This is a genomic window from Lysinibacillus sp. FSL R5-0849, from assembly GCF_038595075.1.
In the GTDB taxonomy this organism is placed as follows: Bacteria; Bacillota; Bacilli; order Bacillales_A; family Planococcaceae; genus Lysinibacillus; species Lysinibacillus fusiformis.
The window spans coordinates 3,916,410-4,031,752 of record NZ_CP152004.1 but is presented as its reverse complement, the minus strand read 5'-3'; the positions used below and the strand labels follow the sequence as shown (position 1 = coordinate 4,031,752).

Below are 115,343 nucleotides of genomic sequence, written 5' to 3'. Positions count from 1 at the left end.
ATATGGTTAATGAACTAGAAGAATATCAAAATGTGCTCAATTATTTAAAAAAAGGCGAAGTACCACCAATATTTCATGAGCTTCACCATCATTTAATTTGGCTATTAGATGCTTCAGGACATGCAGGTATTATTCAGGATGATTTAGATGGTGTCGAAAAAAGATTGAAGCAAAAGAGTAATGAGTTTGCCAAACACTTTGAACAATTTTATTTAAAGGCAGTAGAATTAACAGGTTATTTACGAACGAATATGCATTCCTTTCCTGCTTTAAGCCGGTTTAATAAGGATGTTGAGTTGGAAATGATTTTATTCAAAACATTTTTAAAAGAGTTAGAAGAGATGGAATTGAGTGCAGAGGTTTTAGGTACATTTACAGCGCCTATGGCGGATCATATGTGGCGTGAAGAGCAATACTATTTAATGAAGCTTGCACAGTCAAGAGGAGAAAAATAGAAGAAGGCGAGGAGGCTATCACATTGGATAGCCTTATTATTATGGATGAATCACTACTTCAGTCCCAATAGGAACAATACTAGCTAATTCTTCAACATCTTGATTTTGCATTCGGATACAGCCATGAGAAACAGCATGCCCAATGGAGCTAGGATCATTCGTGCCATGAATCCCGTAGTGTTCCTTCGATAAACTCATCCACATAGTTCCAAATGGGCCGCCAGGATTTGGATCTTTGTTAATAATAATAAAACTACCAACAGGTGTTTCGTGTAGCATACGTCCAACTGCTATTGGGTATTGTTTTTGAAGGATATTATTTCTGTAGAGGCGTAGCCAACGATTTTCTGTAGAAATTTCAATACGGTATGGGATTGTCTCAGGATCAGGAAAGCCAGGTATTATAATTTGTTGACCGACGTAAAGAGTGTCTGGTTGAATGCCTGGATTGGCCTCAATAATGGAAGACAATGAGGTACGATAATCGCGGGAAATTTGAGTTAACGTTTCGCCGGGTTTAACGGTATGAATCAACGTCCATCCTCCTTTATACAGGTTATGATTATACTATATGCTACTTATGAATGATGTTATGGATTGTTCAGGACTTTGGATAGAATAAGCAGTAACACCGTATTGTTAAGGAGCATATATCATGAGGGAATTTAAAATTACGTATTTTTTTGATGAAATACATTATGTCAGAAGGTTTATCTTTATCGAGTCACAGCAAGAAGCAGAGAATTTGGTAAAGAGTGAACGGGATCAATATATCTCCTTTACAGATAGCAGAGGTATTTATCATGAATTGCATACCAGGCATGTACGTGTCATTCAAATTTCTGAGTACCATCGCATCGATAAAAGTGCTAAAAGGAAAGACACATAATCTGTTCATCATTACACACATTAAAGAAGAAAGGAGTGTGGCATGATGGACAAAGAACAAATACCACATGAAAAGAAAATATTTATGAATTTAAGTAGTAAAGACAAACCTGACATGGTTGAATCAGATACAATTAGTCTTTTCGATTTGCATGAGGATATGCAAACTGTTGATGCCATCCCTATTGAGGAACTCAATAAGAGAGTGGGAAGAGAAGGCGATGAATTGATTGAATTACAGCCGGATGAATTATAGGGGGTAGCAAACAATGAATAGAGAAAGTGGAGAAGCTCCATTCACAGTTTCGGGCACAGATATTCATGAAGTGAAGCAGAAAAATGCCGAGGCAGGATTATCCTACAATGAGGTAAAAGCATTATTGGCTAAACAGGGTGGACATGGGACGGCTATATATAGTGACACCAATATAGATGAAGTGAAACAAGAAATTCACAAGCATCAATAGTGACTGGGGAGGAGTAAGGTCTTGAGTGCTCTTCCTTTTTTCCTTTACAATGATGGAAAAAGAATGGGGGGCCAAGACTATGTCGGAAAAGAGATGCCCAAGATGTGGGAAAGAAAATCATTGTGGAGTCGCCAAAGGGGAAAAAGAATGTTGGTGTATGACACAGAACTTTCCAGAACAATTGTTAAATATGACCATAACGAATACATGTATTTGTCAAGCATGCCTAGATACATATAAAGAAGAGTCCGTAGAACTTATAACTATCATGACGTTCCTGTAAAAATTGCGCAATTGGTACAATTGTCTATCGCACAACAACCTAGCGGGCATACATTACTCTGAAAGGAGTGTGTCTAATGGCTAGACCTATTGAACTTAGTAATGTCACACAGATATATTTAGAGGAATATCAACGCATCCTTAAAAAGATGATGCAGGGCATGACCTATGTAACCATTACTTGTAGTATTTCAGAAAATTTTATAAAGCAAATCATCCCATATCAAATAGCAGCAATTCAAATGTCAGAAAATGTTTTACGCTTCACGACAAATATTCCTGTACAAAATCTTGCATTAGAAATCATCCGAACACATACAGAAATGCTTGAAAGTCTTGAAGCACTACAAAATAGATGCTGTGTTGTACAAAATTCAGAGTATGAATTATACGAGTATATGTGTGCTTATAAAGAAATTACAGAAGCTATGTTTAATGCAATGTGTGCACCACCAGTTTCCAATAGCATTAACATCAACTACTTAAGGGAAATGATTGTCCATCATCAGGGCGGAATACGATTAGCGCAAAATGTGCTAAGATTTTGTATTTGCCAAGAATTAATCCCAATTCTAAAATGCATGATTCAAACGCTTTGTGAGCAACTAGAGGCTATGGAAAAGTTACTGGATAGTTTACAAAATTGCGATTGCGAGTGCTAGTAGTAACTAAATGTTTATATAGGAAGAAGGCGCTAAGATCAATCATGGTTTTAGCGCTTTTTCTGCGTGGAAATAGTGTTTATCAAAGAAAAATGTCAATAAAGTGGACAAGTAAATAAGATAGTGTAAAGATTTTTTTGAGAATCTATTTTTGACTTTCTGTTGTTGGTAAAATATAAATGTTTTATTAGATGAAGGTAATGAAGGAAATTCAATTATTCGTTTATAAATAGTAGTTTCTACATGCATGTACTTTAGACAAACGGGAGTGGTTATTGTGTTCAAAAGGAAGAAGATTAATCAAAATTATGATTATTTCTCAGCCGCTAAAAATTCTGACATTGAGGCGAATGAGCGCTTTAAAGAAAAATTGGATTTTCTAGCTCTATCAAGAATTAGGAGAGAATCTGTTGGGTTCTTACGTAAAATTTATGAAAACAATCGACAGCATATACTCGACAACTTTTATGATCGTTTGTTGGAAATATCAGAATTTAACCAAGTAATTCATACACATTCAACAGTCGAACGTTTAAAAGGGTTATTCGATTCACACTTTATAAGTCTGTTTGACGATGAATTAGATTTAGATTATGTATTTAAGCGACGTAAAATAGCATATATACATGCACGAATAGGCGTATTACCGAACTGGATGATTTCTGCCTATACATTAATTAATCAGTTAATTATTCCACTAATTGTAAAAGAATTATCACGTGATCAAGAGAAGATGCTGGATGTCCTATTGTCGTATGATAGCCTAGTAACAATCGATCAGCAAATTATTTTAGAAACCTATATAGAAATACAAGCCGGTTCCGTAGTGAATGGATTAGGTGAAATCATTACTTATAACACACAGTTGGATACAGTGAAGGAACTCATTGAATTTCAAGAAATACAGCAACAGGAAATCATTGCAGCAGATCAATCGATGCATGAACTAGATGAAAGCATTGAAGATATTGCTACATCTGTAGGCGATATTTCAGAGCAAACAAAGCTTGCTTTAAAAAAATTAAACCAGGATTTAGATTCGTTACACCAAGTATCAACGATCTTACAAACAACAGATGAAGGACATAAATCCATGCAGGAGGATATTAAACGTCTCGTTGAACGTGTAAATAGTGTAGCGAAGCTGATGGAATTGATTCAAAGAATTGCAGATCAAACGAACTTATTAGCTTTAAATGCATCGATTGAAGCAGCCCGCGCGGGGGAAGCAGGAAAGGGCTTTGCTGTCGTCGCAGAAGAGGTTCGGAAGCTTGCCGATGATACAAGTACATCTGTCAAATCCATACATACAGATATACAGGAGCTACTGCATATTACTAACAATATTAGCTCTTTAACGACTCAATTTTCACAAGACTTACATCAAGGTGTTACAGATACACTACATATCACTCAAACACTTGCAGAGTTAAATAAAAATTTACAGCAGCAAGGGGCTCGCTTTGAGGAAATAGCTACAACAACAAAGGTACAAGCTCAATCCGCTACAACGATATCTGAACGCAACCATACAATTACAGAAAGTATGCAAAAAAGTAAAGTCATCGTTTTTGATATGGGCTCTGCTATTTATAAATTAAGTAAAATGATCGATGGATACCGTTCATCAACGATTTCTAAAAACTTTATTATTAGCCAAGAGGACATCATTGAATTAGCCATTACCGATCATTTATTATGGCGCTGGAAAATTTATAATTTACTGCTAGGCTTTGAAACGATGACAGAGCAAGATGTAGGCTCGCCAAAAGAATCGCGTCTTGGTGAATGGTATTATGGCACTGGCAAAAAGCTATTAGGTGATGAACGTGTGTATGTAGAATTAGAACAGCCATTTATTCATGTCCATGAAATTGCTAAAAAAGCAGTGCGTGAATATAATGTAGGACATAAAAATGAGGCAGAAAAATACTTGAAGGAAATTTCGGAAGAATCCTTTGTAGTCATTGACAAACTCAAAGCGTTAAAGGAAATTCTATTGGACGGAAAAAAACAATACATTCATTAAAAACGGGGAGCAAGCTAAGAGCAGATTAGCTTGCTCTTTTTATGTTTAAGACACTGTTCCTTCATCAACAGAAGGTACACACATAAAGGTTATGGTCCGCTTTTCACTATCATACAGACACCATTCACGGTGATCTACAACGGAGCCAACATTTACACCGTATTGTTTATTTTGTAATACAATAGGTTGTCCGTAGCGAATACGAATCGGTAATTTTTTCTGCTGGTGATAAAGACCTGATTCATGACTATGACCAAAGAAGAACAATGGCTTTTGAAAGGGTGGGAATGTTGGCTGCCAGCTTACACTCCATTTAAATTGATGCCCATGCATAAGTGTGGCGCCATCAATCTCCATTGTTTCAGGTAACGCCCTAAAGCGCTCAATGCCCGTCACCTGTGTAATACGTTCTTCTTGATTGCCTCGTATAGAGGGGAAGGTTAACAGTTCCTCAAATTTATTTTCAACGATCGCTGCTCTTTGTAAAGATAACCCAGACATCGTTTGGGCTTTTTTCTTACTAATCGTGCATTCATATAAATCACCTAATCCAATGATTTTTGCTTCCTTTGCTGTCTGCTGAATATGAGTGAGAACAGCTTTCGTATCTTCTATATTAGAATGTAAATCTCCTAAAAGTGCATATAGCATGCAAACCCGGCCTTTCCTATAAATAATCGTATAATTATCATACACCTAATAGAAATTGCTAGAAAAGTAAAACGTCTAAGAATATTTCGTTAGTTTACCTACATATTTTGAATGTATGGAAAAATTGCCAAGGAATTCAATGCTTGATAAAATAAAATCATAATTTTCTGAAATTTTAGCAGTCTAGTAATTTGCCATTGATGTTGACTCTATCTAGCAATAAAAAAACAAATTTTTGGAGGGCTTATAATGACGATGTACATGACGGATATTCTTGAAAAGTATGCTGTGCAACAGCCTAGTGAAATTGCGACCTTATATGATGGGAAAAAGCTAAGTTATCGTGAGTTTTACAAATGTGTCGAAAGATTTGCAGCTTATTTACAGGAGCAAAATTATAAAAAAGACGATGTCATTGCTCTATATACCCTCAATTCAGATTTATTTTTAATTGCTTATTTAGGTGTGCAATTAGCTGGCTACGTAGCTATGCCAATTAATACTAAATTAGCAGCTCCAGAGGTTGAATTTATTTTTAATCATTCACAAGCAAAGGGACTCATTTATGATGAAAGATTAGCTGAAGCGCTAGAGGATGTATCCTATTCATTCCAACATGTTATTGGATTTCAAACGATGAATAATATCTTTAAAAATACTAATTTAGTAAGAGCTGTAGTACAGTTGGAGGCCAATGATACTGCGGTTGTTATGTACACTTCAGGTACAACTGGTAAACCAAAAGGCGTGATGCTAACTCATGAAAATATTGTAGCTACAGCTGATATTTGGTCATCTTCCATGAAAATGTCTAACAAGGACAGGATGTTTATTTGTACACCATTATTTCACTGTGCAGGACTTCATGTCTTTGCTATGCCCATGTTTTATCAAGGCGGGACAGTCGTGATAGAAGAAGCCTTTTCACCAACTAAAACATTAGCGCAGATTGCAATAACAGAGGCAACCATCTTCTTTGGTGTTCCATCTATGTATACGATCATATTAAATACGCCAGGTTTTAAGGAACATAGCTTTAGCCATTTGCGTTTATTATGTTACGGGGCTGCCCCAATGCCCTATGAGCTTGTTAAACAAGTGAAAGAGGCATTTTCAAATGTGAATGTACAAAATTTATATGGTCAAACAGAAAATACACCTGCAGCCACATCTTTATTAGATACAGATGCCTTAACGAAAATAGGCTCCGTTGGGAAGCCATTAGGGCAGACAGAGGTTCGAGTAGTTGATAGTGAAGGTAAGGAGGTTCCCGCTGGTGAAGTAGGCGAGATATGTGTAAGGGGACCACAGGTGATGAAGGGCTATTTACGTAATCCTGAAGAAACAGCTAGAACGATTATAGATGGTTGGCTATATTCAGGAGATTTAGGGCGTTTTGATGAGGAAGGCTATTTATATATTGTTGATCGAAAAAAAGATATGATCATCCGAGGTGGTGAAAATATTTACCCTATTGAAGTGGAGGAAGTATTGTATCAATTGCCTGAAATTTTAGAGGCAGCAGTAGTTGGATTACCGCATGAAGTGTATGGAGAGGTGCCCAAAGCCTTTGTCGTATTTAAGGAAGGTAAGTCACTCGATGAGGAAAATATTCTATCCTATTGTCAATCACAGCTTGCCAAATATAAAATACCGTATGAAATAGAATGTTTAACTGAACTGCCACGCAATGCTTCTGGTAAAGTTCTAAAGCATACATTACGACCTAAAGTAAGTACGATTTGAGAAAAAAAGTTTTGACTGTTAATTTTCCTTAAAGTTTCGTTTTCGATGCAAAAAAAATTCTCTGAAACAAGATAAAATAGGAACCTCTTTCAAAGTATCGTATAATAAAGTCTACGACAAATTAAATTAAAAGAATGGAGAAGGGGTGACCCTTCGATTTAGAATAGGAGCGGAATTTGTCTTGTGGACGGGGTATAAACGCCTTTTACTTATCGGCATGTTGATCATAATGTTACTTTCTAGCTGTCAGCCATTTTCACAGCAAGATGCGGAAAATAAAAATCAATTAACAGTATTAACGGTAGAATTTAATAGTGGTGCACCAATTGCTAATCTTTATATCACGGTCACAGATGTACAGACAGGTAATGTTGTAGAAGAAGCTATTGGTTCTGAAGAGGGAGAAGCTATATTTTCGAAGCTAAAAGAGGGACGAGAATATGCTGTTGCGGCAACGACCCTTGAAAATAGTGCGGCAAATGATGGCTATACAACCATCGAAAATTTTACGTATGATACGACAAAACCATATTTTAGATTGCAGACCCATTTTACAAGAGACGAACAAGAGCTAGATGTTCCTGTGGTGATGCAAAACCCTGAGCTTCCACATGGCTGTGAAATAACTTCACTCACAGCCGTGTTAAATTACTTTGGAATAAATGTGTCAAAGCTTGAAATGGCTGATAACTATTTACCAAAGCAAGAAATACGTATTGTAGGCAATCAACGGTTTGGACCAAATCCAAATGAGGCTTTTGCAGGTAATCCTCGTGATAAAGCTCATGGTATGTATGTATTTGCTGCTCCAATTGTTAAGGCAGCGGAGGCAGCTATTGCAGATAAACAAGCTGATTTACGTGTGACAGATATGAGAAATGCCTCACAGGAAGATATTTTGCAGCTTGTTCGTGAGGGAATTCCTGTCGTGACATGGGTGACGCTGGATTTATCGAAGCCTAAAAAAAGGGCAGATAGAGGTTGGATTTATAAAGGAGCGACTACTTCGCAGGACGCTTTTATGAATTTACACGCTGTTGTGTTAACTGGACATTTAGGTGATAAGGTAGTAGTAATGGACCCGTTAAAGGGCTATGTCACTTATAATGTGGACCAGTTCTTTAAAAGCTATCATGAATTAGGTGAACAGGCAGTAGCTGTACATAAATAAACTAGCTATTAGGAAGTATGTTACACTAATAAAAACGTAAAAAGTGAGTTGAGTAGAATGGCCATTGAGCACGCTTTTTTACCGGTTTTACTAGGCGATGAAATGAATGCTTATGGCATGGCCAGAGCATTTTACGAAGCCTATGGTGTGAAGCCACTTGCATTAAATCATACGAATATGGAAAAAATTCAACAAAGTGATTTACTGACCTTCCGTGAAGTGCCGAGACTTCATATAGAAGAACGATTTGTGACAGCACTAAAGGCAATAGCGCAGGAGTTCCCTGAAAAAAAATTACTGCTATTAGCCTGTGATGAATTTTATGTCAAAAAAATCGTAGAACATAAAGATGAATTGATAGAGGATTTTTTAGTTCCTTATGTGGATACTACTCTTGCACATCAGCTGCTAACTCGTGAAAGTATGTATGAGCTGTGTGCACAATTTGGTTTTCAATACCCAGCTATGCATGTATGCACAGTTAATGATTATGAAGAGTACGAAATGACATTTGACTACCCAATTGTCATTAAACCGATGAATATGACAAAGTATGCCACATGTATTTTTCCTGGAAAGAAAAAAGTATATATTGCACATGATAAAGTAGAAAAGGATAGCATATTCCATGCTATTTATAAGGAATCAGCCTATCGAGATGATCTTATGATTCAGCAATATATTCCTGGAGAAGATGCGAATATGTGTGTTGTGAATGCTTATGTAGGACAAGATGGGAAAGCGAAGCTTCTTGCTGTAGGAAATCCGATTCTAGAAGAGCATTCACCAGAGGGGATTGGTCGTTATGTGGCTATTATGACAGCCTATAATCCGACTTTAATGGAAAATGTGAAGACATTTCTAGAAGCCATTCAATTCCATGGATTTGCTACATTTGATATGAAATATGATGAGCGTGATGGACACTATAAATTGTTAAGTATCGAATTACATAATGAGCTTTCCAATTATTATGTGACAGCTAGTGGCTATAACCTTATGCAATATGTTGCAGACGATTATGTTCGAGGAAGTAAACAGCCACTAACATACGTGCAAAATAAACATCTTTGGACAATCGTACCAAATGGTGTCCTTTTCAAATATGTACAAAATGAACAACTTATTATTGAAGCAAAAAGTCTAATTCGACAAGGAATGGCGACAGATTCTATTTTTAATTATAAGGATATGAATGCCAAACGTTGGTTGAATGTAACTGTTGATAATTTAAATTTTTATCGCAAATATAAGAAATATTTTAATAACAAAGGTCTGTCTAACTCATGAAAAAACAAACTTTAGGTATAATAGGTGGAGTTGGTCCACTAGCAACGATGTTTATTGGTGAAATGATTGTAAGACGAACAAAGGCGCAAAAAGATCAGGAGCATTTACATACCATTATTGATAATGATACAAATATTCCTGACCGTACGGCTTTTATTTTAGATAATACGAAAGAAAACCCAGTGCCTGTTATAATTGAGGATGCAAAAAAGTTGGCTTCTGTTGGAGCTGATATGATTGCCATTCCGTGTAATACGGCTCATACTTTTTATGACGAGATCCAGGAAGGCTCCCCGATTCCTGTTTTGCATATGATTCGTGAAACGGCGAAGCGTGCATCCGAATTGGGAGCAGAGCGTGTTGGTATTTTAGCGACAACTGGTACATTGACTTCACGCATGTACCAAGATGCGTTAGAAGAATATGGAATTACACCGGTTGTACCAGATAATGAGATGAGAGCCCATGTGATGACCATTATTTACGATTATGTTAAAGCGGGTAAGAATGTCACACAGGATGATTGGCAACCAATTGAAGATGCCATGCTAGCTCTAAACTGTGATCGTCTCGTATTGGGTTGTACGGAGCTATCTATTGTCAATCGAGATTTAAAATTAAGTAATATATATATCGATTCATTAATCGTTTTAGCGGAGTGTGCTATTTTAGCATGTGGTTATGAGCTAATCGATTAGGAATGTATAGAAAGAATCTGCTTGCTTTACATGGGTAGGCTGTAAGTCTTCAAAAAATTGTGGACGGGCTTACATTTCCATGTGTGGAGTTAGGCAGATTTTTTATGGATGAGAGTTTCATTTGGTGAAACGATTAGACAAAGGTTTGCGTACATATAAAGTAGGAAGCTACCGAGTGTGTTAAACTAGTGTCAAGCAGATAGAAGGTGGGAAATAACATGTCAGTAATCAATTTATTAAAAGAAGAATTACAAGCAAAATGGAACTTTGAAGCAACTATGAAAATTCAAGAGGAAATGATACCAGCGATGCTTGAAGGAAAAGATATCGTAGCAGAATCACCTACTGGTTCTGGTAAAACGTTGGCGTATGTTTTACCATTGCTGAATAAAGTAAACGGGGCGAAAAAGCAAACACAAGGTCTGATCGTAGCTCCATCACAAGAGCTAGCCATGCAAATTGTAGAAGTTATCCGTGAGTGGACGGCAGGTACGGATATTACGGTTCAGCAGCTTATTGGTGGGGCCAATTCCGCTCGTCAAATTGAAAAATTAAAGAAAAAGCCAACGATTGTTGTTGGAACACCTGGTCGTTTAAATGAATTAGCACGTGCAGGTAAATTAAAGCTTAAGGAAATTGAAACAGTTATTTTAGATGAATGTGATCAATTACTAAGTCGTGAATACCGTGTTGTCATTAAATCCTTTATTGAAGGTTCTGCCTTCGGACGACAAGTAGTAGTTGTTTCAGCTACTATTACAGAGGAAATTGAATTAGTGGCAAGTCGCATGATGTTTGAGCCAGTTCGTTTTAAAATTAAGCCAGAGGATATGCTAAAGGTTGGCAAAGTAATCCACTCGTTTGTGAAGGTGGAAGAACGTGATAAAACAGAGTTCCTTCGCCGTTTATCGCATACAGAAGGTCTGAGAGCATTAGCTTTCGTCAATAATATTGATCAATTATTAATGAAAGAAACGAAGCTACAGTATCGCTCTGCACCAATCGTTACACTTCATTCTGACATGAAAAAGGAAGAACGTAAAAAGGCTTTAGATGCTTTCCGCAAAGGGGACGCACGTATTTTAATCGCGACAGATATTGCTGCACGTGGTTTAGATATTGCCGGTTTAACACATGTTATTCATGTTGACGTTCCACGAACAATTGAGCAGTATTTACACCGTTCGGGTCGTACAGGTCGTGCAGGTGCAGATGGTGAAGTATTAACATTACTATCTTATCAAGACGAAAAAGCCTATAAAAAATGGACAAGAGAAGTTCCTGGTAAGCCAGTACAGAAAATATGGCATGATGGTAAGCTAATGGAAGGTAATTCTAAAACGATTGGACAAAAGCGAGGGAAATAATATGACATTTGAAGAAAAATTACAGGCATACGCAGAACTTGCAGTAAAAGTTGGAGTAAACATTCAACCAGGTCAATATTTGTTAGTCAACACATCAGTTGATGCTTTAGATTTTGCTCGTTTGGTCGTTAAAGAGGCGTATAAGGCTGGCGCTGGACGTGTCCATGTTAATTTTTCAGATGATGAAATGGATCGTGCCTATTTTGAACATGCCTCTGATGAAGAATTTAACCGTTTCCCTGAATGGGTCGTACGGATGCGTGATGAACTCATTGAACGTAAAGGGGCATTACTATGGATTGAAGCCGCAGATCCTGATAAATTAACAGGAATTTCGGCTGATCGATTAGCTACTCATCAAAAGGTATCAGGAGCGGCATTGAAAAACTATCGAAATGCGGTTATGAAGGATTTAATTGCGTGGTCAATTATTGCAGTTCCTTCGTCAAAGTGGGCGGCAAAGGTATTCCCTCAATTGACAGCAGATGAGCAAGTGCCTGCTTTATGGGACGCTATCTTTAAAACAGTTCATATCGGAGAAGGAAATGCAGTTAACAATTGGCATCAGCATGTAACGAATTTAGAATCTCGTGCAGAACTATTAAATAATAAAAAGTATGCGAAGCTACACTATACTGCACCAGGAACAGATTTAACAATTGCTTTAGCTCCACAGCATAAATGGCTAACTGGTGGCAGTAAAACGCCTGAAGGCAATGTTTTTATTGCTAATATGCCAACAGAAGAAGTGTATACACTTCCAATGAAGCAAGGTGTAGAAGGTTATGTTAGTAATTCAAAGCCTTTAGTATATCAAGGCAATATCATTGATGGCTTTAAATTAACATTTAAAGAAGGAAAAATTATCAAGGCGGAAGCTGAAGTAGGTCAAGATTTATTACAAGAGCTTATTCAAGTAGATGAAGGTTCTAGTTATTTAGGTGAAGTAGCACTTGTTCCGCATGAATCACCCATTTCAGCATCAGAGATTTTATACTTTAATACATTATTCGATGAAAATGCTTCAAACCATTTAGCAATTGGAGAAGCATACCCGACTTGCTTAGAGGGCGGTAGAGACTTAGAAAACGGTCAACTAGAAGCATTAGGTGCAAATATTTCTGTCACACATGAAGACTTTATGATTGGTAATGGTGAAATGGACATTGATGGTATTTTACCAGATGGAACAGTAGAGCCGATATTCCGTAAAGGTAGCTGGGCTTTCTAACTTTAGTTCCAATCGAGAATGGGGGAGAGCAGATGAAGCATTTAGGTAGTTTAATCGGGATGATTATTTTATTAATGACATGCTGGGGCCCATCTGCTTTTGCTCAAACCGAAAGCTATGTAGCAATTGGGGATTCCCTAGCTGCTGGTCAAACCCCTTTTCAACAAATTGATGTTGGATATAGTGATTTAATTGCTATGAGATTACAGGCAATGGATCAATTAAAATTCTATACAAAGGAACTAGCTTTTCCAGGTTTTACAACAGCTAATGTATTAGAAAGAATTAAAACTGAGGAAGCAAGAGATTTATTAGCCAATGCCACTTTAGTTACTGTTTCGGCAGGTGCCAATGATTTATTAAGCCTTGTCCGGCTAAATCCAACGGCTGGAACATTAACTTTTTCTCAACTTCAAGCAGATTACGCCTTAAATATAGTGAGAAAAAATATGGAAGCTATCTTAAATGAATTGGGAGAGCTTGCGCCAAAGGCTCAGGTATATGTTATAGGTTATTATTTTGCCTATCCAGGTGTTCATCTCACTCAAAAAGAAGGAACAAATGCACAGCTTGTGAAATTAAATACGATTTTACAGCAACAGGCAGAGCTAGCCGGAGCTGTTTATGTAAATGTGTATGACAGCTTTGGATTAAATGCTACTAACTACTTACCAAACTATGCAGATGTTCATCCAAATATGGAAGGTTATCGCGAAATGGCCAATGCATTTTTAAAGGCATATAGTGGTAGTGATGCCTTAAATATTGCTTCATCACAATTACCGCAACCGAATCCTCTGTCATTTGAGGAAATTTTAAAAGAGCGAGCTTCCACACAGCCTAAACAACAAAAGGTGACATCCTCCCAGTCTGTTCAAAACGTACGTTCCATTCAGGGATTTCACGGCTATACAGCTTTTATGGGGAAGTTGGAAAAGAGATAAATAATGTTGAGTAAAGGCATCTTAGAGGATGCTTTTTTTTGTGTGTACTAAATTCCCCAAACAAAGGAAAAAACAATCCATTACAAGCCATGATAAAATAGTAAAAGGACAGGAGGTACAGGAATGAAAATATTTCATACAGCAGATTGGCATTTAGGAAAGCTCGTTCAAGGCGTCTATATGACAGAGGATCAACAATATATCTTACAACAATTTATACAAGCTATCGATGAAGAAAAGCCAGATGTAATTATTATAGCAGGTGATCTATACGATCGTTCCATGCCCCCTATTGAGGCAGTGAATTTACTAAATGATATATTAGCAAAAATAGTTTTAGAGAAGAAGATTCCTGTTTTAGCTGTTGCAGGGAATCATGACAGTGCAGGCAGATTAAACTTTGGTAGTCGTTTGATGCGTGATAGTGGTTTATATATTAAGGGGCAGTTTACGAAAGATCATGCACCCATTATTATCAATGATTCACATGGAGAGGTGCATTTTCATCTTGTACCATTTGCAGAGCCTACCACTATTCGCAGTATTTTTGAAGAGGAGGCCATTCGTTCTCACCATGATGCGATGCAGAAAATTATTGAACATATAACAGCAGGTATGGATACAAATAAACGCAATATATTTGTTGGACATGCCTTTGTGACCAAATACGGTGAGGAAGAAGCTAATACTAGTGACTCAGAGCGTCCGCTTTCTATTGGGGGTTCAGATTGCGTGAATGCTGCTTTATTTAAACCATTTCATTATACAGCACTCGGACATTTACATAAGGCACATTTTGTCTTAAATGAAACAATTCGCTATGCTGGTTCACCATTAAAATACTCATTGTCTGAGCATCTACATGAAAAAGGCTTTTTAATCGTCGATCTAGATGAGCAAGGAAATAGTACTGTAACTAAAAGAAAGTTCATGCCAAGACGAGATTTACGTGTAGTGGAAGGACAGTTGGAGGATTTATTAATGCTTCCACGAAGTGATGATTATGTATTTGTTCGATTGACGGATGCTACGTCCGTGTCTTCGCCAATGGAACGTATTCGTACCGTTTTTCCACATGCCATGCATGTTGAACGTAAGATTTTACGACAAGAGAAACCAAGCGAGCTTCAAGTAGTAGAAGCAGAAAAGCTTGAAGATATCGATCTATTCCGCTCTTTCTTTACAGATATAATTGGGATACAACCAGATGAAGATACCGAGCGTCTGTTTACGGAAATGCTACAGGAATTATTAGATAAGGAGCGAGAAATAGTAAAATGAAGCCATTAAAGTTAACGATTACGGCATTCGGTCCTTATAAAAATACGGAAATAATTGATTTTGAACAGTTAGGGGAACATCGTTTGTTCGCTATCTCTGGCAAAACCGGTGCAGGGAAAACGACGATTTTTGATGCGATTTGTTATGCACTTTATGGGTCAGGCAGTGGTGAGGATCGTCAGGATACGGCTTTACTGCGAAGTGGCTTTGCTGATGATGATGTATATACAGCAGTAGAACTTATTTTTGAAATGCATGGAAGGGTCTATCAGATTTTACGTCAGCCTGGACATATAAAGGAAAAAAATAAAACAGCTACTGGTAAAAAGGTGGAGTTAGCGGAAGTAAAAGAGGGAAAGCTCGATTATAACATTGTTGAAAAGCAGCAAACACTTGAAGTCGATAAAAAGATTCAGGATATTATTGGTCTGACAAAGGATCAATTTAGCCAAATTGTGATGCTACCTCAAGGTGAATTCCGCAAATTATTAACGTCGGATTCTACAAACAAAGAGGTCATATTACGAAAAATCTTCAAAACAGATCGCTTTGGTGTTATGACAAAACTGCTTGATGCGAAACGAAAAGAGGCAGAAAGTGATCTTGAACGTGCCAAGCAATTAAAAGAACATCTACTTGGTCAAATTGTTGGTGCACTTCCACATCGTTCCTCTCCTTTGTTCACACAAATTGCTGATAATACGGAAAATATGTTTCAGCTAAAGCAAGCACTGGAAGAGGAGCTTACCTATTATAGAAAATGTTTTGAAGATGAACAGCGCCAGTATGAGGAAGCCTATAATCATCATCAAAAAGAACAGGAGTTTTACCGTTTAGCTAAAACGCTTAATGAACAATTTGAGGAGCAGTTCAAACGTCAAAAAAGACTAGAACTGCTATTAAATGAGCAAGACAACTTCCTTGCAAAGGAACGGGAGATAGCCTTAGCAGAACAAGCGGAGCGTTTACTACTACTGGAGCAACAATGTTTGGATTTACGAGCCGAACAAAATTTAAAAGAACAAGCCTATCAGCAAGCTAACAGTAGTCAACTACAAACCAAGGAGCTGTTACAAAGAGCTCAAGAAAAATATGAAGCGGAAGAGGCAAAAGAGTCAGAACGTCAACAGCTTTTGCAGCAGGAAATGCAGCTCCAAGCATTGCTTCCTAAGTTCGAGGCTTATGACAGCAATGTACAGCAACTTCAAATTGCTAAGCAATATGTAGAAACGGCTAAACAAGGGGCAGCGGATAACCTAGTGCTAATCGATAAAGAAAGCGCGCAATTAGAGGAGCTTTCACAATCAATTGAGCACTATGAAAAACAATTGGAACCGTATGAAGGTTACTTAGAACAACTACCAAAACTGCGGGAGCAAGTAGCTTTGCTCATGAAGGTGGAGAAATATACAAAAACGGTAGAGATAGCGAAACAAGATGTTATCGCTACTCAAACTCATTATCAGGACAGTAGACTGGAGCTTCAACAATTAGAGCAACGCTGGCTGACAAGCCAAGCAAGCATTTTAGCTCAGCAGCTTAAAGAAGGGCAACCTTGTCCGGTTTGTGGGAGTACGACTCATCAACAAACACATAATGAGCAATTGGAAATTGTTGAGCTTGCTCAGGTGGAAACGTTAAGGAGAAAAGCTTCTTCAGACGAGCGTTTGTATTTGGAAAAAGAGGCATTTTTAACATCCGCACAACAGCTTCAGCAAGAGGCACTGACACAAATAGAAGCATACGCGATGAAGCAACAGGATCAAGCACAAATAATAGCTTCCTTAGAAAAAATGGAACAAGAGATTACTAGCTTAAAGATTATCAATCAACAGTTAGCTCAAACAAGGATTAACCAGAAGGAACAGCGTTTAGCAATAGAGCATTTGCAACATAAACAAGTCAAACTTGAGGAATATTTAACTGAGCAGATGAAGGGCTGGACAAGACTGCAGGCAATTGTAGAAGAACAGCATAAGCAAATGCCAACAACTATGCCAACCTTAAAGCAATTAAAACAAACACTTACCGATGTTAGTAAACAGAAAATGGATTTACAAAAATTATGGCAGGAAAGCCAGCATGATTTACATGCCGCGAAGGAAGCTGCCAGTAATGCTAAACTAGCTGTGGAAATCGCCAAACAGAATTTTGAAGAATTAAAGCTCAAAATGAATGACAAGCGTGAGCAGTTTTCAATAAGCATGCAGGAAGCAGGCTTTGTGTACTATGAAGACTATGCAACTGCGAAAAGAAGTGCCACTCAATTAGAGGAACTTCGAAAGGCATGCAATGACTACAGGTTACATGTTCATACGTTACAAATTCAAATTTCAGAAGGAGAAAAACATCTACAAGGGAAAGAGGAGCAAGATTTAGCCCTGATGGAGGCAACTGTGGAAAATCTCAGAATCGCCTATGAGGATGCCTTTAAACAACTTCAACAAATAGATGGATTTGCGAAATCATGTCTAAGCTTCATCAACAAAGTAGAAGAAACAGAGAGAGAGCTTCGTTTACTTGAGAGTGAGGCAGGTCGAGTGAAGGAGCTGTATGGCTTATTAAATGGGCAAAATTCGAAAAAACTGTCCTTTGAACGATATATTCAAATTAATTATTTAGATCAAATTACAGAGGCAGCCAATATTCGTCTTTATCATTTATCTAACGGTCAATTTGAACTTAGACGTTCAGACAGGCTTGAAAAGCATGCCAAGCAAAGTGGACTTGGGCTTGATGTATATGATGCTTACACAGATCAATTACGAGATGTTAAAACGTTATCTGGTGGTGAAAAGTTCAATGCATCATTAAGCCTTGCTCTAGGAATGGCAGATGTTATTCAAAGCTTCCAAGGCAATATTCATATTGAAACCATGTTTATTGATGAGGGCTTTGGCTCGCTCGATGAAGAATCATTAAATAAAGCAATAGACACATTAATCGATTTACAAGATTCTGGACGAATGATTGGTGTCATCTCTCATGTGCCTGAATTAAAATCAGCGATGCCAGCCGTTTTACATGTCGAAAAAACATTGAATGGACATAGTCAAACACATTTTGAAATAAAATAAAGGAAGGTGTATTTCCGGTTTAAGGAAATACGCCCTCCTTTTATTTTTTTCGAGAACTGACTGTAGAAGTTGTCCCTTTTTTTGCTGCCAGCCCTTTTTTTACGATTGGTATAACAATAGGCGCTAATTTAACAGCGGTTTTCACTACTTTTGATACTTTCATCAAAAACACAGCTCCTTTTTAATTACTTCTACCTGTTTATTTTAAAAATGAAACATTAGCGGATAACTCGAACGGCTTGAATAATATTCCATATAACAATTCCGAGCGAGACAATTCCGTAAATGGCGAACGAAATGAACCAAATGATCATGACTGTACTATTACTTGAAGTGGGGTCTAAACTAAATGTAGAAAAGACAAAGACAATGAAAAATAAGATCCCAAATACGAAAGGAATTAGATGGGACACTAATGCGCGAATAGAATGTCTTTTGATGTCAGCATCTTTCGTAACGAAGTAAACAATTAATGGTACGATGAAAGGAGCAAAGAAAATACTGAGATAACTAAAAGCAGATAATATTTTTTGGTTCTCCATAGTTGTACCTCCTTTTTTAATATTTACGCATGGAAAACAGTAAAGTTTCAAAAATTAAGTATGGAAGAGGTTGTAATCATTCCGTGCTTTGCGTACAATGAAAGTGTTCAAATTAAATTCAGATGTAACGACCACAAGGGGAGCTGATGATGTCAGCTGAGACTGGGCACGTAATGCCTTGACTCTTTGAACCTGTAAGCTAACACTTGCGTAGGGATGTGGATAGAAACCGACACTTGTACGATGTGAGGCTCTGTCCTGACATCGTTTTTTCATTCTTAAGAATAAAAAGGTGTCAGAGCGAATCAAATCAGCGCATTTCTATTCCTGCTCTTGTATCCTACATCGGAACAAAGGAGAGAATATGTATGGACAAAAAAAGACTATTAATGCTAGTGGAGATTGCAATATTTGCAGCGATTGGCCTCGTGCTCGATCAGGTCTCCTTTAAAGTATGGGCACAAGGTGGCTCTGTTAGTCTTGTTATGGTACCAATTATGTTAATTGCATTTCGCTGGGGTCTAGTAGCTGGCCTAACAACAGGCTTGCTTGTAGGTGTTATGCAAACCATGTTTGGAGCTTATATTGTACACTGGCTTCAAGGTTTATTAGATTACGGTGTTGCTTTCACAGTTGTAGGGTTAGCGGCCATTGTACGCAGACCTTTACTGGAAGCAGCAAATCAACTAAACAAAACAAAAATGGCGCTTTATATTATTGTAGGTACTGTATTTGCAGGCTTCTTGAGATATGCAGCGCACACTACTGCTGGCGCGGTATTTTTTGCAGAGTATGCCGGCGATCAAAATGCGTGGATCTACTCGATTATTTATAATGGTACCTATATGCTGCCCGCAACAGTATTAACAGCTATTGTGGGAGCGTTATTATTCACAGCGGCTCCACAACTAATGCAACGTAAAGCATAATGCCAACCCCTTCATATTGGTGAAGGGTTTTTTATGTAGTCGTAAGAGAATAGAGCTCTTAGCACTTTGCCAAGAAGGCAGGCATACAATATTTAAAGCGTTTAGCGTTATACGCGTAAAAAGTTATGTTATATTAAAGAGTAGATATTAGATGAAAGGGACGTTATACATGATTGTAAAAACGCAAGAAGAAATTGAAGCTTTTAAAAAAATTGGACGCATTTGTGCAGAGATTCGTGAAGCGATGAAGGCTGCTACAAAACCAGGTGTCACAACACTTGAACTAGATGAAATTGCTGGTCGAATGTTTGCTGAGGCAGGTGCCATTTCAGGACCAAAAGGAGAATATGACTTCCCAGGATATACTTGTATAAGTGTCAACGAGGAAGTAGCGCATGGTATCCCAGGTAAACGTGTTATTCAGGAGGGAGATATCGTCAATATCGATGTTTCAGGCTCTTTAGATGGCTACTTTGCCGACACGGGCATTTCATTTGTAGTTGGTGAAGGCTATGAAGACAAAGAAAAACTATGTCGTGTTGCCAAAGATGCTTTTGATCGTGCTATGACAAAGGTAAAGGCGGGCTCTAAATTAAATCAAATCGGTAAAGCTGTAGAGCGCGAAGCGAATGCTAATGGCTTAACAGTTATTATGAATTTAACAGGCCATGGTTTAGGTCGTTCTTTACATGATGAACCAGATCACATTTTAAATTATTACGATGCATGGGATTCTACGATTATGAAAGAAGGCATGGTTCTTGCAGTTGAGCCATTTATCTCAGCAAAAGCAGAGCATATTGTAGAAGCTGGTGATGGTTGGACATTCATTACACCTGATAAGTCTCTTGTTGCTCAAATTGAACATTCAGTAATTGTTACAAAAGATAAACCAATTATCCTTACTTCATTAGACGAAGAATAGGATTACAAAAAAATCCTGCACACCAAATTATTTTTGGTAGGCAGGATTTTTTTTAATGAATAAAATACCAACTAAGAGTACACCACATAAAAATAATGCAGCTGTTGTTACGAGTAGCTCATCAAAACCATTATGTAAAGCGATTCCTATATAAGCCCATATAAAAACACTTGGATACATGATATCAAAGTGATGAAAGCGGATATGTAGCGCAATGGCTCCACCTAATGTCAGTAAAATAACTGCCCAAAGAGGAGTGCTCAGACCAAAACCGTTCCAACCATAAGCTGTTAACGTAAAGCTAATATTTGTGATAAAAATAAATGTCATCCATGCAAAATAAATGGTGAAAGGAATACGACCCGACAGTGATTTGTCATGAAGTGGATACGTATTGTACAGCATAAATAAATACAAGACTAAGAGTAAGGTAATGCCGAGAGAAACAATAAATAATTCATGATGCCATACATATATCGTTAATGCTTGTAAAATATTTATGCAACTAAAGAGCGCAGACTGTTTCATAGATGTCTTTTTGATGTTCATCACTAACCAATAACCGATTAATAAATAAATGACAATCCAAATTATATGACTTCCATCAACAGGTGCAAATACCACCGAAAAACGATTAGAAATTTCTAAAAAAGATTGACCGTTAAGTTTCATGAAAAAGGATGAAAAGGTTAGGATGAGTGAGACAATATAAGAAATTGTCATCAATAAAAACCGAGGCATGCTTTCCTCTCCCTTCGTGTTAGATTGTATAGGGAAAAGACAAATAAGTATAGTACCGTCACTCAATTTATTATAACGGAAATTTCCATCAATGTATCGTGTTGTTTTGCTAATACTATCTACAATTTACCATCTCAATAGGCATCCATTTATTTCTTTAGTACAATAAGAATATATCCAGATTAAAGGAGTGAAGCTTTATGACGCAAAACATAAAAAATTTAGACCTATCTATTGAACTAGATAAAAAGATGTATAAAAAGAAATTACAAGTACTCCAATATGAAATGTTAAATGCCCAACAATTTTTATTAAAGAATAAAATAGGTTTAATTTTAGTGTTTGAAGGTATGGATGCAGCTGGTAAAGGAGGAGCGATAAAACGTTTAATTGAACGTGTTGATCCACGTGGCTATGTCGTCCATCCAATTTCAGCTCCACAGCCACATGAATTACGCTATAACTATTTACAGCGGTTCTGGAGAAAGCTACCTCAGCACGGGCAAATCGCTGTCTTCGATCGTTCATGGTATGGTCGTGTATTAGTAGAACGAATTGAAGGATTCGCGACGAAGGACGAATGGTCTCGTGCCTATGAGGAAATTAATAATTTTGAAAAGATTTTAACTGCGGGAGACTACATAATTATTAAGTTCTGGCTTCATGTTTCAGATGAAGAGCAATTAAAACGTTTTAAGGAACGAGAACAAAATCCATACAAGTCTTGGAAGCTGACAGACGAAGATTGGCGTAATCGAGAAAAGTCACCGCAATATGTGGAGGCTGCCAATGAAATGTTTGAAAAGACCGATAAGAAAAATGCTCCGTGGGTTTTAGTAGCTGGAAACGATAAAAAATATGCGCGTGTGCAGGTGCTACAAGAAACGCTTGCACATATTGAACGAGAGGCATTGAAACGTGGACTTCATTTAACTAATGTATTAGACAAGGCGCATTTAGAGGATGCTGAGTCATCTAGCCTGGACGTGTTAAATGAGAAAAAGAAGTAAAAGATAAAATATGAATGATGGTGCTATGACATGAAGACATGAGCTGTTTTAGTTGTAGCAGCATCTTTTTTTACATACAATAAGGTAAAACTAGGGGTACCCCCCCGTAATTTCCGATGCTTGAGAAGGTAGTATAAATTTTTATCGATATTGATTGGAAGGCTAGTGTGGAGAAATGGTGCTTAAAATTTGGAATTTATTAAGAAAAAAGGGTGGGAATGTGGTAACAATAAAGGGGGAAAAATGCTACATCCGCACATTCCAAGAAAATGATGCACGAAGTTTAACAGGTCTCGTAAGCCGCAATAAATACTTTTGGTCAACATATGAGCCTTTACAAAGACCTGAATACTATACAATCGACGCGCAATATAAAAAAATTCAAGAAAGTTTATATTTAATGGATTCAAAGCGAGAATTTACTTTTGGTATTTATGAGCATGGTACTAATAATCTAATAGGACATATTGCACTATATGCTGTAAAACGATTACCCTATTCAAGTGCATTTGTGGGATATGCTATGGATGAAATTTACGTAGGTAAGGGAATTGTCACTGAGGCAGTGAACATGGTAGTCCGGTTTGCATTCGATCAAATTGGGCTACATCGTGTCGAGGCATATGTATCAACCCAAAATAATCCCTCTATGCGTGTCTTAGAGAAGGCGGGCTTTCAACAAGAAGGTCTTTTAAGAAAGCTTTTATATATAAATGGTCAATGGGTCGATCATTATATGTATGCCCGTTTAGAGGATGAATAAATAAACAAGTGCCTTTCTATTCGATGGAAAGGCACTTGTTTATTGATTTGCTATAAATCAAGTTAGAATAACTATTGATGGTTACCGTTTTCAATTAAATCTAGATGACCTGTATTTGGGTCAATAATTAAACCATGTACAGGAACGTCTTTTACCATTAATGGGTGATTTCGAATCGTGTCGACACTTTTCTTAACACTTGTCGCTACATCACCAAAACCACGTAAAAATTCTTTTAAATCAAAACCAGAATACTCCAGCATTTTGATGGTTTCTGGGTTAATACCTCTTTTAACCATTTCACTTAACATAGCATCAGGATCAACTGCGCTCATACCACAGTCATAATGTCCAACTACGTAAACTTCATCTGCTTGTAGGCCATAAACAGCAACTAATAAACTACGCATTACAGCACCGAAAGGATGGCTTACTAAAGCACCGGCACTTTTCACAATTTTTACATCGCCATTACGGAGATTCATCGCTTTTGGTAAAAGCTCTACAAGACGAGTATCCATACAAGATAAAACAACAATACGTTTATCAGGATATTTTGTAGTGATGAATGGTTCATATTTTTTCTCTTGTACAAACTCTTTGTTAAACTCTAAAATATCATGTAACATTGTCATGAAAATTGCTCCCTTCCTTACAAAAAATATTTTAGAGCAAAACTTTAATTATGCAAACAATAAAGACTTTATTCAGACAATTTTTACAATAAAGAAGCAAACTTCATACACTTTAACAGATGAAAAACGTTGAATCTATAAAAAAACAGCTACCTTTACAGTAGCTGTTTTTTACATTAAAATTTTTCGCTTGGCTTTGGATCTACAGTTACTGAAGACTTGCTATCTAAACCAACTTGTAGGTAGTGGATGAAGAATCCAGTTGAAATTAATAAAACTGCTGAAAATCCAAGAACAGTTGTAATGAACATTTTTAGAGCTCCTCTCTACTTAGATGATCTACTAATTACCCTAAACTAATTATACAATAGGATACTAGGAAAATCTAAGGATAATTTATGACATCCATAACATACTAGCCTAGAATACTATTAGTAAGAATGGATTATTTAGAATGCCCAATTTCCATCACGGAATATTGGGTCTTTTTGATTATCATGGGTAATGCCATCGATATTCATTTTATTGGAGCCAATCATAAAGTCTACATGTGTCAAACTTTGGTTAATGCCATGCGCTGCTAACTCATCTGAAGTCATTTCTTTACCACCTTCAATACAAAATGCATAAGCACTACCAATGGCTAAATGATTAGAGGCATTTTCATCAAATAATGTATTGTAAAATAATAAATTCGATTGTGAAATAGGGGATTGATGAGGCACTAATGCTATTTCACCAAGATAATGCGCCCCCTCATCTGTTTCAATAAGAGAAGCTAAAATTTCTTGACCTTCCTCAGCTTTTACTTCAATAATACGGCCATCTTTAAACGTTAATGTGAAATTATCAATAATATTACCGCCATAGCTTAACGGTTTAGTGCTGGATACGAACCCATTCACACCAGTTTTTAACGGGGCAGTGAAAATTTCTTCAGTAGGCATATTCGCCATAAATGTTTGACCTTGTACGTTGGCACTACTACCGCCTGTCCAAATGTGATGTGCAGGTAGCTCGATTGTTAAATCTGTGCCTGGAGCCGTATAGTGAAGGGACTTATACTGTTTGCTGTTTAAATAATCGGCTTTGTCGTGTAACTCCTTATCGTGAGCTAACCAAGCCTCCACTGAATGTTCAAGATCAATACGCGTCGCCGCAAAGATAGCTTCCCATAGGGCATCCATTTGTTGATCCTCTGGTAAATCAGGAAACACCTTTGCTGCCCACGCTTTGGATGGAGCGGCGATAACTGACCAACTAAATTTATCAGATTGTAACATTTGATAATAGTTCGCTAATGCTTGGCCAGAAGCTTTTTGGAACGCCATAATTCTGTCACGTTCAATGCCTTTCAGTAAATCTGGGTTTTGTGAACTAATGCTTAGGAAAGCTGCACCATTTTCAGCCAGCCATTCGCGCTCTTGAACTTTCCACGGTGGAAAGAAATCAAATGAGTCTTTCGGTGCTCCTTCATAGCGAGCACGAACAAGTTCGTCATCAGACAAATCGACAAATACCTGTTTTGCACCATTTTCATAGGCCATTTTAGTAATAATTTGAGCTAATTTTAAGTTATCGGTCGAACAGCTTATATAAAGATATTGATCTTTTTGGATATTTACTCCTATTTTTACCGCTAATTCGGCATATTTTAGTAATTTTGTGTTAAATGATAATAACAAATTCATATCCCCTTTCGAAATAAGACAGTTTAGTGTAATATTCTTAATTCAATATAATCAAAAATGGTCGAAATGTGAATAAAAAGCATTAATTACATCGAAAAATATTTAAAATACATTTATACTAGCATTATATATTTAAAATATGGAAAAATAGACGAAATTAAGAGTAATAGTAGATTTGGAGGTTCTAGAATGGATAAGTCATCGGTCATAGGGTTAATAATTGCGTTTATAGCGCTATTAACAGGGATGGTAATGAAGGGTGTAAGTTTAACAGCTTTTTATAACCCAGCAGCTATCCTAATTATCATCTTTGGTACTATTTCCGCAGTAACAATTGCCTTTCCAATGCAAGAGTTAAAGCGCGTACCAAAGCTATTTAAGATTCTTTTTAAAGAAACTAAATTAGCAAATGATATTGAAATTATTAAGATGTTTTCGCAATGGGCTGACTTAGCTCGTCGTGAAGGGCTATTAGCTCTTGAAAGTAAAGCATCAGAAATTGAAGATCCGTTTTTGAAAAATGGTCTTACATTAGCGATTGATGGACAAAATGCAGACTACATCCGTGATGTATTAACAGAGGAAGTAGAAGCTATGGAAGAACGTCATGCTAGTGGTTCTGCCATTTTTACACAAGCAGGTACATATGCACCAACTCTTGGGGTTCTTGGTGCAGTAGTAGGTTTAATCGCCGCATTGGCTGATATGAATGATATCGAAAAGCTTGGACACGCTATTTCAGCAGCTTTCATGGCTACATTACTCGGTATCTTTACTGGTTATGTTTTATGGCACCCATTTGCGAATAAATTAAAACGTAAATCTGCTTTAGAAGTGAAACAAAAGAGAATGATGATTGAGGGTATCCTTTCAGTATTAGAAGGGGAGGCTCCACGTGTAATTGAACAAAAACTATCATCATACTTAACGATGGAAGAACGTCGTCAAATTTCTGTTGAAAGCGGGGCGGGTGGCCTTGGCAAAGAAAGCTAAGAAAAAAAAGCATGATGAGCATATAGATGAGTCTTGGCTAGTACCATATGCCGATATCTTAACATTGCTCTTAGCTGTGTTTATTATACTATTTGCTTCAAGTTCAGTAGACCAAGAAAAGCTAGAAAGAATGTCAGCCGTTTTTAGTCAGGTTTTTGATGGCGGAACAAGCTTTTTAGAGCAGCCTTCACCAGTGCCTAGTCCAAATGCGGATAGCGATCAAACACCACAACAAAATTCAGCCTACTTAAAGGATCAACAGGAGTTGGCTGAAATTAAAGATAGTGTCGATAATTTTATCGCTGTCAATGAAATGGAAGGTCAATTCGCTACAGAAATGACAGATGAAGGCTTACTTGTGACAATTCGTGATAGTATTTTATTTGATCCTGGTCAAGCAACGATTAAACCAGAGTATATTCCTATTGCGAAGGAGCTTGCGGGTGTATTAGTATCCAATCCTCCACGTAATATTGTTATTACTGGTCATACGGATAATGTTCCAGCGGGCCCTAACTTCTCTTCAAATTTAGAGCTATCATTAATGCGTGCCTCTAATTTTTATATGGTTTTATTAGACAGTAATTCTCAATTAAAATCTGAGAACTTTAGTGCAAAAGGCTACGGTGAAAACCGAGCGATTGCACCTAATGATACAGCAGAAGGCCGTGCGAAGAACCGCCGTGTCGAAGTACTTATTCAGCCGCTAGTGACTGAGGATGGCTCGGAAGCGAAGAATACACAATAAATTAAAAAGCTATTAGCACGGACTGTTTGTCTCATGCTCATAGCTTTTTTGTTTGCTTATTTACGTAAAGAACCCAATTCAGCCACAATCGCTTGCATTTCGCTTGGGCTAAAGGAATCTCTTTTCATAACCATTTCATATAAATACGTTAAGTCTTCATAGTTTGCTTCATTGAAATGTTCCGATTTCATTGCATCGACATTTACCATACGAAGCTTATCCTTCATTTGATCAATCATATAAATAACGTTTTCCTTTGACGGGACTGATAAATCCATTTTTTACCCTACCTTTCGTACTCTTCGCAATAATCATTTCATTGAATAAAAAAAATGTCAACTCCGTATTTGAGCATTGCTTTAAAAATAGACTGTTATTGGGTAGAATAAGGGCAGTACACTAGTTTATTTATGAAATATTAGGGAATATGCAATTACACAAGCAGGGGGTTTTAATATGGGTCAAAGTAAATTATTAGTATCAATCGTAGCAGGAGCAGCAATTGGTGCAGCATTAAGTATGCTCGATCGCAGTACTCGCGAAAAAACAATCGACACAACTAAAAAAATGAAAGAAGCTGTCACGTACTATGCAACAAATCGTGAAGAATTACAGGTTCTAGTGGAGGAGAAAGTACTGGCTGCGAAGGTGCTTTGTGAAAGTGTGTCAGACAATGTCAACACTATTGCAGAGAAGGTAGAGGAATTTAAAGAATTGCCAACTACGATTCAAAGTATGATTGATGACACAAAGTCAGCTTTTACTTTACCTCATAAAGAATAATTGTAGTTTTAGGAGGAGTTGTATGGAAAAGAAAAAGGCAACAATGCAAAATGCCTTTGGATACGTCAAATCATTCGTGTCTCCTGAGGGAGAAGCGATTGATGTCATGACATCCAAGGGCTTTGTCCAAGATTTGATAGGTCGGTTAAAGCGAGTAGAAATTTCAGCGCTTTCCGCACAGCTCGCTTATTTCTTTTTACTATCATTCTTCCCATTACTTATCTTCCTTGTGACATTACTACCATATCTTAATTTGGAAACAACGCAGGTTTATTCATTTTTAGTAAATGTATTGCCAGATGAAGTTTATAAGCTTATTGAAAATACGTTGAAAGAAATTTTAACAAACCGTAATAGTAGTTTATTGTCCATCGGGGTACTAGGTACGATATGGTCGGCATCTAAAGGTATTAACGCGCTAATTCGAGCTTTGAATAAAGCATACGATACAGAAGGAAGAGCGGGTATATTAGATAGAGGGCTATCTCTTGTTTTTACAGTGGCTCTTGTTATTGTCATTGCAGTCGCTCTTCTATTGCCAGTATTTGGCCAGCAAATAGGTCATTTCCTATTTTCAATCGTCGGCATAGAGGAACAATTTGAATCGGTCTGGCATAATTTAAGATGGTCAATACCACCGATACTTATTTTTATTGTTTTAATGGGTATTTACTGGTTCGTGCCTAATACAAGCCCAAGGTTGAAAATATTGGGTGTTTGGCCAGGGGCGATGTTTGCTACACTTGGCTGGTTAGTGGTCACATATGCTTTCTCTTTCTATATTAATAACTTTGCGAATTATTCTGCTACATATGGTAGTATTGGTGGCGTTATTATTTTAATGCTCTGGTTATATTTTACGGGGATTATTTTAATCTTTGGTGGAGTATTAAATGCTACAATGCAGAAAAGGGCGTTACAAAAGCAAATTAATAGATAAGGAAATGACCAGATAAAAAAATAGCCTCGCTTCTCGTAGGAGAGAAGTGAGGTTATTTTTTAAACATTTTTATTCAGCATGCGTAAGCCATTCAAAATAACGAGAATGGTACTACCCTCATGCCCGATTACACCTAAAGGTAAATCGACTACTTGTAAAAAGTTAGAGGCAATTAAGAAAATAATTACCCCAATGGAAAAGATAATATTTTGTTTGACAATTCGTTGCATTTTACGAGACAGACGAACAGCATAAGCGATTTTAGATAGGTCGTTTTTCATTAATACAACATCAGCTGTTTCTAACGCAACGTCTGTACCTTCACCCATCGCAATACCAGTAGTTGCGGTAGCCAATGCAGGGGCGTCATTGATGCCATCACCAACCATTCCTACAAAGTGATGTTGGGACAGCAAACGTTTCATTTCTGTTACCTTCGTTTCAGGTAGACACTCCGCTACATACTCTGTAACACCAGCTTCTTTTGCAATTACTTTCGCTGTTTTTTCGTTATCGCCAGTAAGCATGACTACTTGAATACCAAGCTCTTTTAATAATGACACAGCTTTTTTCGCTTCGTTACGGACGGTATCCTTTAAAGCTGTTAATGCGACAATGCCATTCTGGTCACGGATGAAAATAACCGTTTTACCTTGTGCAGCAAGTTTTCCCGCAGCGCCATTTGCAAAATCATTGGCATGTTGAGCATTCACAAATTCCGGTTTACCAACTTGATATTCCTTGTTGTGAACGATCCCTTTCATACCCCATCCTGGGATATCCTCAATTGTTGCTTGTGGTAAGGCAGTAACTCCTTCCGCTTTTGCATAGGAAGTAATGGCTTGAGCAAGAGGGTGGTTGGACTGTGTTTCAATCCCTGCAAGAATAGCTAAAGCCATCTGAGGTTCGAATCCATCGCGGACAATAAAATCTGTCACGACTGGTTTACCTTGTGTTAATGTTCCTGTCTTATCGACTGCTAATGCCCCTAAAACACTGAGATGCTCTAAATGTAAGCCACCCTTAAATAGCACACCATTTTTGGCGCCATTTGAAATAGCTGCAAGTGTCGCAGGCATGATGGCTGCGACGAGTGCGCAAGGAGATGCAACAACCAATAAAACCATGGCACGATAAAAAGTTGTTGTCCAATCCCAACCTAGTACGAAATGGGGAAGGAACATCATGATAGCTACACCAAGTAAAACGAATTTCACATAAGTTCCCTCAAATTTTTCGATGAATTGTTGAGACGGAGATTTTTCACTTTGAGCACTTTGGACAAGCTGGATAATTTTTTGAAAAAGTGTTTCTGAATTGGCCTTCGTCATTTCCATCGTAATCGCACCATTTAAGTTTACTGTTCCTGCAAAGATTTCATCACCCTCGCTTTTTAAAACGGGTAATGGTTCACCGCTTATAGCTGACTCATCAATGGAAGACTGTCCTTTAAAAATAATACCGTCGGCTGGAATACGTTCCCCAGGTTTGATCAATAAATGGTCACCAATTTGTAAGGTAGAAACGGATACTTTCATTGGCTCAAAGTTGCCTCGAACTAACCAGGCTTCTTCTGGCTGAAGATTCATTAATGCAGATATTTCACGATGACTTTTATTCATAGCATAAGTTTCAAGTGCACCACTTACTGCAAAGATGAAAATAAGAATAGCACCTTCTGTCCAATAACCGATGGCTGCGGAACCAATAGCTGCTAATACCATTAGTAGTTCAACATTCAATTTCTTATCTTCTATTGTTTCTTCAATACCTTCTTTTGCTTTGGCAAATCCACCTACACAAAAGGCAATGACATAAAGAAGAACAGAAGCGGTTGTTTGTCCGCTTGTATCTAAACGCCATGCAAGTAAGATGAATATACCAGCGATTAACGCAGCGATTAATTCTGCATGCTCCTTTATTTTCTCAATTAAACTTATATTTTCTCGATTAGAGTATTCCATTCTTATCCCTCCTGATAATGAAAATCAATATCAAAACCTTTAATTATAAACACTTAAATGTGATGTGTAATTGAAAATGGATTTCAATTACCATATCTTTTATTTAGAATTATTATAACAAAGGAACTTATAAAAATAAAGAGGAGAGTTGAAAAAGTGGGATTTTTTATTAATAGAAAAAAGGCACAGTCTATTCACTAGGAATATTCTGTGCCTTATAAAAGTGTGCAGTCAGAAGGGCTACTGCTTACTTATATTGAATTAGAAAACTCTTTCTGCGTGCAATGCAAGTTTTTCTAAAGATGATTTATCGACATCTGCGTGTAAGGAGTTGCCGTGTGAATCCATTGTGACAACTGCTGTGAATTTTTCAACATTTAAGTGCCACATAGCTTCTGGAATACCGAATTCCATTAAATCAACACCATCTACACCTTTAATGCAGTCTGCGTAATATTGGGCTGCTCCACCGATAGCATTTAGGTAAACACCACCGTGTTCATTAAGAGCTTTTAATGTTTTTGGTCCCATACCACCTTTACCGATGACAGCACGAATACCGAATTTCTTCATGATATCACCTTGATATGGCTCCTCACGAATAGAAGTAGTTGGACCAGCTGCTTTTACTGTCCAATTGCCTTCCTCATCTTTTGCCATAACTGGACCACAGTGATAAATAACTTGTCCATTTAGATCCACTGGTGCATCATGGCTCATTAAATGATGGTGGATAGCGTCACGACCAGTATACATACGTCCTGTAATAGAAACTACATCTCCAACTTTTAGTGAACGAATTTGTTCTTCTGTAATTGGTGCAGTAAGCTCTACTACATTTGTTGTGTTGTCTTCTGTTGTAGCAGCCACTTCATCCTTGAACGTAATTTTTTCACCTTCTTGGTAGTGCCATTTAATGATTTCACCAGTTTGAGGATCGATGTCAACAGCCATACGACGGTAAGCCCAGCAGTTATATGCTACAGATACATAGAAGGAAGCTGGAATACGGTGCATAACCCCAATTTTACAGCCTAGTAATGTTGCTTCACCACCGAAGCCCATTGTACCGATACCAAATGTATTAGAAGTTTTCACCACATACTCTTCTAATTTGGCAAGATCAGGATTCGGATTTGTATCTTCGACATGACGGAATAATTGTTCCTTTGCTAAATCGTAGCCAGAAGAACGATCTCCACCAATACCAACACCGATGAAACCAGCTGAACAGCCCTGACCTTGTGCTTGGTATACAGAGTGTAAAATACACTTACGGATACCATCTAAGTCACGACCTGCACGACCAAGACCATCTATTTCACATGGAAGACTGTATTGAATGTTTTTGTTCTCACAGCCGCCACCTTTTAGAATTAATTTAATCGTAATGTAATCATTTTCCCATTGTTCAAACTTCATAACTGGTAAACCATCGCCAAGGTTATTACCGCTATTGGCACCAGTTAATGAATCCACTGCATTTGGACGTAGTTTTGCATCAGCTGTCGTATCAATGATTGCTTTTTTAATCGCAGCTTTAATTTCTAGTTGGTTTACGCCCACAGGTGTATAAATTTTGAAAGTTGGAAGACCAGTATCTTGACAAATAGGTGATACATTATCTTCTGCCATAATAATATTATTTGAGATTGTGTCTAAGCTCATTGCCGCACGTGTTCCAGCATTCTCCGCTTCTTTTGCTTTTTTAATCGCACGACGTACATCCTTAGGTAAATTCGTGGATGTTTCAGTAATTAAATCATAAAGACTTTTCTCCAAAGTTTGTTGATTCATTCGTGTATTGCCCCCCATAGAAAATTTGATTATTTCCACGTAACATTATACTCTTTTCAACTAATGAAAAAAAGAGTCCTTACCTATGAGGGATAAATTTACGCATAGTTTAATAGTATTTTAATAGAGAGTTGATTTTATAGAACGTTTGTTCTAAACTAATAATAACCCACAATTAGGAGGAATTTGTATGTCTGCTAAAACTTTACTTGAATTACCGGAAGAATTTGAACAATATAGACCGCTAATAGAGGAAACAATGAAGCCTGTTGTCCTTATTGATGCGGATGCTGGAAAAACAACCTTGTTTCAGAGTAAGTTTGCGGGGGACCCTTATTTCCCACTAGCAATGGAATATCCTAAAAATGCAAGTGGACAACCACTAAAGCTTTTAGCCCAAGTTAATTTTGCAGAATTGCCTAAGCATTTGCCGAATTTCCCAGAAGAGGGGATAGTGCAGTTTTATATTGATGGCTATGACGATGTATTAGGAATGGACTTTGATAATGGCAAAAATCAAGAAGGTTTTCGTGTCATTTTTCATGATACCGTTATACATGATGAAGCGCAGCTTATTCAAGATTTTTCATTCGTAGAAAAGGAAGATGAGGAAATGTATTTTCCAGTAGAGCGTGAAATGACATTATCTTTTAAAACAGGTTTTGAACCCTTATCGATTGATGATTACAGAGCTAATGACATTTACAGTCATATCTTAACGACAATTGAAGATAACGAAACATTAGAAGATGCCTTTTATGATGCTTTAACTGGGGATGGACTTAAAATCGGTGGTTATCCTTTCTTTACACAAGAAGATCCACGTGCATACGGTGATTATACAGACTCTACAATTTTGCTATTGCAAATAGATAGTGTGGGGGATGATATACTATGGGGCGATTGTGGAGTTGGCAATTTCTTCATTACTGAGGAAGAATTAAAAAATAAAGACTTTAGCAATGTTCTTTACAATTGGGACTGTCATTAAAAAAACAAGCGAGCATACACAGTGCTCGCTTGTTTTGTAATTTTTATTGTTCACGAGCATTAAATTGCTCCATTTTGTCTTCTAGGTCATCCATCATTTGAATTAAACGATCAATATCATCTAATTCAGCTGTTTCAGGATCTAGGGCATCTAATACTTCTAAAAACATTTCAAGACGCTCTCTTAAATAGGTTACTTGCTGTTTTTTATCAGTGATTGGCTTGGACATTCGTACACCTCATTTCATCCCTTTCATCGTAGCTGATTTAGGCTGAAATTTCAATGTTTAGGTAGACACCTAGGACTAAGCGATTAATTTTAAAAATAAGTAGACGGAATATTTACAATATTGAATTTGTATGTTAAAGTTGTTTTAAGATAAAGTAAAGGAGCTGATCGAAAACATCTTTACAACTCTAACTCGAAAAGGAGGGAGTTTAAACAAGTACTCGGTAATAATCAAAAGCCGAATTTCGTGTTTATACAATTAAATGACTATAAGTATTCGTTAAGCCTTAGCGTAAAATCACATGTGGTGAGCGCTAAGGCTTTTTGGTATGCTGTTCTTTGGGAGATTGATTGGAGGAAAAGATGACATACTTCTCAGATTACAGCAAAAAAAGATTTACCATATTAGTAATAATTGTATCCATATCAGGCTTTTCGCAAGGGATGTTATTACCGCTCATTTCTATAATTTTTGAACGTGATGGCGTTTCCTCAGCATTAAATGGCTTGAATGCAACGGGCTTATACATAGGGACATTATTAATTTCACCATTTATAGAGCAACCATTACGAAAATGGGGCTATAAACCGATCATTTTGATTGGGGGCGCACTTGTTTTTATCTCCTTATTGGCATTTCCTTTATGGAAAAGCGTCACATTTTGGTTTGTGCTTCGTTTACTGATTGGTGTGGGGGACCATGCCTTGCACTATGCCACTCAAACATGGATTACTAGTACTGCTGATCATAAAAGCTTGGGAAAAGGGATGGCTATCTATGGCTTGTCTTTTAGTATAGGTTTTGCCGTTGGGCCACTGATGGTAAAGTTGATTGAAATAGGTGAAGCTTTACCATTTATTGTTTCGTCAATCATGTGTTTAATGGCGTGGTCTTTTGTATTCTTCTTACAAAATGAAAAACCTGAGCGTTTAACAGGGGACTTACATGCAAGAGGGTGGAAGCGTTACAAAATGGCTATTTTATTTGGTTGGATTGCCTTTTTAGGACCTTTTGTATACGGATTCCTCGAGTCTTCATTAAATGCATTATTCCCCGTATATGCACTACGTAAAGGGTTTGAGGTGGGCATGATTCCAATTATTTTATCAGTCTTTACATTTGGTGGTATTTTAACTCAAGTACCATTAGGTGCACTGGGAGATAAAGTGGGAAGAAAGAATATTTTGATGGTAGGGTCATTTGGTGGCGCTATTATTTTCGCAATTGCCAGCTTTTTAGAGCATTCACAAATGGCTGTCGCTATAGCGTTTTTCTTAACGGGCACACTAGTTGGCTCGATGTTCTCTTTAGGGATTACATTTATGGCAGATTTAACGCCAAAGGAGCTACTGCCTACTGGGAATTTACTCTGTGGAATTGCCCTAAGTATAGGTAGTTTAACCGGACCGTTCTTAGGTGGAGTTTATTTAGAATATGTAAAAAACTATAGCTTCCTTTTACTTGTAGCAATGCTATTGCTAGTTGTGGCTTTCATATTACTCCTATTTGGACGTCTTAAGAACAAACAGGCATCGATGGCAAAATAAAAAGAGCGGGGCTCATCTCCCGCTCAAAAACAAAAAAACGCCCAGCAAATCCGTGCTGTTATGGCGTTTTTTGCGTAACAAGGATGTTCCGTCCAAGTTACATAGGTTTGGCACCTAAAAAAGAATTATACAGACAAATTCTTATGAAATCAATAAAAATAAAAAGGGATATTTTGGACATTGCTGCTATTTTTAAATATAATGGAAGAACACTTGCTTAAGAAGGAGGTTTTATCATGACCGAAATGAAAAAACTATCTATTCATCGCGCTTTAACAGAATTAAAAATGCTACAGCAACGGATTGAAGGGGCAACAAATGAGGTTAGCTCTGTAGTAGCCAATCGTAAAAGTAATCAGAAAATAAATGGAATAGAAATAGTTGAGTATGAGAAACAAATGCAAGCATCCTACGATAAAGTAATGGGCTTAATTAGCTATAGACATAAAATAAAAGCTTTAGTTGTACAATCGAATGCCCGTACAATGGTAATCGTTGGAAAGAAAGAAATGACTGTCGCGGAGGCCATTGAGCGGAAACAATCTATTCAATATGAAAAGAATTTGCTAGAAGTCATGCAACATCAATATCGTTCTGCTATTCAAACAGTCGCCAAAGAAAATGATGCCTTACCAGCTAAACTGGAAACCTATTTAATTAATATATTAGGCAATAAAGATAAACAATCTCCGGAAGAAGTAAAATTACATACGGACACATTTATGAAAAGAAATGAATTTGAAATCATTGATCCACTAAATGTCAAACAACAAATAGAGACATTAAGTAGTCGGATCGAGGAGTTCGAATCAGAGGTCGATGCAGTCTTATCTGAATCGAATGCCACAACATTTATTGAAGTCCAAGCTTAAGGGATATGCATGGCCTTGCGAAAACGGAAAACGAAGAGTCGCTCGCGCTTCAAGGCATGTGTGTGAGTTTAAACATCAAACATGCCTTACACAAATAAAACTTACAATGAAAATAACCTAAAAGCTTAAAGGTTAAAGGTAAAAGTATAAAGTTTACGCTTCAAAAATCTTTCTATAAAAGTTGAAAATTGAACCTTTAAAAATCTTTTAAATCCTGGGGTAATGGTTGAGGTATCGACTTTTCTGGACCGTCCGTCATCCACCAGGCAGCTCGTGCTGTGCATCATAAAGAAAGGACGTCTCCATTTATTTTGAGACGTCCTTTTTATGATTATTTATTTTTCAATACCAGCTTTGCAACACATTCTACCAGTTATGATTAAATGTCCGATAAATAGCAAAGTAACCATTAATAACGAGTATTATATTGTTTAAATTGGCGGCTATCAATCGACTCTGTTCCAACTCCTCATTAACCTAAACGAATGTGGTAACTGAGAGACTGTTTTTTTATTTCATCATATTTTTATAATTCTAGGATGCTAATAAAGTGACTGAAGAAAATGCATCACCTTACTAGGTTCCATACGTTTTTTATAGTCTGCCTCCACGCTAGCTAAACGGATAATTCCTGCTTTATCGATTACATAAGTAGCTGGTACTGGAAGTTCCCAAGAATGGTCACCATTAAATGTTTCGAGTGATATATCAAGCGATCTGTAGATAGGATACACATACTCAGGCAATTTAAATTTCAGATTATATTTTTCAGCAGTTTTATTTTGTAAGTCGCTTAAAACATGGAAATTTAATTCATTTTTATCTTGTACAGATGCAGAATAGTTTGGAGTTTGCGGGCTAACTGCAATTAATTGGCCACCAATTGCGTTAATGTCATCATTCATTCGCTGGTATGCTTTCAACTCAAGGTTACAGAATGGACACCATGTACCTCGGTAAAATATAAGAACAACGGGACCTTTCAAAATTTCCTCAGACAAAGTTATCTTTTGTCCTGTAGAATTCACTAAAGTGAAGTCAGGCGCTTTGACTCCAGCTATTAAACCCCTACCCGAATCAGATGTACGTAAATCATGAATGGATTTTTCGAATATATCCAGCACTTCCTTTGGGAGCACCTTTTCCATATGTGTAGCTGCTATATCTAATTCATTTTGCAATTTTTGAAATGGTGTGTTTTTCATTATGTCATCTCCGTATCGTATTATATTTTGTATGTAGTTATACGATACATCTTCATCTAGAAGAAAGATGTAATGTTGTTTACAACTCAATTTGAAAATCTCTATGCTACTTGATACTATCCAGCATTTTTTAGCCTATGAAATGTTCCTCTCCAAAAGCTTTTCTCGATGAATATAGATTGTTTTAAATCCGGTCTTAATGACTTCTTCTTTAACAAGTTCTTGTAAAACCACAGTTACAGCTTCTCTGGTTGCACCAACTAAATTGGCGATTTCTTGATGTGAAAGAGGAAAATCTATTTTGTAATACTCATTATCACCCGTAAGTCCAAACTGATCAGATAGCTTAATAAGCGCATATAAAACTTTGTCATGTAGTTTCCCAAGAGCTAGATTTTGCGTTAATTGACTCATACCGATAATTCGATTACTTAGTACTTTTAATAATGTCATCATAAATTGAGGCCGCTGAATTAAAAAATTTTCAAATCTTTCCTTATTCATCAAACAAATGTGGCTTTCCTCTATCGTTTCAATATAATTCTCTCGAGTACCAAATGAAATAATATCCATTTCCCCAAATACATTACCTTCGTTAAGTATATCCGAAGTAAACTGCTTACCTTGTGCATTTACTTTATACAGGCGCAACTTCCCCCTTTTAACAAAGTATAGCCCCTCCGAAAAAGTTTCTGGTGTTTGAATAAAAGTGTTTTTCGGAAAGGTCGTTATTAAAGTTAATTGTTCCATCTCTATTAAATCTTCCATCGAGAGCGAATTAAGCAGATTAAATTGTGATAAGTATTGAATGTTATCCATTTTTCCTCCTTATAATTGCATGAGCCCCCCAAGACTATAACACAATGTAAACATATTGAAATCAATCAATAATTGGTGACAGTCACTCAACGTTTTTCATTTTGTTTTTCAAATGTTGAGCTATTCTTATTAGAGAAGAAAACTGTAGCAATAGGTATCAAAAAAGAAAAAAGCGCAGTCTACAAAATGCAGACTACGCCTAATCAAGTCGCCAAAATTTACAAAAGAAATATCATTTTCGATGTTCTGCTTTAAGAACCATGGAGCAAACACATTCTACCTGTGCCGTTTGTGAGAACATATCAACAGGTTGAATGTACTCGACATGATAAAGCTTCGATAGTTGCTGTAAATCCTTCGCTAATGTAGATGGATTACAAGAAGTATAAACAAAACGCTTTGGTTTAAGCTTAAGCACGGTTTGGATAAACTCGGGTGCTAGACCTGTACGTGGTGGATCTACTGTAATAACATCTGGTGTAAAGCCTTCTTTGCGCCATTTTGCTAAGACACTTTCAGCAGTACCAACAGCATATTTGGTATGCTTGAAGCCATGGTTGCGCGCATTTTTACGGGCATCTTGAATGCTTTCGGGAATGACATCCATCCCTCGAACTTCTTGCGCTTGATCTGCTAGCCAAAGTCCCACAGTCCCAACTCCACAATATGCATCCACTATTGATTCTTTACCAGTTAATGCAGCTGCTTTTTTAATTTCATTATAGAGATGAACTGTTTGTGTAGGGTTAAGCTGGAAAAAAGCACGAGCCGATAAGTCAAAGGCCAATTCGCCAAGCTCTTCATGTATCGTTTCTTTACCGTCAAGAACTATTGTCTCATCACCAAAAATTAAAGAGGTTTTCTCACGATTAATATTTTGTGCAATGGAGACAATGCTCGGATCGATTTTTTTAATCCGTGTAATCAGTTCAGCTAAATGAGGAATTTCTTTACGTGTAGTTACAAGTACAACTTGTGTTTCGCCTGTACGAATCCCTGTACGTACTACGATTGTACGCACTAAGCCATCAAGTGTTCGTCCATCATAAATAGTGATATTTAATTTTTGTAAAATCTTACGTGTTGCAACGGTAACTTTAGAAGTGACAGGGTGCTGCACAAGGCAATCGTTAATATTTAGAAGCTTATTACTGCCCTCAACAAATAAGCCTGCATATACTCGCTTGCCTTCCTTACGTACTTGGAATTGACTTTTATTACGATAATGCCAAGGATTATCCATTCCAAGTGTTTTTCGTACTTCCACCGTTTCAGCTAGAGGTTTCGCATAACGCTCTAAAGCTTGGATGACAATATCACGTTTTTCCGATAGCTGTTTTTCGTATGTCATATGTTGAAGCTGACAGCCACCACATTCATTGTAGACTGGACAAGGTGCTTCCTGACGGTGCTTAGAGACTTTACGAATGGATAAAATCTCAGCTTCAGCAAAATTATGTTGTGTCTTCGTAACCTGAGCTGTAATTTCTTCGCCAGGAATAGCTCCTTTGACAAATACTACATTTCTTTTATAAAAACCTACACCTTCTCCATTGATGCCAAGCCTTTTTATTATTAGTGGGAATTGTTGTCCCACGGTCATTGTTGTTTGCTGCGTCAAACGTTCCACGTCCCTGCTTTATAATGTCATCTCCCCATTATAACGAAGGAGCAGACGATTGCAAAGCAACAGGAAAATCTTCATATTCTAATACTAAATCATCAAGTGATAAGAAGGTATAGCCTTGCTTTTTGGCCTCTGCAATAAACATTGGCAAAGCTTCGGCATTATCTTGTGCAACAGTATGCATTAAAATAACGGCACCTGGATGCAATTGCTCCATGAGCGCATTATAGGCATAATCTGCACCACGTCGTTCATCTTTCATCCAATCCTTAAAGGCAACAGACCAAAAAATATGACGATATCCTTCCGCATTTCCTACTTCTAGCAGTTTGGCATTAAAGGTTCCTTCTGGTGGGCGAGCATAGGTTGTGCGGTCTATGCCAGTCAATTCACGTAATTTCCCATCAAACTTTCGCCATTCTGCACGCATGCCCTCTGGTGAAAGTCGAGCCATATTAGGATGACCATACGAGTGGTTGCCAATAGTATGACCATCCTTCACCATCCGTTTTACTAGGTCACTGGCACTGTCTAAATAATGCCCAGTTAAAAAGAAAGTGGCAGGTACATCTTCTTTTTCCAATGTATCCAAAATACTTTCGGTAAAGCCGTTTTCATAGCCATTATCAAATGTTAGGTAAGCAATTTTTTTATCTGCCTTGCCTTTATAAATAGCCCCGTATTTATCAAGTAATTGATCAAGCTGTGCACCAGCTTCTGCCTGTTCACCATTTTTTGCACGTTTAAAGCCCCAATGATGTTCATCAGAACCTGCAGCAAAATATGGATTAATGCTAATACCTGCGGCAATAATAAATGTAGCGATTACCGCACCTACAATATGTTGTTTCCACATAAAAAACGCATCCTTTCTTTTTCATTAGGATGCGTAAAATAGCTATAAATTATCCACTAATTCTGAGCAATTAATAAGTCTTCAAGTGCTTCTGTTAAATGCGGATATTTAAATATGAAATGATGCTCTTCTAACACTGCTGGTCGTACATGTTGACCCTCTAAAACAAGAGTGCTTTGTTCTCCAAGCGCCAAACGTATTGCAAAACTAGGAACAGGCAGCCAATGTCGTCTGTTCATGATCATTGCGATTGATTGCCCGAATTCTTTCATGCGCGTCGCATGAGGTGCGGTTACATTGAATGGTCCATGAATATTTTCATGAAGGATTGCGAAATATAAAGCACGTGCCACATCTTCAATATGTACCCACGAAAGCCATTGCTTACCAGATCCGATTGTTCCGCCAACATGCATTTGATATGGTAATAACATTGGTGGTAATGCCCCGCTCTCTCTACCTAAAATGACCCCAAAGCGTGCAAGGGCGACACGAATTCCTAATGGTTCTGCTCGTTTTGCATGGCGTTCCCAATCATGAACGGTCGTGCCTAAAAAATCGTTCGCCACATCAGTAAATGTTTCATCATAAATAATCTCTGAAGAATGGGGGTAAAAACCTACGGCACTTGCATTAACAAGGACTTTAGGTTTTTTCGTGAGCTTTTCCATTATGCGCACGATTTCAAGTGTCGCATGCATCCGACTCCAATAAATATCCTTCTTTTGTTTGTTTGTCCATCGACCATTGTTTAAAGAAACTCCCGCTAAATTTACAAAGGCATCTGCTCCTTCTAATGCCTCTATTGGTAGGGCTTCATCCTGCAACCATTGTACATAATGAATGCCATTTTTTTCGGAAGGTGCACTCCGAGTTAAGACAAAAATATTATGACCGTTTTCCTCTGCTAGCTTGATAAAAGCTTTTCCCACAAAACCAGTTCCACCCGCAATCACAATTTTCATAAGAATCACCCCATTTTTCAAAAATTACACTTACTAATAATTGTATCATTTAACACGTATGTGAACATCTAAAGTACCCCTAGAAGATGGGGGATGAATAGCATCGAATAACGGATACCATAAAAAGAAATGTTATAATGGACAGGTGAGGTGTTGGCTATGCGTATGATTACAAAAATTGCACGTCAAAAAAACAATCCTGAACGTTATAATATCTACTTAAATGAAGAATATGCATTTCCTGTTGACGAGGCTATTCTGCTTCAATTTGGTTTAACAAAGGGGAAGGTTCTCGATGAATTTGAAATTCAGGAAATTGCCTACGAGGATGAAATACGGAAGGCGTTTAATAAAGGATTAAACTTTCTTTCTTATCAAATGCGAAGTGAGCACGAGGTGAAGAAAAAACTTCTTACTTTAGAATTTGGTGAAGCGGTAGCTTTAGAAGCGATTCAGAAATTAAAATCGTATGGCTTTATAAATGATGAAAACTATACCAAAGCTTTACTGGATACAAAAAAGGCGACAATGAAAAAGGGACCGAGAGCTATTAGACAAGACCTCATTAAAAAAGGAATTGATAAAAACCTTCAAGATGAGGTACTTGCCACATATAGTTTGGAAGAACAAATCAAATTGGCCTTACAGTTGGCGGAAAAAATTGTACGTTCAGAAAAAAGAAAGACCCCAGCACAAGTAAAGGCTAAAATTCAGGATTATCTGTTAAGAAAAGGCTATGCATTTCCGATTGTAGAAGAGGTGCTTAATCAAATAGAGCTTGAGCAAGATGAAGAAAACTGGCAACCATTACTCGAAGCACAAGGCGAAAAAGTTTGGAAAAAGTACGTATCGAAGTATACTGGTTATGAGCTAAAAATGAAGGTGAAGCAGACGCTCTATCAAAAGGGTTTTCCTATAGAAGTAATAAACCGTTTTATAGAAGAGAAGGAGAATGAAGAATGAACGAAAAGAATTATGCTGCTATGTCTGAGCATGAACTGCGTGAGGAAATTGCGTTTTTAAAAGAAAAGGCACGAAAGGCAGAGCAGCTTGGGATCATTAATGAATTTGCTGTATATGAGCGTAAAGCATTAATGGCAGCGGCTTATTTAGTAGATTTAGACACAATTGTGCCTGGTGAAATGTATCGTATTGATCGTTCAGATAATGAATTTTTCCAAGTTGATTATTTAAAGGGACGCTTTGCATGGGGACATCGTTTAGGCGGTGACAAATATCAAGAGGCATTACCTGTATCTATGCTGTCTCCTGTAAAGGTGGGCAAATAAGTGGAGGGGAAAATTGAAAAATTGACAGCAGAACTGCTGGCAAAAAATCCACAAATGTCAGTTGGACGTGCCCGTGTCTGGGTTGAATTATTATGGAGCGACTTTGAATCAACTTCAGCCAAAGCAGGATATGATTATCGTGGGGCAGATTATACAGAAAATCTTGTCCGCCAATTAATTACAAGCTATGGTGATAAACTACATGCCTTTGCAGGGCGCAATCCAAAATATGCCCATCTCCTAGATGCTAGCGATGATATGATACAATAATAAAACCCTGACCAATGTTGGTCAGGGTTTACTGCTTAATTACTTGCACCAATTTGTAATTTTTTCTGAAGCTTATCTTCTGTAAAAATCCAACCCGTGTAAGATGTAACGATTTCATTATCGTCATTTAAATGTGCTACTGCCACAAAGGGGTAGCGATTGTCACTCCGATAACGCAAGTCGATTAAACGTACCTCCAATAAGCCGTTTTCTAGCTCAGAAATCTCCCATCGGTACATCGGGGAGAACGACACGAAGGCAGCTAAGTTAGGGTCTTTCATGGCTGCATGAATAAGGGCAGTTTGAGGTAAAGGTTTAATTTCGAATTTATCATAAATATTAACAGTCCTGCCATAAGCCCGCCCAACATAATAATGTGTTTTAGACTTGGCGGCAATTCGCCAATGGAAGAAGCGCATAGTTGGTGCTACGATAACATATTCTTCATCTTGTATCGTGCTGTGGACTGCATTTTTTACTGCTTTTTGAACAGCGAATCGTAACAGATAATAAATCACGATAATGATATACATGATGCTAAATGTCCAAACAGGATTGGCTCCAAAAGCCCATAATACAATACCCATACAATGCAAGGAAAAAATAATTGGATCAAATGTATTGATGACACCTAATGCAACCCATTTTCTGGAGAAAGGCCGTATTGCTTGTGTGCCGTACGCATTAAAAATATCGACAAAGACGTGAAGAGCGACAGCTAAAAATATCCAAAGCCATAAATGAAACACATTTACGTCTTGCAAAATAAGGGAAATAACAGCTGTAATTAAGATTGGCCATATAGCTACTGCTGGTAGTGAATGTGTAATTCCGCGATGATGTCGAATATAGATAGCATTATTGCGTAGTTTTAGCACAGTATCAACATCCGGAGCTTGTGAGCCAATTATCGTACCTGCCATGACGGCAGTAAAGGTCATTGAGTGATTTGCTACTATAGGGTCGGCTAATGCAAGACCGCCAAGGGCAATACCCATAACGAAATGTGTACCTGAATCCAAAAATATCCACTCCTAGTATGCAGTAAAATCGAGTACAATTTGCATACATCTTTATTTCATTTATAAATAACTTTATTCAATTTTTAGTATGGTGACATTCGATAATGACGAATATTGTAAGTTATGGACGAATGTTCATTCTTTATTAATTGTATACCCTTTTCAACATAAATTAAATCGTAAAAACTTTGGAGGTCACTGTGAATTACCCATATGTAACAGAATTTCGACATTCTTTAGTCGAATGGTTTAACGCTGAGAAACGCGACTTACCGTGGAGACATACTACAGACCCCTATAAAATTTGGGTTTCTGAAGTGATGCTACAGCAGACACGTGTCGACACAGTTATTCCTTATTACAATCGTTTTATGGAAAGTTTTCCAACATTAGATTTGCTTGCAGAAGCTCCGCAAGATTATTTATTAAAGCATTGGGAAGGACTTGGCTATTATTCACGAGCGCGTAATTTACAGGCAGGTGCACGTGAGGTTTTAGAAAATTACGGAGGCGTGGTCCCCGATAATCGCCATGAAATATCAAAATTAAAAGGTGTTGGACCGTATACCGCTGGTGCTATTTTAAGTATTGCCTATAACAAGCCCGAACATGCAGTAGATGGCAATGTTATGCGCGTATTAAGCAGAGTGCTGAATATAAGTGAGGACATAGCCATACCAAAAACCAAAAAATTTTTTGAAGCTGCAGTGGAGGAGCTTATTGATCCTACTAATGCATCTTCCTTTAACCAAGGCTTAATGGAACTAGGGGCACTTATTTGTACACCTACGTCACCAAAATGTTTATTATGCCCTGTGCGAGAGTATTGTACAGCGTTTAATGAAGGTGAACCGGAAAAACTGCCAGTTAAATCGAAAAAAATAAAGATGAAGCATTTGAGTTATGATATTCTGGTCTGTCAAGATGAACAAGGACGTTTTTTAATGGAGCAACGTCCTGAAGAAGGGTTATTAGCTAATCTTTGGCAATTTCCAATGTTTGATACTAGTCAGGTTTCAGTAGAAAGCTTCTTAAAGGAATATTCCATCAGTGTACAAGCTAAGCATGAACTGCTTACGTTTAAGCACGTGTTTTCACATTTAACATGGCATGTAAATAGTTATTATATGAAGTGTGAATCTACATCGATGGGCGATTGGTTCACTCAAGAACAAATAGAACAATTGCCGATGCCTGTTCCCATGTTAAAAATTTGGGAAGAGGTAAAAAAATAAACAGGAAAATAAATCCTACTTTAAACGATAAATTAGTGAGCATAAAATTCATCACCTCGGTACACAATAATTAGCGTGGAGGTGAATGAATAATGAAAAAGCAAAACAACCAAAATTTCCAACCGAATAAAAACATGCAACGTCAAAGTGAAGAATTTGGTTATGAAACGGACGTAAATGAAGTGCAAAAGCAAAATGCTAAAGCAGAGCAAAAGAAAGCTCCAGCTTCAGGTCGTTTCTCTAAAACTAACCAAGATTTAGGTGAGTAACACTTTGTAATTGCATAATTGCATTTACCTCTAAGGGGCTGTCTAAAAATCCGAAAAGATGAAAAAGACAGCTCCTTTCTATATTCACTTAAAAAACCAAAAAATACCAAAATGGCGGAACTTCTAATAAATTTTGCTTAAAGTTAACGAAATTTTATACAAATTCAAAATAGCGTAGTGAAATTTGTGGTTTTCTAACTACACCTTTCGCGTACACATTGCTATAATATACTAGAGACTGCTAGATTTAGGTAGCATAGACGAAAAGGTGGGCTTCAAAATGGCATTACCAGTAGAAGGAGAAACGATACAAATACATAGTTATAAACACAATGGCCGCATCCACCGTGTTTGGCAAGAAACGATGGTTTTAAAAGGAACAAAAAATATTGTGATCGGTGCGAATGAACGGACACTTGTGACAGAATCCGATGGTCGTACATGGCTAACGAGAGAGCCTTCTATTTGCTATTTCCATGCGGAACACTGGTTTAACATCATCTGTATGCTACGAGAAGACGGCGTGTATTATTATTGCAATCTAAGCTCACCATTTGTGTTCGATAATAATGCCATTAAATATATCGACTATGATCTAGATATTAAAGTTTTTCCTGACATGTCTTATACGCTCTTAGATGAGGATGAATATGAGCTTCATCGTAAGGAAATGTCTTATCCTGATGTGATTGATAAAATTTTAAAGCGCAATGTCGATAAGTTAATAAGCTGGATTCAACAAAAAAAAGGACCATTTGCACCCGATTTCATCAATGTTTGGACAAATCGTTACAAGTTCCAGCTTGATATGCAGTCAGATGATTGTTAGTGACACCTATTAGTTAACTAATAGGTGTTTTATATTGCCTCTTTTAGCCACTCTTAATGAGCATCTTCCACACTGTTAGGGAAGGTACATACAAAATAGTTAGCGGTAAAGTCATCATAACTGTATTTTAATCAAAATATTGCTATAATACATAGGGCATTCATCAATGGATGCCTGTTTCTTTTTGTAAGGATGTGATGAAAACTTGGGAAGCATAAAGCGATATATGCGCTTTGTAAAACCATATTCTTGGGAAATCGTTCTAACGATTGTTATTGGTATAGTTAAATTTGCTATTCCATTATTTATTCCATTACTCATTAAAATTGTGTTGGATGATATTATTGCTGCGGACGACTTAACAAATGGAGAAAAAACAAAAGAGCTGTTATATTGGCTGGGCGGAACGATTATTGTGTTCTTTATTATACGTCCACCAATCGAGTACTATCGTCAATATTTTGCACAACATGTTAGTAATAAGGTGCTGTTTGATATTCGGAAGGAAATCTACGCACATTTACAACGATTAAGCTTAAAATATTATGCCAATACACGTGCTGGTGATGTTATTTCTAGGGTCATCAATGATGTTGAGCAAACGAAGAACTTTGTGATGACGGGTTTAATGAATGTGTGGCTAGACCTTGCAACCATTGTGATTGCAGTAATTATTATGCTAACCATGGATATTAAGCTCACATTAGTGGCCTTATTAGCGTTCCCGTTTTATGCATTGAGTGTGAAGTACTTTTTTGGAAAACTGCGGGACTTAACACGTAAACGTTCTCAAGCACTTGCAGGTGTACAAAGCTATTTACATGAACGAGTAGCTGGTATGAGTATTATAAAAAGCTTTACGCTAGAAAAGCATGAACAAACATTATTTGATGAAGCAAATGGGGAGTTTTTAGAGAAGGCCCTTGATCAAACAAAATGGAATGCTAAATCCTTTGCTGTTGTAAATACTATTACAGATGTAGCGCCTTTACTAGTTATTGCTTATGCAGGTTATGAAGTCATAAATGGTACTTTATCTGTTGGAACAATGGTTGCCTTTATCGCGTATATCGAACGATTGTATGGCCCACTTCGCCGTCTTGTTAGTTCTTCAACAACGTTGACACAATCCATTGCATCCATGGATCGAATGTTTGATTTAATGGATGAACCATATGAAGTGAAAAATAAAGTTGATGCGCGAGATTTACCATCCGCTACGGGAGAAGTTCGTTTTGACAATGTATCTTTCCAATATGAAAAAGAAGGAGTATCTATTTTAAATAACATAAATTTCACTATAAAACCTGGTGAGACTGTCGCCTTCGTTGGAATGAGTGGAGGCGGTAAATCCACCATTATTAGCTTAATTCCTCGTTTCTATGATGCAACCGATGGTGTCGTAACGATTGATGGACAGGATGTACGTGATGTTACATTGCATTCACTACGTTCTCAAATAGGAATTGTCCTCCAAGATAATATACTTTTCAGTGACTCCGTTAAAGAAAATATTTTAATGGGAAAACCAGATGCTACAGATGAGCAAGTGATAGAGGCTGCCAAAGCAGCGAATGCCCATGATTTTATTATGACTCTGCCAAATGGTTATGACACTAAAGTAGGTGAACGAGGAGTAAAACTATCAGGCGGGCAAAAACAACGAGTTGCCATCGCTCGAGTATTTTTAAAAAATCCTCCGATTTTAATTCTTGACGAAGCAACTTCAGCGCTCGATTTAGAGAGTGAAGCATTGATTCAGGAATCATTAGAGGAGCTAGCTCATGAGCGAACAACTATAATTATTGCTCATCGTCTTTCGACCATCACTCATGCTGACAAAATTTTTGTTATAGACCATGGTCAATTAATCGAAAACGGTAATCATGAGCAATTAATGACAAAGCAAGGGACATATTATGATTTATTCCAAGTGCAACATTTGGAGTAATAGTAGTGAATTTACACAGAAATCATCAATTGTGAAATTTTTTTCAAAAAAAGTCTTTCATTTTTTAAAAATGGAAGGCTATTTTTTTTTGAAAATCTATATAAAAATATTACTTTATAAGATGTAATTAATACTGAAGGCGAATGATGCAGAAAAACTACGTAAATTGCAGAATATTAATGATTGAAAGAGTGATGATTTTTAGTTAGAATTATCTGAAAATAGGGAATTTAACAAAAGTTATAGCATTCTGTTAATATAATTTATACAATTAAGTAAAATATAGGTAGGGTGGGACGTTGCGCATGAGGAAAAAGCTACTAGAAATAAAAGGTTTAAGAACAACCTTTTTCACAGATAATGGACAAATTCCTGCTGTAGATGATATCGATTTTTCTGTCCAAGAAGGAGAAATATTAGGGATTGTCGGCGAATCGGGAAGTGGTAAAAGTGTTACGTCACTGTCCATCATGGGATTAATTCCATCACCACCAGGCAAAATAACAGGTGGTGAAATATTGCTAGATAATAAAAATCTAGTGAATTGTACAGAAAAACAAATGCAGAAAATACGTGGAAAAGACATAGCTATGATTTTTCAGGAGCCTATGACTTCACTAAATCCGTTGTTTACAATAGGTGATCAGTTAAAGGAGGCCATTTTAATCCATAATCCAAAATGGTCGAAAAAGAAAGCGTTTGCCAGAGCTGTTGAAATTATGAAACTTGTAGGGTTACCACGTGCTGAGGACTTACTAAAGGATTATCCGCATCAGCTATCGGGTGGTATGCGACAACGGGTCATGATTGCTATGGCACTTGTCTGTGATCCACAGGTTTTAATTGCGGACGAACCGACAACTGCTTTGGACGTTACGATTCAAGCTCAAATTTTACAGCTAATGAAGGACTTAAATAAACGATTGAATACAGCAGTCCTGTTAATTACACATGATCTAGGTGTTGTAGCAGAAACATGTGAGCGTGTGATTGTCATGTATGCTGGACAAATTGTAGAAGAAGCACCGATTCAAGAAATATTCTCTAATCCGAAGCATCCCTATACACAAGGTCTTATTCAATCAGTGCCTGATATGCGTTTTAAAAAGGATAATTTATATTCGATCCCTGGAAGTGTACCAAAACCAGGAAGTATTCAAGTAGGGTGTCGTTTTGCGGCACGCTGTGAATACGCAATGGAACGTTGTTTACAGGAAACACCACCTTTATTTGAAGCAGCAGAGCAGCATAAATCGAGATGTTTTTTACTAGAGAAGCAGGAGGTGGAGCAACGTGTCGAAAGTGTTATTAAAGGTTGATGGCTTAAAGAAATATTTCCCGATCCGCAAAGGAGTCCTAAATACACAAACAGGGGATGTAAAGGCAGTAGATGATGTTTCCTTTGAAGTTTTTGAAGGAGAAACATTAGGGATTGTTGGTGAGTCAGGCTGTGGTAAATCGACAACAGGTCGTTTACTAATGCGGTTACTAGAGCCTACTGAAGGAAACATTGAATTCGCAGGTAAAATGATTTCAGAATTATCCAATAATGAAATGAGGAAGGCGCGTAGAGATATTCAAATGATTTTTCAGGATCCCTATGCTTCATTAAATCCTCGCCATAACATTGGCAAAATATTGGAGGAGCCTCTTATTGTTCATGGGATAGGTAATGCAAAGGAGCGAAAACAGAAAGTGTTGGAGCTACTTGAGATTGTTGGATTGGATGAATATCATATCAAACGCTATCCCCACCAGTTTAGTGGTGGTCAGAGGCAACGAATTGGCATCGCGCGTGCGTTAATGACCAATCCTCGTTTGCTCATTGCGGACGAGCCGGTATCCGCATTGGATGTGTCCATACAGGCACAAGTATTAAATCTATTGCAAAAGCTGCAAAAGGATTTAAAGCTAACCTATATTTTTATTTCTCATGATTTAGGGGTTGTGCGCCATATTAGCAATCGTGTGGGCGTCATGTATTTAGGTAAATTAGTAGAGTTGACAGCGAGTGAGGACTTATATGCTGAACCGCTTCATCCATATACACAAGCACTCTTATCTTCGGTCCCAGTGCCAGATCCAACGTTTGAACGTGAACAAATTATTATTACTGGAGATATTCCAAGTGCATCCAATCCGCCGAGTGGCTGTACATTCCATACGCGATGTCCTTTTAAAATGGAACAATGCTCACAGGTAGTACCTAAAATGCAAGAAGTGAAACCAGGTCATTATGTTGCTTGCCATCTATATGAGGCACTCCAACATTAAATGATATAAAAACCACATAGGGGGAAATTGAATGAAGAAAAAGAAGCTCTGGACTTTAGGTGTAATGCTGCTCCTTATTCTCTCGACGATCTTAGCAGCTTGTGGCGGCTCTGATACAAAGGATACGGGTAGTAAAGATACTTCAACTGGTGGCGATACAGCTAGCAGTGGCGATCCAAAAATTTTAGTGTATGGTCGTGGAGGAGATTCTGTAGCACTTGACCCTGCTGTTGTCACAGATGGTGAATCCTTTACGGTGACAGCTAATATTTATGAAACATTAGTAAACTTTGGTGAACAAGATGTAACAATTCAACCAGGTCTAGCAAAATCATGGGAGGCATCAGAGGATGGTTTAACGTATACTTTCCAGCTACAAGAAGGTGTAAAATTCCATGATGGCACAGATTTCAATGCTGAGGCTGTTGTTAAGAATATTGAACGTTGGAAATCAGGTGCGGATAAACACCCTTACTTTAGTTCGCAATTTCTAATTGGTGACAAGCAAATCATTGAATCAGTAACTGCAGAGGGTGACAATACAGTTGTCTTTAAATTAAGCCAACCACAAGCACCATTCCTGAAAAACTTAGCAATGTCTCCATTTGCGATTGCTTCTCCAACAGCATTTGAAGCAGATGAAGAGGGATTGTCAGCAAATCCTGTAGGAACTGGCCCATTCAAATTTGTTAGCTGGGTACGTAATGATTCAATAACAATTGAGAAAAACCCTGATTACTATATTGATGGCTATCCTAAATTAGATAAAGTGATTTATCGTTCTATTCCAGAAAACTCTGCACGTTTAAATGATTTATTAGCAGGCAATATCGATGTAGCTGATGGCATTAGTCCATCTGATAAAGCAACTATCGAGGGAGATGCTAATTTACAATTAATTGAGCGTCCATCTATGAATGTTGGTTATTTAGGTTTAACAGTAACACGCCCTCCATTTGATAATGTAAAAGTGCGTCAAGCAGTTAACTATGCAATTAATAAACAAGCATTAGTGGATGCATTTTATGAAGGGCTAGCAGAGCCAGCGAAAAACCCAATGCCACCAGTAATTTCTGGTTATAACGATGAAGTTACAGGCTATACGTATGATCCTGAAAAGGCGAAAGCATTACTTGCTGAAGCAGGCTATGATGGTAAGGAAATTGAGCTTTGGGCAATGCCAGTACCACGTCCATACATGCCGGATGGACAAAAAGTGGCAGAAGCGATTCAAAAGAACTTAGAGGATGTAGGCATTAAATCCAAAATTGTATCGTTTGAATGGGCTACTTATTTAGAAAAAGCACAAAATGGTGAAGCTGATGCATTCTTACTTGGCTGGACAGGTGATAATGGGGATGCGGATAACTTCCTATATACTTTATTAGATGGAGATAATATTGGCTCTAATAACTATACATTCTATGACAATCAAGAATTACACAAGTTGTTAACAGCTGCTCAAACTGAAGTCGATGAGGACAAGCGTAATGAACTTTATAAGCAAGCTCAGGTAATTATTTCTGAGGACGCTCCATGGGTTCCACTTGCTCACTCTACGCCAATTTTAGCTGCTAACAAGAAAGTGACAAATTATATTGCGCATCCTACTGGCTCTGACCGTTTAGATGCGGTAGATATTCAACAGTAATTTTATGTTTAATTGAATAAGTGAATTAGAGAATCTGCTTGCTTTTCTGCGGGTAAGCCGTGGAATTCTAGCAGATTCTTTTCTAGTAAAAGAAAACCAAATTATTTCTCCTGTATGAAAGATCACTCATCTAAACATTCAAAACCGTTTGGTGAAGGCACAACCTTTCAACAGAATATAAAGACTTCAAAGTAGATTATGAAAATCATAGAGAGGTGATGAACATGCTTCACTATATGGGGAGACGTTTACTTCAACTAATCCCAGTTTTGCTTGGAATGACTTTTATTGTCTTTATGTTAATACGAGCAATACCTGGTAATCCCGCTCAAGTTATTTTGGGACAACAGGCGACAAAAGAGGCGGTCGAGGCATTAAACGCAAGTTTAGGATTAGATAAACCTTGGTATACACAATATTTTAGTTATTTGGCAGGCATTTTTCAGGGAGATTTAGGGGTTTCCTTACGTACAAAATTACCTGTATCAGACGAAGTTTTCCCATACTTAGCAGCAACAGCTGAACTAGCCTTTTTTGCGATGATTATTGCGATTGTTATCGGTGTAAATGCTGGTATTATTTCTGCGTGGTTCCAAAATTCTTGGTTTGATTATACAGCGATGATTGTCGCATTAATCGGTGTTTCTGTACCGGTGTTCTGGCTTGGCTTGATGGAGCAATGGACATTTAGTAGCAAGCTTGGATGGTTGCCTACCTCTGGTCGAGAAGATGTGCGAAATCCTATAACCGCCATAACCCATTTTTATTTATTGGATACGCTCATTCAAGGTCGCTTTGATCAATTCGTCGAAGTCCTAAAGCGACTCATATTACCAGGTGTCGCACTGGCAACTATTCCGATGGCTATTATAGCCAGAATTACAAGGTCTTCTATGCTGGAAGTTATGCGCTCAGATTATGTCCGCACTGCAAGAGCAAAAGGCCAAAAAATGTTTATTGTTGTTTATAAGCATGCATTGAAGAATGCCGTTATTCCTGTGTTAACGGTAATTGGTCTACAAACAGGATTACTGCTAGGTGGTGCCATTTTAACAGAGACGATTTTTAGTTGGCCAGGAATTGGTCGTTATATTTATGATGCGATTGGCTTCAGAGACTATCCTGTTATTCAATCAGGAATTTTAATCGTTGCATTTATTTTCATCATGATTAACTTAATCGTGGATTTACTGTATACAGTCGTCGATCCGCGTATTAAATACAAATAGAAGGGAGTTGCAATGATGACTGGAGCAATCGATATAAAAAAAGAAGCAGCACCAGTTCCAGAAAGGGCAGTAGGTCCATGGCTCGAAGGCTGGCGTAGCTTTAAAAAGAGCAAAGTGTCACTAGTGGGCGCCGGGATTGTTATATTTTTCGTTTTACTGGCTATCATTGGTCCGTTCATTGCACCACAGGGCATCAATGAACAAGATTTAACGAAGCGTTTACTGGCACCATCCGCTGATCATTGGTTTGGAACGGATGATTTTGGAAGGGATATCTTTTCGAGAATCATTCATGGCGCAAGAATATCGCTTTGGGTAGGCTTTTTCTCCGTTATTTTATCCGTTATAATGGGTAGTTTACTTGGCATCATTGCAGGTTATTATGGAAAATGGATCGATACGATTATTTCGCGTATTTTTGATATTATGCTAGCTTTCCCGAGTATGCTACTAGCGATTGCAGTAGTATCAGTGCTAGGTCCATCTTTACAAAATGCATTAATTGCTATTGCCATTATTAACGTACCGAACTTTGGACGCTTAATCCGCTCAAAAGTATTAAGTGTCAAAGAAGAGGAATATATTGTAGCAGCAAAGGCAATTGGCATGCGTGATTCACGAATTCTGTTTTCTCATATATTGCCGAATTCAATCACTCCGATTATTGTACAGGGGACGCTTGCTATTGCAACTGCCATTATTGAAGCGGCGGCATTAGGTTTCCTTGGGCTAGGCGCGCAAGCCCCAGCACCCGAATGGGGAAAAATGCTTGCCGATGCAAGGAAGTTTTTATTAAATGCACCATGGACAATGATTTTCCCAGGGATAGCGATTATGTTAACGGTTCTTGGCTTTAACTTAATGGGGGATGGTTTACGTGATGCACTAGATCCGAAAATGAAAAATTAGTAATTAGATTCATGAGCCTTCTACAAGCTAGAAGGTTTTTTTTCGGCTGTTTTGAAAAGGAACTCTTTTACAGTTGAAGCGTCCTTTATAGAAATATTCCTACAAAATAAAATAAAAAAAGATGAACCTTTCGGAGCCATTTATTGAATTTTTTGTCACGTTATTTTAGACTTAAAGTATTGTTGAAAAAGACAATCTAAATGCGTAGATTATGACTTTACATATAGTCTTTCAATTGAAATACATATTTTTAGGAGGGTGTTCAAATTGGCGATTAATTTACAAAAAGGGCAACGTGTTGATTTAACAAAGGGTAATGCAGGATTAAATAAGATTAAAGTAGGGTTAGGGTGGGACCCTGTCGGCCAAGAAAAAAGCGGTGGCTTCCTTGGTGGCTTATTTTCTAGTAGAAATAGTGGCAGTGGTAGAAGCGTTGACTGTGACGCCTCCGTATTAATGCTGCAAGATGATAAAGTTTTAGCTGGGGACGATGTCATTTATTTTGGGAAATTAACAAGTAGCTGTGGTTCTGTTCGACATTCTGGCGATAATTTAACGGGAGATGGCGATGGAGATGATGAAGTAATTACAATTGAGCTATCGTCTGTTCCGACACAATTTAATAAGCTAGTGTTTGTCGTAAACATCTATGATGCGGCAGGTAGAAACCAACACTTTGGTATGATTCGAAATGCATATATTCGTGTGTATGATGACAGGACAGGAAGCGAACTAATTCGCTATAATTTAAGTGATGATTATTCGAATTTAACGACGTTAATCTGTGGTGAAATTTACCGTCATCAAACTGAATGGAAATTCGCAGCAGTTGGTTCAGGAACGAATGATCTTAAACTTGGCGACGTTGTTCGAAGATATCAATAAAATAAACGACTATTTAGGAGGAATAAAAAGTATGGGCATTTCACTACAAAAGGGTCAAAAAGTAGATTTAACAAAAACAAATCCGGGATTAACAAATGTAATTGTTGGTTTAGGTTGGGATACAAATAAATATGATGGTGGAAATGATTTTGATTTAGATTCATCTGTATTTTTACTTGCTGATACAGGAAAAGTAGCAGATCAAAATGACTTCATTTTCTACAACAATACAAAAGGTGGTAATGGGTCAGTTGAACATTCTGGTGACAATTTAACAGGTGTTGGTGAAGGTGACGATGAAGTGGTAAAAGTCGCATTAACTCAAGTTCCTGCACATGTTCAACGACTAGCATTCACTGTAACTATTCATGATGCAGAATCACGTAATCAAAATTTCGGCATGGTATCGAATGCATATATTCGTATTGTAAATGCTGCATCCAACCAAGAACTAATTCGCTTTGATTTAGGTGAGGACTTCAGTATTGAAACAGCAGTTGTAGTCGGTGAATTATATCGTCATAACGGAGAATGGAAATTTAACGCAGTTGGTGCTGGCTATCAGGGTGGCTTAGCTGCTTTATGTAATGACTACGGCTTGAACGTAAACTAAAATTTCATCTTTGGAAAGAAAGGGAGATTTTTGAATGGCTATTCAATTAAGTAAAGGGCAGCGAATTGATTTAACGAAGCAAGACCCTAGTTTAAACAGCATCGGCATCGGCTTAGGCTGGGATGTTAAACAATTTGATGGTGGGCAAGATTTTGACCTTGATGCATCTGTATTTTTACTAGATGCATCGGGCAAATGTCGTAATGAACAAGATTTTATCTTTTACAATAATTTAGCAAGTCCAGATCAATCTGTTGTTCATGCAGGGGATAACCGCACAGGCGAAGGGGATGGGGATGATGAAAAAATCCTCGTCAACTTAAAGCAAGTATCTCCTCAAATTGACAAAATTGTTGTAACGGTCACTATTTATGATGCAGAGGGACGTCATCAAAACTTTGGACAAGTCCTAAATGCTTATGTTCGGTTGACAAATGAAGAGTCAGGAGCAGAGGTATTGCGTTATGATTTAGGCGAAGATTTCAGTATTGAAACAGCCGTAGTATTTTGTGAACTGTACCGTCATAATGGCGAGTGGAAGTTTGCCGCAATAGGCTCGGGCTATCAAGGCGGCTTAGCAGCATTAATCAGCGCATATGGCCTACAGTAACTAGTAAGTTGCAGGTACATGATGAGAATCATGTGTGATGTACTTAATAAATGATTAAGTACATATGCACATTAAAGTATAGGTTCTATTAGTAGGCGGGATTTAGGAATATTTATGATGCGTACTTAATGGAGCGAGTGTCAGAGTTTGAAACGACTGCATATATTTTAAATCCGCTTATTGTACTGAAAATGTTTGGGAGTATTTTTGTATTCCATCCACCACACGAAGTATTTTTCATTATTCTAATTGCTGCGTTCTTATTGACATTTGTTGTACAAAGATGAATAAGAAATCAGCAGTGTAACATGGCACTGTATTGGTCTGTAAGGAACAGGCTGATACAGTGCTTTTTTCACAAAGGCATAATTATTGGGGAGTGGATTAGATGCAACACTTTGCAACAGAAGCAGAGACGATTTTTTATAAAAAGCCGCAGCCTTTTACGAAATGGGCAACGCCAGATATTTTATCCTATGCATTAGGTGCTACTTTGTATATGCCCGCTTCCATGCCTAATATTGTAGGTTTGATCCAATCACAAAAATATAAAGAACTTACGTCACTTGTTATTGATTTAGAGGATGCAGTAGGGGATTCAGAATTAGGTGATTGTGAGGAAAAGTTGATGGAGGACATTAGCGAGTTATATAAACTATATCAACAAAAACAATTGCAGCTCCAAGATATCCCCTTACTTTTTATTCGTGTGCGTCATGTTGAACAATTTAGTTATTTAACTGCTAGATTAAAAGAAAAGCAGGAAATTTTAACTGGTTATGTCTTTCCAAAATTCACAGCGACGCAGGGAGCACATTATTTTGAGCTTCTTGAGAAAACAATTCAAGAAAATAATCTTACCTTATATGGGATGCCGATTTTAGAAAGCCGGGAGGTTCTATATAAAGAATCTCGTATGGAGGCATTATTAGCCATTAAATCGGTTTTACTGCAGCACAAATCAAGGGTGTTGAATATACGAATTGGTGCTACTGATTTTTGTGGAATTTATGGAATTCGCCGCCGTATGGACTCGACCATATATGATATTAGCGTAATAAGGGATTGTATAGCTGATATAGTGAATATTTTAGGACGTGAGGAAGACGGCTTTGTGATATCTGGGCCAGTGTGGGAGTATTTTAGTAATCAGCGTGTGTTAAAACCGGCATTACGCATGACACCATTTAGTGAAAAAGGTGCGCTTGAAACGAGGAAAGCATTATTAGACGATTGCTTAGATGGACTAATGAAGGAAGTTTTAATGGATAAACAAAATGGAATTGTCGGTAAAACGGTCATTCATCCAAGTCATATCCGTGTTGTGCATGCACTTTACGCTATTTCATATGAAGAGTATTTAGATGCACTTAGTATTGTTGAACATAATGATGGTAGTAAAGGTGTCATGAAAAGTCATTATGCTAATAAAATGAATGAAATCAAACCGCATATGCGATGGGCACAACGCATTTTAAAACAGGCACATGTCTATGGCGTTTATCATGAATCTATGGATTTCGCCTCACTATTATTAAATTCTGAACTAGGTGGTCATATGTATGCAACAACAAATGAGTAAACTTACTATTTTACCAAATTATTCAATCGATATTGAAATTACCTATAACCCACACAATTTTGCGCTAACAGATTTATTTCAAATGGCAGCTCGTATAAATAAGAAGAGACAATTTTTATTTGTAAGTACTGTGCTTGGCAAGCATTTGGCTGTTCGCCCACAAATTCCTATGCTAACTGGAGCTCTATTAGCTATGATGTACGACCAGCAAGACAGTAGTCAAAAGGTCAATACAATATCGTCTATTGTTCAAGCTTTAAAAGAAGGAATAAATGTAGAGGAACTACAAAATTCTGTGAAAGAAAGTGTAGAGTTAGCACAAGAGACATTGTTTATTGGGTTTGCGGAGACGGCCACTGCACTTGGACATGCCGTATTTAATGCATTTCAATCAAATGCTATGTATATTCATACTACTCGTGAAGTCATTCCTCATATTGAACCATTTGTCACATTCGAAGAAGAACATTCCCATGCGACAAGCCATAGAATTTATACAGAGGAACCTGATGTTTTACAGCAGGCTAAGCGTATCGTGTTAATAGATGATGAGATTACTACTGGGAATACGGTCATCAACATAATTGAAACATTAAAAAAAAAATTTCCTGATGTTAAACAGTACGCTGTCCTATCCATTTTAGATTGGCGATCGGACCAGCAGCGAATGATCTTTCAGCAATTAGAGGGGCAATGGGGGATTTCTATTGAATTCATCTCCATTATGTGTGGGACATTCAATTGTACAGGAGTACCTAGTTTAACAAGTGTACAGCCGAGCATTACGACCATTGCTGCAAGAAACATCAACCTATTGCCCATCAAAGACTCCACTGATCGTCTTTTCTATCATTCAATTGCAGAGAATAGCAAAATGAACAGTCAGCCGTATTTAAAAGCAACAGGGAGATTTATGCTAACATCTAAACAGCATTTTGAACAAAATCACATGTTACAGACTATCGCCAAGCAATTAAAGGAGCTACGAACGGACGGACCAGCTCTTGTGATTGGGACTGGTGAGTTTATGTATGTGCCTATGCAAATTGCCTCTTATTTAGGGAATGATGTTTATTTTCAATCAACAACTCGCAGTCCGATCTATTGTACAGACGATTTAGATTATACGATTACAGAGAAAATAGTATTTGAGAGTCCCGAGAATAATGGGGTCGAAAATTATTTATATAATGTTCAAAGCCAACCGTATACGGAACTTTTTCTACTAGTGGAACGTATAGCAAATAAAGAGGTAGTAGCTCGGATGGTGGCGGCTCTGCAGTCAGTTAGTGAAGCAAAGGTATATGTCATTTGTATGCATGAGTTGGAGGGAGCACGATGAAATCGACTTTACAGCCAGATAGAATGGGTAGCTATGCACAAGAGGACGTTATTTTTTTATTGCGTGATATTGGAAATGTTTTTCTAGAGATGGGTAATGAAAAACGGGAGCAGCTTATTCAAGCAGGTACGCATTATTCTGAAATGCTACCAGTGGAATATCACCCATCAAAAACATATATGAATCTATTTTATAAAACCTTGGATGCTTCCGCGAATAAAATAGCCATAGCTGTTGGGGTAGTAGCAGAACGAATCATTAAAAGTAGAGGATTAGACAATTTAATACTTGTTAGTTTAGCTAGAGCAGGTACACCAATCGGTGTTTTAATCAAACGGTACATATCGATGAACTATAAGGTGGATGTGCCACATTATTCGATTTCAATTTTGCGTGGTCGTGGATTTGATGAGGCGGCGATACGTTATATTTTGTCACAACATCCACAAGGCTGTCTTCAATTTATTGATGGTTGGACGGGGAAAGGTGCTATAACGAAAGAATTGATCCACTCTTGCCAAAAATTTAATGGACACTATCAAGCGCAGTTAAATGCTGATTTAGCTGTATTAGCAGATCCAGGGCATTGTGCGACGATTTATGGAACTCGCGAAGATTTTTTAATTCCATCGGCTTGTTTAAATTCAACTGTCTCTGGCTTGGTGAGTAGAACTGTTTTAAATTTGCAGTTTATGGATGAGCACGACTTCCATGGAGCAAAATACTACAAAGAATTAGAAGATATAGATGTCTCGAACTTGTACATAGATCGTATAGTCGCATGCTTCAAACAAGTACAGAGTGAGATTATCAGTCAACTTCAGGACGAAGCCACTTCTCTTATTACTTGGGCAGGTATGAAATCGGTCCAAAATATTCAATTGGATTTTGATATGGATAACATTAACCTTATTAAACCAGGTGTTGGAGAAACGACAAGAGTTTTATTGCGACGAATACCTTGGAAAATCTTAATTAATCCACAGTATATGGATGAGCTAGAGCACATTTTATTATTAGCTCATGAAAAAAATGTAATAATAGAAGAATATTCGCATATGTCTTACGCATGTTGCGGCTTAATAAAAGAATTGTAGAGGAGCTCACCATGATATTATTCACATCAGATTTAGATAGAACACTAATTTATTCTAAACGTATGATGGAAATGTTTCCGCCTATTTCAGATAAAGTGGTCGTTGAACAGAAGGCTAATGAAACGATGAGCATGATGACAAAAGAAACGGCTATTTTATTGCAACAAGTGCATCAGCAAACACTATTTGTCCCTGTTACAACTAGAGCGTTGCATCAATATAAAAGAATTCAATTTATAAATGACTTGAACCCTGCTTTTGCAATTACGAGTAATGGGGGTACAATATTAGAGAAGGGTCAGCCATACGACAAATGGACGAAAACATTAGGTAGTCGTATTGAAGATTCTTCAATTCCGCAAGAGGATATGTCACAACTATTTCAAACCATCAAATCCGATACATGGCTACAACGTTCCTTCTATATAGACGACCTTTTTTATGTCCATCATGTAAATCTGGATGTTTTACAACAGGATGATTTACACGCCATTGTTCAAGAATTCGATGCCCATGGTTGGTGCGTTCTTCTGCAAGGAAAAAAATTATATTTCATGCCAAAGGTTTTGACCAAGGAAGCTGCAATAGAATATATGATGGAGTTTTGTACATACGATGTGCATATAGCAGCAGGTGATTCTATGATGGATTATGGAATGCTGATGTTGGCTGATGTAGCTTTTACACCAAATCACGGTGATTTAAAGGATAAACAGCCAAAAATACTACATAATACAACATACTCGCCGTATGAGGGGGAAGCATTTACCAAACATTTGCTTCAGACTGTTTTACAGCATGCAACACAACCAGATTTTTCTCTATTATAGGATAGAATTATGGATGGCAAACGAAATTTTTCATAAAGTACATTTGCATTTGTTTGTATACAACCAAGTTATTATGCCTGCAATCAGATTAGTTTTTTTACATTTTACTTAGTAATGGTGGAATAAAACTTCAGAAAAGTGGAATCCATATTTTACTAGGTTCTATTTTTGGGATGTTACGTATACCTTTTCAAACATAATATACCTGTTGAATTTAGCTTAAGGTTACTGAGGATGATTTTTTTAGGAGGTGGCGTTTGTATGCAAACAATCACAATTAAATCAATAGTCGAGCGTAATCCAGATGATTGGCTACAGGCGTTTCAAGATTCACCAAAGAATCGTGCATTTTATGAGGAAACACCGCAACAAATAAGTTTTAGCCGTATTGCTCTACGTGTTTTAGGAGTACCAATTGAGGAAGATGAGTATTTTAATTCATTATTTACTTTATCTCAAAACCAAAATATTCATATTTTAAGTGAAGAATTAAATAAGCATATTGAACAGAAAGACTTTCAAGCTATACAACAAATTTTATCGCAGCATCAGCAAACACCTAAAGGGCTTACTATTAATCGTTTAGTTGCGATGATGTATGGGTATCAATTGATTCCCAAACATGATGACAGCATTATGAATCGACATTTACAGCTAACGACTATTAAGGTTATAGAATTATTTCAACATCAACAATCGCTAGGCTTACTTTCCAATGAATTTCGCCGTTTTTTAATTGATCTGGTGAAGTGGTTAAAAAACCATTGGATTCAATGGGCTAAAGCTCTGAAGCCTACTGATGATTTTCCTAAAGTTGTTTGGTATGGAGAAGCCACTGTTAGTCAGCGATATTTTCTTTTACTGCTAATGGAACTTGGCTGTGACGTATTAATATTTCATCCAGCAAAAGTCGATGAGTTTGCTGAGTTAGATCCTACTGATTCGTTTTCCGTCAGCTATTCCTATACGAGCCAAACAACATTACAGCCATTTCCTGACAAGCCTCGTGATCGTCAGGCAACTGTAGGGTATCGTTCTAGTCAGCACTTTGAACAATTAATGCATGACCAGCAATCAGGAGTCTATAGACCGTGGCAATTTAAAGACTTTATGCCACGCTCATTAACTTTACGTATGACATATGATGATATTTTTATTTATGCGAAGGAAAAAGCATTGGTAAGACCGCAATTTGATATCAATGGAAATGAAGTAGTGATCCCTGTCATCTTTGCTAAAATCAGTGGAGTCTCAAGCCAGCGTGAGGAATATTGGCACTTAATGCATCAGTTATTAATAAACCCACAAACTATCTTCGTGCAGGAATTCCCTTTTACAAAAACGAGCAAGGCCAACTTTCATTTTCACTATAAACATTGCTTAGTAAATGGTGAACTTTCAGTAGAACGTATTATACAAAGTGATTGGTGGCAGTATGGTGAATTATCGTTGGAGCTACAGCAAGCCATTGCGCATACGATCAAAACATCTTGTGAGCAACCCATGTTAAAACAACAGCCTAATGAGACTTTATATGATTTACAGTTATTTTTATTTAAGCAGCTAACAATGATTCCTCAAGAGATCCTAAGATTATTGCAAAGCTTCGACTATTCACAAGAGATACCGAAGATTGTTTTGTATCAAGCGCCACAGCAACCAGCCTTATCGCGTGAAGATATTGCCTTACTAGCGTTTTTAAATCGGTTCGGGATGGATATCGTTTTTTATAATCCAACAGGTCAATTAGATTTAGAAAAGCACCTGCAAGAGGACACGTACGATGTACATCGTTTAGAGCATATGTTATTTGACTTGCCCTATGAAGAACCACAGCAACAAAAAACGGCACCGGATAAAATTATTAAAAAGCTCTTTAATCGCTTTTTCTGATGATAGGAAGGAGGCGGCGACCATGTCAAACATCCCAATGATGCTTGAGCAGCTGACACAAGAAACAGCAGATGCCGTCAAACAACAATTACGAGAGCATGTAGAGGTCCAACAAATTGCTCATCAGATTGATATAAAAAATCAGCTAGAGCTAATGGCGTTGGGAAAAGAGCCAGCTAACAAATTAGCAAAATTTGCAGATCAAATTTTAGCTATAGTGACCCAATCAGCTACTTTTGAATCCAATGCACTATTTAAACAGCTTGAGGCCATAATGCTGACATTTGATAAAAAAGATTTTACTGAGCAAAAGGGTTTCTTCAAGAAGCTATTTACACGTAAATCCAAAAGTGAAGATGATGTATATGCAAAATACAATGTGCTCGGTAGAGATATTGAGAAAATTCATTACCAATTTGTACTTATGGAAGAGGAATTAGCGAAGGATAATCGATTACTCGCTCGATTATACAAGGAAGATTTGATGTTTTACCTTGACTTAGAAAAATATATCGTAGCAACTGATATGAAATTACATGAGGTGCAAACCACATTAATTCCTATGTATGAAAAACAGGGTGAGGCAGGTAATCAGGTAGCCAAAATGGAGCTTAATCGCTTACAGGCAATTGCAGAACTGCTTCAACAAAAAATAGATGAGTTAGAGAAATCACGAATGGTTGCCATTTTAACAGCCCCACAAATTGAGATGCTACGTCAGGGGAATAGTGAGTTGATGGAACAGATTAATGGCGCATTTGTTAAAACCATTCCTGTTTTTAAAATGGGGCTGATGAATGCTGTAAATGAAAGACGGCAGCAATTACAAAATCAATCAGCATCCGCCTTTGAAAATCGGATGAAGCAATTTGGAGAAGCTAGCAATGAAGCGGTTCACCTAAGCACGACTCTTGCCCAGCAAGTGGATACAACCCAGACGCTAGAAGAAATGTGGGATACCATTGTTACGGGTATTGCTAATTATCAGCATTTACGGAATGAGCAGACAGATAAACGTAAGCAAGCTGAGCAGCAATTGCTTGCGTTACGTTCTTAATTTTACCTCTAAGTACATTTTACTTAGGGGTTTTTTCGTATAGTAAAAAGCGACAGATTCGCTGTACATGAATCTGTCGCTTACATGGTTGCTAGATAAATTCTTCTTCAAATTCTACATTAATTTCATGGCCGTGGTAGCTTTGGTATGAAACAATCAGTGTATCTAGATGCTCTAAATTTTCCTCGTAATCTAATATCCTCGATAAAATATAGAGTAAGTGATAGCTGGAAAATTCTGTATCGCCTTCTTCGCGAGCAAAGTTCACTTGCTTGATGAAAATTTCCATTAGTTCATTGCGTTGAACATAGTCGATGCTTTTGCTCCACTCAGAATGCTCAGGCTTTAATTTCCCTGTATATTTTAAGAGCAATTGTTCGTGATACGTTAATAAGGAATCAAGCCGTTCCTGAATCATTAAGTGAAATTGCGTAGGAAGCTTAGCTAATTCGTTTTCGTGATTATGCAATCGTTGTAGCAATTCTAAACTTTTTTTGGAAGTTAAAATCATTTGACGATAGACGACCAATTTACGTGCTTTTACATACTTTTTATTTTTGAAGTAATTACGCTCTTCTTTATATAAGTCATACAGCGTATCCACTCGTAACATACGGCTTTTAAATTTACTTAATGCACCCTTTGTGGATGTATGCTCAGAAGCCTGACGTACCGCAAGTCGTGTCCAACGAATAATATCATCCTGCAAAATATAAATTTTGCGGAATAGTTTGATCTCATATTTCGGTGGTAAGAAAACAAGGTTAACGACAAATGCTGCTAACACGCCGACTAATATAGTAACAAAGCGTATTAAACCAAATGTTAAAAAGTCTTCTCCTTGGAACTCCATAATGGCCACAACTGACACCAGCGCTAACGAAAGAGATTTTTCTAGTTTAAATTTCAACATTAAACCTATAGCTATTATGACAGCTATGCCAATGGCAACCACATGATGGCCAAAAAGTAGGCCGAAAAAGACAGCAATGGTTGCACCTATAATATTTGCTTGCACTTGCTCTACAATGGTTTGATAAGAGCGATAAATAGAAGGCTGAATCGCAAAAATGGCTGCTATTCCAGCAAAAACAGGTGAAGGTAGTTTTAATAGCTCTGCAATAAACAGGGCAAATACGATAGCGACACCAGTTTTAAATACGCGGGCACCTAATTTCATAAAGATGTCCTTTCTGTCTAATATTTTTTAGCTTCTTTACATTATAGAAGGAAGTGCTCATAAAATACATAGATTTGTATGCATGAATAAGAAAAAGGCGACTTATGATAGAAAGTCGCCTTCGTATGTTCATTATTATAATTGTGAAAATGCGTAATTTACAGCTTTAATCGTTTCAAGAATATCTGCTTCCGTGTGTTCTGTAGTTAAGAACCATGCTTCATATTTAGAAGGAGCTAGATTAACGCCTTGCTCAAGCATTAGTTTAAAGAAGCGGCCAAAAATCTCACCATCAGAGTTTTCGGCTTGCTCATAGTTTTCAACTTTCACATCTGTAAAGTAAATCGTCAGCGCCCCTTTAAGACGATTTAACGTGATTGTCACTCCATGCTCTTTAGCTGCAGCTAAAATTCCTTCTTCTAAAATCCCACCTAACCGATCCATTTCATCGTAAATGCCTGGTGCTTGCAGGACTTCTAAGCATGCAATACCTGCTTGCATAGATGCTGGATTTCCGGCCATCGTTCCGGCTTGGTAAGCTGGGCCAAGTGGTGCGACTGTATCCATAATTTCTTTACGACCACCATATGCACCAATTGGTAAACCGCCACCAATAACTTTTCCAAGTGCTGTTAGATCAGGTGTTAGGCCAAGTAAGTTTTGAGCACCACCGTAGTGGAAGCGGAAAGCCGTGATAACTTCATCGTAAATTGTTAAGGCTCCTTTTTCTTTGGCTGTAGCGTGTACTAATTCAAGGAAGCCAGGATTCGGTTCAACAATACCGAAGTTTCCTACGATTGGTTCTATTAAAATAGCTGCAATTTCCTCGCCCCATTTATTCATTGCTTCTGTAAAAGCTTCAGGGTTATTGAAAGGTACCGTAATAACTTCTTCAGCTGTAGAAGTCGTAACCCCTGCTGAGTCTGGTGTTCCTAATGTAGCAGGACCTGAACCAGCAGCTACTAATACTAAATCGAAGTGACCATGGTAGCATCCAGCAAATTTCATTATTTTTGTACGTCCTGTATAGGCACGTGCAACACGAATAGTTGTCATAACAGCTTCTGTACCAGAGTTGTTAAAGCGTACTTTATCCATAGACGGAATGGCCTCTTTTAGCATTTTTGCAAAAGTAACCTCGTATTCAGTCGGCGTTCCAAACAATGTGCCATTTTCAGCTGCATGTGTAATGGCCTTAGCAATGTGAGGGTGTCCATGACCTGTAACGATAGGACCATATGCTGCAAGATAATCAATATAACGATTGCCATCTACATCCCAAAAATAAGCCCCTTTTCCTCGAACCATTGCCACAGGAGAACCGCCGCCTACTGCTTTATATGAACGAGAAGGGCTATTTACACCACCAACGATATGTTGTAACGCCTCTGTGTGTACTGCTTCAGATTTTGCGTGATTCATAGTATTGCCTCCTATCTTTTTATACGTAATCTATTGTAGACCTATCAGTGTAAGAAATCCAAAGAAATTAAGGAATATGACTTGATTTGTTACTTGGAGTAAAATAGAACGTACAAGGGAGGAGATAGTTATGACTTTGCAAGAAGGACAGAAGGTGCCCGATTTTTCTCTTATAAATGAAAAGGGAGATATGGTACAGCTAACTGATTTTAAAGGACAGAATGTTATTTTATACTTTTACCCAAAAGATATGACACCAGGTTGCACAACTGAAGCATGTGATTTTCGAGATAAGTTTGAGGACTTTAGTCATTTAAACGCTGCTGTTCTGGGTGTTAGTCCAGATGATGCAAACAAACATACAAAATTTATTGATAAGCATGGATTGCCTTTTTCTTTATTAGTAGATGAAGATCATGCTGTAGCGGAGGCATACGGTGTATGGGTCTTAAAGAAAATGTATGGACGTGAATTTATGGGTATTGAGCGTTCAACATTTTTAATTGATTCGGAGGGTAAGTTAATGAAAGCTTGGCGTAAAGTACGTGTGAAAAATCATATTGAAGAAGTTTATGATTATTTAGCAGAACAGGAGGCGACAACATGAGAATCTATTTTACTTTTGAGCCAAGACCAGATTTACGTGAACCATTATTAGCAGAATTCCCACAAGTCGATTTTATATTTGAAAGCGGAATAACAAATGAAGAGCTTCAACAAGCGGATGTATTAGTTACATATGGTGAGGATTTAACAACAGAGAGCATCCAACAGGCGACGAAGTTAAAATGGATTTTTGTTGCATCAGCAGGTATTGAAAAAATGCCTGCCCAAGCTATTATGGAACGTGGTATTTTAGTTTCTAATGTAAGAGGTATTCATAAAACACCTATGGCAGAATCAATGCTAGCCCATATTTTAGCCATTAAACGCGCTTTACCTTGGATGTATGAGCAACAAAAGAAAAGTGAATGGTCAAAAAAAGCCAAGCAAACTGAATTGCGAGATAGTACAGCGCTTATTTTAGGTCCAGGGGCTATTGGTTCGGAAGTGGGTCGCTTATTACAAGCCTTTGGTGTCAAGACTATTGGCTGCAATCGTTCTGGAAATGAAGCGTCAAACATGGATAAGATGATTAGCTTTGGGCAATTAAAAGAAGCTTTACCGAGTGCGGATATAGTCATTTCTGTGCTGCCAAAAACACGAGAAACAACGCATTTATTAAATGAAGAACATTTTATTGCTATGAAGAGCAGTGCGATTTTCATGAATTTTGGCAGAGGGAATTTGGTTGATGAAAAGGTACTTGTCCAAGCGATTGAAGCGGGAGAAATTGAATATGCTGTTTTGGATGTATTCGAAGAAGAACCTCTGTCATCAAACAATCCACTATGGGCATTGCCAAATGTTATAGTATCACCACATGTCTCAAGCCATTCATCTCGTTATGTGGAACGAAGCTTAGAAATTTTTAAGCCAAGCTTAACAAAATGGCTAAGAGGTGACAGAGATTTAGAAAATGTCATGGAGCTATCGAGAGGATATTAAGAAAAAAACGATGAAATTAGAGGATTAGTATGTGTGATTGTTGACGAAGTAGCGCTAATTGGATACACTATTTATAACAATTATAAATTAATAATACTTATGGAAGAGGTGCATGACGATGTCTACAACGCATTTACAGGATGCACTGGACACGTTAAAAACAACTGGTGTACGTATTACTCCTCAGCGTCATGCTATTTTGGAATATCTAATTCAATCTATGGCACATCCTACTGCCGATGAAATTTATAAAGCACTTGAAGGGAGATTCCCTAATATGAGTGTAGCGACGGTCTATAATAACCTGCGAGTATTTCGTGAGGTAGGTCTTGTGAAAGAGCTTACTTATGGAGATGCTTCAAGTCGCTTTGATTTCGTGACAAATGATCATTACCATATGATTTGTGAATGCTGTGGCAAGATCGTCGATTTCCATTATCCAGGTCTCGATGAAATAGAGCATTTTGCATCACAGGTAACTGACTTTGATGTGCATTCGCATCGTTTAGAGATATACGGCACATGTCCATCATGTAAAGGTCTTACTGCTAAAGTACAATAAAAATCCTAGCTCTTTTACGGGCTAGGATTTTTTCGTTTTATGATTATAGGATTGGTCGAACTCTTTACCTTCAAGAGTAGGATCAAGCGTTAATGGCTCATTACAATACATACACATATCAACTCTACCTAAAACTTTTGTATGCTTATGGCAATTTGGACACTCAACTTGAATTGCCCGTGTTGATAATAAACCTATCCAGGCATAGACAACTGTACTACCAATAATACATAAAACACCTAATGTCATGAAAATTAAAACTAATATTGGGCTATTTTTAAAGAATATACCTCCGTACATTACAATAAAACCAATAAAGATTAGTGCTAAAGCGAATGAACGAATTTTATTAATTTTACTTTTATAAGGTTTCATTTATCTTGCCTCCCAATCTAAAATCTACTATAACATATAAGGGCAAAGTATTTTAGCTTTGAGGTAAATCAAAGAAGGAATACTTTTAGAGTATGTCGAATTTTTAACCGAACAAGAGAAGCTATATGAATAAAGGGGGGCTGAACATGGAGCAAGTATTGCGTCCTATATACCAAGAACGTGCGAGTCAGTCAAATACATTAGGCGTTATTTTAGTAGAAAAGCGTGAGGAGCAAAGTAACGTTACAGATACATTTGATACTGTTTTATTAATTATTGTAAAAGAAGCAGAGCAGCCAGTCTTTTCAAAACATTACTTATATGAAGGAAATAAAGTCGCTCTACATACGGTTACGGAAAAATTAATACGAAAATGGCTCCTAATCGGTTCTAATAAGAAAGTAGTCGATTGGATTTTCTTTGGCAGAGTACTATTTGATCGAAATGAATTTCTGCATAAATTAAAAATAGAATTACAGGAATTTCCGTATAGTGGTCGTAAGATTAAAACGGGCATTCAATTTTCAAAGTTAATCCGTCGTTATTTGGAGGGGAAAGAATACTTTGATAAGGGCAGTTATTTGGATGCATATAATCATGTAGTCGATTCTTTACACCATTTGGGTCGTTTATCGATTATTGATAGTGGTTTATACCCTGAAGTAACTGTATGGGGACAAGTGAAAAAAATTGAACCAGCCATTTATAAGCTATACGAAGAGCTAGTGACAAGTAATGAGCCAATAGAAAAGCGTCTAGAGCTTTTATTTTTAGCAAGTGAGTTTTTAATACATTCTCGTACACGAGATGGAGCACAACATATATTAGAAGTGATGCAAACAAAAGAAACCTGGTCTATTCAAGAGCTACATGACCATCAAGAACTCATGAATTACTCAGTTGATTTAGAAGTGTTTGTCGAATACTTAGTGGATAAAGGGTATATTCATATAGAGCCAGTTACTGCGAAAAACGAAATGATCTTTCACCGCCATTATAAGGTCAATAAAGATGCTCTAGAAATCGGTCAATGACTGTAGTATGCTTGTAATCGAGGTATCTAAAAAATACCTCGATATTTTTTTAGAAAAGTAGTTGACGAATAACATATTGGTATTGTATTATATTAATTGTCGCTAAGACATAACGAATAACTCGATAAAAAACACAAAAAACTTTTTCGAAAAAGTAGTTGACATGTTTCGAACGAGATGTTAATATAAAGGAGTCGCTGAAAAAACGACTTAAATAATGAACCTTGAAAACTGAACAAGCAAAACGTAATCAATAAAGTTTTTAGTAGCTAGCCTAGCTAGTGAACGATACAAAATTTTGGACATCAAAATTGATGCCAGCAAAACAATTTGAGCTAATCAAATTTCTTTTATGGAGAGTTTGATCCTGGCTCAGGACGAACGCTGGCGGCGTGCCTAATACATGCAAGTCGAGCGAACAGAGAAGGAGCTTGCTCCTTCGACGTTAGCGGCGGACGGGTGAGTAACACGTGGGCAACCTACCTTATAGTTTGGGATAACTCCGGGAAACCGGGGCTAATACCGAATAATCTGTTTCACCTCATGGTGAAACACTGAAAGACGGTTTCGGCTGTCGCTATAGGATGGGCCCGCGGCGCATTAGCTAGTTGGTGAGGTAACGGCTCACCAAGGCGACGATGCGTAGCCGACCTGAGAGGGTGATCGGCCACACTGGGACTGAGACACGGCCCAGACTCCTACGGGAGGCAGCAGTAGGGAATCTTCCACAATGGGCGAAAGCCTGATGGAGCAACGCCGCGTGAGTGAAGAAGGATTTCGGTTCGTAAAACTCTGTTGTAAGGGAAGAACAAGTACAGTAGTAACTGGCTGTACCTTGACGGTACCTTATTAGAAAGCCACGGCTAACTACGTGCCAGCAGCCGCGGTAATACGTAGGTGGCAAGCGTTGTCCGGAATTATTGGGCGTAAAGCGCGCGCAGGTGGTTTCTTAAGTCTGATGTGAAAGCCCACGGCTCAACCGTGGAGGGTCATTGGAAACTGGGAGACTTGAGTGCAGAAGAGGATAGTGGAATTCCAAGTGTAGCGGTGAAATGCGTAGAGATTTGGAGGAACACCAGTGGCGAAGGCGACTATCTGGTCTGTAACTGACACTGAGGCGCGAAAGCGTGGGGAGCAAACAGGATTAGATACCCTGGTAGTCCACGCCGTAAACGATGAGTGCTAAGTGTTAGGGGGTTTCCGCCCCTTAGTGCTGCAGCTAACGCATTAAGCACTCCGCCTGGGGAGTACGGTCGCAAGACTGAAACTCAAAGGAATTGACGGGGGCCCGCACAAGCGGTGGAGCATGTGGTTTAATTCGAAGCAACGCGAAGAACCTTACCAGGTCTTGACATCCCGTTGACCACTGTAGAGATATAGTTTCCCCTTCGGGGGCAACGGTGACAGGTGGTGCATGGTTGTCGTCAGCTCGTGTCGTGAGATGTTGGGTTAAGTCCCGCAACGAGCGCAACCCTTGATCTTAGTTGCCATCATTTAGTTGGGCACTCTAAGGTGACTGCCGGTGACAAACCGGAGGAAGGTGGGGATGACGTCAAATCATCATGCCCCTTATGACCTGGGCTACACACGTGCTACAATGGACGATACAAACGGTTGCCAACTCGCGAGAGGGAGCTAATCCGATAAAGTCGTTCTCAGTTCGGATTGTAGGCTGCAACTCGCCTACATGAAGCCGGAATCGCTAGTAATCGCGGATCAGCATGCCGCGGTGAATACGTTCCCGGGCCTTGTACACACCGCCCGTCACACCACGAGAGTTTGTAACACCCGAAGTCGGTGAGGTAACCTTTTGGAGCCAGCCGCCGAAGGTGGGATAGATGATTGGGGTGAAGTCGTAACAAGGTAGCCGTATCGGAAGGTGCGGCTGGATCACCTCCTTTCTAAGGATATTTTCGGAATACAAACCTTGGGTTTGTAAGATTACGTTTTGCGTTCAGTTTTGAAGGTTCATTCTTCTGAATGAAATACTTCAAAACTTGTTCTTTGAAAACTGGATAAAACGACATTGAAATAGTAACAAACACATTTATTTTTTAAGTTTTTTTATAGGCTTAATAACATTAAAAGGTTTCAAGACACGAGCAGTTCTAGGAAGCAATCGAGTAAATGAAGGAGCGTACTTCAGTACGTGACTGATTGAACGAGTGAAGCTGACAACGAAATGCGATGTGTATTGAAAGCTGATAGGTTAAGTTATTAAGGGCGCACGGCGAATGCCTTGGCACTAGGAGCCGAAGAAGGACGGCACTAACACCGATATGCTTCGGGGAGCTGTAAGTGAGCTTTGATCCGGAGATTTCCGAATGGGGGAACCCACTACGTTTAATCGCGTAGTATCTTGACGTGAATACATAGCGTCTTGAAGGCAGACCCAGGGAACTGAAACATCTAAGTACCTGGAGGAAGAGAAAGAAAAATCGATTCCCTGAGTAGCGGCGAGCGAAACGGGAAGAGCCCAAACCAAGAGGCTTGCCTCTTGGGGTTGTAGGACACTCAATACGGAGTTACAAAAGAGCGAGTTAGATGAAGCGACTTGGAAAGGTCCGCCAGAGCAGGTAAAAGCCCTGTAGTCGAAAGTTCGTTCCCTCCTGAGTGGATCCTGAGTACGGCGGAACACGTGAAATTCCGTCGGAATCCGGGAGGACCATCTCCCAAGGCTAAATACTACCTAGTGACCGATAGTGAACCAGTACCGTGAGGGAAAGGTGAAAAGCACCCCGGAAGGGGAGTGAAAGAGATCCTGAAACCGTGTGCCTACAAGTAGTTAGAGCCCGTTAATGGGTGATAGCGTGCCTTTTGTAGAATGAACCGGCGAGTTACGATTACGTGCGAGGTTAAGCTTTAGAAGGCGGAGCCGCAGCGAAAGCGAGTCTGAATAGGGCGAAATAGTACGTGGTCGTAGACCCGAAACCAGGTGATCTACCCATGTCCAGGGTGAAGGTAAGGTAACACTTACTGGAGGCCCGAACCCACGCACGTTGAAAAGTGCGGGGATGAGGTGTGGGTAGCGGAGAAATTCCAATCGAACTTGGAGATAGCTGGTTCTCTCCGAAATAGCTTTAGGGCTAGCCTCGTGATGAGAATACTGGAGGTAGAGCACTGTTTGGACTAGGGGGCCATCCCGGTTTACCGAATTCAGACAAACTCCGAATGCCAGATATTTATACACGGGAGTCAGACTGCGAGTGATAAGATCCGTAGTCAAAAGGGAAACAGCCCAGACCACCAGCTAAGGTCCCAAAGTAATCGTTAAGTGGAAAAGGATGTGGCGTTGCACAGACAACCAGGATGTTGGCTTAGAAGCAGCCATCATTTAAAGAGTGCGTAATAGCTCACTGGTCGAGTGACGCTGCGCCGAAAATGTATCGGGGCTAAACGATTCACCGAAGCTGTGGATTGACATCTACGATGTCAGTGGTAGGAGAGCGTTCTAAGTGCGTTGAAGTCAGACCGGAAGGACTGGTGGAGCGCTTAGAAGTGAGAATGCCGGTATGAGTAGCGAAAGACGGGTGAGAATCCCGTCCACCGTATGACTAAGGTTTCCTGAGGAAGGCTCGTCCGCTCAGGGTTAGTCGGGACCTAAGCCGAGGCCGATAGGCGTAGGCGATGGACAACAGGTTGATATTCCTGTACCACCTCCTCACCGTTTGAGAAATGGGGGGACGCAGTAGGATAGGGCAAGCGCGCTGTTGGTTATGCGCGTCCAAGCAGTAAGGCGTGTGTGTAGGCAAATCCGCACACTGTAACGTTGAGCTGTGATGGCGAGTCCGTATGGACGAAGTTCCTGATTTCACACTGCCAAGAAAAGCCTCTATCGAGGTGAGAGGTGCCCGTACCGCAAACCGACACAGGTAGTCGAGGAGAGAATCCTAAGGTGTGCGAGAGAACTCTCGTTAAGGAACTCGGCAAAATGACCCCGTAACTTCGGGAGAAGGGGTGCTCTTGAGCGTGCAAGCGCATGAGAGCCGCAGTGAATAGGCCCAGGCGACTGTTTAGCAAAAACACAGGTCTCTGCAAAACCGTAAGGTGACGTATAGGGGCTGACGCCTGCCCGGTGCTGGAAGGTTAAGAGGAGTGGTTAGCGCAAGCGAAGCTGCGAATTGAAGCCCCAGTAAACGGCGGCCGTAACTATAACGGTCCTAAGGTAGCGAAATTCCTTGTCGGGTAAGTTCCGACCCGCACGAAAGGCGTAACGATCTGGGCACTGTCTCAACGAGAGACTCGGTGAAATTATAGTACCTGTGAAGATGCAGGTTACCCGCGACAGGACGGAAAGACCCCGTGGAGCTTTACTGTAGCCTGATATTGAATTTTGGTACAACTTGTACAGGATAGGTAGGAGCCAGAGATCTCGGAGCGCCAGCTTCGAAGGAGGCGTCGGTGGGATACTACCCTGGTTGTATTGAAATTCTAACCCATGCCCCTTAGCGGGGCAGGAGACAGTGTCAGGCGGACAGTTTGACTGGGGCGGTCGCCTCCTAAAAGGTAACGGAGGCGCCCAAAGGTTCCCTCAGAATGGTTGGAAATCATTCGTAGAGTGTAAAGGCACAAGGGAGCTTGACTGCGAGACCTACAAGTCGAGCAGGGTCGAAAGACGGGCTTAGTGATCCGGTGGTTCCGCATGGAAGGGCCATCGCTCAACGGATAAAAGCTACCCCGGGGATAACAGGCTTATCTCCCCCAAGAGTCCACATCGACGGGGAGGTTTGGCACCTCGATGTCGGCTCATCGCATCCTGGGGCTGTAGTCGGTCCCAAGGGTTGGGCTGTTCGCCCATTAAAGCGGTACGCGAGCTGGGTTCAGAACGTCGTGAGACAGTTCGGTCCCTATCCGTCGTGGGCGTAGGAAATTTGAGAGGAGCTGTCCTTAGTACGAGAGGACCGGGATGGACACACCGCTGGTGTACCAGTTGTCTTGCCAAAGGCATCGCTGGGTAGCTATGTGTGGACGGGATAAGTGCTGAAAGCATCTAAGCATGAAGCCCCCCTCAAGATGAGATTTCCCATTACGCAAGTAAGTAAGATCCCTCAAAGACGATGAGGTAGATAGGTTCGAGGTGGAAGTGTGGTGACACATGGAGCTGACGAATACTAATCGATCGAGGACTTAACCAAAAAAGTTTGAAACCTTCAATGAACCGTTTATCCAGTTTTGAAAGAATAAAATTATTATATTATACTTGTAATTTCGATAAAATATGTTATAATAAGTATTGTCTTTCAAATAGTCTAGTGATGATGGCAAAGAGGTCACACCCGTTCCCATACCGAACACGGAAGTTAAGCTCTTTAGCGCCGATGGTAGTTGGGGGCTTCCCCCTGTGAGAGTAGGACGTCGCTAGGCTGTATACTAAAATTATTCCGAAGTAGCTCAGTTGGTAGTAGCACCTGACTGTTAATCAGGTTGTCGCAGGTTCGAGTCCTGCCTTCGGAGCCATTCTTGGAGAGTTGTCCGAGTGGCCGAAGGAGCACGATTGGAAATCGTGTAGGCGGTTAACACTGTCTCAAGGGTTCAAATCCCTTACTCTCCGCCAGCACTTTTAATTATTCCAAACGAAGGCCCCTTGGTCAAGTGGTTAAGACACCGCCCTTTCACGGCGGTAACACGGGTTCGAATCCCGTAGGGGTCACCATTCATTTTTATACCCAGATGGAGGATTAGCTCAGCTGGGAGAGCATCTGCCTTACAAGCAGAGGGTCGGCGGTTCGAGCCCGTCATCCTCCACCATTTTTAAAAACAACATATATCATTATCGCGGGGTGGAGCAGTGGTAGCTCGTCGGGCTCATAACCCGAAGGTCGTTGGTTCAAATCCAGCCCCCGCAACCAAATGGTCCCGTGGTGTAGCGGTTAACATGCCTGCCTGTCACGCAGGAGATCGCCGGTTCGATCCCGGTCGGGACCGCCATTTTTATAGTATATGGGTCAGTAGCTCAGTTGGTAGAGCATTAGATTGAAGCTCTAAGTGTCGGCGGTTCGATTCCGTCCTGACCCATCATTTTTTTGCCGGTGTAGCTCAGTTGGTAGAGCAACTGACTTGTAATCAGTAGGTCGTGGGTTCGACTCCTATCGCCGGCACCATTTATTCCCGGAGGGGTAGCGAAGTGGCTAAACGCGGCGGACTGTAAATCCGCTCCTTAGGGTTCGGCGGTTCGAATCCGTCCCCCTCCACCAGTTTTTATCAAATAGGGGCATAGTTTAACGGTAGAATAGAGGTCTCCAAAACCTTTGATGTGGGTTCGATTCCTACTGCCCCTGCCAATTAAATTTTATGGCGGTTGTGGCGAAGTGGTTAACGCACCTGATTGTGGTTCAGGCATTCGTGGGTTCGATTCCCATCAGTCGCCCCATTTAACTTTAAAATAAAATAAAACAAAATAATATTAATTATGGCGGTTGTGGCGAAGTGGTTAACGCACCTGATTGTGGTTCAGGCATTCGTGGGTTCGATTCCCATCAGTCGCCCCATTTTTATATATAATTATCTTTTGGGGTATAGCCAAGCGGTAAGGCAACGGATTTTGATTCCGTCATGCCCTGGTTCGAATCCAGGTACCCCAGCCATTTATTGCGGAAGTAGTTCAGTGGTAGAACACCACCTTGCCAAGGTGGGGGTCGCGAGTTCGAACCTCGTCTTCCGCTCCAAGTATGATGGCGGCATAGCCAAGTGGTAAGGCACAGGTCTGCAACACCTTTATCACCGGTTCAAATCCGGTTGCCGCCTCCATATTTTTACTGCTAATCGGTTTATCCGATTTTTTTTATCTCCATTATGCCGGTGTGGCGGAATTGGCAGACGCGCACGACTCAAAATCGTGTTCCTTTGGAGTGTCGGTTCGACCCCGACCACCGGTATCACTTAAATCGTTAATTTGACGGGCGTTTCATGCGTAAGCATGAGGCGCTTTTTTACGTTCTAGACGTATAATGTGCGTCAAATTAGTCGTTAGCATATTCGCTATCAGACCGTTTTCCTTAAATACTAAGGAAGGCGGTCTTTTTCTATGTCTAAGCGTAATAACGAATTAGTAGGACGGGAACTCGATCTCGTGAGTCGTTCGGTATCAATGCAGGTGACAACGTTCGATGAAGCGTTGGCAGTATTTATAAAGGATGCGAAACGACGTGGCTTGCGCGAATTTACGATCACTTACTACCAACGTGAACTAAATCACTTCCGTACGTTCTTGGTCAGCGTAGGGCATTCGCTATTTATCCACGACGTACAGCGGAAACACCTAGAGGAGTTAGTCGAGGATATGCAAGTACGCGGACTCCGGACAACAACGATTAACTCGAAGCTACGAGCGATTAGAGCGTTCTTTCATTGGCTACTCGAAAATAAATACTTGGCCGTAAATGACCTGGCGAAGTTTCCGTTAGTCCGTGACCGTAAGAACAACGTTGAAACGTTTACAGTTAAACAATTACATGCGCTATTCAATGCGACGGACAAGCGTACATTCACAGGTCAGCGAGATTATACGTTTATGATGCTGTTACTCGAAACTGGAATCCGGTTAAATGAAGCTTGCGGTATTTTAGTAGAAGATGTGAAGCTATCAGAAGGCCTCGTGTTTATTCGTAATACGAAAAATCATTATCATCGCTATGTACCGATACAAGCGAAAATGAAGGAGCAGCTTCGTCGGTATCTTCAATTAAGAGGGACATGCGAAACAGATGCGTTATTTGTCACCTTAGAAGGTACAGGAATGAAACGTAATTCTCTGCAGAAGATAGTCGCTCAATACGGTAATAAAGCAGGCATCAAGGGCGTTAGATGCTCGCCTCATACAATGCGCCATACGTTCGCTAAGCTTTCGGTTATGAATGGCGCTGGCATATTCGAGTTACAAAAGATACTCGGCCATTCAACGATGGAGATGGTAAAAACCTATGTAAATCTATTTTCAACGGAGGTCCACGACAAGCATCGTGAGTTTAGTCCATTAAATAATCTTTAGACAAAAAGAAAAAGCCGAGTGCGCTAACACTCGACCTTAACTGAATATGACTACCGATAAAACGATAGCATACACACCAATGTAACGCTATTGTACAGCCTTTTCGAAAAAATTACAACGACTGGGCTTATTTAAGTGCGCTTATTTTTCGGTAGTCCGACGAGGTTGCCCATAATTCGTCGTTAAAATAACCTGGAAAGGTTGCCGAACCGTTGCAAAAAATCGGATATATCCCTGTCAAAGCGGTTTCTTGTTTCCGTTGGGATGAATCGGGGAGTACGCCCAATTTAACGGTACGGTGGTTTACTGGCTAACTACGGTTAGGGTAAGCGCAGCCAAGCGGACAAGCAGTTAGCAAAAGCTAACCAATCAAGGACGGTCCGCACACGTAGGACAGTAATTACGTGAGGCATCGCAGAACGAAAGTTCTCTACGAAACAAGACGACGAGCAACCTCAATAAATCTCCATGACGTTGAATAATCGCGTAGTTACTTTATGTCTATTACTCTTTTTTGAGTTTTAGATATAAGGTAACGACTTTCTCCGATTTCCTAATTTCATCAGCCATTCTGTTGGATAATCGGGTTCGGTTGTCAAACGAAATATCTGGGTTTGGATATTTTTATATATTAAACTGGGTTAATTTAGTAGAATTTAATTTGGAGGTGTTCAAGTTTGATATTTGATATGACTGATTATAATAGCAACATTAAATCATTAGCGGAATTTTTAGACTTAACAGAAGAAGAAATTTCAAATTTTGTCTCAGAAAGCACAGATGTAATGGATTTTTTGGAAGCATTTGATATAAAAGATGAAAAACTTTTAGAAAAGGATATTGAATTGGTTAGCTTACATAGTACGGCTAGTATTGACAATTGTAAGTCAATTAAGGAAAATGGGATAATTAACCTGCAGAACGCTGTTACACAAAAAACTCCATTAAATGATTATTTAACAAATAAGAATATCCAAATTAATATTGATGAAAAGTACATTTTATTTAATGGTGAAAAATTGGATATTAGTAATGTAACACCTGGATATTGTTTGGAATACGAAGAAGAATGTAGGAATACTGTAATTCACAAATTTTATGGCGACTTTCAAATTAACGGATTTTTGAGTCACAGAAATGTGCTTACATACGGAGGTAATACAAGAAAAAGACCGGAGATTCTTTTTAATTTAGCGGAATTTTTAAAAGATCGAAAAATTGAATCAGATTGGGTTAAAGATGAAAATAATCAACATCACATAATTAAATTTAAGCAACCTTTGAATTACTATATATATTATACATTTGAGGCTGAATATGATGATAGTGATTACGGAATTACGAAAGGTAATTTAGAATACTTACAGAAAGAGATAATAGAAGCAAAAGTAAAGAAATGGGTAATCCAAAAATCGCTTAATATTGTAAGGGAAGGCGTAGACGAACTTTTTTCTTATGTAAATCCAAAAGTAAAAATTGAACCAAAAGATATAATAGAAATTATGACAGAACAAGAATATATTGATAAGTATAAAATAATGAGTAATTATTGAAAATGTAGAGAAAAAGATAATTAACGCTTAGAAAACACAAAAGGCGCAGCCCATTAATCGGCTTGCGCTTTTTCTTCGTCTACTATTTCAATGAGATCGCTAATATCGCAATTCAAAGCTTTACAAACCTTCTCTAATGTATCGAATTTTATTCCATCAGTGTCCTCGTTATACAAACGTGAAAGACCATTTCTATGTAATCCAGTTTCTTTCGCTAATTCAGAAATCTTCATTCTTTTCTCACCTAATAAACGAGATAAATGTACTTTAATCATATGTAATCACAATCCTTTTTTAATTCTATTTTACACTGTAGTGTATATAACTTCAATTTATTGTTGACAATGCACACTGTAGTGTATATTATATTAATTATAAAGCACATCGTAGTGTGCATAAATAACACTAAGAGAGGCGGAATGTGAAATGTTTACGACGTTAGACGAAGGCAAATGGTTAACAGACAATGAAGTTTGGTCAGTGGAGTATCAAATTGTATCGTTTGAAAAAGAAGGCGTATTCTCAACGTCTTATCAAGTGTTTGTGAAGCGACGTAACTGTAGATGGGATTACACAGTTCCTACGACACCAGTTTCGTTATACGTACAGGAAATGATTGACGACACTATCCGTAAGTGCAAACGTTTAATAGCAGAGTATACGAAAAAAGTAGCCGATCAAGCTAAGGAAATTGTTATCGCAGATAGTAGTGATTACTTAAATAATTACGAAGCTGTATCCACAGAGAAAGGGGCATGGAGAACGATTGTAATGCGTTTATCAAATACAGCGCTTAAAACAATTCCGATTTTCGATCATATGCATGTAGTTTGTTCAGATTTCTATCGCGCCTTGATAGTAGATGGTCAGGAGTTAGTAATTGGGGGGATTTCAGCATGAAACAAGGAGTTGCGCGTAAAACGTCAGCACAGTCGTTTGAGCGTGAATATAAGAAGGCGTACATTAAGTTACTAACGAAAGCAGCCGTCGATACAGCGAAGCAAGTGGATGCATATTTTTTCGGTGAAGAAGGCGAAGAAGGTGAGCTTAGAGTGTGGTATTACGGTACAACAGCGTTTTCTATCGCAATAGCTTTGTTTCTATGTGTGATGATGTATTAATCAACATTCCGAAATAGACATCCATCTTAATATATGAAAAGTTCCTCATTCGTGCCAACGAGTGGAGTCGTCCGTTTTGCGCCAACATTACGGACAATAAATACGCTGGAGTCAGCGCCAACAGATTTCAGGGAAAGGCTATCGCGCCAACGGTAGCCAAATAAGCTAGATAAAATGTGCAGTAATCTTTATATAAATTATTTAAGCTATATTACCAATTTTTTGTAAAATATAATATCCATAATGATGTCTAAATTATTAATTGAAAATAGCCTATTGCCCTTTGCTTCATTTATCACACGAATAAAATACTATAAATGGAGGTGAAAAAATGGATAACTGTAATAACTGTAATAAACGTTCCTGTTTATGTGGAAGCCAAATAGGACCATTCAGAGCAGTCGATCTCTGTGGAATTACAGGCTCTATTCCTCCTGTAACACCAACAGCATGTAGTGGTCTTTGCGAATATGGATATATATATAATCTAGGTCCTGAAACTGTAGCTGTAGAAGCAGATATTATTTTTGATTCAACAGGTATAGTTACTCCGGGAATTACGCATACTCCAGGAACCTCTCAAATTTTTGTTACTAGACCAGGAATCTACGAGGTTACTTTCAGCGTATCAGGTGTTGAACCTAACCAATTCACATTATTTTTAAATGGTGTACCGATTCCAGAAACAGTCTATGGTTCAGGAGCTGGTACTCAACAAAACAACGGTCAGGCAATAATTGCAATACCGTCTGGCGGTATACTTACTCTTAGAAATCATTCCTCCGCTGCAGCAGTAATCCTTCAAACTTTGGCAGGAGGCACACAAACTAACGTAAATGCTTCTATTATCCTTAAAATGTTAAGTCCTATTGTCTAGAGATATAAAGACAAAATTTAAAAATAATAGATTTTTAGTTCGGAGTGATTAACCTTTTGCACAGGAATTACTCCTTTTTTCTTTTAATATTTATGCTTAGAATGACTAAATCAACAGTACAAACAGTGAGAATTTATCGAGGGAAATATTTAAAAGATTTTGCGGGAAAGTTGTCTCGAAAAGGGAATTTGTTCGGGTATAGATAGTAGGGAAGTTTATCGCCCTCATTTCGCCTTTAAAAACGTGCCTAAAAACGGTTTTAAATCGCAAGTCGACGTATTTACCATCTAAAGCGTTTCGGCGCTAAATCAAAGGAGGATTGAACGGAATTGAACATCGCAGTAGGTATCGTAAATATCCAGCGGAAGTTATTCGAAAAGACTGGACGTAAAACTGACGCATATTACAGCGAAGGGCAAGGAGTCTTGTACGTATTCATGGACGAACCATTAACGGTACAAAACGTAGTTTACGCAGCGTCTGAAACGGAACTTATGATGAACGCAATTTAACGAAGAGGAATAAATTTTTCCGAAAAGTTGTCCCAAAAACAGAGGTTTTAGTGTGCAGTGTATAGTAGATGCAAATTTGGAAAAAGTGCGACGTCGCACTATTTGCTGATAGGGTGGACGGCTATTGCATATTAAAAGCGGCTTGACGCTTAGAGTGAGTAAGGCTGAACGGAAGTGGAGGAAATAATTTAAAAAAATGCAAAAAAGCACTTTACATTCCGCAAGTGCTGACGATATAATAAAAGTTGGTATGTCTGTTTTGTGCAGAGTTAACCTATATTATCAAATATCAATTTATAATGTCATTATACAGGAGGATGAACAGCAATGCAAGCGAAAAACGAAAAATTTATCGTAATCCATTCTCGCCAAGTAGCACAGGAAATCATCGATGCAGGACAGGCCCTAATCAAAATGGAACCTAGTCGACATAGGCGGGGCAAACTTGTCTTTATATTCGAACGATCACATCTTATCGATGAAATTCTCGCCAAAAGTTCTAGACGGCCTCAACAGCAACACTTATCTGAAATAAAAAGTGCTTATTGACCGTTAGAAACCGCGTCATATCAACGTTTGTGAGGTGTCGTCCTTAAAGAGAGGTATATAAAAAGTGCTTATCATCGATGACAGTTTACTGGCATCGATAGGCGAATGAAATGAGCCGTAGAGTTCTTTACGAAGCATTCGCTAACGCTCATACTTCTATTTTTGCTAATCGCAAAAATGATATCTGTTGATAAACACTTATATCGATATAAAAGTGCTTAAGCGCTGAGGCGGTGAGGTCGTCGTCTACAACAATAATTCTACAAATCGGGAGGTTTTCAAATGGAAATGAAAAACGTAACGGTAATTGATTCGGTGATGGGAGCAGGAAAGACGACTTATGCTATTGACTACATAAACGGCGCAAGTCCGTTGGATCGTTTCATTTATGTTACGCCGTTCTTAGCCGAGGTCGATCGTGTGATTAGTTCGGTAACAGGACGTGAGTTTGTACAACCAACGAATAACGTAGAAGGCGGTAGTAAATTAACGAGCCTAAAGCGATTGATAGAGGACGGTAGAGACATCGTAGCAACGCATAGCCTTTTTGAAATGGCAGACGATGAACTGCGCTACTTGTTGCGTGAGAATAACTACACCTTAATATTGGACGAGGTTATAAGCGTGATAGACAAAGCTGGCGTTTCTCCGTCTGATATGCGACTTCTACTCGATAAAGGCCTAGTGAAAATGGAGAACAACAAAGTCGTTTGGACTGCGAGTGAAGTTGAATATGAGTACGGAGTATTCGACCGTATCAAGCTACTAGCGCAAGCAGGGACGCTCTTTTATCACCGTGACAAATACTTAATTTACGCGTTCCCACCTTCAATCTTCGAAACATTTGCTAGTGTATACGTTTTGACATATCTATTTGAGGCGCAGCTAATGAAATATTATTTCGAATTGTATTCGATTCCCTACGATTTAAAAGCAGTCAAAGACAGCCAATTAATCGAGTATGACAAGTGTCAGGAAGGACGCGAGCACCTTCGTTCATTAATTAATCTCTATGACGGACCGCACAACGACCATGGCAGTGTTCCGACCGCATTTTCTAAAGGTTGGCTGAGCCGTCGAAGCGATGGAGAAATGACTGCTATCCGTTCTAGTATGCAGTCATATGTCCGAAATATCATCAAAGCAAAGACTGACGAAGTTTTATGGACAACGATTAAAAGCTATCAAACGGATTTAAAAGGAAAGGGCTATACAAAGGGATTTCTAGCGTGTAATGCCCGTGCGTCTAACGAATACGCAGACCGTTCAACGTTAATGTACTGCTACAACCGTTACATGCATCCTATCGAGAAGTCGTTTTTTCAAGATCACGATATAACTGTTAGTGAGGATAAGCTAGCGGTATCAGACTTACTTCAATGGGTTTGGCGCTCACGCATCCGTAACGACGAACCTATCAATCTATATATGCCTGCTCGACGTATGCGAGAATTACTCGATAAATGGGCACGATACGAAATTTAATAGTAAAACTCTTCAAAAAAACTATTCTGCAAAGGGGAAATGAGAGTATGACTATTTTTAAACTAAAACAGGGCGAAGTGTTAAAAGATACTGCATTTAAAAATCCAGGCACAGGAGCAATCGAATTTGCACGTCGTTATATTGGACCAGGGCATGATTATGATGAAATGCTCGAAATTATGTCAGATGTAATAGACGGTTATTTCACTGAGGTACATGATAAAAAGGTTAAACGTTGTCAATGCTGCGGATTCTACTATCGTGATAAAACTAAAAACAACAGCGCGACAACTTGCTCAGTGGAATGTAAAGCAGGTAAAGATGTAGTTTTAAAAACATACAAACGTAGAGTGAAGGCAGAGCAGCAAGGAACAGCCCGCAAGACTTATAAATATGGTCGATATTTTGGCGGAGAGTACCCGTTTTGGATTAATGATGAAGCAATGTTTGAGTATGATCGTAAGCATAAAATTTATAAGCACGGTGACGATTTAGAAGAAGTGGTTGCTAGAGCACAGCGACGAGCACAAATGGGAGGGAAGAAACGTATTACAACTAACTTTGGGCTTTATGAAGGTGAGTGGAGTACTGCCGAAACTCAAAGACTGCCTGAGTTTTGGGGCGATACGCCGACAATAGGTGGGAAGTGCAAAATAATCAAGATGACTCGAGTAGAAATAGAAGCAGAGTTATTGGCTCGGAATGGTGAAGGAAAGCTCAAAAAAGCCCGACAAAGAGCGCTGGACCATGCTAAATCAATCGGGAGAATTTAGGTGCGGACACCTCGGCTATAAGTGAGGATACCAGGTTTATCCTGGCTTTTTTATTTAGAAATCTAGCGTAAATAACAACAAAAGACAACAAAAAACGAAAGGAGATTTTAATATGGATTTTAGCGATTACTTGTGTAAAACAAGATTTTTCTATGGATTAACACTTAGTCAATTATCAGAGCGTATTGATTATTCAATTGGACATATTAACGATATTGAGAAAAAGAGAAAACCTGCATCAGATAAATTTAAAGCGACGGTTAGACGTGAATTTCCTCGGAATGAAGCGTTTGACCGTTTTTTATATGCAGAAAAAGAAGGTGAGCATCAATGGTTAATGAAATGACACGCAAATGTCGCACTTGCAAAGAAATTAAGAATCTAACCGAATTCACTCGACGTCCAAAAGCGCCACAAGGACGAGAGTACCAATGCAAGGCATGTCGCAGTAAAGCACGCTTCGAAAGCTCCTCGTATATCCGGGAAAGATTCCGTAAGCACGTGTACCGCCACAACACGGTCAATCTCTATACGGAAGCAACAATTGAAGAAGTATTGAGCGCTACAAATTGCGCTTATTGTGACGTAGAAATGACAAGAGGTAAACGGGAGCTGACAGAGGCTACAGTCGATCATGTATATCTAGGGCACAATATAGACGAAAATGTAGTCGTTTGTTGTCGTAGTTGTAACTCAAAGAAGCATAGACAGCATGTTTACGACTTCTATCAATCTAGCGAAAAATTCACAGACAAACTTTGGTATGAGTTTGTTAAACGGTTCGCAAGTCGTTTCTTAAAACATGAGGCGAACGAACAAGAAATCGAGGCCTGGAAACTAGGCTTTAAAGTAGAAAGCGAGGAAATGAAACGATATGGAGCATAAAAAGTATTCAAATTATCGAGGCAAAGGCAATCAAGCGAAGCCGAAACGTCATAAAAAGCAGTACAACAAAAACGGTATAGAGATCATCGGACAGCGATATCCGAAACCAAAAATTATAAACGGGGCGGTGTTTTACTAATGCAGATTTACTACAGTAATGATAACGGAGAGCATTGCGTTTACATTGACGAAGGAGAACGGCAGCATCGGATATTCTTGCCGAAAGATGTTGCTCCGTTAGATGCGCGATATTTTGTGCAATCAGAAGCAGCAAATTACGTAATTCAGCAACTGTTGAAAGGCGAAGATTAAATGTGTTTTGCCTTAATATCACTCGTCAATTTGCGAGAGGTTTCGTTCATTTCACTATTAATCTACCAAACGGATGAACAAGGCATATCCAATTTAATTGGCGAAATCTCAAAGCCTTATGACGATTTGATCGATTTGCTAGATGATTTATATGCTTATGAAATTATCGAGCTACAAACAGATAGCCAACAGTTGTATCGAGACTTAATAAGCGCTCAATACCCGGTGATTTATAGGCGGGAAGTCGAGGGTACACGCGAGCAGGTTACTCGTAACGAGGAAATGCTAGTCGAATTATTCGAGTTGGACAAGCAAGACGAACAGCCATCACCTGTTATTCCTACGTGGCGATTATGGTGTATCGACAAGTTAGAAAAGATTATTCAAATACTAAAAACAAAGGAGATAAAATCAGATGGCAATTAAAGAGCACGAATTTGAATTATTACAAGATTACAGAAATGAAGGCGCTGAAAGAGCAGCAAAACTAGCGCAGTATCAAGCTGATTTATCAAGTGCTCGCGCACGTTTAAGTGAGTTACAGACACAATATGAGCATACGTTCACGGAGAGCGTTAAGCATGGTACGGATGCAACTGATCAACTCGTTAAAATTGACGATGACATTGCGCTACAAAAAGAGGTTATAACACGTCGGGAGCGTGATGCACGTTTAGCACACGCAGCATTACCGGAGGGGACGATCTCATCCGTAGACTTAGTAGACGAATATCAAAACGTATTTGTGCCTCAGGTTCGTGCAGAGTATGAACCGATTGTACACGCAAAATTAAAAATGGCAAGGGACTTACTACTAAGTTGTATTGTGGATCACCGCGAAGGCGAGGATGCTTACGGAAGTTTGCGAGAGGAAATGGTTGAAATCTCTAGAGCTAATCGTTATCAGGGTAAAACGAGTGCGGTTATGGCAATAGAACACCCGACAAGTGTAGCGAAAGTTATGCGGAGTCAAGGCGCTATCAATGGAGTGCGTGAGGTAATCAACCAGGTTAGTTTATTCACAAATGGGCATAAGCCGAACGATTTTGAATATATCGCAGAAGTACCAACAAAAACAAAAGGAGCGAAATAATTATGAGCAAATATAACGAGCAAGTGGAAGCATTACAGGCGCAGCAAGCGAAGGGGAAAGGCACTAATTTCCGCGCTTTAGAATATGGCTTAAAGCAGAAATTGCAAGAAGGTTCAATTCAGCAACGGGACGTAGCGACCGCGTTACAAGTCGCAAGTGCAATTGGTTCATTGAGTTCGCGTGTTTTATACGCAAATGTTAAACGAGCTGCACAACAGTCATCTGAACATACAGAAAAGGTAAACGAAATTGTTAAAGTTGCGGAGAATGAAGTAGCGACAAGTACAGAAATGGGAGCACTACTTAAACAAGTTGAGCAATTAACTGCAGGATCCGATTCAGATGAAGCGCGTTCATTACTGGATAACGCCCGCAAATTACATGCTTTTTCAAAAGCAATTGAACAGGTAGAGACACGAGAATCTTAAACACGTAAGAGGCATGACGTTTTAATCGACGTTGTGCCTTTTTTTATTCATAAAAACAAGAGGGGGACACAGGGATGGACGGAAAACAAATAGTAGTAAAAGCTGGCGGTATCGTTAACTTTATCGATAAGTACAAATTTAAAGTTAATGCTGATTACATTCGCTACGCGAACGATATTAAGCCTTTGTTGTTACAGGTGGTTGTAAGCGATGCTCAGTGGTCACTAGCGGCAGGAAAGATACTAGAGGCGCTTATGCTGGCTATCAAACAAGTAGAGGGGCAAGATGTCCAAGCTGAATTTAAACGTGCTTGCAAAGAGTTTGATTCTGTTATCAGCAATATGAACGGTGGGAAATCGTATGGAATTTAATCTAGATTTATCCCAGCTAACACAATCTTTAAATCAATCTCCGAATGCGGTAGGCAGAGCATTGCTAAACGGGCTCACAGACGTTAAGAACGATTGGAAAGCAGAATCAGTCGACATTGCTCCAATTGCTGAGAAACTAGGAGGTACATTACGACGAAGTATTGACGCAGAAGTATTTACAGACGGTGACAGTACTGGCGTTGAAATTACGGCCAATGCAACACGGGGACCGAGGAATTTCAATTATGCATATTACATTCATGAAGGTAACGGGAACGCTGTAACTGGTGAGAAGAAATTTCTTGATAAACCAGCACAACAAAATCAGGATAAGTGGCGTCAGTGGCTTGAAAAAGAGCTTGAAGAAGAGCTTAGAAGGGTGGGGTGGTGAATTATGAACCTAACCGCAGTATTCCGAGTTCGTGATCAAGGCAGCTCACGATTACGTCAAATTACTCAGGCGATGGAACGAATGAATCGGACTAGCCGTAACGCTAGTGATAGTATGTCACGTTCCCAAGCTGCAGTAAATCGTTTCGGAAGTTCAGTATCTTCCACATCTAATCGTGTGGGAGGATTTGCAACGCGGGTCTCATCGTTGAGAGTTGGTGCAGACGGTGTAAGTGCATCATTACGAGGTATGCAAGGTGCTTTAGTTGGACTCATGGGTGCGTACGTTGGAGTAACAGGGGCGTCGAAGTTGTTTAGCGCTACAATCGGTGCTGCAGCAAACTACGAACAAAATGCGATGGCTATTACAGGGATGTTTGGTGACGATAAACAAGCTAAAAAGTATCTTCAAATGGTCGAAAAGGCTGCTATTGATAGTCCGGTATTGAACAGTACAGATATGATGACAAACTCAAAAGCATTCATAGGAATCAGTAAGAACCTTGATGAATTAAAACAGGTTTGGGGTTTAGTTGAACGTATACAGGCGCTTTCAGGCGTAGACACTCAGCAAGCAGCTTTCTCGACAAAAGAGCTTATGCAAGGTGACTACGTTTCAATGTACGAGGCAGTCGGACTAGATAAAAAGGAATTACAAAAAATCACTAAAATGGACGGAATGTCTGCTAAGATGGCTGGCCTAGATAAATTATTAACCAAAATGGGCGTAAATGATGAAATGGTTAATAATATGGCGAATACAACAAAAGGATTGTGGTCGCAACTCGAGGAGAAGTCACAGACGTTCTTTAGAAACATAGGAATGGAAAGCAATACAAAACTAGCGGACTTTCTAAGGCGACTAAATAAGATGTTTGATGGTATTGATACCAACTCTATCAGCAATAAATTGGGAGGTATGCTTGCTAAAGCCACAGATAAAGCAATCGCTTTATACGATATATTCGTGAAATGGCGAACGCAAATAGCATACGTAGCTGGAGCGATTGGCACGTTTGTAGCTGCGTTAGCTGTAGTAGGAACAATTTCTACGTTGGCAAATCCGATAGCACTAATCGCTGCAGGAATAGCCGCGGCAGTAGTCGGATTCAAAGCACTCTATGACAATAGCGAAATGTTCCGAGGAGCAATCGACGGCATAGTCGGCAAGGTTAAATCGTTATGGTCCGCATTTAAGACGGGCGGCACAGGCGGTTTAATCAGCGCATTATTTCCGCCTGATATTGCGAATCAGATTAACTCGATAGTTGATGGAATAAAGGCGAAGATTTCCGGTCTGATGACGGCGTTTAAAACTGGCGGATTTAAAGGCGTACTGGAGATGCTAATTTCTCCCGAAGCTATTAGCGCAATGACGTCTCGCTTTGCAACGATAAAGGAGCAAGTAATTAGCGTATTCACTAGCCTTGTTGAAGCCGTGTTGCCGGTACTTCAAACGCTATGGTCAACTGCACAGCCGATTCTTAGCGCTTTGTGGGACGCATTAAAAATCGTAGCTGATGTCGTAATGCTCGCTTGGAATAACATCATCGCACCTACGATTACATTCGTTATGAAAACTTTTAAACTTATGTGGTCGGTGATTGGTCCGATATTAGAGCTATTAGGCGCAGCGATTGGTGCAGCCTTTAAGATATTGCGCTTAGTATGGGACACGATTGTGGGTCCGTTTGTAGCGTTCCTAGCCGGTGGATTTACGCAAGCATTCGGAGCAGCTACGGAAATTGTTAAAGCGTTGACTCCCGCATTCAAAACTGTGGGCGGTTGGATTAGTACAGCGGCAGGATACTTAAAGGACTTCGCAGCAATTCTAGGAAACATTAAAATGCCAGACTGGATAGGTAAAATCGGTTCGGGCGCCGTGAGTTGGGCGAAGAAGTTGATACCGGGCAAAGACGGCGGAGCAGCTAAATCACATTACAGCGGATTAGATTCCGTACCATATGACGGATATGCAGCGCGTCTCCATAAGGGTGAACGCGTTTTAACTGCGCGTGAAAATCGTGATTATTCGGAAGGCGGCGGAGGAAACGGCATAGGTGGTGGAGTAGTTATCTCGGGCAATAACTTTACAGTACGTGAAGATGCGGACATTCATCGCATAGCGTTTGAGCTAGCGAAATTAATCGAACAGGAGATGGTGCAAACTGGCTAAGAGTCCTATCGGTTTATAAACAACAAACTGGCGGGCATCGGCTTTTATGGCGGTGCTTGCCTTTTCTAATACAACGAAATGAGGAGTGATGGAATGACAACGATTGATATTGAACGTATCCGCGCAGACTTGAAACGCTTTAAAGAAGAAAAGAATGCAGCAGATATGGAACGAGGTTATTGTATCTTAGATCAACCGTCCTATAAGCCAGTCGTGAGTGATGTTTGGGCGCAGGAAGCATACTACAAACATTTGTCAGAGATTAAGATGTCTCTTGCGGAGTATGCAACTCTATTGCTAGATGCAAAAGAAGTAGTAGTGGTTGGAGAGCATCCGAAGCTACTTGAATGGCAAGCACTATTAAATATTGCAAGGGAATGTAAAGATAGATCGCTAAGTCTACGATGTTTCTTCATATCGCAAATTTTTTTAAAGGCAGCTATAGAAGGTGATGAGAGGTTTGAGTACGCCAAATTAGCGGATTTGATAGATAAAGAAATCAATGATTATCCTTACCACGTTTATTACAAAGAACGCTATGACGATGGTTATGGAGAAGGTACACAAGGAACATTTGATGAATACTACGAAATAAAAAGGGAGGAATTAGCTTCATGGCTAATAGAACACTAAGAGATATTATGAAAGAATTGTCGGCGGAACAAGTTAAAGCGGCTCAATTATTATTTGAGAATGATACTTTACCGCCTAAACAACGTCGCACTTATGAGCAGATTGCAGATGAGCTAGGTATCGAAGTACGTACTCTGTATAACTGGCGTAAACTAGACACTATGTTAGATTACAAAGTCGCTATGACCGATACTTACACTAAGGAGCATAGAGCGCGTATCATGAGCGCTGTAATCCGTGAATCTGAGTTAGGTAACGCTTCAATGACGAAGCTATTTATGCAGAATCAAGGTATGCTTATCGACCGAGTGGAATATGAGGATAAGACGGAGAAAATTGACGAGGTAGCATTGGCGACTAAGTTAGCGAATTTTAAAGCAAAGCTATAGACTATGATATATCAACGGTTTAGTGCGTTAAAGTGTTATAAATGCGGAGTTGGCTACGTGCTGGCTTCGCTCTTTTTTTATGCGTTGGTATAGCGTTGAGGCTTCCGTTTAATTCCGAAATACGAGAAAACATCGGGTAGAACGTGCTGGCGGACGCGCTACCTTGAAAACAAATCGTTATCTGAAAATTTACATATGCGTTATCATAACTTAACAGTATTGACAACGTTTTGCCGATGCGATAAGATAGCCTTATAAACGTTATCAAAACTTATTATCAAAAGTTAGGAGCGATATAATGGCTAAATACGGATATGCTCGGGTATCGACGGTAGCGCAAGATTTAGAATCGCAAATACAGTCGTTAGAGTCAGAAGGTTGTACGGAAATCTATAAAGAGAAGTTCACGGGGACTAAGACGGATAGACCGATATTTAATGAAGTCATGGCGTTGTTAACGGAAGGTGATACGTTAGTGGTAACGAAACTAGACCGATTAGCACGTAACACTAGAGAGGGTATCGATGTTGTCGAGGCGTTATTCGAGCGCGGTGTACGCGTGCATGTACTTAACGTAGGACTATTAGAGAATACTACAATGGGACGCTTCTTCCTCACTACGTTGTTAGCTGTAGCTGAAATGGAACGCAATTTAATCATTGAACGAACGCAAGAAGGCAAAGCGATTGCCAAGCAGCGAGAGGACTTCCGCGAAGGTAGACCGAAGAAGTTCGATAAGAAACGCTTAGATACTGCAATGCAACTATTGGAATCGAATAGTTATAAAGAAGTCGAAGCAAAGACGGGAATTTCTGTTGCAACTTTAGCGAGAGAAAGAAGAAAACGAAAAGCAAACGAAATGATTAACGATTGAGCAAACGCGCTTGATCGTTCTTTTTTTTGCGTTGAAAGTGCGTTACCCCCAAGGCCACCGATTCGGAACGGCGTCATCTGGTACTCGAGAATTACATACATCATTTTTAAAACAACCCGACTTTTTGCGCTGTCAGACGCAATTCTAACGCATCGACATTCGCAAAGTAGGGTAGTTGTACGTTTGGAATCGTCTGAGTGAAGTCTGAAAAATGGTCGTTTACCTATAGTTAATGTTATTATATTGATGAAATATAGAGAAGAGGTATAGCGATGTATAATTTAACTGCAGTTTCAGAATCAACTCACAACAAGATACCTAAAATAATTACACATATTAAGTATATAAGAAAGAAGCGTAAGTTTGGAACATATAATGGAGTTGATATATTGTTGACAAGTGATGAGTTTGGACAATATGCTTCATTTGCGCGTGATGTTAGGCGTTTCAAAAGCATGGAAATGGCATTAGAAAATCTAGTTGAATCGCGAACTAATACGGTAGACTTGCTTAAAATAATCAAAAGTGCTAGTGAGGACTTGGCTAATTTAGCGAAGAACGAGCAGAAATATTTTGACATTCCGTTAGGGTTAAAGTAGACTAGCGGTAATAGGAAAACGGTCGTTTACGCATTATTCGATTAAATGTCCGTTCAAATTAACGTTTAGCATGTCGGAGTATCTAACGCACTCTTTTCACGACTCAAAATCGTGTTCCTTTGGAGTGTCGGTTCGACCCCGACCACCGGTATCTAAAAAGTGAAAGAATCCTTGATAACTCAAGGGTTCTTTTTTTATGTTGAAAATTTGTAGAAAAACTGTATACATTAAGATTGAATATTCTTCCATGAAAAGGGGGGCTAACGAATGAGCTATGTTATTCAAGCTACAGAAAAGAATAGAGGTATTGGAAGCGAGTATGAAACTAAAGCTTTATTATACTTGATGAATTTTAGAACAGATAGTAATGATATTAGTTACTATATAACTTCAATGATTTGACTGGTTCGTGTAATCAGGTAAGTAAACTATGGGATAATGTTCGTTGACGAGATTTCTTTAGAATCACTGTTATTTTATAAAGAGCAATTATTTAATGCAGAAGATGCTGAGAGTAAAGTACAAGAACTAGATGAACAAATACGAGAATTAGAATCAATTATTACTATGTTTGAAATTGCAAAGGACAAAGGTATTTCAACTAAAAAAGAAGTTATCTCTAATGTTTTATTCTCCATGAATGAAAAATATAAAAGTATTGATCCAAATGGAACTTTATTTTTTGATAGTCTGTTTACTAAAAAAACAGAAACATACTCCGTAATCAAATAATATTTACTACTACTCTAAAAACCGAAGAAATAGGAAAGTATGATAAAGAAGAATTTAAGTTTGTAAATCATATTGACTATTCTACACATATTCCTAGTAGCATTTTAAATGAGGGATATCTGGATTACTTTAAAATATTGTTAAAAGAATTTATTCATGATTTTAATTAGTGAAGTTTGAAAGGCACATTAAGTGCCTTTCAATAATTCTACCTGTTCACCCCTACCTGTAGAAATTTGTTTGAGGCTGGTTGGGACTTAGATCTCGTATAACAAGCGAAGCTATAATACTACTTGGAGGTATTAGGGGTACTGGTGAATACGTTTAGAACCAAAAAAATAGTAATACAAACCATAGCTTTGGTTTGTATTACTAATGTTAGTATGCTTCACCTTTTGAAATTATTGAACGCGAGCAAATCCAAATCCTGAAGCGTAGTCATCACCTATAGCAGCTCCATAACCACCTTTAATATCTACTGATTTTGCTCTCGCTTGTAAGTTAGAACGTAGTTGCGTGTTAGACAATGACGGATTTTCAGCCCAAATTTTTGCTGCTAAACCAGAGACATGAGGGGTAGCCATTGATGTGCCGCTAATTGTATTATAACCGCCATTATACCATGTAGAATAAACTGATGAGCCAGGAGCTGAGATTTCAATATCACCTTCCTGGATTACATAATCTCCAGCTGTAGATATATAACCACGTGAAGAGTAGTCAGCTACACGATAAGTCCCATTTTGTTGTACATTTTCTAAAGCTGCAACGGCGATTGCATTTGGTAATGCCCCCGGATAACCAATTGTTCCTTGCGCATAGCCTGAATTACCAGCTGCAGCTACTATTAGAACTCCTTTACTGTATGCGTAATTGACAGCACTTGAAATGAGGCTATTATTCGCTGAAGAACCTAGAGACATACTAATAATTGTTTTGCTACCAGTAGCTGTTGCTTGATCTGCTGCATGTCGAATAGCAGCAGCAATATCATCTGAGTATCCAGAGCCGCTATCTAATAACACTTTGTAAGCCCAAAGATCAGCATCTGGAGCTACACCGTAAATGCCTGCTTGATCGCTTCCACCATCAGCTAAGGCCGTACCAGCAACATGTGTACCATGTCCGTTTCTATCTGTACAGCTGTTATTAATGGGTGTTGTCGCACCTGTAAAGTCTTTACATTGCTCTACGTTATTGACAAGGTCAGGATGAGAAGTATTTACACCCGTATCGAGTACGGCAATATTAATGCCACTTCCTCCAGTTGTAGATGTTAAAGTATCATTGTTATAAATTGCTTTAATTCCCCAAGGTATTTGTTGAGAAGCTCTTAAAGAAGTTACCAAATCCAGGGTTTCATTTTCTACCATACTATCGTCTTCCAAACCTATCGTATCTAATGTAACGATAGGAACTTTTGTAACTGTGAAATTTTTATTCTTCTGTAATGCTTCGAATTGTTTTTCATTCATATCAGTTGAAAATCCGTTCTCTGTTAATTCCCAACGAGCAGAATATTGAGTTTTTAATGTTGATTTTTCTGATTTTTTGTTTGCCTCAACATAAACACGGAATTTCTCCTGACCACCGTCGTTTCCTGAGCTATCTTCGCTATTCATCGCTGTTGCGTACACCGGATTTATTACTGATCCTGCAATCAAAAGACTTAGCAACGTACTTTTCATTTTTTTCATTCATCCCAACCCCTTTTCAAATTAAGTTATAGTACTACAATTTGAATCTACCATAATTTAGGTTTTTTGATTATTGGGAAAATTATGATTATAATAAATGTAAAATATAGTCATTCGATACGGGAGGTTATGAAAATGAAGATAGGTTCATTAATTAAGTACTATCGTACAAAGCTAGGAATGACACAGAATTCAGTGGCAATGGGGATTTGCTCGATTCCTCATTTAAGTAAAATTGAGAATAATAATAAAGAAGCAAATAGCGAGACAATACGTCTACTGCTAGAACGATTAAATATTAGTATTCATGATGTAGAGAATAACGAACAAAATATTATTTGCCTATTAAATGATTTACAAAAACATATAAATTACCTAGAGAATGAGAAAGTAAAAGAGACAATGAGCAGATTAAAAGAATATGAAGAAATAATAGGTTTTACAGAATCTATTTATTTATATGAACTTTATAAGTTACGTTATTATGTGTTTGTTAAAGAGCATAAATTAGCAGACAATCAATTAAGATGGCTAAATGCCCACCGACAAAATTTTTCCCAACATGAAAGGTATTTACATTCATATTATTATGCATTAGTTTTAATTACAAAAGGTAAATATGAGGAAGCAGCTAAAGAACTAACTCAAATACTTCAAATACATCCAGAACTAGGGTCACTAGAAGGAGAGTTTTACTATCATTTCGCTTTAATAAAAGGGCGGTTAGAAGAACCAAGCCAAGCAATTATTTATGGGAAAAAAGCTCTTCAATTCTATAAGGACCAATTTAATTTTAAAAGAATTATTTATACATTAATGTCTCTGGCACTCAATTACTCTCGAGGAAAAGTGTTTCACGAAGCAATCGAAATCTATGAACATTTAGTGAGAAATGTGGAGCTATTACAGCAACAGCAGCTATTACCTGCTATATATCACAATTTGGGGGATTTGTACCAAATGAGATGGGAATATGAAAATGCATTAATTTACTTTGAAAAAAGCGCTTCTTTAATGTCAAAGAACTGTGATCATTATCTGCTTTGCTTATATAATTTAGGTGTTACACAATTTCGCTTAGGACAAACGGAAAAAAGTATAAAAACCTTTACTATTCTAAAGGAAGAAGCAAAAAATAAGAAAAAAATAAGTTTTAATTTATTTGCTACTTTTTATTTATATTTGCTAGGAGAAGAAAAAAAGAAAGCAATGGATTTTTTAGAAGGGAGGTTAATTCCATTTACAGCAGATAATGAAGAATTAAAAGAAATGCACCAACAATTTTCTAATTTATTGGGAGAGTATTATCGACAAGAAAAGCAGTTCGAGAAAGCTATGCAATTTATTGAAATTTAAAGGAGAGTGTGAATATGAAGAAAAATGTTGGATTATCAATTTTAATACTGAGTGCTACAGTAATAATTATATCTGTTCCAATTCATCCACCGGTTTTATAAAAGGCCAGAGTGGTAGAAGGTAGTGGCTCTATCTTATGATTGAGGACAGTGTTTTTCAAAACTCGAAATGTGAGGCACTTCGCAACTGAAAAATTGCCCATAAGATACACGTAGCAGCATGTATTTTGGTAGGCTTTATATTGAGCCTCAGCGGGCATAATTCTCGCATTAAAGAGATTAAACGCCAATTGCCTTAGGGCAAGGACAGTACTGGTAGGTCTCCTATATGTATGGATTGCCTTTGGTTGATGAAGAAGGAGTCAAGTAGGTGTTAAGAAACCTGATAGCTGATTTTGACCTGACACTCGCACTTTCAGGGAAGCGTTCTGTAAATGAAAAACCAAGAGTTGTTGAAAAGAGCGGAGAAGTAACATGAAGGACAATGTAAGATATCAATTGATGAACATGAAATCAACAGATGAAGTACATGCATTGCTCAATAACTTTCAATCAAATAATGTTGATTGACGATGGTATAGAATGATGTAGCCTCAAAAAGTTTAGAGCTTATCAAGCAGTAAATTGGCAGAAATGAATGCGGTATTGAACCCACTAGCACCACCACACTCTACGTATGTAGAGTGTGGGTAATGTATTTAATTGTTACTTTTCCGTTACTGGGTAATTAATTTCTGCTAAAAGTGCGCCTGCAAAGAGCTAACACTTTGTTACCGCAATTCAATGAAAAAGGATAAATTCTCGTTAAAGATGTTACAAACAGAATTTGAAAAAAACTCATAATCAGAAAATATCGGGTATTATTGATTGGAGTGGTGGAGCATTCGGTGACCCACGATACGATTTTGCGCTAGCTGTAAGACCTAAACCACAAGCCTTTGAAACTGAAAGAGACAGGCAGATATTTTATGAAGGGTATGGGAGAAAATTAATTAATCAAAACGAGTACAATTACTTTAAAAATGGATTATATGAGTTTTTTTAGATGAAGATATAAACCGTTCTGTAGGATAAATTACTTTCCTTCAGAGCGGTTTATTTGTTTTCCCCTACATTTTTAACGATTAGTTCATGCTCTGTTCATGTAACAATTTTAAGCTAAGGATAATCAAAGTAATGGAGGGGTTAAGGATGAATCTTGCCTGGAAAGAAATGAAGAAAAATAAAGTGCGGTTTTTAATCTTGGGCTCCATCATCTTCCTAGTTAGTTTTTTAACGTTTATTATTTCAGGTTTGGCGAATGGTTTGTCACAGGATAATGCAGCTTTAATAAAAGATTTACCTCAAGGACAATTTTACATGACGGAGGATGCAGATGGGACGTTTAATCTTTCGAGAATCTCTAGCGATCTACAACAGGAAGTCATGACTGAGGAGAAGGAGGCAGTTGCCTTTTCTATTCAAATGGGCTTTTTAAGTGATCAGGATGATAAACAGCAAAGTGTGGCCTTTGTCACGTCGACGGAATCAACACTATTTAGAAATGTACGACATGGTGAGGTGCTGTTAGACAGCTCGCTACAGGATAAAGGAATTAAGGTTGGAGATATATTAACGAACAATCAATATAGTGGCGAGTTTATAGTGAAAGGCTTTGTGGAGCAAAAGAAATATAGCCATGCCCCTGTTGCTTATATAAGTAAAGAGGCTTATCAGGAAATGTATCGGGTAAAGAATATGCAATTAATTTTCGTTCCCAAAAATACGGCTAAGGAATTTGAGGGACTGCAGTCTTATAGCAATAAAGAATTTCTGAATGCTATTCCGAGTTACAGTGCGGAACAGATGTCTTTAAATATGATAATTTGGTTTTTAGTTGTCATTAGTGGTATGTTATTTGCTATTTTCTTCTATATGATGAATGTACAAAAGATTGGACTATATGGCATTCTCAAGGCGATTGGATTAAAAACAAGTAGGTTATTTAACATGATCTGGACACAGATGGTGATTATTACTGCCTTTTCATTAGTATTATCAGTCAGCCTTAGTCAATTATTCAATATAGTTGCGCCAAAGGAGATGCCGTTTACGTTAAACCTAGGTACAACAATACAACTATCGTTAGTGTTCCTTGTCATTGGTTTTGTGGGAGCTACACTGTCAGGTCTACAAATTAAAAAAATCGAACCGTTACAAGCAATACACCAGGGGGAGGCTTAGTCATGACGTTATTTACGATTGATGAAGTAAGAAAAACGTTTAAAAATGGTGATGTCGAAGAGGAAATTTTAAAAGGCATTAATTTATCCTTAAAAGAAGGAGAAATTACCGCATTGGTAGGTGCATCTGGTTCAGGAAAAAGCACGTTATTAACTATAGCTGCTGGACTACAACCAGCAACAGATGGACAAATCCTTTTTGAGGGACATAATTTAACGGCTATGAACGAGGAACAGGTACGAGGGCTGCGTGCAAGTAAATTTGGCTTTGTCTTTCAGTTTGCACATCTAGTACCTTTTCTTACCGTTGAGGAGCAGCTGCTATTAATGTTGGACGTTGCTGGGTCGCCACTGAAGAAACATGAGAAAAAGCATGAAGTAAATCGTTTATTACAGTTAGTTGGGTTAGCTCATCGTCAACATGCTTATCCTTCTTCCTTGTCAGGTGGAGAAAAGCAACGTGTAGCGATTGCTCGTGCCATTATTCATCAACCAAAAGTATTGTTTGCAGATGAGCCAACAGCAAGTTTAGATTCACAGCGCTCTAAAGAAATTATGTTGTTATTAAGAACATTAACAAAAACTTTAAATATAACAACATTATTAGTGACGCATGACGAAGAAATGTTGGCTTATACAGATCGTATTATTAAAATGAGCGATGGTGTCGTGTTATAAAATAAGCAAGGCTCCCACTAATAGGGAGCCTTGTGTAACATTTAGGTTAAATGTGTGTGACATGCAAATTTATAGGATTATTAGGAAGGAAAATCCAATTAATTGTTGAATTATTTGTTATGCAAAAATAAAAAGGAGGGATATGTTTGGGAAGAGTAATTAGCTTGGAATTAAATAGTCAGTAACCTAAGAAAACGGCAGCTTTTATAGTAAGTTGTTTGGCTGGGAGGTAGCGGCCCCGAATTGAGATTAGGCCAGTGACAACTGGGCAAGAAAGCGAAATTGGGGTTAATGGTGGCATTAGTAAAGGTCCAAGTGACTATCCACTTGGTACACGAATTCAAAATGCAACTGATGAAGTTATCGAATAGGCAACAAGGAACGGGGCTACTATTTTGCGTGAGAAAATGGAGTTTGATGACTTTTATCTTGCTTATTTGGTGGATCCTACTGGTCTAGGAATCGGATTAATTCAACATAAAAATAACGCATAAAGTCTCTTTCAGTAGAGTCTTTTTTCATTTTAAGCATAATTAAACGTCTTTATGGGTAAAGAATCGATGGAGGAGGGATAATGTGAGGAACATATTGAAATTAGTATGTTTGATCCTGATAACGATTGGCTTAATACCGAAGGAAGTGCAGGCAGCCAGTTTTAAAGATTTAACGGATGATACCTTGATGACAGAAATACATTATTTAGTGGAGCAGGATATTGTGAAGGGTTATTCGAATCAGTTATTCAAGCCGAATGACTATGTTACGAAAGCACAAGTAGCTGTCATGCTCACACGTGCTTTAGGACTAAACACAATCAACATAGAAAACCCCCACTATCAAGATGTAACAACTGCTAATCAATATTACAAAGAAATAGCTGCTGTACAAAACAAAGGGATATTCGATGCAGCTCATACATTTAATCCAGACGCGCCGATTACTAGAGGAGAAATGGCTATTGTGCTAAATAGAGCCTTTCAATTAAAAGGCTCAGATTCTTATTATTTTACAGATGTGACGGAGCAGACACGTGGTTATAAAGAAATTTTAACACTGGCCCATAATCATTTAATAAGGGGCTATGAGGGTGGTGCATTTAAGCCTAATGACCCTGTTACACGTGCACACTTCTCAGCATTTTTGGCACGAGCATTGACTCTTTCTAAGCCCAATTTGCTAAAGGACCCGGCATTTGTTTATACGTATGCCCATTATTCTTTAAGCGACAATAAGCGTTATACTTTAAGCTATCAATATGAGCAACACGACGGTAAAAATGATGTATGGACAGTCAAAAATGTAAGTACAGGACAATCACTTGCTGATGAGCTTTTATATGGTCATGATCGTGCATATGGTCAAGCCATTGCAAGTGAAGCTAACACACATTATGATTTATATATGGAACTACCACTTAGAATAGGTGTTATTTTACATGAAGATGATCCAGGGGTTACTGCAGGAGAAAGAGTAACTGTAAAATCAACTAATAGCACAGTACAAGCTGGTGAAGTGCAATATACGGGTGTAATAATAGTAGAGAAAAGGTCAAAATTTAGTGATGTGATAAAAACTTATTATTTCGTAGATGAAATTGGTTTAATCAAGGAGCTACACAATGATATAGTTGTGTTTGAATTACTCAATCGAACAATGAAATAATCAGAAAAGGAAAGCAAGCCACTGATGGACTCGCTTTCCTTTATTGTTGTATAGAAATATGAAAAAAGCGCTGTAATGCTTGCTGCCATTCCTTCTCGGTGTTTGTTGTATAGGTAGTTAAGGATGGTCCTTCGTAAATTCTAAATTCATTGTTCATCATCGTGTGACGACCACGAGCCGTTCGAATCATGGCGATTTTATTTTTTTGCTTGGAGAGTCGTGGGGCAAATTTTGCATCATTTGCATCATCATGAAAGCAATAGAGCAAACGCCATTGCTGTTTGGTTTGCTCAAAAAGCATCCAACCATTTTCTTCATCATACTCTACTTTATATAATTCTCGACCTTCTCGGTGTTTATATCCGGCTATTAATGGTACTGGTTTACAAGGCGCTAAAGCACCAACGCCTACATCTGAAATATAGGATTGCTTCGCATCCTTTACTAGTAATAACTGATGCATGGGTATATCTTCAGGAGGCATATGTTCTTCAACATTGCGCCAAAACTGAGCATAGCGATTGGTAACTGAGAAGCCTAGCTCCCGTAAAAGCCAGCTAAATAAAATATTTAGTTCAAAACAATTGCCACCACGTCGCTCAACAATAATCTTTTGAAATAAATTAGGAATAGAGAATGAGATACCGAGGTTCAAGGCAACATCTAAATTTTCATAGGGAATAGTCAATAGATGCTTTGTCTGTAGCTGTCCTAGTAGTTGGACAGTAGGCTCTAAAGTTCCTTGAAATTGAATATGCTGTAAATATTGCTGAATCTGTGCATTCATAAAATCGCCTCACTTCCTTATTAATAACATAACCGAAACAGCAACAGAATACACGCATAATATTACGAGGGAAATGATAGAAAAATAGCTAAATAACTTGTAGAATTAATATATTAGCTACTATAAAGTGAAATTTTTTACAATATAGTTAATGAATAAGAATTTAAGGTAGGTATGATAAGGAAAATGAAATGGATAGAAGTCAATACATATGACGAAATGAGCGAAATGGCCGCAAAGATTTTTTTAGAGCAAATACAGAAGAAGCCAAATAGTGTGCTAGGATTAGCAACTGGTGGTTCACCTGTAGGAATGTATAAAGAATTAGTAGCCCGACATCAAGCTGGTCAAGTATCATTTAAGGATGTACAAACTTTTAATTTGGACGAATATGTAGGTCTTAAGCGAACAAGTCCTGCAAGTTACTGGACTTTTATGCACAATAATTTATTTAATGATGTAAATATTAAACAAGAAAATATACATTTGCCAAATGGTGAGGCAGAGGATTTAGCTGCTGAATGCAAGGCATATGATGCAAGAATTGATGCGGTAGAAGGTATTGATTTACAGCTTCTTGGAATTGGCGTAAATGGTCATATAGGTTTTAATGAGCCAGGTACTCCGTTCCATTCTATGACAAATATTGTCGAATTAACGACATCAACAAGAACAGAAAATGCGATTTACTTTGATGACGAAGCCGAAGTCCCAACACATGCGATTACGATGGGCATTCAATCCATTATGAAGGCGAAGGAAATTGTCCTGATTGCCTTTGGTGAAAAGAAGCTGGCGGCCATTCAAAAATTGAAAAGTGGCCATATAACAGAAGATTTCCCTGCAAGTCAATTATTGAAACATCCTAACGTGACGATTATTTATGGCGGCACAAATTAACAATAAAAAGCAAAGTCTTCTTATGACTGAAGACTTTGCTTTCTTGTTTTTTCCTGAAAACGGATGAGCAATGGATATACGCTCCCAAAAATTACTGCTACAATAACAATTAAATCACCCTTGTTGAAGGGTATGTCTAAATGTCTGAAGGTTGCAATTGCAGAATGTCGATCGTTTCTTCTTAAGTAGAAAATAACCGTATAGAATGATGGGAAGAAGATGCAATAATAGCTAAATGTCTTCGCACTAACTTAGAGACAGCATTAGAAAAATAAAGGAGGAATGAACGTGAAAAATACCGTACCACGTTTACAAAAGGGAGATGTAGTAGGTGTAGTTGCCCTATCGAGTCTAGTAGAATCTGAAAAGCTTGGGGACGCATTAGCTTTTTTAGATGAGTTGGGTCTTCGCTATATCGTAGGGGATACCATCCATGCCAAGCATGATTATTTAGCGGGAAGTGATGAAATCAGGTTAGCTGATTTTCATGAAATGGTTAAAAATCCTGAAGTGAAAGCGATTTTTTGTGTAAAGGGAGGTTATGGCGCTGCCCGAATAGCTGAAAAAATTGATTATACGCTATTAGAGGAAAATCCAAAAATTTTCTGGGGCTTTTCAGATATTACCTATTTGCATTGTGCCATCAATGAGTACGCTAATTTAGTAACATTCCACGGACCTATGCTAATGGCTGCTAATACAATGGATGAACTATCGAAGAAAATGTTTGTACAATTATTTTCCCCTATCGAAATACAATATACGGAATCAATTTCTCCTTTAATAACAATTGCTGGTGGGGTGGCACGCGGTGAATTAATAGGAGGAAATCTTTATCGTCTTGTCAGCACATTAGGTACTAAATTTGAGATACAGACAGAAGGTAAGATTTTATTGATAGAGGAGTTAGCTGAATCGATTCCTAACATTGATTCGATGCTACAGCAATTAAAGCAAGCTAGGAAATTTGAGCAGCTAGCAGGTGTTGTCATTGGCTCCTTTACACAAACAGAGTCGGATGATGCAGCACTAAATAATTTAATGAAAGAGTATTTTGGAGACTTAGGCATTCCTGTTGTGGCAGGTTTTAAAATAGGACATGAATTAACGAATATAGGCATTCCTCTTGGGGTAGATGCGTATTTAGATGCAGAGGGAAAAGTGTTGAAGATATTACCAGGAGTATATTAACTGTGGGGGATTGATGATATGGATATTGAGAAAAAGCTCTATGAAGCAGCTGTCCAATTAGTGGAGAAAAGATATCCCTCAGGATGGGGCGGAGCGGCCGCTTTATATTCTGAGGACGGGCATATTTTAACTAGTGTCGCACCAGAGGTCATCAATGCAGCAACTGAATTATGTATGGAAACGGGTGCTATTTTAGAGGCGCATAAATTGAATACAAAGGTGACACATTCGATTTGTGTTGCTAGAGAAAATGAAAAATCTAAATTCGTAGTCCTCACACCTTGTGGGGTCTGCCAAGAAAGACTCTTTTATTGGGGAGAGAATGTGAAGGCAGCAGTTACGAATTCAGACGGTTCACTAATATTTAAAACGTTAAAAGAGATACAACCATATCACTGGTATAAGGCCTATGAACAATAATGCAAAAAGACATTACAAAAATATGTAATGTCTTTTTGGTGTGATTTAATAAGGCTCGGCATTATGTCCTTTATCTATCGCATCCTGAGGGGCATGATCGCCACCAATATTGCCAAGTGGCTTTGAAGGAGAAGATTCCTTTCTAGCCTTATGCAACCCTTCTTTTAGCAAACGACCATATTCTTCATCTGCTTCTTCCGCTAGTGCAATCATTGCATTTTGTATATCCATATGACAGACCGATAAATCACGAATTAAATTGGCAAGCAGCTCATCGCGCTCCCATTGCTCAAAGTTACGGTAAGTTTCACCAGCTTGCTTTGTATTACTTTGACGATCAATGGATTCTCGAACAAGGTTTCCTTCAACATAAGGAGTATATTCCTTACCATCCTGAGCTGCTTCCTTTAAGCCATTTAACATGGACGGCTCATAATTAATATGTGGATTTTGACCAGGTGCTAAATCTCGTTTATACATCATTTGCCCACCACTTTGATTGGTTGCTACACGCTTTTTAGGCGCATTAATTGGCAATTGAAGATAGTTGGCTCCCACACGGTGACGCTGTGTATCTGAATAGGAGAATGTACGACCTTGTAGCATTTTATCATCGGAGAAATCTAAACCATCGACCAGTACGCCCGTACCGAAAGTAGCTTGTTCTACCTCTGCAAAATAGTCCTCAGGATTTTTGTTTAATACCATTTTACCGACTGAATACCATGGGAATTGATCGTTTGGCCAAAGCTTTGTGTCATCCAATGGATCAAAATCAAGCTCAGGATGTGGACCATCCTCCATAATTTGAACATGTAACTCCCATTCAGGAAATTCTTCACGTTCAATCGCATCATATAAATCCTGTGTGGCATGATTAAAGTTTTTCTGCTGAATTTCTTCTGCTTCTTTTTGTGTTAAATTTTTAATGCCCTGAAGTGGTTCCCAGTGATATTTGACTAGAACCCCTTTACCTTCGTGATTAACCCACTTATACGTATTGACGCCAGAGCCCTGCATCATACGATAGTTAGCGGGTATACCCCAAGGTGAATATACAAATGTTACCATGTGGAAAGATTCTGGTGAGCTAGCACAAAAATCAAAGAAACGTTCAACGTTTTGAATATTAGTAATAGGATCAGGTTTAAATGCATGAATCATGTCAGGGAATTTCATTGCATCACGGATAAAGAAGATTTTTAAATTATTGCCTACTAAATCCCAGTTGCCATCTTCTGTATAAAATTTTACCGCAAAGCCTCGTGGGTCACGTAATGTTTCAGGCGAATGTCCACCATGTATAACCGTTGAAAAACGCACAAATACAGGTGTTTTTTTTCCTTTATCCTGAAAGACTTTTGCACGGGTATATTTAGAAATTGGTTCATCGCCTACTACACCGTATGTTTCAAAATAACCATGTGCACCAGCACCGCGAGCATGAACAACTCGTTCTGGGACTCGCTCCCTGTCAAAGTGACTTATCTTCTCTAGAAAATCATAATTTTCAAGTGTTGCAGGACCTCGATTACTAACCGTTCGTAAATTTTGATTGTTAGTAACGGGATGCCCCTGTCGATTTGTCAATGTTGTATCTTGCTCATGTGTTGAATCATTTTGCTGCGTCATTGTATGACCCCTTTCCAAGAGATACTTCCATTTTGTCCTTGAAAGCGGCAATCTAGACATAGGGAATTTTTACATATTTGCTGATAAAAAAGCTCTCCATACATAGATGTAGGAGAGCCTTGGATGGCGTTTTCAAATGGAATCAAGTTTTTTGAGTATGGCCTTTACCTATAGTTGGTCATTAGTCATCGGTCATACAGTAACAGGTAACTTGTTATTGGTTTTTATTTAATTAGCCGAATAGCTAAATTTGAAAACAGCACATCCAACTCGGTTTGGAGTCTCACCGCCCCGAGATTAGAAATAACGGGAATCATCAAAGTTAAGTTGTATGCTGTAATTTTTTGAATTAATAAGATTGGATAGTTTATGTGCCTGTTTTTCGAGCTTCATTGCGCGTTCTCTATAGTCATCTGGCTCATATAATGCAATCTCGTATAACATAGCACCATCACCATAGCCAAAGCGGACACTTTCTTTTTCCCTCATACTAAATTCTTTACATAGTTCAGCCTCAGCACGCAGCTGTGTAGCTAATTCGATAGCTTCCACTAGTGCTAGTTTATGATCTTTAAAGTCTACTGTGTTTTGGATGTTTGCTTCATACACTAAACGATCTAGCGTACGCGTATCTACACGAACTTGTGCCAATTCGGCTTCAATAAGGGAGAGTGCACGGTTACTTGTTTTAGGAGCCTGTCCCTTTTCTACTGTCACAAAAGCACTACGATGTAATTCACTAATAAGCTCTTGCGTTTTCTTTCCTAAAATACTTTTTAGTTTAACAGCTTCTGCAAGATTGATCACGAAAACACGTCCTTTTTATAGTATTGTAGATGGTGCATTATTTGACAAGAGGGCAATTTGATAGTCACCACCATGAATTTGGTTAAACATTTTGCCTGCTGACGCCAAAAGGTCATTCGCTGCTTCATGTGTTAGTGATGGTCTAAGATAAAAAATATGGAGCGCCTCAGTCGTATCCTCTGTAACGGCTGTCCGTTTAGAATCGACAAATGGAGAACCAAACGCTCCCTTTTCATCACGGCTATAGAGGATTTTGTTAAACGTATTAAAACGACCATTTAAACCCTCATAACCAATGTCTTCGTGGCCAAGAGATATTTCTACGCACCCTTTCATAAGGGCTACATCATATAGACCAATCGGAATTTCATATTGAAGAGAGAAGAAGTTATTTAAATCTACACCAGAATGAAATGGTGTTAAAAAGTTTTGTTTACTAATTCGACGCATAAGGCTTTCTGCTGAGTGACGATAACGATTTGGATCGGCACCTAGCTGTTTCCATAGTGCTCGCCATTCCGCAATACCCTCACGCTGGTTCACTGGAAGGTCCTGCATGTCCAGAAAAAGGTTTTCTTGATACAATTGCATCCGACCTTTAATCATTTGAGGGGATTCTGCTACAACAATTTTGGTATAATGAATAATGCCGATTTTTAGCTCGGGATGTTGTGTTAATAGAGATTCGTTAATGGAAATTTCCAAAGAACATCACCTACTTTATCTATTTCTATTATTGTACCATGTAAGGAGTTGGAAATAAAATGAACATACATGACCTACAACGCGACTTTGTGGCATATGCAATATCCATTGGCGTTGATAAAATAGGTTTTACAACAGCAGCTCCCTTTACAGAATTAAAAAACCGACTGCGTCGTCAGCAGGAGCTTGGCTATCAGTCTGGCTTTGAAGAAAGTGATATTGAAAAACGTACCGAACCCCTGCATTTATTAAATGAGGCAGAGAGTATTGTCTCGATCGCGGTTGCTTATCCCTCACGTATGCAAAATGCACCCATTGGCAAAAGGGGAGCAAGACGTGGGATATTTTGCCGTGCTTCATGGGGAGTCGATTATCATACAGCAATACGTGAACGTTTGAAGTTATTATCTGCTTGGCTTGAGGAGCGTGTCGAAGGTGTTCGTATTGAGTCAATGGTTGATACAGGTGCACTTGTAGACCGTGCAGTAGCAGAACGTGCAGGCATAGGCTGGAGCGGTAAAAACTGTTCGATTATAACACCTGAATTCGGGTCTTATGTGTATTTAGGGGAGCTTATTACCAATATTCCATTCTCGCCAGATAAGCCAATGGAGGATGAATGTGGGGAATGTCGCCTATGCTTGGATGTTTGTCCAACCGGTGCATTAATCCAAGGAGGGCAATTGGATGCACAACGTTGTATTGCCTTCCTCACTCAAACGAAGGGAACACTTCCTGATGAGTTTCGTAACCATATTGGTAATCGTCTCTATGGCTGTGATACATGTCAGACTGTGTGTCCCAAAAATAAAGGGAAAATTAATTGGATTCATGAAGAATTTATGCCAGATCCAGAGCTTGCCAAGCCATTACTAACACCACTATTAACGATTTCTAATAGAGAATTTAAGGAAAAATTTGGCCACGTTTCTGGTTCATGGCGAGGTAAAAAGCCCATTCAACGAAATGCGATCCTCGCCCTTGCTCATTTTAAAGAGGAAGCGGCTATTCCAGATCTTATCAACCTTTTGAAAAACGATGATCGTCCAGTCATTCGAGGCACATCAGCATGGGCTTTAGGTAAGATAGGCGGAGAACAGGCCAAGTCTGCCTTATATGATGCGGAGGCTAATGAGCAGGACGAAGAAGTATTGCATGAAATTCACAAAGGTTTGCAGTTTTTTTATGATGAATGAAGAAAAAACAACTCGACTAAATGAGTAATACTAAAAGAAATTATGACAATAAGGAAGTGTATCGTTATGCCATTGCATATCGTTTTATATCAACCAGAAATTCCAGCGAATACAGGAAATATTGCTCGCACTTGTGCTGGTACAAATACTTCATTACATTTAATTCGTCCACTAGGCTTTTCAACCGACGATAAAATGCTAAAACGGGCAGGCTTAGATTATTGGCATAGTGTGAATGTTGTTTATCATGATTCACTAGATGATTTTATAGCGTATTCTAAAGATGGTGACGTATATTTAATCGAAACTTATAGTGATGAGCCGTTCACCACGCATGATTTTAGTGATAAGGAGCGTGACATTTACTTTATGTTTGGGAAAGAAACAACAGGACTGCCGAAAGAATTTGCGTATGAACGTCGCAATATGTGCTTGCGTATTCCGCAAAGTGATCATGTCCGTTCACTCAACTTATCTAATACGGCTGCGATTGTTATATATGAGGCATTACGACAACAAGGATATCCAGGTTTACATTAATAAAAGCAGTTCTCAAATTGTGAGAACTGCTTTTTACTAAAGTTTTAATAATACGACATTTCCAGCTGGGTCCTCGGTTTGGAATCCACCGTCCATATCGATAACAGGTGCACCCATTGCACGAAGGTTTGCTTTCATTATTGATGCTTGTTCTTCATTATCTAAACGCAGTGAGTACGTTTTTAAGCCTACTTGGTTTTCGCCAAGCTTTGGGGCATTTTCTGAGTGCCAAGTGTTTAGGCCAATGTGATGGTGATAGCGCCCTGTAGAAATAAATAATGCCTGAGAACCATAGCGCGCCACAATATCATACCCTAAGCCATTTGTATAAAATTGTTCAGCTTCTGCCAAGTTAGAAACAGATAAGTGAATATGTCCCATGACTGTACCAGCAGGAAGGCCATTCCAATTTCCGTTACCTTCTTCTAAAATCGATCGAATATTTAGGGGCTCTGTCACCATATGCACTTGATCCATATGCCATCCCCATTCATTTTCAGGACGATCTACGTATACCTCAATACCATTATCATCAGGATCATTTAAATAGAGTGCTTCACTGACAGCATGATCAGAAGCCCCAAGATATACTCCTTTTTCATGAAAATGCGTGATAATATTTGCCAAATCACGACGAGTTGGCAAGAGTAGTGCAAAATGATAAAGTCCAGTCGTCCTGTTCAGTTTTTCTTCCACTGTGTTTGGTTGGACAATTGTTAATAGTGCAGTATGTCCATCCGCTGTTAAAGTAGCTTTATGTGATTCTTGGTGTAAAACGTTGAAGCCAATGACGTCTTGATAAAATGCTAAAGAACGTTGTAGATCGCTTACTTTTATTTCAACATTTGTTACATATGTGTTAGGTTTTTCATGGAAATGCATATAGAATACCTCCAGTAAGTTATTTTTATTTATTTAGTTACTTTATGTAAGTTAGTTTATTTTAATAATAGCCGAAAGTCAAGTAAGGAATGTTATTGTTCGACAAAAAAAGAAAATCACTAAGCATATCTAATGCTTAGTGATTTTCTCGAGGTATTATTTATCCGCTTTGTAATCGCCTTCGTACCCAGCAGTAAAAATAGCTGTTAAGAAAGCAACTGTTACACCAATGATTAATAATAGTTTCATGGAAGTAACCCTCCTCATGTAATAAAGACATCTCTATTTAGTATAGCCTATCTACTATGAAAATGAAACGACATACCTGAATAAAATATGTCAGAAATGGTTCAAACGTATAGTTATCGGGAAAACTATTAAGGAGGTGATTCATATGAAAAAAAAAGTGCCAAACATTGAAAATGGTACGATGGCGAGAGATATGAAGGAATTAAAAGATTTGGGCAAACAAATGGAACATTTACGTGATGGTCTAGAGCTTGCGGAGGATGAGCGTATTGCCGACCCTATTCAATTGGAAAGTATTGAGGAAAAGGATGAATAGTGGTGAAGAACAGTAGCTTCCTTATTTTTCTTAAATCCAATTTTTTGTATAATGGTACTAGGAAAAAGAAAGGGGTGGTGATTCGTGAATTTACAATCATCGAAAACATTATCAAATGGAGTAGAAATGCCTCGCTTCGGCTTAGGTGTTTATAAAATGACAGATCATGAAGAAACATTACAATCCATCGATACAGCGCTGAAGGTTGGTTATCGAGCTATTGATACGGCATCTTTGTATGGGAATGAAGCAGAGGTAGGAGAAGCTATTCGTCATTCAGGTGTACCACGTGAACATATTTTTGTTACCACAAAAGTATGGAATAATGACCAAGGATATGATGAAACCTTACGCGCTTTTGAAGTATCGCTGAAGAAACTTAATATGGATTACGTAGATTTATATTTGACTCATTGGGCTGTTCCAGAAACATTTGAGGAAACCTATCGTGCCATTGAACGCCTATATGATGAAAAACTAATTCGTGCAACAGGTGTGTCGAACCATCATGAGCATCATTTAGAAAAAATACTGGCAAAGGCCAATATTGCTCCAATGGTTAATCAGGTGGAGATGCATCCATATTTACAACAACAAGCATTAAGCGCATTTTGCCATGAACATCAGATTGCAGTTACTGCATGGTCACCGTTAGGACGAGGTGGGGTACTTGATGATTCTACTATCGTAGAAATTGGCAAGGAGATTGGCAAGTCGGCTGCTCAGGTAGTGTTACGCTGGCATTTACAAAATGACACATTGATTATTCCTAAATCGGTGACACCTAGTCGAATTGCAGAAAATGCTCAGATTTTTGACTTTGAATTAACACAGACTCAAATGGATAAGATAGCGTCATTAAATAGTAATCAACGATTTGGGCAAGATCCTGATCATTTTAAATTTGATTTTTAGTTCTATTAAAAAAATCCCGCTCTCGTAATAGAGAAGCGGGATTTTTGATTATTGCTCGTCCTTGACTGTAATGCGTTTATTTAAAAATGGATGGTCAAATTCTAATTGGATAGCATGGAGTTCATAGTCATCACTAACCGTTTCTCTTGCACCGTACATAGTATCACCAATAATAGGATGGCCGATATAGGCTAAATGGACACGAATTTGATGTGTTCGACCCGTTTCAAGAATCAAATGGACCACACAGGAATTTTTATAGCGTGAAACAACTTCATAATGTGTCACTGCATGCTGTCCAGTTTTGGACACGACACGTCTAGATGCGTGGTGTCGATCTTTACCAATAGATTCGGAAATGGTACCTGATGAGGAGCGTATATTTCCTTGTACTTCTGCCGCATACGTCCGAATAATAGATTTTTCTTCAATCATCCGGTCAAAAATTGATTTCGCTAAAGGATGCTTGGCTACGAGTAATAAACCTTGTGTCCCTTTATCTAGTCGATGGACATGCTCTGCATACATACCACCTTGTTGTTGAATATGTGCCATAACGTGGTTCATACATGTATGGGTATCTCGGTCATCATTAGGGTGCGTTGCCATACCCTTTGGCTTCGATACGATTAAGCAATGATCATCCTCATAAACTATATCAATCGCACAAACAGGGGTTGGTTTATAGCTAGATGCTGGGATTGGGAATGTAAATTTAACAATAGTGCCGACTTGTAAAGGAGTATTCCATTGAACAAGCTCATCATTTTCTAAAGTAATAGCTTTTGCCATACGTAGTTCATGGACGAGCTTTTTGCCTAGTCGCCAATGATTACGTAACAGTTCCTCAATCGTTAAGTGATCTTCATTGAATGTATAAAGAAACATTAATCTTCCTCCGTAGAAAAGACCGTATTCCAAAGGTAGAACACGGTCTCTTGATTATTTTGCAGCTTTTGTAGCTTTTATTAAATAGAAGCTTGCCCCTGCAATTAAAATAAATGCAGTTAATGCTAAAAATGGAATAGTAATAAAGCCTAACCAGTTAATATATTGTCCTGTACATGATACGGCGCCACAAGAAGGGGCATTATCCGCTAAAAAACTAAGCTTTTGAATGCCGTAATGATAGAGTGAGATACAGCCTCCGATAACAGAGAAAACCGCTGTTGTGACAGCAATACGAGCATTTTTTTGTATGAAGGCTACAGTGGCCATAATGACGATAGGGTACATAAAAATACGCTGTATCCAACATAATTTACACGGTTCATAATGACGAATTTCAGAAAAGTATAATGAACCCAGTGTAGCTACAGCAGAAACTATCCATATAAATAATAAGCCATTTTCCTCTTTTTTAGACATATCGATTCTCCCCTTTATAAAAACACTACTTGTACGATTATAGTTGTTCTAGTTTTATATGTAAATTAACTTACGCAAAATAAGGACGATAATTTCAGTCTAAAGTATGAACGGCTAATGAAGACGACCCTAATGCCTTAATGGTATCATTAACAATAGTAATGCTATAGAAGAGGTGTTTTCGTGAAGGAAAATGAGCATTCCAATATAAGTATATTAAAGGAAATTGCAGAGCTATTAAATGAAGAAACTGAAATTGTTACGATGCTAAAAGGGGCCCTTATCAAATTTTTAAATGGCACGAATTTTGAAACAGGCTGGATCTTTTTTATTGACGCAAAGGGACGCTCGGAGCTTGTTGTTCATGAAAATTTACCTGAGGCATTGGAATTTAACAACTGTCATTATTTAAAAAAAGGTGGCTGTTGGTGTGTATCGCGCTATCGTAATGAGGAGCTAAAAAAGGCATCTAATATCATTGAATGTCAACGTATTGAAAGTGCCATTGCAGCTAATGTTGGGGATCATGAAGGAATCACCCATCATGCCACAGTGCCCCTTCAATCTGGACAAGAACGTTTTGGTGTATTAAATGTTGCCTCAAAGGATACGGTACGCTTTTCAGAGGAGGAGCTAGCCCTATTGGAGTCGGTAGCATTTCAGATGGGTTCTGCTATAAAGCGAATTTTACTGACGAAACAAGAGCAAGAAATGGCCCTTGTAAAGGAACGCAACCGTCTAGCAAGAGATTTACATGATTCAGTCAATCAACTATTATTCTCGGTTACGCTAACGGCGAGGGCTGGAATTGAAATGACACAGGATAGCGATGTGAAAGAAACATTTAAAGAGATACAGCATTTAACTCAGGATGCGCTAACAGAGATGCGGGCATTGATTTGGCAGCTACGACCAAAGGGATTGGAAAATGGCCTACTGGAAGCGATAAAAGTATATGCTGAGATGCTTGGCTTAAAATTACATGTTATGGTTTCAGGAGTCCTACAATTTCCATCGCGGATTGAAGAGACATTATTTCGAGTAGCTCAAGAGGCTTTAAATAATGTGAGACGCCATGCAGGTGTTTTAGAGGCAGCACTTTATATTACCGTCACGTCTACAGATATTTTATTAGTTATACGCGATGAGGGACGAGGATTTGTCATTGACAATAATACGAAGCTACTGTCAATGGGCTTACAATCCATTAAGGACCGTGCAAAATCAGTGGGTGGCACTGCCGACTGGGTAAGTGAAATGGGCAAAGGTACGGAGCTGCTGATCCGCTTGCCATACTAAGGGGGAGAGGACAT

Annotated in this window: 119 protein-coding genes, 16 tRNA genes, 3 rRNA genes and 1 riboswitch (2 of these 139 cut by a window edge); of the genes, 108 read left to right on the top strand and 30 right to left on the bottom strand. The window is 38.5% G+C overall.

What is annotated here, in order from left to right; all coding sequences use genetic code 11:
- Window positions 1-455: the 3' portion of a DUF2935 domain-containing protein gene (locus MKY80_RS20025; RefSeq protein ID WP_090002997.1), read on the top strand. 310 nt of this gene lie to the left of the window's left edge; only the last 455 of its 765 coding nucleotides appear in the window; its start codon lies off the left edge, out of view; it ends in the stop codon at window positions 453-455.
- A 39-nt stretch (window positions 456-494) separates the two neighbouring features.
- Here the strand turns inward: MKY80_RS20025 and MKY80_RS20020 are convergent, their stop codons facing one another.
- Entirely contained in the window at window positions 495-989 is a 495-nt protein-coding gene (locus MKY80_RS20020; protein WP_043989608.1) for a L,D-transpeptidase family protein, read from the bottom strand.
- Window positions 990-1,110: 121 nt separating this feature from the next.
- On the opposite strand from MKY80_RS20020, the gene MKY80_RS20015 reads away from it, so the two are divergent.
- The 6 genes from MKY80_RS20015 (at window position 1,111) to MKY80_RS19990 (ending at window position 4,783) form a co-directional block, all read left to right on the top strand.
- On the top strand, window positions 1,111-1,344 hold the full coding sequence (locus MKY80_RS20015; protein WP_043989606.1) for a hypothetical protein: 234 nt from the start codon (window positions 1,111-1,113) through the stop codon (window positions 1,342-1,344).
- Window positions 1,345-1,389: 45 nt separating this feature from the next.
- Entirely contained in the window at window positions 1,390-1,599 is a 210-nt protein-coding gene (locus tag MKY80_RS20010) for a hypothetical protein (RefSeq protein WP_025115801.1), read from the top strand.
- Window positions 1,600-1,612: 13 nt separating this feature from the next.
- Complete coding sequence (locus MKY80_RS20005) at window positions 1,613-1,810, top strand: hypothetical protein (RefSeq protein WP_008173593.1); 198 nt, start codon at window positions 1,613-1,615, stop codon at window positions 1,808-1,810.
- A gap of 49 nt (window positions 1,811-1,859) precedes the next feature.
- Window positions 1,860-2,093, top strand: a complete 234-nt coding sequence (locus MKY80_RS20000; protein WP_096365897.1) for a cysteine-rich CWC family protein — start codon at window positions 1,860-1,862, stop codon at window positions 2,091-2,093.
- Between the two features lie 76 nt (window positions 2,094-2,169).
- Window positions 2,170-2,754, top strand: a complete 585-nt coding sequence (locus MKY80_RS19995) for a DUF305 domain-containing protein (protein WP_008173590.1) — start codon at window positions 2,170-2,172, stop codon at window positions 2,752-2,754.
- 277 nt (window positions 2,755-3,031) lie between these two features.
- Window positions 3,032-4,783 (top strand): methyl-accepting chemotaxis protein, encoded by a 1,752-nt coding sequence (locus tag MKY80_RS19990; protein WP_090002977.1) that lies wholly within the window; start codon window positions 3,032-3,034, stop codon window positions 4,781-4,783.
- Window positions 4,784-4,828: 45 nt separating this feature from the next.
- On the opposite strand, the gene MKY80_RS19985 is transcribed toward MKY80_RS19990, so the two are convergent.
- On the bottom strand, window positions 4,829-5,434 hold the full coding sequence (locus tag MKY80_RS19985) for a metallophosphoesterase family protein (protein ID WP_008173587.1): 606 nt from the start codon (window positions 5,432-5,434) through the stop codon (window positions 4,829-4,831).
- A 249-nt stretch (window positions 5,435-5,683) separates the two neighbouring features.
- On the opposite strand from MKY80_RS19985, the gene MKY80_RS19980 reads away from it, so the two are divergent.
- From MKY80_RS19980 to MKY80_RS19940, 9 genes are all read left to right on the top strand, one after another.
- Window positions 5,684-7,180: a long-chain fatty acid--CoA ligase gene (locus MKY80_RS19980; protein WP_090002976.1), complete on the top strand. Its 1,497-nt coding sequence runs from the start codon at window positions 5,684-5,686 to the stop codon at window positions 7,178-7,180.
- 217 nt (window positions 7,181-7,397) lie between these two features.
- On the top strand, window positions 7,398-8,351 hold the full coding sequence (locus MKY80_RS19975; RefSeq protein ID WP_258955274.1) for a C39 family peptidase: 954 nt from the start codon (window positions 7,398-7,400) through the stop codon (window positions 8,349-8,351).
- A 57-nt stretch (window positions 8,352-8,408) separates the two neighbouring features.
- Window positions 8,409-9,641 carry an ATP-grasp domain-containing protein gene (locus tag MKY80_RS19970; RefSeq protein ID WP_089986814.1) on the top strand — a complete coding sequence of 411 codons (1,233 nt, stop codon included), beginning with the start codon at window positions 8,409-8,411 and terminating at the stop codon, window positions 9,639-9,641.
- Window positions 9,638-10,339, top strand: a complete 702-nt coding sequence (locus tag MKY80_RS19965) for an amino acid racemase (RefSeq protein WP_008173579.1) — start codon at window positions 9,638-9,640, stop codon at window positions 10,337-10,339. The genes MKY80_RS19970 and MKY80_RS19965 overlap by 4 nt, the downstream gene beginning before the upstream one ends.
- A 218-nt stretch (window positions 10,340-10,557) precedes the next feature.
- A complete protein-coding gene (locus tag MKY80_RS19960; protein ID WP_008173577.1) occupies window positions 10,558-11,706 on the top strand; it encodes a DEAD/DEAH box helicase in 1,149 nt (382 codons plus the stop codon).
- A 1-nt stretch (window position 11,707) separates the two neighbouring features.
- The gene (locus MKY80_RS19955; protein ID WP_008173575.1) at window positions 11,708-12,937 is read left to right on the top strand and encodes an aminopeptidase; all 1,230 of its coding nucleotides are present in this window, start codon (window positions 11,708-11,710) and stop codon (window positions 12,935-12,937) included.
- A 32-nt stretch (window positions 12,938-12,969) separates the two neighbouring features.
- A complete protein-coding gene (locus MKY80_RS19950) occupies window positions 12,970-13,881 on the top strand; it encodes an SGNH/GDSL hydrolase family protein (RefSeq protein WP_008173573.1) in 912 nt (303 codons plus the stop codon).
- 123 nt (window positions 13,882-14,004) lie between these two features.
- Window positions 14,005-15,162 carry an exonuclease SbcCD subunit D gene (locus MKY80_RS19945; RefSeq protein ID WP_342530871.1) on the top strand — a complete coding sequence of 386 codons (1,158 nt, stop codon included), beginning with the start codon at window positions 14,005-14,007 and terminating at the stop codon, window positions 15,160-15,162.
- The gene (locus tag MKY80_RS19940) at window positions 15,159-18,239 is read left to right on the top strand and encodes an SMC family ATPase (protein WP_089986817.1); all 3,081 of its coding nucleotides are present in this window, start codon (window positions 15,159-15,161) and stop codon (window positions 18,237-18,239) included. Before MKY80_RS19945 ends, MKY80_RS19940 begins: the two co-directional genes overlap by 4 nt.
- A gap of 40 nt (window positions 18,240-18,279) precedes the next feature.
- On the opposite strand, the gene MKY80_RS19935 is transcribed toward MKY80_RS19940, so the two are convergent.
- The gene (locus tag MKY80_RS19935) at window positions 18,280-18,405 is read right to left on the bottom strand and encodes a hypothetical protein (RefSeq protein WP_342533104.1); all 126 of its coding nucleotides are present in this window, start codon (window positions 18,403-18,405) and stop codon (window positions 18,280-18,282) included.
- Between the two features lie 52 nt (window positions 18,406-18,457).
- Window positions 18,458-18,781 (bottom strand): DUF4870 domain-containing protein, encoded by a 324-nt coding sequence (locus MKY80_RS19930; protein ID WP_008173564.1) that lies wholly within the window; start codon window positions 18,779-18,781, stop codon window positions 18,458-18,460.
- 126 nt (window positions 18,782-18,907) lie between these two features.
- Window positions 18,908-19,015: riboswitch (TPP riboswitch) on the top strand.
- 134 nt (window positions 19,016-19,149) lie between these two features.
- On the opposite strand from MKY80_RS19930, the gene thiT reads away from it, so the two are divergent.
- Window positions 19,150-19,710, top strand: coding sequence for an energy-coupled thiamine transporter ThiT (gene thiT, locus MKY80_RS19925; RefSeq protein WP_008173562.1), 561 nt, complete (start codon window positions 19,150-19,152; stop codon window positions 19,708-19,710).
- A gap of 169 nt (window positions 19,711-19,879) precedes the next feature.
- Complete coding sequence (gene map / locus MKY80_RS19920; protein ID WP_342530866.1) at window positions 19,880-20,635, top strand: type I methionyl aminopeptidase; 756 nt, start codon at window positions 19,880-19,882, stop codon at window positions 20,633-20,635.
- A 27-nt stretch (window positions 20,636-20,662) separates the two neighbouring features.
- On the opposite strand, the gene MKY80_RS19915 is transcribed toward map, so the two are convergent.
- A complete protein-coding gene (locus MKY80_RS19915; RefSeq protein WP_043989603.1) occupies window positions 20,663-21,376 on the bottom strand; it encodes a hypothetical protein in 714 nt (237 codons plus the stop codon).
- A 200-nt stretch (window positions 21,377-21,576) separates the two neighbouring features.
- On the opposite strand from MKY80_RS19915, the gene MKY80_RS19910 reads away from it, so the two are divergent.
- Together MKY80_RS19910 and MKY80_RS19905 are read left to right on the top strand one after the other, a co-directional pair.
- Complete coding sequence (locus MKY80_RS19910) at window positions 21,577-22,386, top strand: polyphosphate kinase (RefSeq protein ID WP_008173556.1); 810 nt, start codon at window positions 21,577-21,579, stop codon at window positions 22,384-22,386.
- Window positions 22,387-22,561: 175 nt separating this feature from the next.
- Window positions 22,562-23,149: a GNAT family protein gene (locus tag MKY80_RS19905; protein ID WP_107922564.1), complete on the top strand. Its 588-nt coding sequence runs from the start codon at window positions 22,562-22,564 to the stop codon at window positions 23,147-23,149.
- Window positions 23,150-23,220: 71 nt separating this feature from the next.
- Here the strand turns inward: MKY80_RS19905 and MKY80_RS19900 are convergent, their stop codons facing one another.
- The 3 genes from MKY80_RS19900 to MKY80_RS19890 all read right to left on the bottom strand — a co-directional run bounded on the left by MKY80_RS19900 (window position 23,221) and on the right by MKY80_RS19890 (window position 25,475).
- Complete coding sequence (locus tag MKY80_RS19900; protein WP_008173550.1) at window positions 23,221-23,784, bottom strand: carbonic anhydrase; 564 nt, start codon at window positions 23,782-23,784, stop codon at window positions 23,221-23,223.
- 176 nt (window positions 23,785-23,960) lie between these two features.
- Window positions 23,961-24,095 (bottom strand): hypothetical protein, encoded by a 135-nt coding sequence (locus MKY80_RS19895; protein ID WP_255250397.1) that lies wholly within the window; start codon window positions 24,093-24,095, stop codon window positions 23,961-23,963.
- Between the two features lie 138 nt (window positions 24,096-24,233).
- Window positions 24,234-25,475 carry an aminopeptidase gene (locus MKY80_RS19890; RefSeq protein WP_342530861.1) on the bottom strand — a complete coding sequence of 414 codons (1,242 nt, stop codon included), beginning with the start codon at window positions 25,473-25,475 and terminating at the stop codon, window positions 24,234-24,236.
- Between the two features lie 189 nt (window positions 25,476-25,664).
- On the opposite strand from MKY80_RS19890, the gene motA reads away from it, so the two are divergent.
- A complete protein-coding gene (gene motA / locus MKY80_RS19885) occupies window positions 25,665-26,468 on the top strand; it encodes a flagellar motor stator protein MotA (RefSeq protein ID WP_008173543.1) in 804 nt (267 codons plus the stop codon).
- Window positions 26,452-27,216: a flagellar motor protein MotB gene (motB, locus tag MKY80_RS19880; protein ID WP_008173542.1), complete on the top strand. Its 765-nt coding sequence runs from the start codon at window positions 26,452-26,454 to the stop codon at window positions 27,214-27,216. Before motA ends, motB begins: the two co-directional genes overlap by 17 nt.
- A gap of 56 nt (window positions 27,217-27,272) precedes the next feature.
- Here the strand turns inward: motB and MKY80_RS19875 are convergent, their stop codons facing one another.
- A complete protein-coding gene (locus MKY80_RS19875; protein WP_008173540.1) occupies window positions 27,273-27,494 on the bottom strand; it encodes a DUF1128 domain-containing protein in 222 nt (73 codons plus the stop codon).
- A 178-nt stretch (window positions 27,495-27,672) separates the two neighbouring features.
- On the opposite strand from MKY80_RS19875, the gene MKY80_RS19870 reads away from it, so the two are divergent.
- Complete coding sequence (locus MKY80_RS19870) at window positions 27,673-27,999, top strand: hypothetical protein (RefSeq protein ID WP_089986819.1); 327 nt, start codon at window positions 27,673-27,675, stop codon at window positions 27,997-27,999.
- Between the two features lie 22 nt (window positions 28,000-28,021).
- On the top strand, window positions 28,022-28,939 hold the full coding sequence (locus tag MKY80_RS19865) for a YihY/virulence factor BrkB family protein (protein WP_090002971.1): 918 nt from the start codon (window positions 28,022-28,024) through the stop codon (window positions 28,937-28,939).
- Window positions 28,940-28,998: 59 nt separating this feature from the next.
- On the opposite strand, the gene MKY80_RS19860 is transcribed toward MKY80_RS19865, so the two are convergent.
- Together MKY80_RS19860 and MKY80_RS19855 are read right to left on the bottom strand one after the other, a co-directional pair.
- Complete coding sequence (locus MKY80_RS19860) at window positions 28,999-30,903, bottom strand: heavy metal translocating P-type ATPase (RefSeq protein WP_096365861.1); 1,905 nt, start codon at window positions 30,901-30,903, stop codon at window positions 28,999-29,001.
- Between the two features lie 261 nt (window positions 30,904-31,164).
- Entirely contained in the window at window positions 31,165-32,700 is a 1,536-nt protein-coding gene (locus MKY80_RS19855; RefSeq protein WP_043989602.1) for a fumarate hydratase, read from the bottom strand.
- Window positions 32,701-32,890: 190 nt separating this feature from the next.
- Here MKY80_RS19855 and MKY80_RS19850 point away from each other — a divergent pair, with 190 nt between their 5' ends.
- Window positions 32,891-33,691 (top strand): YwqG family protein, encoded by an 801-nt coding sequence (locus MKY80_RS19850; protein ID WP_008173530.1) that lies wholly within the window; start codon window positions 32,891-32,893, stop codon window positions 33,689-33,691.
- A 43-nt stretch (window positions 33,692-33,734) separates the two neighbouring features.
- Here the strand turns inward: MKY80_RS19850 and MKY80_RS19845 are convergent, their stop codons facing one another.
- On the bottom strand, window positions 33,735-33,920 hold the full coding sequence (locus tag MKY80_RS19845; protein ID WP_008173529.1) for an SE1561 family protein: 186 nt from the start codon (window positions 33,918-33,920) through the stop codon (window positions 33,735-33,737).
- 362 nt (window positions 33,921-34,282) lie between these two features.
- On the opposite strand from MKY80_RS19845, the gene MKY80_RS19840 reads away from it, so the two are divergent.
- Together MKY80_RS19840 and MKY80_RS19835 are read left to right on the top strand one after the other, a co-directional pair.
- On the top strand, window positions 34,283-35,467 hold the full coding sequence (locus MKY80_RS19840; protein ID WP_043989601.1) for an MFS transporter: 1,185 nt from the start codon (window positions 34,283-34,285) through the stop codon (window positions 35,465-35,467).
- Between the two features lie 236 nt (window positions 35,468-35,703).
- On the top strand, window positions 35,704-36,339 hold the full coding sequence (locus MKY80_RS19835) for a hypothetical protein (RefSeq protein ID WP_342530852.1): 636 nt from the start codon (window positions 35,704-35,706) through the stop codon (window positions 36,337-36,339).
- A gap of 542 nt (window positions 36,340-36,881) precedes the next feature.
- On the opposite strand, the gene MKY80_RS19830 is transcribed toward MKY80_RS19835, so the two are convergent.
- The 5 genes from MKY80_RS19830 to MKY80_RS19810 form a co-directional block, all read right to left on the bottom strand.
- Window positions 36,882-37,544, bottom strand: a complete 663-nt coding sequence (locus MKY80_RS19830) for a peroxiredoxin-like family protein (RefSeq protein ID WP_089986823.1) — start codon at window positions 37,542-37,544, stop codon at window positions 36,882-36,884.
- Between the two features lie 135 nt (window positions 37,545-37,679).
- A complete protein-coding gene (locus tag MKY80_RS19825) occupies window positions 37,680-38,363 on the bottom strand; it encodes a Crp/Fnr family transcriptional regulator (RefSeq protein ID WP_089986824.1) in 684 nt (227 codons plus the stop codon).
- Window positions 38,364-38,595: 232 nt separating this feature from the next.
- Window positions 38,596-39,984 (bottom strand): 23S rRNA (uracil(1939)-C(5))-methyltransferase RlmD, encoded by a 1,389-nt coding sequence (gene rlmD / locus MKY80_RS19820; RefSeq protein ID WP_096365899.1) that lies wholly within the window; start codon window positions 39,982-39,984, stop codon window positions 38,596-38,598.
- Window positions 39,985-40,021: 37 nt separating this feature from the next.
- Window positions 40,022-40,846: a polysaccharide deacetylase family protein gene (locus MKY80_RS19815; protein WP_008173518.1), complete on the bottom strand. Its 825-nt coding sequence runs from the start codon at window positions 40,844-40,846 to the stop codon at window positions 40,022-40,024.
- Between the two features lie 56 nt (window positions 40,847-40,902).
- Entirely contained in the window at window positions 40,903-41,811 is a 909-nt protein-coding gene (locus MKY80_RS19810) for a TIGR01777 family oxidoreductase (protein WP_239355284.1), read from the bottom strand.
- A gap of 159 nt (window positions 41,812-41,970) precedes the next feature.
- Between MKY80_RS19810 and recX the strand changes: the two genes are divergently transcribed.
- Genes recX through MKY80_RS19795 form a run of 3 tightly spaced genes read left to right on the top strand, consistent with a single transcriptional unit; the run spans window position 41,971 to window position 43,370 of the window.
- Window positions 41,971-42,774 carry a recombination regulator RecX gene (gene recX / locus MKY80_RS19805; RefSeq protein ID WP_107922567.1) on the top strand — a complete coding sequence of 268 codons (804 nt, stop codon included), beginning with the start codon at window positions 41,971-41,973 and terminating at the stop codon, window positions 42,772-42,774.
- Window positions 42,771-43,100 carry a YfhH family protein gene (locus tag MKY80_RS19800; protein ID WP_008173513.1) on the top strand — a complete coding sequence of 110 codons (330 nt, stop codon included), beginning with the start codon at window positions 42,771-42,773 and terminating at the stop codon, window positions 43,098-43,100. The genes recX and MKY80_RS19800 overlap by 4 nt, the downstream gene beginning before the upstream one ends.
- Complete coding sequence (locus MKY80_RS19795) at window positions 43,101-43,370, top strand: YfhJ family protein (RefSeq protein WP_107922568.1); 270 nt, start codon at window positions 43,101-43,103, stop codon at window positions 43,368-43,370. It begins immediately after the preceding gene.
- A gap of 35 nt (window positions 43,371-43,405) precedes the next feature.
- Here MKY80_RS19795 and MKY80_RS19790 read toward each other — a convergent pair whose 3' ends face one another.
- Window positions 43,406-44,392, bottom strand: a complete 987-nt coding sequence (locus tag MKY80_RS19790; protein ID WP_342530846.1) for a metal-dependent hydrolase — start codon at window positions 44,390-44,392, stop codon at window positions 43,406-43,408.
- A gap of 200 nt (window positions 44,393-44,592) precedes the next feature.
- Between MKY80_RS19790 and mutY the strand changes: the two genes are divergently transcribed.
- From mutY to MKY80_RS19695, 19 genes are all read left to right on the top strand, one after another.
- Complete coding sequence (mutY, locus tag MKY80_RS19785; RefSeq protein ID WP_342530844.1) at window positions 44,593-45,627, top strand: A/G-specific adenine glycosylase; 1,035 nt, start codon at window positions 44,593-44,595, stop codon at window positions 45,625-45,627.
- Between the two features lie 92 nt (window positions 45,628-45,719).
- Window positions 45,720-45,896: a gamma-type small acid-soluble spore protein gene (locus tag MKY80_RS19780; RefSeq protein WP_008173504.1), complete on the top strand. Its 177-nt coding sequence runs from the start codon at window positions 45,720-45,722 to the stop codon at window positions 45,894-45,896.
- 280 nt (window positions 45,897-46,176) lie between these two features.
- A complete protein-coding gene (locus MKY80_RS19775; protein ID WP_036120520.1) occupies window positions 46,177-46,725 on the top strand; it encodes a DUF402 domain-containing protein in 549 nt (182 codons plus the stop codon).
- Between the two features lie 205 nt (window positions 46,726-46,930).
- The gene (locus MKY80_RS19770) at window positions 46,931-48,676 is read left to right on the top strand and encodes an ABC transporter ATP-binding protein (protein WP_090002968.1); all 1,746 of its coding nucleotides are present in this window, start codon (window positions 46,931-46,933) and stop codon (window positions 48,674-48,676) included.
- Between the two features lie 305 nt (window positions 48,677-48,981).
- A complete protein-coding gene (locus MKY80_RS19765; protein ID WP_008173496.1) occupies window positions 48,982-49,995 on the top strand; it encodes an ABC transporter ATP-binding protein in 1,014 nt (337 codons plus the stop codon).
- On the top strand, window positions 49,970-50,950 hold the full coding sequence (locus MKY80_RS19760) for a dipeptide ABC transporter ATP-binding protein (protein ID WP_089986829.1): 981 nt from the start codon (window positions 49,970-49,972) through the stop codon (window positions 50,948-50,950). Before MKY80_RS19765 ends, MKY80_RS19760 begins: the two co-directional genes overlap by 26 nt.
- 31 nt (window positions 50,951-50,981) lie before the next feature.
- Entirely contained in the window at window positions 50,982-52,601 is a 1,620-nt protein-coding gene (locus tag MKY80_RS19755) for an ABC transporter substrate-binding protein (protein WP_008173493.1), read from the top strand.
- 224 nt (window positions 52,602-52,825) lie between these two features.
- A complete protein-coding gene (locus MKY80_RS19750) occupies window positions 52,826-53,830 on the top strand; it encodes an ABC transporter permease (protein ID WP_008173491.1) in 1,005 nt (334 codons plus the stop codon).
- A 12-nt stretch (window positions 53,831-53,842) separates the two neighbouring features.
- The gene (gene nikC, locus MKY80_RS19745) at window positions 53,843-54,739 is read left to right on the top strand and encodes a nickel transporter permease (protein WP_008173489.1); all 897 of its coding nucleotides are present in this window, start codon (window positions 53,843-53,845) and stop codon (window positions 54,737-54,739) included.
- Window positions 54,740-55,006: 267 nt separating this feature from the next.
- Entirely contained in the window at window positions 55,007-55,624 is a 618-nt protein-coding gene (locus MKY80_RS19740) for a TerD family protein (RefSeq protein WP_008173487.1), read from the top strand.
- A gap of 31 nt (window positions 55,625-55,655) precedes the next feature.
- Window positions 55,656-56,237 carry a TerD family protein gene (locus MKY80_RS19735; protein WP_008173485.1) on the top strand — a complete coding sequence of 194 codons (582 nt, stop codon included), beginning with the start codon at window positions 55,656-55,658 and terminating at the stop codon, window positions 56,235-56,237.
- Between the two features lie 34 nt (window positions 56,238-56,271).
- On the top strand, window positions 56,272-56,847 hold the full coding sequence (locus MKY80_RS19730; RefSeq protein WP_008173483.1) for a TerD family protein: 576 nt from the start codon (window positions 56,272-56,274) through the stop codon (window positions 56,845-56,847).
- 128 nt (window positions 56,848-56,975) lie between these two features.
- The gene (locus tag MKY80_RS19725; RefSeq protein ID WP_008173481.1) at window positions 56,976-57,134 is read left to right on the top strand and encodes a hypothetical protein; all 159 of its coding nucleotides are present in this window, start codon (window positions 56,976-56,978) and stop codon (window positions 57,132-57,134) included.
- A gap of 101 nt (window positions 57,135-57,235) precedes the next feature.
- Window positions 57,236-58,429, top strand: a complete 1,194-nt coding sequence (locus tag MKY80_RS19720) for an HpcH/HpaI aldolase/citrate lyase family protein (RefSeq protein ID WP_090002966.1) — start codon at window positions 57,236-57,238, stop codon at window positions 58,427-58,429.
- Window positions 58,410-59,771 carry a phosphoribosyltransferase family protein gene (locus MKY80_RS19715; protein ID WP_089986833.1) on the top strand — a complete coding sequence of 454 codons (1,362 nt, stop codon included), beginning with the start codon at window positions 58,410-58,412 and terminating at the stop codon, window positions 59,769-59,771. The genes MKY80_RS19720 and MKY80_RS19715 overlap by 20 nt, the downstream gene beginning before the upstream one ends.
- Complete coding sequence (locus MKY80_RS19710) at window positions 59,768-60,868, top strand: cysteine protease StiP family protein (protein ID WP_342530831.1); 1,101 nt, start codon at window positions 59,768-59,770, stop codon at window positions 60,866-60,868. Before MKY80_RS19715 ends, MKY80_RS19710 begins: the two co-directional genes overlap by 4 nt.
- 11 nt (window positions 60,869-60,879) lie before the next feature.
- Window positions 60,880-61,698: an HAD family hydrolase gene (locus MKY80_RS19705; RefSeq protein WP_089986835.1), complete on the top strand. Its 819-nt coding sequence runs from the start codon at window positions 60,880-60,882 to the stop codon at window positions 61,696-61,698.
- Window positions 61,699-61,959: 261 nt separating this feature from the next.
- Window positions 61,960-63,591, top strand: coding sequence for a YceG family protein (locus MKY80_RS19700; protein ID WP_096365881.1), 1,632 nt, complete (start codon window positions 61,960-61,962; stop codon window positions 63,589-63,591).
- Between the two features lie 22 nt (window positions 63,592-63,613).
- Window positions 63,614-64,648 carry a toxic anion resistance protein gene (locus MKY80_RS19695; RefSeq protein ID WP_090002962.1) on the top strand — a complete coding sequence of 345 codons (1,035 nt, stop codon included), beginning with the start codon at window positions 63,614-63,616 and terminating at the stop codon, window positions 64,646-64,648.
- Between the two features lie 91 nt (window positions 64,649-64,739).
- On the opposite strand, the gene MKY80_RS19690 is transcribed toward MKY80_RS19695, so the two are convergent.
- Window positions 64,740-65,828, bottom strand: a complete 1,089-nt coding sequence (locus MKY80_RS19690; protein WP_008173466.1) for an aromatic acid exporter family protein — start codon at window positions 65,826-65,828, stop codon at window positions 64,740-64,742.
- 135 nt (window positions 65,829-65,963) lie between these two features.
- A complete protein-coding gene (locus MKY80_RS19685) occupies window positions 65,964-67,250 on the bottom strand; it encodes a glutamate-1-semialdehyde 2,1-aminomutase (protein ID WP_089986838.1) in 1,287 nt (428 codons plus the stop codon).
- Between the two features lie 130 nt (window positions 67,251-67,380).
- Here MKY80_RS19685 and bcp point away from each other — a divergent pair, with 130 nt between their 5' ends.
- From bcp to perR, 3 genes are all read left to right on the top strand, one after another.
- Window positions 67,381-67,857 (top strand): thioredoxin-dependent thiol peroxidase, encoded by a 477-nt coding sequence (bcp, locus tag MKY80_RS19680; RefSeq protein ID WP_089986839.1) that lies wholly within the window; start codon window positions 67,381-67,383, stop codon window positions 67,855-67,857.
- Window positions 67,854-68,798 carry a D-2-hydroxyacid dehydrogenase gene (locus MKY80_RS19675; protein ID WP_342530821.1) on the top strand — a complete coding sequence of 315 codons (945 nt, stop codon included), beginning with the start codon at window positions 67,854-67,856 and terminating at the stop codon, window positions 68,796-68,798. Before bcp ends, MKY80_RS19675 begins: the two co-directional genes overlap by 4 nt.
- Window positions 68,799-68,916: 118 nt before the next feature.
- Entirely contained in the window at window positions 68,917-69,360 is a 444-nt protein-coding gene (gene perR / locus MKY80_RS19670; RefSeq protein WP_043989586.1) for a peroxide-responsive transcriptional repressor PerR, read from the top strand.
- A gap of 21 nt (window positions 69,361-69,381) precedes the next feature.
- On the opposite strand, the gene MKY80_RS19665 is transcribed toward perR, so the two are convergent.
- Window positions 69,382-69,735: a YgzB family protein gene (locus MKY80_RS19665; RefSeq protein WP_008173457.1), complete on the bottom strand. Its 354-nt coding sequence runs from the start codon at window positions 69,733-69,735 to the stop codon at window positions 69,382-69,384.
- 146 nt (window positions 69,736-69,881) lie between these two features.
- On the opposite strand from MKY80_RS19665, the gene MKY80_RS19660 reads away from it, so the two are divergent.
- From MKY80_RS19660 to MKY80_RS19555, 22 genes are all read left to right on the top strand, one after another.
- The gene (locus MKY80_RS19660) at window positions 69,882-70,769 is read left to right on the top strand and encodes a nucleotidyltransferase-like protein (RefSeq protein WP_043989585.1); all 888 of its coding nucleotides are present in this window, start codon (window positions 69,882-69,884) and stop codon (window positions 70,767-70,769) included.
- 349 nt (window positions 70,770-71,118) lie between these two features.
- Window positions 71,119-72,670 (top strand): 16S ribosomal RNA (locus MKY80_RS19655).
- Between the two features lie 306 nt (window positions 72,671-72,976).
- Window positions 72,977-75,904: ribosomal RNA gene (locus MKY80_RS19650) — 23S ribosomal RNA — on the top strand.
- A 113-nt stretch (window positions 75,905-76,017) separates the two neighbouring features.
- A 5S ribosomal RNA gene (gene rrf, locus MKY80_RS19645) occupies window positions 76,018-76,133 on the top strand.
- Together the 16S, 23S and 5S rRNA genes with 16 tRNA genes alongside form the textbook arrangement of a ribosomal RNA operon.
- Window positions 76,134-76,149: 16 nt before the next feature.
- A tRNA-Asn gene (locus MKY80_RS19640) sits at window positions 76,150-76,226 on the top strand.
- A 5-nt stretch (window positions 76,227-76,231) separates the two neighbouring features.
- Window positions 76,232-76,323, top strand: a tRNA-Ser gene (locus MKY80_RS19635).
- A 24-nt stretch (window positions 76,324-76,347) separates the two neighbouring features.
- Window positions 76,348-76,422 (top strand) — tRNA-Glu (locus tag MKY80_RS19630).
- Between the two features lie 19 nt (window positions 76,423-76,441).
- Window positions 76,442-76,517: transfer RNA gene (locus MKY80_RS19625), tRNA-Val, on the top strand.
- 26 nt (window positions 76,518-76,543) lie between these two features.
- Window positions 76,544-76,618, top strand: a tRNA-Met gene (locus MKY80_RS19620).
- A gap of 3 nt (window positions 76,619-76,621) precedes the next feature.
- Window positions 76,622-76,697: transfer RNA gene (locus MKY80_RS19615), tRNA-Asp, on the top strand.
- Window positions 76,698-76,711: 14 nt separating this feature from the next.
- A tRNA-Phe gene (locus MKY80_RS19610) sits at window positions 76,712-76,784 on the top strand.
- Window positions 76,785-76,794: 10 nt separating this feature from the next.
- A tRNA-Thr gene (locus MKY80_RS19605) sits at window positions 76,795-76,870 on the top strand.
- Window positions 76,871-76,879: 9 nt separating this feature from the next.
- Window positions 76,880-76,963, top strand: a tRNA-Tyr gene (locus tag MKY80_RS19600).
- Between the two features lie 13 nt (window positions 76,964-76,976).
- A tRNA-Trp gene (locus tag MKY80_RS19595) sits at window positions 76,977-77,050 on the top strand.
- 13 nt (window positions 77,051-77,063) lie between these two features.
- A tRNA-His gene (locus MKY80_RS19590) sits at window positions 77,064-77,139 on the top strand.
- A 42-nt stretch (window positions 77,140-77,181) separates the two neighbouring features.
- Window positions 77,182-77,257 (top strand) — tRNA-His (locus MKY80_RS19585).
- Window positions 77,258-77,278: 21 nt separating this feature from the next.
- Window positions 77,279-77,353: transfer RNA gene (locus MKY80_RS19580), tRNA-Gln, on the top strand.
- Window positions 77,354-77,359: 6 nt separating this feature from the next.
- Window positions 77,360-77,434, top strand: a tRNA-Gly gene (locus MKY80_RS19575).
- 8 nt (window positions 77,435-77,442) lie between these two features.
- Window positions 77,443-77,516: transfer RNA gene (locus tag MKY80_RS19570), tRNA-Cys, on the top strand.
- A gap of 47 nt (window positions 77,517-77,563) precedes the next feature.
- Window positions 77,564-77,644, top strand: a tRNA-Leu gene (locus tag MKY80_RS19565).
- A 149-nt stretch (window positions 77,645-77,793) separates the two neighbouring features.
- Complete coding sequence (locus tag MKY80_RS19560; RefSeq protein ID WP_107922650.1) at window positions 77,794-78,756, top strand: tyrosine-type recombinase/integrase; 963 nt, start codon at window positions 77,794-77,796, stop codon at window positions 78,754-78,756.
- Between the two features lie 677 nt (window positions 78,757-79,433).
- On the top strand, window positions 79,434-80,309 hold the full coding sequence (locus MKY80_RS19555) for a hypothetical protein (protein ID WP_342530815.1): 876 nt from the start codon (window positions 79,434-79,436) through the stop codon (window positions 80,307-80,309).
- 53 nt (window positions 80,310-80,362) lie between these two features.
- Here MKY80_RS19555 and MKY80_RS19550 read toward each other — a convergent pair whose 3' ends face one another.
- Window positions 80,363-80,584: a helix-turn-helix transcriptional regulator gene (locus tag MKY80_RS19550; RefSeq protein WP_342530814.1), complete on the bottom strand. Its 222-nt coding sequence runs from the start codon at window positions 80,582-80,584 to the stop codon at window positions 80,363-80,365.
- A gap of 151 nt (window positions 80,585-80,735) precedes the next feature.
- Between MKY80_RS19550 and MKY80_RS19545 the strand changes: the two genes are divergently transcribed.
- From MKY80_RS19545 to MKY80_RS19450, 20 genes are all read left to right on the top strand, one after another.
- Window positions 80,736-81,209, top strand: coding sequence for a hypothetical protein (locus tag MKY80_RS19545; RefSeq protein ID WP_342530812.1), 474 nt, complete (start codon window positions 80,736-80,738; stop codon window positions 81,207-81,209).
- Window positions 81,206-81,430: a hypothetical protein gene (locus tag MKY80_RS19540; RefSeq protein WP_342530810.1), complete on the top strand. Its 225-nt coding sequence runs from the start codon at window positions 81,206-81,208 to the stop codon at window positions 81,428-81,430. Before MKY80_RS19545 ends, MKY80_RS19540 begins: the two co-directional genes overlap by 4 nt.
- A gap of 331 nt (window positions 81,431-81,761) precedes the next feature.
- A complete protein-coding gene (locus tag MKY80_RS19535; RefSeq protein WP_241603347.1) occupies window positions 81,762-82,307 on the top strand; it encodes a collagen-like protein in 546 nt (181 codons plus the stop codon).
- A gap of 839 nt (window positions 82,308-83,146) precedes the next feature.
- Window positions 83,147-83,368 carry a hypothetical protein gene (locus MKY80_RS19530; protein ID WP_342530807.1) on the top strand — a complete coding sequence of 74 codons (222 nt, stop codon included), beginning with the start codon at window positions 83,147-83,149 and terminating at the stop codon, window positions 83,366-83,368.
- 282 nt (window positions 83,369-83,650) lie between these two features.
- A complete protein-coding gene (locus MKY80_RS19525) occupies window positions 83,651-84,853 on the top strand; it encodes a DEAD/DEAH box helicase family protein (protein WP_342530806.1) in 1,203 nt (400 codons plus the stop codon).
- Window positions 84,854-84,900: 47 nt separating this feature from the next.
- Window positions 84,901-85,626 carry a hypothetical protein gene (locus MKY80_RS19520; RefSeq protein WP_342530804.1) on the top strand — a complete coding sequence of 242 codons (726 nt, stop codon included), beginning with the start codon at window positions 84,901-84,903 and terminating at the stop codon, window positions 85,624-85,626.
- Between the two features lie 112 nt (window positions 85,627-85,738).
- Complete coding sequence (locus MKY80_RS19515) at window positions 85,739-85,972, top strand: helix-turn-helix transcriptional regulator (protein WP_342530802.1); 234 nt, start codon at window positions 85,739-85,741, stop codon at window positions 85,970-85,972.
- A 245-nt stretch (window positions 85,973-86,217) separates the two neighbouring features.
- Window positions 86,218-86,511, top strand: a complete 294-nt coding sequence (locus MKY80_RS19510) for a hypothetical protein (protein ID WP_342530800.1) — start codon at window positions 86,218-86,220, stop codon at window positions 86,509-86,511.
- Between the two features lie 312 nt (window positions 86,512-86,823).
- Window positions 86,824-87,249, top strand: a complete 426-nt coding sequence (locus tag MKY80_RS19505) for a hypothetical protein (RefSeq protein ID WP_342530798.1) — start codon at window positions 86,824-86,826, stop codon at window positions 87,247-87,249.
- Window positions 87,239-87,916, top strand: a complete 678-nt coding sequence (locus tag MKY80_RS19500) for a hypothetical protein (RefSeq protein WP_342530797.1) — start codon at window positions 87,239-87,241, stop codon at window positions 87,914-87,916. The genes MKY80_RS19505 and MKY80_RS19500 overlap by 11 nt, the downstream gene beginning before the upstream one ends.
- A 2-nt stretch (window positions 87,917-87,918) precedes the next feature.
- Window positions 87,919-88,344 (top strand): hypothetical protein, encoded by a 426-nt coding sequence (locus MKY80_RS19495; protein WP_342530795.1) that lies wholly within the window; start codon window positions 87,919-87,921, stop codon window positions 88,342-88,344.
- A gap of 74 nt (window positions 88,345-88,418) precedes the next feature.
- Complete coding sequence (locus MKY80_RS19490) at window positions 88,419-88,715, top strand: hypothetical protein (RefSeq protein ID WP_069481212.1); 297 nt, start codon at window positions 88,419-88,421, stop codon at window positions 88,713-88,715.
- A complete protein-coding gene (locus tag MKY80_RS19485) occupies window positions 88,705-89,106 on the top strand; it encodes a hypothetical protein (RefSeq protein WP_342530792.1) in 402 nt (133 codons plus the stop codon). Before MKY80_RS19490 ends, MKY80_RS19485 begins: the two co-directional genes overlap by 11 nt.
- A gap of 249 nt (window positions 89,107-89,355) precedes the next feature.
- Window positions 89,356-91,281: a phage tail tape measure protein gene (locus MKY80_RS19480; RefSeq protein WP_342530790.1), complete on the top strand. Its 1,926-nt coding sequence runs from the start codon at window positions 89,356-89,358 to the stop codon at window positions 91,279-91,281.
- Window positions 91,282-91,374: 93 nt separating this feature from the next.
- A complete protein-coding gene (locus tag MKY80_RS19475) occupies window positions 91,375-91,914 on the top strand; it encodes a hypothetical protein (RefSeq protein WP_342530789.1) in 540 nt (179 codons plus the stop codon).
- Window positions 91,896-92,303, top strand: a complete 408-nt coding sequence (locus MKY80_RS19470; RefSeq protein ID WP_342530787.1) for a phBC6A51 family helix-turn-helix protein — start codon at window positions 91,896-91,898, stop codon at window positions 92,301-92,303. Before MKY80_RS19475 ends, MKY80_RS19470 begins: the two co-directional genes overlap by 19 nt.
- Before the next feature lie 298 nt (window positions 92,304-92,601).
- Window positions 92,602-93,177, top strand: coding sequence for a recombinase family protein (locus MKY80_RS19465; protein ID WP_342530785.1), 576 nt, complete (start codon window positions 92,602-92,604; stop codon window positions 93,175-93,177).
- Window positions 93,178-93,449: 272 nt separating this feature from the next.
- A complete protein-coding gene (locus tag MKY80_RS19460) occupies window positions 93,450-93,776 on the top strand; it encodes a hypothetical protein (protein WP_342530783.1) in 327 nt (108 codons plus the stop codon).
- 267 nt (window positions 93,777-94,043) lie between these two features.
- A complete protein-coding gene (locus tag MKY80_RS19455; protein WP_255319032.1) occupies window positions 94,044-94,178 on the top strand; it encodes a hypothetical protein in 135 nt (44 codons plus the stop codon).
- A gap of 36 nt (window positions 94,179-94,214) precedes the next feature.
- Window positions 94,215-94,508 (top strand): hypothetical protein, encoded by a 294-nt coding sequence (locus MKY80_RS19450; protein WP_089987057.1) that lies wholly within the window; start codon window positions 94,215-94,217, stop codon window positions 94,506-94,508.
- A 401-nt stretch (window positions 94,509-94,909) separates the two neighbouring features.
- On the opposite strand, the gene MKY80_RS19445 is transcribed toward MKY80_RS19450, so the two are convergent.
- The gene (locus tag MKY80_RS19445) at window positions 94,910-96,205 is read right to left on the bottom strand and encodes a S8 family peptidase (protein ID WP_089987056.1); all 1,296 of its coding nucleotides are present in this window, start codon (window positions 96,203-96,205) and stop codon (window positions 94,910-94,912) included.
- 135 nt (window positions 96,206-96,340) lie between these two features.
- On the opposite strand from MKY80_RS19445, the gene MKY80_RS19440 reads away from it, so the two are divergent.
- The 5 genes from MKY80_RS19440 to MKY80_RS19420 all read left to right on the top strand — a co-directional run bounded on the left by MKY80_RS19440 (window position 96,341) and on the right by MKY80_RS19420 (window position 102,122).
- Window positions 96,341-97,561 carry a helix-turn-helix transcriptional regulator gene (locus MKY80_RS19440; protein WP_237068882.1) on the top strand — a complete coding sequence of 407 codons (1,221 nt, stop codon included), beginning with the start codon at window positions 96,341-96,343 and terminating at the stop codon, window positions 97,559-97,561.
- 825 nt (window positions 97,562-98,386) lie between these two features.
- A complete protein-coding gene (locus MKY80_RS19435; protein ID WP_342530779.1) occupies window positions 98,387-98,605 on the top strand; it encodes a hypothetical protein in 219 nt (72 codons plus the stop codon).
- A gap of 146 nt (window positions 98,606-98,751) precedes the next feature.
- Window positions 98,752-99,783 (top strand): ABC transporter permease, encoded by a 1,032-nt coding sequence (locus tag MKY80_RS19430; RefSeq protein ID WP_089987054.1) that lies wholly within the window; start codon window positions 98,752-98,754, stop codon window positions 99,781-99,783.
- Window positions 99,784-99,785: 2 nt separating this feature from the next.
- Window positions 99,786-100,460 carry an ABC transporter ATP-binding protein gene (locus tag MKY80_RS19425; protein WP_089987053.1) on the top strand — a complete coding sequence of 225 codons (675 nt, stop codon included), beginning with the start codon at window positions 99,786-99,788 and terminating at the stop codon, window positions 100,458-100,460.
- 576 nt (window positions 100,461-101,036) lie between these two features.
- The gene (locus tag MKY80_RS19420; RefSeq protein ID WP_239355375.1) at window positions 101,037-102,122 is read left to right on the top strand and encodes an S-layer homology domain-containing protein; all 1,086 of its coding nucleotides are present in this window, start codon (window positions 101,037-101,039) and stop codon (window positions 102,120-102,122) included.
- Window positions 102,123-102,162: 40 nt separating this feature from the next.
- On the opposite strand, the gene MKY80_RS19415 is transcribed toward MKY80_RS19420, so the two are convergent.
- A complete protein-coding gene (locus MKY80_RS19415) occupies window positions 102,163-102,909 on the bottom strand; it encodes an arylamine N-acetyltransferase (RefSeq protein WP_008173431.1) in 747 nt (248 codons plus the stop codon).
- A 186-nt stretch (window positions 102,910-103,095) separates the two neighbouring features.
- Here MKY80_RS19415 and nagB point away from each other — a divergent pair, with 186 nt between their 5' ends.
- From nagB to MKY80_RS19400, 3 genes are all read left to right on the top strand, one after another.
- Complete coding sequence (gene nagB / locus MKY80_RS19410) at window positions 103,096-103,809, top strand: glucosamine-6-phosphate deaminase (protein WP_239355376.1); 714 nt, start codon at window positions 103,096-103,098, stop codon at window positions 103,807-103,809.
- 282 nt (window positions 103,810-104,091) lie between these two features.
- Window positions 104,092-105,000 carry an LD-carboxypeptidase gene (locus MKY80_RS19405; protein ID WP_008173429.1) on the top strand — a complete coding sequence of 303 codons (909 nt, stop codon included), beginning with the start codon at window positions 104,092-104,094 and terminating at the stop codon, window positions 104,998-105,000.
- Between the two features lie 18 nt (window positions 105,001-105,018).
- Window positions 105,019-105,420, top strand: coding sequence for a cytidine deaminase (locus MKY80_RS19400; protein WP_036127356.1), 402 nt, complete (start codon window positions 105,019-105,021; stop codon window positions 105,418-105,420).
- A gap of 45 nt (window positions 105,421-105,465) precedes the next feature.
- On the opposite strand, the gene MKY80_RS19395 is transcribed toward MKY80_RS19400, so the two are convergent.
- From MKY80_RS19395 to MKY80_RS19385, 3 genes are all read right to left on the bottom strand, one after another.
- Entirely contained in the window at window positions 105,466-107,052 is a 1,587-nt protein-coding gene (locus MKY80_RS19395; protein ID WP_008173426.1) for a catalase, read from the bottom strand.
- Window positions 107,053-107,349: 297 nt separating this feature from the next.
- On the bottom strand, window positions 107,350-107,859 hold the full coding sequence (locus MKY80_RS19390; RefSeq protein ID WP_342530773.1) for a hypothetical protein: 510 nt from the start codon (window positions 107,857-107,859) through the stop codon (window positions 107,350-107,352).
- Between the two features lie 15 nt (window positions 107,860-107,874).
- On the bottom strand, window positions 107,875-108,564 hold the full coding sequence (locus MKY80_RS19385) for a phenylalanine--tRNA ligase beta subunit-related protein (protein ID WP_089987048.1): 690 nt from the start codon (window positions 108,562-108,564) through the stop codon (window positions 107,875-107,877).
- A 59-nt stretch (window positions 108,565-108,623) separates the two neighbouring features.
- Here MKY80_RS19385 and queG point away from each other — a divergent pair, with 59 nt between their 5' ends.
- Both queG and trmL read left to right on the top strand, forming a co-directional pair.
- Window positions 108,624-109,760 carry a tRNA epoxyqueuosine(34) reductase QueG gene (gene queG / locus MKY80_RS19380; RefSeq protein WP_342530770.1) on the top strand — a complete coding sequence of 379 codons (1,137 nt, stop codon included), beginning with the start codon at window positions 108,624-108,626 and terminating at the stop codon, window positions 109,758-109,760.
- A gap of 66 nt (window positions 109,761-109,826) precedes the next feature.
- Entirely contained in the window at window positions 109,827-110,300 is a 474-nt protein-coding gene (gene trmL, locus MKY80_RS19375; RefSeq protein ID WP_008173417.1) for a tRNA (uridine(34)/cytosine(34)/5-carboxymethylaminomethyluridine(34)-2'-O)-methyltransferase TrmL, read from the top strand.
- A 36-nt stretch (window positions 110,301-110,336) separates the two neighbouring features.
- Here the strand turns inward: trmL and MKY80_RS19370 are convergent, their stop codons facing one another.
- Window positions 110,337-111,182, bottom strand: coding sequence for a VOC family protein (locus tag MKY80_RS19370; RefSeq protein ID WP_239355378.1), 846 nt, complete (start codon window positions 111,180-111,182; stop codon window positions 110,337-110,339).
- A gap of 394 nt (window positions 111,183-111,576) precedes the next feature.
- On the opposite strand from MKY80_RS19370, the gene MKY80_RS19365 reads away from it, so the two are divergent.
- On the top strand, window positions 111,577-111,747 hold the full coding sequence (locus MKY80_RS19365; protein ID WP_008173412.1) for a hypothetical protein: 171 nt from the start codon (window positions 111,577-111,579) through the stop codon (window positions 111,745-111,747).
- Window positions 111,748-111,831: 84 nt separating this feature from the next.
- Window positions 111,832-112,662: an aldo/keto reductase gene (locus MKY80_RS19360; protein WP_008173410.1), complete on the top strand. Its 831-nt coding sequence runs from the start codon at window positions 111,832-111,834 to the stop codon at window positions 112,660-112,662.
- A gap of 48 nt (window positions 112,663-112,710) precedes the next feature.
- Here MKY80_RS19360 and MKY80_RS19355 read toward each other — a convergent pair whose 3' ends face one another.
- Window positions 112,711-113,550, bottom strand: a complete 840-nt coding sequence (locus tag MKY80_RS19355) for an RluA family pseudouridine synthase (RefSeq protein WP_036120414.1) — start codon at window positions 113,548-113,550, stop codon at window positions 112,711-112,713.
- 54 nt (window positions 113,551-113,604) lie between these two features.
- Window positions 113,605-114,030, bottom strand: a complete 426-nt coding sequence (locus MKY80_RS19350; protein ID WP_008173406.1) for a disulfide oxidoreductase — start codon at window positions 114,028-114,030, stop codon at window positions 113,605-113,607.
- Between the two features lie 183 nt (window positions 114,031-114,213).
- Between MKY80_RS19350 and MKY80_RS19345 the strand changes: the two genes are divergently transcribed.
- Together MKY80_RS19345 and MKY80_RS19340 are read left to right on the top strand one after the other, a co-directional pair.
- Window positions 114,214-115,329 (top strand): GAF domain-containing sensor histidine kinase, encoded by a 1,116-nt coding sequence (locus MKY80_RS19345; protein ID WP_008173404.1) that lies wholly within the window; start codon window positions 114,214-114,216, stop codon window positions 115,327-115,329.
- A 12-nt stretch (window positions 115,330-115,341) separates the two neighbouring features.
- Window positions 115,342-115,343, top strand: partial view of a response regulator transcription factor gene (locus MKY80_RS19340; RefSeq protein ID WP_008173403.1) — a 2-nt sliver only. The gene runs 646 nt beyond the window's last position; only 2 of the gene's 648 nt are visible here; the start codon is cut by the window's right edge — 2 of its three bases fall inside, at window positions 115,342-115,343; its stop codon lies beyond the right edge, outside the window.

Bases quoted from the DNA above. Each gene is read 5' to 3' on its own strand.
- MKY80_RS20015 (WP_043989606.1), top strand. From the start codon at position 1,111: ATGAGGGAATTTAAAATTACGTATTTTTTTGATGAAATACATTATGTC.
- MKY80_RS20010 (WP_025115801.1), top strand. From the start codon at position 1,390: ATGGACAAAGAACAAATACCACATGAAAAGAAAATATTTATGAATTTA.
- MKY80_RS20005 (WP_008173593.1), top strand. From the start codon at position 1,613: ATGAATAGAGAAAGTGGAGAAGCTCCATTCACAGTTTCGGGCACAGAT.
- MKY80_RS20000 (WP_096365897.1), top strand. From the start codon at position 1,860: ATGATGGAAAAAGAATGGGGGGCCAAGACTATGTCGGAAAAGAGATGC.
- MKY80_RS19995 (WP_008173590.1), top strand. From the start codon at position 2,170: ATGGCTAGACCTATTGAACTTAGTAATGTCACACAGATATATTTAGAG.
- MKY80_RS19985 (WP_008173587.1), bottom strand. From the start codon at position 5,434: ATGCTATATGCACTTTTAGGAGATTTACATTCTAATATAGAAGATACG.
- MKY80_RS19980 (WP_090002976.1), top strand. From the start codon at position 5,684: ATGACGATGTACATGACGGATATTCTTGAAAAGTATGCTGTGCAACAG.
- MKY80_RS19975 (WP_258955274.1), top strand. From the start codon at position 7,398: ATGTTGATCATAATGTTACTTTCTAGCTGTCAGCCATTTTCACAGCAA.
- MKY80_RS19970 (WP_089986814.1), top strand. From the start codon at position 8,409: ATGGCCATTGAGCACGCTTTTTTACCGGTTTTACTAGGCGATGAAATG.
- MKY80_RS19965 (WP_008173579.1), top strand. From the start codon at position 9,638: ATGAAAAAACAAACTTTAGGTATAATAGGTGGAGTTGGTCCACTAGCA.
- MKY80_RS19960 (WP_008173577.1), top strand. From the start codon at position 10,558: ATGTCAGTAATCAATTTATTAAAAGAAGAATTACAAGCAAAATGGAAC.
- MKY80_RS19955 (WP_008173575.1), top strand. From the start codon at position 11,708: ATGACATTTGAAGAAAAATTACAGGCATACGCAGAACTTGCAGTAAAA.
- MKY80_RS19950 (WP_008173573.1), top strand. From the start codon at position 12,970: ATGAAGCATTTAGGTAGTTTAATCGGGATGATTATTTTATTAATGACA.
- MKY80_RS19945 (WP_342530871.1), top strand. From the start codon at position 14,005: ATGAAAATATTTCATACAGCAGATTGGCATTTAGGAAAGCTCGTTCAA.
- MKY80_RS19940 (WP_089986817.1), top strand. From the start codon at position 15,159: ATGAAGCCATTAAAGTTAACGATTACGGCATTCGGTCCTTATAAAAAT.
- MKY80_RS19930 (WP_008173564.1), bottom strand. From the start codon at position 18,781: ATGGAGAACCAAAAAATATTATCTGCTTTTAGTTATCTCAGTATTTTC.
- thiT (WP_008173562.1), top strand. From the start codon at position 19,150: ATGGACAAAAAAAGACTATTAATGCTAGTGGAGATTGCAATATTTGCA.
- map (WP_342530866.1), top strand. From the start codon at position 19,880: ATGATTGTAAAAACGCAAGAAGAAATTGAAGCTTTTAAAAAAATTGGA.
- MKY80_RS19915 (WP_043989603.1), bottom strand. From the start codon at position 21,376: ATGCCTCGGTTTTTATTGATGACAATTTCTTATATTGTCTCACTCATC.
- MKY80_RS19910 (WP_008173556.1), top strand. From the start codon at position 21,577: ATGACGCAAAACATAAAAAATTTAGACCTATCTATTGAACTAGATAAA.
- MKY80_RS19905 (WP_107922564.1), top strand. From the start codon at position 22,562: ATGGTGCTTAAAATTTGGAATTTATTAAGAAAAAAGGGTGGGAATGTG.
- MKY80_RS19900 (WP_008173550.1), bottom strand. From the start codon at position 23,784: ATGACAATGTTACATGATATTTTAGAGTTTAACAAAGAGTTTGTACAA.
- MKY80_RS19895 (WP_255250397.1), bottom strand. From the start codon at position 24,095: ATGTTCATTACAACTGTTCTTGGATTTTCAGCAGTTTTATTAATTTCA.
- MKY80_RS19890 (WP_342530861.1), bottom strand. From the start codon at position 25,475: ATGAATTTGTTATTATCATTTAACACAAAATTACTAAAATATGCCGAA.
- motA (WP_008173543.1), top strand. From the start codon at position 25,665: ATGGATAAGTCATCGGTCATAGGGTTAATAATTGCGTTTATAGCGCTA.
- MKY80_RS19875 (WP_008173540.1), bottom strand. From the start codon at position 27,494: ATGGATTTATCAGTCCCGTCAAAGGAAAACGTTATTTATATGATTGAT.
- MKY80_RS19870 (WP_089986819.1), top strand. From the start codon at position 27,673: ATGGGTCAAAGTAAATTATTAGTATCAATCGTAGCAGGAGCAGCAATT.
- MKY80_RS19865 (WP_090002971.1), top strand. From the start codon at position 28,022: ATGGAAAAGAAAAAGGCAACAATGCAAAATGCCTTTGGATACGTCAAA.
- MKY80_RS19860 (WP_096365861.1), bottom strand. From the start codon at position 30,903: ATGGAATACTCTAATCGAGAAAATATAAGTTTAATTGAGAAAATAAAG.
- MKY80_RS19855 (WP_043989602.1), bottom strand. From the start codon at position 32,700: ATGAATCAACAAACTTTGGAGAAAAGTCTTTATGATTTAATTACTGAA.
- MKY80_RS19850 (WP_008173530.1), top strand. From the start codon at position 32,891: ATGTCTGCTAAAACTTTACTTGAATTACCGGAAGAATTTGAACAATAT.
- MKY80_RS19845 (WP_008173529.1), bottom strand. From the start codon at position 33,920: ATGTCCAAGCCAATCACTGATAAAAAACAGCAAGTAACCTATTTAAGA.
- MKY80_RS19840 (WP_043989601.1), top strand. From the start codon at position 34,283: ATGACATACTTCTCAGATTACAGCAAAAAAAGATTTACCATATTAGTA.
- MKY80_RS19835 (WP_342530852.1), top strand. From the start codon at position 35,704: ATGACCGAAATGAAAAAACTATCTATTCATCGCGCTTTAACAGAATTA.
- MKY80_RS19830 (WP_089986823.1), bottom strand. From the start codon at position 37,544: ATGAAAAACACACCATTTCAAAAATTGCAAAATGAATTAGATATAGCA.
- MKY80_RS19825 (WP_089986824.1), bottom strand. From the start codon at position 38,363: ATGGATAACATTCAATACTTATCACAATTTAATCTGCTTAATTCGCTC.
- MKY80_RS19815 (WP_008173518.1), bottom strand. From the start codon at position 40,846: ATGTGGAAACAACATATTGTAGGTGCGGTAATCGCTACATTTATTATT.
- MKY80_RS19810 (WP_239355284.1), bottom strand. From the start codon at position 41,811: ATGAAAATTGTGATTGCGGGTGGAACTGGTTTTGTGGGAAAAGCTTTT.
- recX (WP_107922567.1), top strand. From the start codon at position 41,971: ATGCGTATGATTACAAAAATTGCACGTCAAAAAAACAATCCTGAACGT.
- MKY80_RS19800 (WP_008173513.1), top strand. From the start codon at position 42,771: ATGAACGAAAAGAATTATGCTGCTATGTCTGAGCATGAACTGCGTGAG.
- MKY80_RS19780 (WP_008173504.1), top strand. From the start codon at position 45,720: ATGAAAAAGCAAAACAACCAAAATTTCCAACCGAATAAAAACATGCAA.
- MKY80_RS19775 (WP_036120520.1), top strand. From the start codon at position 46,177: ATGGCATTACCAGTAGAAGGAGAAACGATACAAATACATAGTTATAAA.
- MKY80_RS19765 (WP_008173496.1), top strand. From the start codon at position 48,982: ATGAGGAAAAAGCTACTAGAAATAAAAGGTTTAAGAACAACCTTTTTC.
- MKY80_RS19755 (WP_008173493.1), top strand. From the start codon at position 50,982: ATGAAGAAAAAGAAGCTCTGGACTTTAGGTGTAATGCTGCTCCTTATT.
- MKY80_RS19750 (WP_008173491.1), top strand. From the start codon at position 52,826: ATGCTTCACTATATGGGGAGACGTTTACTTCAACTAATCCCAGTTTTG.
- nikC (WP_008173489.1), top strand. From the start codon at position 53,843: ATGATGACTGGAGCAATCGATATAAAAAAAGAAGCAGCACCAGTTCCA.
- MKY80_RS19735 (WP_008173485.1), top strand. From the start codon at position 55,656: ATGGGCATTTCACTACAAAAGGGTCAAAAAGTAGATTTAACAAAAACA.
- MKY80_RS19730 (WP_008173483.1), top strand. From the start codon at position 56,272: ATGGCTATTCAATTAAGTAAAGGGCAGCGAATTGATTTAACGAAGCAA.
- MKY80_RS19725 (WP_008173481.1), top strand. From the start codon at position 56,976: ATGGAGCGAGTGTCAGAGTTTGAAACGACTGCATATATTTTAAATCCG.
- MKY80_RS19720 (WP_090002966.1), top strand. From the start codon at position 57,236: ATGCAACACTTTGCAACAGAAGCAGAGACGATTTTTTATAAAAAGCCG.
- MKY80_RS19715 (WP_089986833.1), top strand. From the start codon at position 58,410: ATGCAACAACAAATGAGTAAACTTACTATTTTACCAAATTATTCAATC.
- MKY80_RS19710 (WP_342530831.1), top strand. From the start codon at position 59,768: ATGAAATCGACTTTACAGCCAGATAGAATGGGTAGCTATGCACAAGAG.
- MKY80_RS19705 (WP_089986835.1), top strand. From the start codon at position 60,880: ATGATATTATTCACATCAGATTTAGATAGAACACTAATTTATTCTAAA.
- MKY80_RS19700 (WP_096365881.1), top strand. From the start codon at position 61,960: ATGCAAACAATCACAATTAAATCAATAGTCGAGCGTAATCCAGATGAT.
- MKY80_RS19695 (WP_090002962.1), top strand. From the start codon at position 63,614: ATGTCAAACATCCCAATGATGCTTGAGCAGCTGACACAAGAAACAGCA.
- MKY80_RS19690 (WP_008173466.1), bottom strand. From the start codon at position 65,828: ATGAAATTAGGTGCCCGCGTATTTAAAACTGGTGTCGCTATCGTATTT.
- MKY80_RS19685 (WP_089986838.1), bottom strand. From the start codon at position 67,250: ATGAATCACGCAAAATCTGAAGCAGTACACACAGAGGCGTTACAACAT.
- bcp (WP_089986839.1), top strand. From the start codon at position 67,381: ATGACTTTGCAAGAAGGACAGAAGGTGCCCGATTTTTCTCTTATAAAT.
- MKY80_RS19675 (WP_342530821.1), top strand. From the start codon at position 67,854: ATGAGAATCTATTTTACTTTTGAGCCAAGACCAGATTTACGTGAACCA.
- perR (WP_043989586.1), top strand. From the start codon at position 68,917: ATGTCTACAACGCATTTACAGGATGCACTGGACACGTTAAAAACAACT.
- MKY80_RS19665 (WP_008173457.1), bottom strand. From the start codon at position 69,735: ATGAAACCTTATAAAAGTAAAATTAATAAAATTCGTTCATTCGCTTTA.
- MKY80_RS19660 (WP_043989585.1), top strand. From the start codon at position 69,882: ATGGAGCAAGTATTGCGTCCTATATACCAAGAACGTGCGAGTCAGTCA.
- MKY80_RS19560 (WP_107922650.1), top strand. From the start codon at position 77,794: ATGTCTAAGCGTAATAACGAATTAGTAGGACGGGAACTCGATCTCGTG.
- MKY80_RS19550 (WP_342530814.1), bottom strand. From the start codon at position 80,584: ATGATTAAAGTACATTTATCTCGTTTATTAGGTGAGAAAAGAATGAAG.
- MKY80_RS19545 (WP_342530812.1), top strand. From the start codon at position 80,736: ATGTTTACGACGTTAGACGAAGGCAAATGGTTAACAGACAATGAAGTT.
- MKY80_RS19540 (WP_342530810.1), top strand. From the start codon at position 81,206: ATGAAACAAGGAGTTGCGCGTAAAACGTCAGCACAGTCGTTTGAGCGT.
- MKY80_RS19535 (WP_241603347.1), top strand. From the start codon at position 81,762: ATGGATAACTGTAATAACTGTAATAAACGTTCCTGTTTATGTGGAAGC.
- MKY80_RS19530 (WP_342530807.1), top strand. From the start codon at position 83,147: ATGCAAGCGAAAAACGAAAAATTTATCGTAATCCATTCTCGCCAAGTA.
- MKY80_RS19525 (WP_342530806.1), top strand. From the start codon at position 83,651: ATGGAAATGAAAAACGTAACGGTAATTGATTCGGTGATGGGAGCAGGA.
- MKY80_RS19520 (WP_342530804.1), top strand. From the start codon at position 84,901: ATGACTATTTTTAAACTAAAACAGGGCGAAGTGTTAAAAGATACTGCA.
- MKY80_RS19515 (WP_342530802.1), top strand. From the start codon at position 85,739: ATGGATTTTAGCGATTACTTGTGTAAAACAAGATTTTTCTATGGATTA.
- MKY80_RS19510 (WP_342530800.1), top strand. From the start codon at position 86,218: ATGACAAGAGGTAAACGGGAGCTGACAGAGGCTACAGTCGATCATGTA.
- MKY80_RS19505 (WP_342530798.1), top strand. From the start codon at position 86,824: ATGTGTTTTGCCTTAATATCACTCGTCAATTTGCGAGAGGTTTCGTTC.
- MKY80_RS19500 (WP_342530797.1), top strand. From the start codon at position 87,239: ATGGCAATTAAAGAGCACGAATTTGAATTATTACAAGATTACAGAAAT.
- MKY80_RS19495 (WP_342530795.1), top strand. From the start codon at position 87,919: ATGAGCAAATATAACGAGCAAGTGGAAGCATTACAGGCGCAGCAAGCG.
- MKY80_RS19490 (WP_069481212.1), top strand. From the start codon at position 88,419: ATGGACGGAAAACAAATAGTAGTAAAAGCTGGCGGTATCGTTAACTTT.
- MKY80_RS19485 (WP_342530792.1), top strand. From the start codon at position 88,705: ATGGAATTTAATCTAGATTTATCCCAGCTAACACAATCTTTAAATCAA.
- MKY80_RS19480 (WP_342530790.1), top strand. From the start codon at position 89,356: ATGCAAGGTGCTTTAGTTGGACTCATGGGTGCGTACGTTGGAGTAACA.
- MKY80_RS19475 (WP_342530789.1), top strand. From the start codon at position 91,375: ATGACAACGATTGATATTGAACGTATCCGCGCAGACTTGAAACGCTTT.
- MKY80_RS19470 (WP_342530787.1), top strand. From the start codon at position 91,896: ATGGCTAATAGAACACTAAGAGATATTATGAAAGAATTGTCGGCGGAA.
- MKY80_RS19465 (WP_342530785.1), top strand. From the start codon at position 92,602: ATGGCTAAATACGGATATGCTCGGGTATCGACGGTAGCGCAAGATTTA.
- MKY80_RS19460 (WP_342530783.1), top strand. From the start codon at position 93,450: ATGTATAATTTAACTGCAGTTTCAGAATCAACTCACAACAAGATACCT.
- MKY80_RS19455 (WP_255319032.1), top strand. From the start codon at position 94,044: ATGAGCTATGTTATTCAAGCTACAGAAAAGAATAGAGGTATTGGAAGC.
- MKY80_RS19450 (WP_089987057.1), top strand. From the start codon at position 94,215: ATGTTCGTTGACGAGATTTCTTTAGAATCACTGTTATTTTATAAAGAG.
- MKY80_RS19445 (WP_089987056.1), bottom strand. From the start codon at position 96,205: ATGAAAAAAATGAAAAGTACGTTGCTAAGTCTTTTGATTGCAGGATCA.
- MKY80_RS19440 (WP_237068882.1), top strand. From the start codon at position 96,341: ATGAAGATAGGTTCATTAATTAAGTACTATCGTACAAAGCTAGGAATG.
- MKY80_RS19430 (WP_089987054.1), top strand. From the start codon at position 98,752: ATGAATCTTGCCTGGAAAGAAATGAAGAAAAATAAAGTGCGGTTTTTA.
- MKY80_RS19425 (WP_089987053.1), top strand. From the start codon at position 99,786: ATGACGTTATTTACGATTGATGAAGTAAGAAAAACGTTTAAAAATGGT.
- MKY80_RS19415 (WP_008173431.1), bottom strand. From the start codon at position 102,909: ATGAATGCACAGATTCAGCAATATTTACAGCATATTCAATTTCAAGGA.
- nagB (WP_239355376.1), top strand. From the start codon at position 103,096: ATGAAATGGATAGAAGTCAATACATATGACGAAATGAGCGAAATGGCC.
- MKY80_RS19405 (WP_008173429.1), top strand. From the start codon at position 104,092: ATGAACGTGAAAAATACCGTACCACGTTTACAAAAGGGAGATGTAGTA.
- MKY80_RS19400 (WP_036127356.1), top strand. From the start codon at position 105,019: ATGGATATTGAGAAAAAGCTCTATGAAGCAGCTGTCCAATTAGTGGAG.
- MKY80_RS19395 (WP_008173426.1), bottom strand. From the start codon at position 107,052: ATGACGCAGCAAAATGATTCAACACATGAGCAAGATACAACATTGACA.
- queG (WP_342530770.1), top strand. From the start codon at position 108,624: ATGAACATACATGACCTACAACGCGACTTTGTGGCATATGCAATATCC.
- trmL (WP_008173417.1), top strand. From the start codon at position 109,827: ATGCCATTGCATATCGTTTTATATCAACCAGAAATTCCAGCGAATACA.
- MKY80_RS19370 (WP_239355378.1), bottom strand. From the start codon at position 111,182: ATGCATTTCCATGAAAAACCTAACACATATGTAACAAATGTTGAAATA.
- MKY80_RS19365 (WP_008173412.1), top strand. From the start codon at position 111,577: ATGAAAAAAAAAGTGCCAAACATTGAAAATGGTACGATGGCGAGAGAT.
- MKY80_RS19355 (WP_036120414.1), bottom strand. From the start codon at position 113,550: ATGTTTCTTTATACATTCAATGAAGATCACTTAACGATTGAGGAACTG.
- MKY80_RS19350 (WP_008173406.1), bottom strand. From the start codon at position 114,030: ATGTCTAAAAAAGAGGAAAATGGCTTATTATTTATATGGATAGTTTCT.